Below are 111,645 nucleotides of genomic sequence, written 5' to 3' on the forward strand. Positions count from 1 at the left end.
GGGTGGTTTCGCCTCCAACGCCTTGTGGTGGGCGGAGTCGGTCCGTTCGCGGCAGGTGGTCGCCGCGCCGTTCGGTGACACGGGGCTGCCGATCATCGACCCGGCGGATATCGCGGAGGTCGCGGCCGCTTGCCTGGTGGATGACCGGCATCTCGGTGGCGTGTACGAATTGACCGGCCCGGAGGTGATCACGCCGCGCGAGCAGGCGGAGGTCCTCGCCGGTGCTCTGGGCTCGCCGGTGCGGTTTCAGGAGCTCACCCGTGAGGAGGCCAAGGCGGGTATGGCCCGGAGCATGCCGGCGGAGCTCGCGGACGACACGCTGGACATCATCGGTTCCCCGAGTCCGGCCGAGCTGCGGGTGAGCCCGGACGTTCGACGCGTGCTCGGCCGTGATCCGCGGTCGTTCGCCGACTGGACCGCCCGGAACATCGCCGCGTTCCGCTGATGGCGTCGCGCTAAGGTCGTCCCCGAAAAGTCGAATCTGGGGGTTACCGCGATGTCCGAGAGCACCGCTGTGCGTGTCGATCCGTCCAACGAGCGGATGTTGAAGGCGTGGGACGGTGATGACGGCTCGCTCTGGGCGAAGCGCGCGCAGCGGTTCAACGACGGTGTCGCTGCTTATCGCGACACGTTCTTCGCCGCGGCCGGTATCGGGCTTGCTGACAATGTTCTCGACGTCGGCTGCGGTGCGGGTCAGACGACGCGGGACGCGGCGCGGCTGGCGACCGCCGGTTCCGCGCTCGGCGTGGACCTTTCCAGTGAGATGCTCGGCGTCGCTCGCCGGATCGCCGTGGAGGAAGGTCTGGCCAACGTTTCTTTCGAGCAGGTGGACGCGCAGGTCCATCCGTTCGCCGAGGCGGGTTTCGATGTGGTGATCAGCAGGCATGGATCGATGTTCTTCGGTACTCCCCTGGCCGCGTTCTCGAATCTGGCGAGGGCGACCCGGCCTGGTGGCCGTCTGGTCCTGCTGACGTGGCAGCCGTTGCGGCTCAACGAATGGATCACCACGTTCCGGACGATCTTCGCGGCCGGGCGTGAGGTGCCGTCCTCGGATCTCGCGCTCAGCGACCCAGTCGAGATCGGAAGGTTGCTGGTCTCCGCCGGGTACGCCGACGTGCGGTGCACCGCGGTGAACAAGCCGATGTACTTCGGTGAGGACGTCGATGACGCGGCCGAGTTCATCGTCGAGCAGCACGGCGGGCGGTTGAGCGATTTGGATGAGACGACGCGTGCGGGAGCCGTCGAGGCGTTGCGGGCCGATCTCGCCGAGCACCAGGCCGGCCGAGGCGTTTTCTACGGCTCGGCCGCCTGGCTCGTCGAGGCTCGGCGGCCTTGACCTACTGCTTGCGGGCGATCAGGTAGGCCTGTGGGGTGCTCTCGAATTCCTCGGACGGTTCGCGGACGAGGGTGGAGAGCAGGCTGAACCCGGCCTCCCCCAGCTGCTCGGCGATCTTCTCCGGTGCCAGCCGGTACGCGTCACAGGAGATGTCGTGCCCGTACGCGTGCTCGATGTGGCGGATTTCTTCGCCTACCTGGAAGGCGACCAGCAGGTGGCCGCCGGTGGCGAGGATCCGGTGGAAGTCGGCGAAGATCTCCGGCAGGCGCTCCCGTGGTGTGTGGATGATCGAGTACCAGGCGACGACGCCTGCCAGTGCACCGTCCTCAAAGGACAAACCGGGCATCTCCCCGATCTGGAAGTCCAGGTGCGGGTACCACTTGCGGGCGACGGCGACCATCTCCGGGGAGAGGTCGACGCCGTGGATGTCGAGGCCCAGTTCGTGGAGGTGCTGGGTGATGCGGCCGGGGCCGCAGCCGATTTCGGCGACGCGTCCGCCGCCGTCGGCCTTGACGAGTTCGGCGTACGCGGCGAGCACGGCGCGATCCCAGGTGGATCCGGCGAGATGGTCGCGGAGGAGTTCGGCGTAGTCGGCCGCGACCGTGTCGTAGGCGGTGCGGGTGGTTTGGAGGTAGTCGGTCACGGCGGCGACCCTATCGCTTCGCCCCGACAACAATCGTCGCGTACAGCTCGTCGTCGGTGATCACCTCGGGGGTCAATCCGTTGTGCGCCATGGCTTCCGCTGTGTTCACGGCCTGGCTTTCGCTGGTTTCGATCAGCAGGTGCCCGCCTGGTGCGAGCCATTGTGGAGCTTCGGCGGCGACGCGGCGGTGGACGTCGACGCCGTCGTGCCCGCCGTCGAGTGCGACGCGGGGTTCGTGGTCGCGGGCTTCGGGCGGCATCAGAGCGATGGCGTCGGTGGGGACGTATGGGGCGTTCACGACCAAGATGTCGACGCGGCCTCGTAGCGACGCGGGCAGTGGTGTGTAGAGGTCGCCTTCGAAGACCTGTCCCCCGGCTTCGGCGATGTTGGTGCGGGCGCAGCGGACGGCGGCGGGTTCGATGTCGGCCGCGTAGAGGCGGATTTCGCCGAGTTCGGCGGCGATGGCGGCGCCGAGTGCGCCGGTGCCGCAGCAGAGGTCGAGGACGACCGCTCCTGGTCCGGCGAGGGTGACGGCGTGGCGGACGAGGAGTTCGGATCGTTGGCGTGGCACGAAGACGCCGGGTTCGACGGCGATGCGGAGGCCGTGGAATCCGGCCCAGCCGAGGATGACTTCGAGTGGTTCGCCGTCGACGCGGCGTTGGACCATGGTGTCTAGTTCGGCCGGGGTGCGGGCTTCTTCAGTGAGGAGGCGGGCTTCGTCTTCGGCGAAGACGCATCCGGCTTTCCGAAGCTTGTCGATGACGGTCACTTGTCTCGCAGTCTGGTGAGGATGCCGTCGAGGGCGTGCCGGACGGTGTCGGGGACGCCGTTGGTGCGCAGGTCGGTGAGGAATTGCTCGTTGAGCCCACCGGGGGTCATGTGTTTGCCGGTGAGGGTTTCGAGGTCGCCGCTCTGCTGGAGCAGGGAGTGGCCGAGCTGGCCGAAGATGTGGCTGGTGAAGGCGGTCGCCGTGGTGTCCTCGATGCCCTGGTCGGTCATCCAGGCGGCGATGGTGGCGAGGTAGTCGAGGTGAGCGGCGAAGGTGGCCGTGGCGCCGCTGAAGACGTCGAGGTCCTTCTCCGCCGCAGGGACGACACTGCCGCCGATGCTGTCGAAGAGTGCCCGTGCCCGGGGGTTGTCGGGGTACATCGCGGTGAGGCTTTGGCGGCGGGCGGCCGGGGGCAGCGGGATGCTCCGGACGACCTCGCCCGCGGGGGCGGCCCAGTCGCGCAGCCGGTCGAGAGGGACGCCGGCGAGGGCGCTGATCAGGACGTGGCCGGGCTGGAAGGTGAGATCTCGGAGGACTTCTTCGGCGATCGGCGGGCGCACGGCGAGGACGATCGTCGTGGCGCTGTCGACGACGTCTTGGTTGCTGCCGCGGACTTCGACGTTGGCGAAGCGGGCCGAGAGCTCTTGGCCGACGCTGCGGCTGCGGGGTGAGAGGAAGATCGAAGGCGGGTCGGCGATGTCCTTGCTGAGGCCTTCGACAATGGCGGCGGTGATCTCGCCCGCGCCGATGAATCCGTAGTCCATGTTCAGGCTCCCTTGTGGCCGTCGACGCGTTCGCGGATGAGGTCGGCGTGGCCGTTGTGGCGGGCGTATTCGCCGATCATGTGGAGGTAGAGCATGCGGAGCGAGAACGGGTTCCCGCCGACGTCGAAGGTGTCGTCGAGGGATCCTCCGGCGGCGGCTTCGTCGGCCAGGCGGATCTCGTCGAGGAGGATGTCGTACGCCTCTTCGGCTTTGGCGGCGTCGAGGGCTTCGAAGTCGTGGTCCTTGCCGAGGGCGGGGTCGTAGAGGGGTTCGATGTCCTGTGCGGCGTAGCGCAGGCGGAACCAGATGCGTTCGACCTTGGCGAGGTGGCGGATGAGGCCGAGGAGGGTGAGGTTGGACGGCGGGACCGACGCCGTGGCGAGTTGTTCTCCGGTGAGGCCGGCGAGTTTGTGGAGAAAGGTGCCGCGGTGCCAGGCCAGCAGGGAGGGTAGGAGGATTCGCTCGTCTGCGGCGGTGTCGCCGGACGGGCGGGTGACCTCGGGGGCGGTCCATGTCATAGCGGCGATCATGCCATCGGGTGACGTGGGGTTCGTGGCGCGCCTGCGGGGGTGAGCGGGGTCACGTGGAGGCCGCTGAATCCTTTTGCGAGGGTCGCGGCTCTTGTAGGGGCCGGGACAAGCTCGGCGCGGGAGGAGGAGGTTGTCGTGGAGGCCGAGTGGCCGAGGGAGTCCTTGATCGTGGCGGCGCAGGGTGGGGACGCGTCCGCCATCGCCGCCTTGGTATCGGGTTCCCATCCGCATGTGCAGCGGTTCGCGCGGTCGTTGTGTGCTTCGCCGGAGGATGCGGAGGATTCGGCGCAGGAGGCGCTGATCATCCTGTATCGCAAGATCGGCACGCTGCGGGCCACCGGTGCGCTCGCGTCGTGGATGTTCCGGATCGTGCGCAACGAGTGTCTCCGCCGGGCCCGTCGGGCGTTGCGCGGTGACGATCTGGCGGGTTCCGTCGCGGTGATCTCGGCGGAGGACGACGCGTTGGATCGGCTGGAGGCGCAGCGGGTGGCCGCGGCGATCGCCGGGTTGCCCGCCGATCAGCGTCGCGTCTTGATCATGCGGGACATCCAGGGCCATCCGGGCCGGGCGGTCGCCGACGCGCTTGGGTTGAGCACGGCCGCGATGAAGTCCCGGCTGCACCGTGCGCGGGCGACGGTCCGTTCGGTTCTCGACAACCCCGTTTCCTGATCTTCTTTTGAGGAGTTTTCATGCTCGAAATCGGTTCCGTGGTCCCTGACCTCGCCTTGGAAGACACCACCGGGCAGGTTGTCCGGCTTTCGGAGTTCCGCGGCAAGGAGAACGTGCTGCTGTACTTCATGCGCTCGACCACTTGCCCGGTCTGCAACGGCCATGTGAAGGACCTTGTGGGGCGTGCCGCCGACTTCGCGGCCGCGGACGTGCGGATTTTGATCGCCGTCCCGGAGGGGCGGGAGGAGGCCAAGGCGTGGCGGACGAAGCGGGGGTTGTCGCTGCGGGTGGTCAGCGGCCGGGGCACCACACCGCATGAGGCCTTCGGGCTGTCGAAGAAGATGCTGCAGCAGTCGGGCAGCGTGCTGATCGACCGGGAGGGTGTGGTCCGTCATGCGCATGCGGCGACGATGCCCATCAGCGCTTATGACAAGAAGGGCATCGCCAAGGCCGTCGACGGGCTGGCGAAGGTGCATTGACTGAAGGTGTGAATCGGTGCTTCACTTCTTGAGTGCCGTATCGCCGTACACCGAAGGTCCAGGAGCGACTGGACGCCCAGCGCGACGCCGAGGTCGCCGCCGCCATGGAGCAGCTGGCCGAGCGTGGGTACGCGGGCTGCTCCGTGTCGGCGGTCGCGGAGCGGGCGGGGGTGGCGGTCGGGAGCGTGTACCGCCACTTCCCCACGAAGGCCGCGCTGGTCGTGGAGTTGTTCCGGAAGGTCGTCACGCGTGAGGTCGAGGCGGTGCGCGCGGTGTCGGATCGGCCTGGCACGCCAGCCGAGCGGGTCGTGGCGGTCTTCGACACCTTCGCGAGCCGGGCGTTGAAGACCCCGCGGATGGCGTACGCGCTGCTGGCCGAGCCCGTCGACGCGCCGATCGAGGCCGAGCGGCTGGTGTTCCGGCGCGCTTTCCGCGACATCGTGGCCCAGCACGTGGCCGATGGCGTCCGCTCCGGGGTGCTTCCCGCTCAGGACGCGGAGGTCACCGCGGCGGCGCTCGTCGGGGCGGCCGCCGAGGTGCTGATCGGCCCGTTGACCACCGGCAGTGCGGACGAGGTGTCCGGGCTGCGCACTTTCGTCCTGCGTTCCTTGGGAGGTTCCGATGCCGAGCACTCATGAGGTCACCAATCAGGTGCCGCCGCTGGCGGACTACGACGTCGCCGCCGATCCGGCCTTGCTGGAGGGGCTGGAGCGGGCGGACGCGGGCTGGGCGGTGGCCGAGGTGCACGCCCTCGGCAGGCTGGCCGGGAGCGAGCAGGCGCAGGAGTGGGGCAGGCTGGTCAACGAGAACGAGCCGGTGCTGCGCACGCACGACCGGGTCGGGAACCGGATCGACGAGGTCGAGTTCCATCCGTACTGGCATGAGCTGATGGACGTCGCGGTGTCGCATGGGCTGCACGCGGCGCCGTGGCGGGATTCCCGGCCGGGCGCGCACGCGGCGCGGGCGGCGAAGATGTACGTCTGGGGTCAGGTCGACGCGGGGCACACGTGCCCGATTTCGATGACGTACGCGGCGGTTCCGGCGTTGCGGTTCAATCCCGAGCTCTCCGAGCGGTACGAACCGCTGCTGGCGGCGACGGAATACGACTTCGGGCTGCGTGAGCCGAGCTCGAAGCGCGGGCTCATCGCCGGGATGTCGATGACGGAGAAGCAGGGCGGTTCCGACGTCCGGGCGAACACCACCACGGCGCGGCCGCTCGGTGATGGAAGCTATGTGATCGTCGGGCACAAGTGGTTCACCTCGGCGCCGATGTCGGACATGTTCCTGACGCTGGCCCAGGCACCGGGTGGCCTCTCGTGTTTCCTGCTCCCCCGTGTCCTGCCGGACGGCACTCGCAACGGGATCCGGTTGCAGCGGCTGAAGGACAAGCTGGGCAACCGGTCCAACGCGTCCTCGGAGATCGAGTACGACGACGCGATCGGCTGGCTCGTCGGCGAGGAGGGCCGCGGGGTGCGCACCATCATCGAGATGGTGAACAACACCCGGCTCGACTGCGCGGTCGGGAGCGCGTCGGGGATGCGGTACGGCGCCGTGCGGGCCGTCCACCACGCTCGGCATCGTCGCGCGTTCGGGGCGAATCTGGTGGATCAGCCGCTGATGGGCAACGTGCTGGCGGACCTGCTCGTGGAGTCCGAGGCGGCGACGACGGTCGGGATGCGGCTGGCGTCGGCCACCGACCGGCCCGACGACGAGCACGAGCAGGCGTTCCGACGGCTGGGGCTGGCGGTGACGAAGTACTGGGTGTGCAAACGCGGTCCGTCGCATGCGGTGGAGGCGTTGGAATGCCTGGGCGGGAACGGGTACGTCGAGGAATCGGGGATGCCGCGGCTCTACCGCGAGGCTCCGCTCATGTCCATCTGGGAGGGTTCGGGCAACGTCGCGGCGCTGGACACGTTGCGGGCGATGGCGAAGCAGCCGGAGTCGGTGGCGGCGTACTTCGCGGAGGTCGAGCAGGCGTCCGGCGCCGACGCGCGGCTGGACGACGCGGTGGGCAGGCTCCGCAAGGAGCTGTCCGACCTGTCGGACATCGAGTACCGGGCGCGGCGGCTGGTCGAGTCGATGGCGTTGATCCTTCAGGGGTCGCTGCTGGTGCGGCACGGGACGCCGGCGGTGGCCGACGCGTTCTGCGCATCGCGGCTGGGCGGCGACTGGGGAGTCGCGTTCGGGACGCTTCCGTCCGGTGTGGACACCAAGGCGATCATCGCCCGCGCCGACGTCTGAGCGGCCGAGAGCAGAGAAGTCCGTGAGGGCTCCTTCCCCACCCTGACGGCGGGGCCGTCGAAGTCGCGTACCCGCTGGTCAAGAAGGTGGCGGGCCGTCACGGTAGCTTGACACCTCCTTGACCGGCTCGGCACCAGCCCTTGCCCGCCTAGGTACATGAAGGCCCCCTTCCTGTACCTAGGGAAGGAGGCCTTCACGGACCGGCCTGGCGTCAACCGCAGCCGGATGCCGTCATTACTCGCCGAGGTTCCGGACTCTCGGTGCCCGCATGACCACGTGCTGCGCCGGTCCGGTGGGTTCCCCCGGTCGGACCGGCGCCGAGCACTGCGAACAGCCGCAGGATTGCGGAATTCGGGTGCATCCAGACGCTCGCCCGTCGGCTACGTTCGTCGGTCATGGTCGATCGCCGAAGATGCCTGTTCCTGGTCCCCGTGGTGCTGCTCGCCTCCGGTTGCGCGACGGCCGAGCCGACGCCGATCTTCGCCGCGGCGAGTTCGGATCCTTCCGCCGGGAGTGGGCCGATGATGGAGGCGGCGGCCCCGTCCGGCACGCCGTTCGTCGCGGCGGACGGACGGGATCTGAAGGCCTGCTCCGACGGGGAGTGCGAGGTCCTGGTGCGGACCGGTGACCAGATCCCCAACGACGGCGGCGCCGGTCCGCTTTCGGTCGCGGTCCAGGCCGGGAAGGTGGGTCTCGCCCCCGCGTCCGGCGGGATGGGCGGAGCGGTGTCCGGGCCCGCGGGGATGGTCCATCAGATCAACCGGCAGGTGATCGCCGTCGTCGCTGTGCAGGGCGGCGAGGGGATCATCCGGCTCAGCAAGAGGTGACAGGCTCTTCGAGCGCGCGACGAAGGGCGGCCGCACGCTCGGCATCGTGATGTTCGACGACGGTCAGGTAATGCCGAACCAGGACCTGCCGAGACCGTTCGAGTTCCGTCGAGCCGACCGACGTCGCCCGGCCGGCACTCAACGCCTCCAGCGCGTGGGCCGGCAAACGGTCGACCTCACGGCCATGCCAGGGATTCAAGCCGTACCGCAGGCACAGCAAGGTGATGATCTGGTCGCGAAGCTCGTCGAGCATCATGACGGCTTGCCACGATCGCCCGCGGGCGATCGCCGAGCGGGCGTGGATCGCATAGAGCCAGGCCATTCCGATGGCCTGCGCACTGCTGGGACCTGACGAGCTCGTCGGCTCGTTGGCTTGGCCGAAGACGAGCCGGAAGCCGTCTTCGGTGGCGCGGAACTGATCGCGGGGCCAGAACGACAGGTCCACCTGGAGCGACGAGTCGAGCAGGAACACCCGATAGCGCACGCCCTCGCGCGAGATCACGTCGAGAGTGTCGGCGACCCCGAACCTGTCGTCGAGCGATCGAGTCCACCGCGCGACCACCGCGGGTTCGTCCACGTCGTCGGCGAGCTGGAGGACGAGATCGAGGTCCGACCAGCGATCCTCGGTGCCGCGAGCAGTCGACCCGACAAGAGCGGCGCCGACGATGTCCACGTCACGGCGGGCCGCGGCGATCAGTTCGTCACGCACTCGGGTGCGTTCCTCGATGTCGAACATCAATACTCCTGTACCTACTAGTATGTACGCCATGCATGCGATGCAGTACGAAATCACCCTCCCAGGCGACTACGACATGGGCATCATCCGCGAGCGCGTCGCCACGCGCGGGCATCTGCTGGACGACTTCGGCGGCCTCGGGCTGAAGGTCTACGGGATCCGTGAACGCGGCGTCGACGGCTCGACGCTGAACCAGTACTCGCCGTTCTACCTGTGGCACGACGAGGCCGGGATGAACGCGTTCCTGTTCGGCGGCCCGTTCAGCGGCATCGTCGAATCATTCGGGCGTCCCGCCGTGCAGCACTGGACCGTGCTCGGCTTCGAGGAGGGGCCCGCGTTCGGTGCTCCTCCCGTCGCGGCGGGGAAGCACGTCGTGACGATCCCGGCGGAGACCGACCCGGTCGTGTTCCTCGGCGAGGCTCTCGACGGGCTGCGCGAGCATCTACGCCAGGACGGCGCGCATTCGGGCGCGCTGGCCGTCGATCCGCGGACCTGGCAGGTGGTCCGCTACAGCCTGTGGGCCGGCGAGGCTCCGGAGTCGGACGAGGTCCGGTACCGGATCCTCCACCTGTCCTCGCCGCAGCTGGCCGAGCTGCGGCGAGGACGGCAGTGGGATCAGCCGAGCAGTGCGGCGAACAGCGCGCCTGGGTCGGCTTCGGGCGGGCCGGCGGGCCACTGATCCCGGTACGGATACCAGAGCCCGTCCTTGCCCAACCGCACCTGCACCCCGGTTCCGTGGACGGTGCAGTGGTTGCGCTCGACGTCCAGGCCATCGCCGGGATCGTCCACCACCTCGGTGAACGCGGCCCGCGCGCGGCCGATCGCCTGCGACGGCGGTGTCCACACGGTCTCCAGCACCTCGAGACCGGCCCGGCCACCGTGCCACCAGGCGAGCACCGCGCGGTCGAAGTCCTCACCGTTCTCGGCCGGGCGCAGCCTGTCGGCGACCTCCGGGCGAGTGGCGGCGAGGCGGACGGCGTCCTGTTTGCGGGTGAGCTTCGGCTGTGACGTCAGCAGCGCACCGGCCGCCTGTCCCGCGTTGGCGACCAGCAGGGCGAAGGTCTCCGACGGGATATCGGGCGCGCCGGGCACGGTCGGGCCACCGGCGGGAACGAACGCGGCAAGGTCCGGCAAGGGGCCCGGCTCGTCGGCGTAGGCCCGCTCTGCCGGGACGCCGTCGTCCCCCGTGCGCACGAACCGGGGCGCGTTGCGCCGCTGGAGCTCGTCGAGCAGCTCCCGCTCCCCCTTGCCCCGCATCAGCAGCAGCACGAAGGGATCCGCGTCGAGCAGCCACGATGCCTGGAACGACAGCGCCGCGGCATGGCGGCACGGCAGCTCCCAGCCGGGGCAGTCGCAGTCCGGGTCCAGGTCGCCGATGCCGGGCAGGAGATGCACCCCGGCGTCGTCGGCGGCCTCGACGAGGTCGTGCGGCATGTCCCGGTCCAGCAGCGCGGCGAGATGCCCGGCACGGGAGGCGACCCGGTCGAGGAACCGGTCCCATTCGTCCTCGGTCAGTTCCGCGAGACGGACCTCGGTGCGGTACTGGCCTTCCTGGTCGTCGACCACGGCGGCGATCCGGCCAGGACTGACCGTGATCGGGCCGACCCGGCCCCCCGCGGCGTACTTGCGGCCCTGTTTGAGCTGCCGCAGGTCCAGCGCGGTGTCCTCCATCGCGTTGATCCACGCGCGGCCCCACCACGAGCGGGCGAACTGACCGTGGCCGCCCTGTCGCCCGAAGGCGGGGAAGCCGCGGACGCGATCGTCGGGCGTACTCATCGGCGACTCCTCAGCTCGACCAGATCGGCCAGTTCCGCGTCGGTCAGTTCGGTCAGGGCGGCCTCGCCGCCGGCGAGCACAGCGTCGGCGAGCGCGCGTTTCTCCCGCAGCATCGCCGCGATCCGGTCCTCGACCGTGCCCTCGGCGATGAGCCGGTGCACCTGCACCGGCCTGGTCTGCCCGATCCGGTACGCGCGGTCGGTCGCCTGATCCTCCACCGCGGGATTCCACCAGCGGTCGTAGTGCACGACGTGATCGGCGCGGGTCAGGTTGAGCCCGGTCCCCGCCGCCTTGAGCGACAGCAGGAACACCGGCACCTCACCGGCCTGGAACCGGCGCACGAGGTCCTCGCGTTTGGGCACCGGCGTGCCGCCGTGCAGCAGCTGCGTGCCGATCCCGCGCTGCGCGAGATGACGTTCCAGCAGCCGCGCCATGGCCACGTACTGCGTGAACACCAGCACCGCGCCGTCCTCGGCGAGGATCGTGCCCAGCAGTTCGTCGAGCAGTTCGAGTTTGCCCGACCGGCCGTCCAGCACCGCGTCCGACGGTTCCTTGAGGTACTGCGCGGGGTGGTTGCAGATCTGCTTGAGCCCGGTGAGCAGCTTGACGATCCGGCCGCGGCGCGCGATGCCCTCGCTGCCGGCGATGTCGGCCATCAGTTCGCGCACCGTCGCCTCGTACAGGGCCGCCTGCTCGGCCGTGAGCGTCACCGGCCGGTCGGTCTCGGTCTTGGCCGGCAGTTCCGGCGCGATCCCCGGATCGGATTTGCGGCGTCGCAACAGGAACGGGCGGACCAGCCGGGACAGCCGTTCCGCCGCCTCGGGGTCCTTTCCGGACTCGACCGGTTTCGCCCACACACGGCGGAAGTCGGCCATGGTGCCGAGCAGTCCTGGCGTCGTCCAGTCCAGGATCGCCCACAGTTCGGAGAGGTTGTTCTCCACCGGCGTGCCCGTCAGCGCCACCCGCGCCGACGACGTCAGCGTCCGCAACGCCTTCGCTGTGCCGGAGCGGTGATTCTTGACGTGCTGGGCCTCGTCGGCGACCAGCAATCCCCACTGGACACCGCCAAGGGGTTCCGGGTCGACGCGCAGGGTGCCGTAGGTCGTGAGCACGAAGCCGTTCCCGAGTTCTTCGAGCGAGCGTTCGGTGCCGTGGAACCTGCGCACCGGGACGCCGGGAGCGAAGCGGGTGATCTCGCGTTCCCAGTTCCCCAGCAGCGAGGCCGGGCACACGACCAGGGTCGGGCCGTCCGCGCGATGCAGGTGGAGCGAGATCAGCGTGATCGTCTTGCCGAGACCCATGTCGTCGGCGAGACAGCCGCCGAGCCCGATCGACGTCATGGCGGTGAGCCACTGCAGGCCGCGCATCTGGTAGTCGCGCAGGGTCGCGGCCAGACCTCGCGGCGGTGCCTGCGGTTCGGGCGGCGCGAGTAGCCGCTCCCGCAACGCGGCGAGCCAGCCGTCGGTGAGGACGTCCACACGTTCACCGTCGACCTCGGCCGTCCCGCTCAAAGCGGCGCCGAGCGCGTCGATCGGTGTCAGCGGTTTCAGGGCACGGTCCCGTGCCTTCGCCGCCAGCGCCGGATCGACCAGCACCCACTGATCACGCAGCCGCACCACGGGACGGTGCGCCTCGGCCAGCGCGTCCATCTCGGCCGCGGTGAGCGGCGCGCCACCGAGCGCGAGCTGCCAGTCGAACTGCAGCAGCGTGCCACCGGCGAAGAAGGACGGGAGGTCGTCCGGCGGCGCGGCACCGCCGCCGACGACGGCCTTCGCGCTCAGGTCGCGGACGAGACCGGCGGGCCAGTGCACGTCGATACCCGCCGTGGCCAGCAGGGGCGCGGCGGTGGTGAGCAGCTCGGTGATGTCGGTGTCGCCGAGCACGACCTCATCGGGCACCGCTGCGCCGAGCAGGGGTGCCAGCGGTGGCCACAGTTGAGCGGCGCGGCGCAGGGCCAGCATGACGTCGATCCGCGCTCGCGGGCCGAACCGGTCGTCACCCGACCACAGCGCGGCGGCGTCGATCAGGACGCCGGGGTCGGCGAGACTGTGAACCTGGACGACCCCGCTGAAGCGGCCGGTCGTGAAGTCGTCGCCCGGCGCCTCGATCCGCACCGATACCCGGACCCCGGAGTCCAGCCCTGCCGCGACCTCGGCCGCCCAGTCCCGCAGCTGCGGGAGACGGTGGGCGGGTGTCGCGGCGAACGCCTTGACGGCCGCTGCCTGCGCGGCCGCGGGCGTGCGGGGAAGGGTGTCGGCCACGGCATCGAGAAACGCGCGCAGCAACGGATACCGCGCGGGAAGCAGGTTTCCCTCGCCCGGGATCGCTCGTGCCCGGGCCGGCATCGCTTCGGAAAGCTGGCGCAGCCAAACGGCGTCGGCAGGTTCCAGCGGGCCCGCGCGCCAGGCGTCCACATCGGACTCCGTGAGCCCGGGAAGCAGCCTGCCCGCCTCGGCGAGCTTCAACGCCGCCGTGGCCGCTGTGCTCCAGAAGCGCGCGGAGGGATCGTCGCTCTCACGAAGCCCCAGCAGCGCGGGTAGCGCCTCGGTCATCGGGAGCCGTACGCACGGCACCGTGACGATCTCGGGGAGGGCGACTGTCACCTCCCCGGCCCCCGGCGTGTCCCCGTCGGCGTTCCAGAAGACGAATCCGCTGGTCCGAGGAGGATTCTTGGGTTCGAACACAACACTGCCGAAACCGTCGTGAGACGCCACTCAACCCCAATCTCTGTACGGTGTACAGTTCAGAATAACACAACTCTGTACACCGTAGAGAGAACGTGATGACAGACGCGGACCACACCGGCACGGGCGATCCACGGCGGACCATCGAACTGCTCTGGGATGTGCGCGAGAAACCCCGTCGCGGCCCCAAACCGAAGCTCACCGTCGAGGAGATCGTCACCGCCGCGATCGAACTGGCCGACACCGAGGGCATCACCGCGCTGTCGGTCCGCCGGGGCGCGGAGAGGCTCGGCGTCTCCCCCATGACGATCTACACCTACATCCCCGGCCGCGCCGAACTGCTCGACCTGATGATCGACCGGGTCCACGGCGAACTGACCGATCCACCGGAGAGCCACGACTGGCGGGTCACGATGACGATCCTCGCCGAGGACGCCTGGGAGCTGTACCACCGGCATCCATGGATGCTCCAGCTCACCACCGGCCGTCTCCCCCTCGGCCCGCACACCTTCGCCAAACACGAACGCGAACTCAAGGCCGTCGACGCGATCGGGCTCACCGACCTGGAGATGGACGCCGTCGTGGCGATGGTCAACGGATTCGTCCAGGGCATCGCGCGCGGCTCGGTCGAATCGGCGAGTCTCGTGCAGCGATCCGGGCTGACCGACATGGAGTGGTGGACGGCCAGCGCGCCCGTACTGGCGGAGATCCCCGAAGCCGACGCCGGCCTGTTCCCGCTCGCGGCACGGATCGGGCAGGCGGCCGGGGAGACGCACGGTGCGGCGAGCGCGCCGCTGCACACCTTCCGGTTCGGACTGGCGCGGATCCTGGACGGGGTCGAGCAGCTGGTGAACGGCGGCTCCGGTACCTCGGGGGCCGAACTGCCGTCCTGAGCGTGTGAAGGCGCTTTCCTGGCCCTGAATGCCCACAAAGGACCCTATCCGGCAGCTGAGTGCCCCTTTGATGCTTGTACATCCGATTTTTGACCGGGGTCGTGAGTGATTAGGAGGGTCATTGAGGGGTAAGGCAGAGGTGGCAGGTTGCGAAAGCCACTTTGGCAACCTTGAAGGTTGCGAAAGTGGCTTTCGCAACGTCGGGGGCAGGGGTGCGGTAGCGAAGAAGGGGGCCTTCGCTACGCCGGTGCCTTCGCGGAACCCATGGTCGAGATGCGTCCGAAAGCCACTTTCGCGACACCTGAGTGCCCCACGGCCGCGAGCGAAACCCCGCGACCCGACACATCTGCCCTACCCCTCAGCGGTTATGCGACTTTGCCAGGACCCTGACGCCTTAGGTACAGGAAGGGGGCCTTCATGTACTTCAAACCTGGCATCACGCAAGAAGCGCCGCAGGTCCTTGGCTGGCGACCCCGCACTCAGCGCGTGAAGGTCACTTGCCGCGTCGTCGCAGCGAGCGGTACAGCAGCCACAGCCCCAGCGCGACCGGGGTCAGAACCGCTGTGAACAGGATTCCCGCGAACATCCCGTAGCCGTGCGGATCGGAGGACAAGCCGGTCGCGCTGAGCACCGCACGGCCGACGAGCAGCACGATCACCGCGGCGACGCAGGCGAACGCGCCGAGCACCAAGCGCCGGAGCACCGTCCGCGATGTACTTTCCTGCGTGCCCATCTTCGGCTCCGTTGGTCGCGACGTCACTTCGGGTCCGGAGTGCAGACGGTCAGGAACGACTTTCCGTTCTCGCGTTGGACGTCCGACGCGTCCATCCAGCCGCTCCGGCCGAACAGGAAGCTCCCGGACGGATGCTGGGCCGACTCGCGCAGCACCTGGGCGATGTCGGCCTTGGCGCCGTTCGCTTTCGGGCCGTCGACAGCGACGCTGACCGAGCCCGCCTTGGTCCAGTCGTACCCCGCGGGCAGCGGCGTCCGCACCTGGAGCGGGCCACCGGTGTCCTGGGGGGATTCCCCGCCGGTTTTCAGCAGGTCCAGGTGCTCTACCCGTACTCCCGGCCGCGGCGCGGCCCACACCTGTTCCGTGCTCGCCTGGGTGCCGGAGTCGAACGTCAGCCTCAGGCCGGTGACACCCTCGCACGGCGTGCCAGTCCACAGTTTCAGGACGCCGCTCTCCACGCGGAACCCGGCCTCCGGCGGCAGCGACGGCGCGAACTGTGCCTTGGTGTCGCACGCCGCGGTCACCGCCAGCACGAGCAGGGCGGCGCAGGCGACGCGCGAACCCCTAGTGATATCCGCCATCGGAGAGTCCCGCGTCTTCCTCGGTTTCGTTGCCGCCGGTGACCTGCTCCCACACGTAGGAGGCGAGGAAGCCGGCATAGCCTTCGCGCGCCCATTGCTGGGAGTGGCGCTCCTCGTGGTGCAGCAATCGGTCCAAGTCGAGCGAGCCCTGGGACGCGCCGTTGTCGCCCTCGTACCAGGCGTGGCCCGACTTCGCGACCTCTCGGAGTTGCTGTGCCGGATCCTTCGGGTCGTCGATGTTCAGCATGAACGTGTCGCCCCAGGCGGTTCCGCCTTGCTGACTGAACTGGTCCTGGATGAGGTTCCCGCCGAGGCCCATCATCATGCCGTTCGGGGTGGTCGCCAGCCGTCCGCCGTTGCCGTGCACGAAGCCCACGTCGTCGTCGTAGCTCCAGGAGTTCTCCCGTTGCCGGTCGGTGATCCGCCGCAGTTCCTCGGATCCGTACGGGGTCGGCGCGAAGTCGGTCTTCTCGCCTTCGGTGCCGTAGTCGGTGCCCGCGTTCATGATGTAGGTCATCCGCACCGCCTTGGCGGCGTCGTCCCCGGAGATGTCGGTCGGCATCAGGAAGTACGACTTGAAGGTCCCGTCGCCGTCCTCGTCCTCGCGGATCTCTTCCATGCCGTCGAGGACCTTGAAATCCTCGGGCGTGATGTCGTGTTCGTCGGCGATCTTCTTGATGGTGTCGATCGAGACGCCCCGGCGTACGGCGTTCTCGAGCCACTGCCGGTAGTGGCCGGACGCGGGCGGCCCGCTCAGCAGACCTGCTTCGCGCAGGGACTGCTCCATCTCGACCACTTTGGCGTCGATCTCCCCGCCCTTTTTGGCCCCGGCCAGGGTGGTCGCTCCGTGATCGCTGATCTCGCCGTCCTGCGCGAGTCGCATCACTCTGGCGAGGGCTGCGTCGATGTTGTTCGCCGCCGTGAGGATCGCCTTGGTTTCCTGCTCCAGCTGCTTCCTGATGGTCTCGCGGTGCCGTCGGGCCTCGGCGTACTCTTCGGCCTCGAACCGGGACTTCGGCGGCGGGTCGGCGGGCTTGTCGTCCACGATCGCGCCGTCGGCGGCGATGCGGAACTGGTAGGTGCCGGCGAGGGAGTCGTTGTTTGCGACCCTGGTCTTGAGCGCGGACACCTCGTCCGACGCGTTCTGCAGGGCATTTTCGACGGCGGACAGTCCCGCGATCAGGATCTCGGCCTTGTTCCGCGTATCGCCCAGCGAACCGCGTGCGCGCTCGCCGGCGGGGCCGTGCCAATCGGGCAGTTTCCTGGCGTCGTCGAGTTCGTCCTGCAGCCCGATGAGTTTGTCCCGCCGCCCACTCAGGTTGGTGGCTGTCGCCTCGAGCGCATCTGCGTCCCATTTGCGGACGTCGTCGTAGCCGACCGTCATCTCCCGAAAGCCTCCTCCGCCGACTTCTCGTTCTCGGAGTACGTGTTCGCGGCCGTCGTGATCGATTCGCTCCAGCGGTCGATTTCGCCGGCCCATCCCTTCGCGCGCTCGGTGAACGTCGACGCCAGCGTTGGCGCGTTCTTCGCGGCCTCGCCACCTGGCAATGCCGTCGCGATCGCGTCCAGGCCGCTGCCCGGTTCCACGGCCCTGGCCTGGTCCGCGGCGGATCCCGCCGCCTTGGCCGCAGTCCGCAGCTGACCGATCTCGACCTCGTATCCGCTCACAGCCCGTGGCCCCCAACCCTGGATAGGTCAGCGGGACTCTACTTGAGCTCGGACGCCTCCACAGGCGATTCGAGCGAAGGGGTGGCCGCTTCTTCGACGACCGGAGGCCGGGCGAGTTCGGCCAGCTGACGTACGACGTCGTCGTATCGCGTCTGATCCGCGGCGGCACGGGCCTGTGCACGATCGAGTTCCTCGGCGAGGGCCGTCGCCCGGGCTTCGGCGAGGCTGCGGGCCGTGTGTTCCTGGGCGAGCTCGGCGCGGGTGCGGTCCAGATCTCCACGCAGAGCGGCGGATTCCTCGCGGGCGGCGGCACAGTCCTTTTCGGACACCGTTGCCCTGGCCTTCGCCTCGTCGAGCCGGTCCAGCAAGGATTCGAGTTCGGCCACCGCCCGCGCCAGCGCCGTGTCCCGCTCGCCGAGCTCGGCTGTCAGCCGGGTTTTCTCCGCCCGGACGGCCGCGAAGTCCTCGCGCAGCGTCCGGAGATCGGAGACCAGCGCGTCGCGGGCGCGTTCGGCCGCCACGGTCGCGGCTTCCGCGGCGCCCCGGGCGCGTTCGTGAGCGGCGACCTCGGTCCATGAACGCTGGCGGGTCTCCTCCGCGTCCTTCATGGCCTGTTCGGCGGCGCGTTCCGCTTTGGCCTTGGCCATCTTGTCGTCCCGGGACGCGGCCAGCGCGGTCGCGCGCGCCGTGTCGGCCTTCGCCGCCGCCTGCTGCGCGTCTTCGGCCTCGCGGCGGGCCGTGGCCGCGTCGGTTTCGGCTTCGGTGACCCGCCCCAGGGCCGCCTCGGCGGCGTTGTCGAACCGCGAGCGCATCGCGTCCAGCAGTTCCACGAGTGACGCCGCGGCAGGGGTGAACTCGTCGGCGATCCGGCGGACCTCGAGCAGCGGGTCGGCCACGCTCGCCACCGCGGCCGCCCGCCGGGCGCGCGACGCGGCGTCGGCGTGCGTCTTACTGCAGTAGGCGGAGGGCCTGCCGCCCTTGCGTTTCCCTTCGGCGTCCACCGCGGGCGGGGGCAGAGGGTTCTCGCAGCCTTCCAGCGCGCACAGCCGGACCTCGTCGGCGTCCGTATCGATCACCGCAGCAGGGTAGCGCTGCCCCGCGGGGCGGGAAGCGAGGCAACGCCGGGAAAACAGTTGATCCCGCCGATTAGGGTCGACCGCATGCGTGCCCTGTTCACCTTCGTCGGCGGCAACGGCCACTTCCGGCCGCTCCTGCCGATCGCCCGCGCGCTCGCCGACGCGGGCCACACGATCGCGTTCACCGGCGAGCCTTTGATGGTCCCGATCGTCGAGGCGGCCGGTTTCACCGCGTTCCCGTCGGGCCCGAACTTCGGCAGCGACGGCTCCCGCCGCCCGTTGCTCCCCGTCGACAGGGACCGTGAGGACGCCGACCTGCGCGACGGTTTCGTCCGCCGCGCCGCACCCCTTCGGGCCGCCGACGTCCAGGCGCTCTGCGCGGACTGGGCACCGGATCTGCTCGTCTGCGACGAAGCCGATCACGGTGCGATGATCGCCGCCGAGAAGCTCGGTCTCCCCCACGCGACCGTCCTGATCATGGCGGCGGGCGCCCTCATCCGACCCGACCTTGTCGACGACGCGCTCAACGAGGTCCGGGCCGCCCACGGGCTTTCCCCGCAGTGGAACCTCGAAATGGCCTACCGCCATCTCGTGCTCTCACCGGTCCCCGCGAGTTTCCGCGATCCCCGGTTCCCGCTCCCCCCGACCGCACAGCCCTTCCACAGTCCCGTTCCCGGTCGTGGTCCGGCGCCGGACTGGCACGTCGAGAGCCGCCCGGCGCTCTACTTCACCCTCGGCACGATCTTCAACACCGAATCCGGCGACCTGTTCGCCCGGGCGCTGGCCGGGCTGCGGGAGGTCGAGGCGACGTGTGTGGTGACCGTCGGGAACCTCATCGATCCCGCCGAATTCGGCCGCCAGCCGGAGCATATCCATCTCGCGAAGTACCTGCCGCAGGACGACATCCTCCCGTACTGCGACGCGGCGCTCACCCACGGCGGCTCGGGCAGCCTGCTGGGCGCGATCGCCCACGGGCTCCCGATGGTGGTGCTGCCGATGGGCGCCGACCAGCCCCACAACGCCGACCGTGTCACCGAACTCGGGCTCGGCACGGTCCTCGACGTCATCGCCGCGACGCCGGAGGACATCCGCGACGCCGTGACCACGGTGCTGAGGGAACCGTCCTATCGGGTCACGGCCACGCGGTTGCGGGACGAGGTCACCGCGTACCCGCCGCCGGAGAAGGCCGTTCCGCTGTTGGAAGGGCTGCTCCGGTGACCACCGACCTCGACGCCGCGATCACCCGGGCGTTCCGTGAAGAGTCGGGGCAGGTGATCGCCACCCTGATCCGGGTCACCGGCGACTGGGATCTGGCCGAGGAATGTGCCCAGGAGGCGTTCGCGCTCGCGTTGCGCACCTGGCCCCGCGACGGTGTCCCGGCGAAACCCGGCGCCTGGCTGACCACGGCGGCACGTCACCGGGCCACCGACCGGATCCGGCGAGAGGCGGTCGGCGCCGAGAAACTGCGCGAAGCCGCCGAACTGAACGCGACCCCGGAGCCGGAACGGGACGAGAGCGGTGTCCACGACGACAGGCTCCGGCTGATCTTCACCTGCTGCCACCCCGCGCTGCCGATGGAGGGCCAGGTCGCGCTCGCGTTGCGGACCCTGGCCGGGCTCACCACCGCCGAGATCGCCCGCGCCTTCCTGGTCTCCGAGGCGACGATGTCGCAGCGCCTGGTCCGGGTGAAACGGAAGATCCGCACCGCGGGCATCCCGTACCGGGTCCCGCCCGCGGAGCTGCTGCCCGAACGCACGGCCGCGGTGCTGGGGATGCTGTACCTGCTGTTCAACGAGGGCTACTCGGCCAGCGCCGGCACCGATCTGCTGCGGCCCGACCTGTCCGCGGAGGCGATCCGGCTCGCTCGGCTCCTTGCCGGTCTGATGCCCGGCGAGCCGGAGGTCCTCGGCCTGCTGGCCTTGCTGCTCCTGCACGATGCCCGCCGGGCCACGCGGGTCGACGATGACGGCACCCTCGTCTCGCTCGAAGACCAGGACCGCGGCCGCTGGAACTCCACCGAGATCGCCGAGGGCACCGAACTGCTGGAAACCGCGCTCCGCCGCGGCGTCCCGGGGCAATATCAGATCCAGGCCGCCATCGCCGCCTGTCACGCGACGGCGGCCCGCGCCTCCGACACCGACTGGGCGCAGATCGCGGGCCTCTACCGGGAACTGGCGCGTTTCGTGCCCTCGCCGGTCGTCGAGCTGAACCGGGCGGTGGCCGTCGCGATGGCCGAAGGGCCGGAGGCCGGACTCGAACTGGTCGAGAAGCTCACCGGCAGTCTCCCTGGCTACCACCTGCTTCCCGCGACCCGCGCGGATCTGCTCCGGCGTCTGGACCGGTTCGGGGAAGCCGCCGTCGCCTACCGCGAGGCACTCGCGCTCGCCGTCACCGACGCCGAGCGCGCCTATCTCTCGGGAAAACTCGCCGAAATCTCCTGACTCCGGGGTGTCTGTCCCGGGCGACGCCGTTCGTCGGTGGGGCGACAAGTCCCGAAAGAGGAAGGGGCCACCTCATGGCCGTTCTCGACGTCCCCGGCGCCCGGCTCCACCACACCGTCACCGGCAGCGGCCCCACGCTGTTGTGCATTCCGGGTGGCGCAGCGGATTCCGCCATGTTCACGCCGATCGCCGGCCTGCTCGCGGAGCACTACACGGTGATCACCTACGACCCGCGGGGGATCTCCCACAGCACCCTCGACGATCCCGACGAGCAGCAACGCATCGAGGTCCACGCCGACGACGTGCTGCGCCTGCTCGACAGCGTGAGCGAGCAACCCGCGATGATCTTCGCGTCCAGCGGCGGTTGCATGCAGGCGTTCGAGCTCGTCACCCACCATCCCGGGCGGGTGCGGACGCTTGTGGCGCACGAACCGCCGCTGACGAGCCTGCTGGCCGAGCAGCCCGACATCGATCCCGACGAGCTGCTGCACATCCACCGCGAGCACGGCATCGAGGCGGCGATGGGGAAGTTCATGGCCGATGCCGGTTTCGAGGCGGGCGGGGAGGCCCTCCCGCCGGAGATGCGGAAGAACATGGAGTTCTTCGTCGTGCACCTGATGAAGATGATCGGGGACTTCACCCCGGACTACGCGGCGCTGAAGGCGTCGGGGACCCGGATCGTCGTCGGTGTCGGCAAGGAATCGGCCGGGCAGCCCGCACACGAGGCCGCGGTGCTCGCCGCCGGCCGTCTCGGGGTGGAACCGGCCTACTTCCCCGGTGACCATGGTGGTTTCGCCGCGGAGGCCGCCGCGTTCGCTCCGCTGCTCCGGGAGATCCTCGGCGTCTGAGCGTCGGTCCCAAGTGCTATGAAAGGTCCTTTCCTTGCAAAATTTGCCAGGAAAGGACCTTTCATAGCGCGTGTGTGGCAGCGGATCAGGCGCGGACGTGCACGATAAGCCCGCCGACCAGAGCACCGAAGCCACCGATCGCGGCCAAGGTCCGGACCAGGTTCCATCGTTCCCAGACGCCCTCGAACTTGGCCCGCAACGCCTCGAAGTCGGTGTTGTCGCCGTCGTAACCGGCTTCGAGCGCGTTGTTCAGCGGCACGTTGAGCGCCATGGTCACGATCAGCATCACCAGCAGCAGGACGAATCCCGCGATGATCCATGGCAGCGCGGACCGCAGTTCCGACCGGAAGTGCAGCGCCGCCGCCACCGCGGCGAGCAGTGGCGCACCGCCGAAACTCAGCGCGAACCAGCCGTTGAGGATCGCGACGTTGATCTCCCGCATCCCGGTCACGTACGTCCGGGCGTCGGCCCGCGCGAGCCCCGGCATGACCGAGCACGTGTAGGCGTAGAACAAGCCCGCGATCAACCCCGCCGTGATGACGGCCGCGATCAGGACGATCTCGCTCAGCGTCGCCATTCCTGTCGCCTCCCTTCCGATTCCCGCTCTTCTCATCGATTCCAGATCCCGGTGGCCGCGGCTTTCGCGGCGTAGTCGGAGAAGTCCCTCGCGGGCCTGCCCAGCACCTTCTCGACATCGCCGGTGAGTGACTCGTTGCGGCCGTCGAGGACTCGGGTGAACAGGTCGGTCAGGCCTTCGATCTCCTCCTCCGGCACGCCCTGCTCGGCCGCTCCCGCGGCGAACTCCGCGGCGGAAACCGGAATGTACTGGACGTCTCGCCCCGAAGCCTTGCCGATTTCCGCCGCCGCGTCCGCGAAACCCAGCAACCGGGGCCCCGTCAGCTCGTACACCTGGCCGCCGTGTCCGTCGGTGGTCAGCGCCGCCACGACGACGTCGACGATGTCCTCGACGTCGATGAACGGTTCGGTCACCTGCCCCGCGGGGAGCACGATCTCGCCGGCGAGCACCGGTTCCAGCAGGAAGTGCTCGCTGAAGTTCTGCGCGAACCAGCTGGACCGCACGACCGTCCACTCGGCACCGGAGTCCCGCACACCCTGTTCGCTGACCACGGCTTCCTCTTCGCCGCGGCCGGACAGCAGGACCAGCCGCCGGACGCCGTGATCCACCGCCAGCTTCGAGAAGTCGCGGATCGCCTCGGCGGCACCGGGGAAGGCGAGGTCGGGGTAGTAGGTGAGGTAGGCCGCGCCGATTCCGGTGACCGCGGCGGTCCAGGTCGATCGGTCGTCCCAGTCGAAGGTCGGCCGCGAGGCCTTCCGGACCTCGATCCCCTGCTCGGTCAGCCGCTGCGCCACGCGGCTCCCGGTCTTGCCGGTAGCGCCGAGGACCAGGACCGTCTCGTTGTTCTTCGTCTCTGTCATGCACTTAGTCAAGCGGCTCAAGATGAGACGGAACATAGTTCAGAGGCTCTGTTCCATGTTTTATCGTCTACACTTCCCGGCATGGATCCCCTCGCTGGTCTACTCGACGGACCCCGTGCCCGCGGCGCTTTCCTGCTGAAGTCCGTCATGACCCCGCCGTGGTCGCTGCGCGTCGAGGACGAGGCACCGCTGACGGTGATGGCGCAGGTTCGCGGCGACTCCTGGGTCGTTCCCGATCACGGCGAAGCCGTCCGCCTCGGCACCGGCGACATCGCCATCGCCCGCGGTCCGGACCCGTATCTCGTCGCGGACGACCCGGCAACGCCGCCACAGGCGATGATCCTGCCGGGACAGGAATGCCTGGCCCCGGACGGACAGCACCTGACCGAGCTGTCCGATCTCGGCGTCCGCACCTGGGGCAGCGATCCGGACGGTCCTGTCGTGCTGCTCACCGGCACCTATCCACTGGAAGGCGAGATCAGCAAACGGCTCCTCAACGCGCTGCCGTCCTTGCTGGTCGTGCGGGACGAGGAATGGGAGAACCCGCTCGTGCCGCTGCTCGCCGGGGAGATCGTCAAGGACACGCCTGGTCAGGAAGCCGTCCTGGACCGGGTGCTCGATCTGCTCCTGGTCGCCGCGCTGCGGACCTGGTTCGACCGGCCCGGCGCCGCTGCGCCCGCCTGGTATCGCGCGCACAGCGACCCCGTCGTCGGGCGTGCGCTGAAACTGCTGCAGCACAAGCCTTCCGAACCGTGGACCGTGGCGAGTCTCGCCGCCGACACCGGAGTTTCCCGCGCCGCGTTCGCCCGCCGGTTCACCGCCGCCGTGGGCGAACCGCCGATGACCTACCTCGCGAGCTGGCGGATCGCGCTCGCCGCGGACCTCCTGCGCCAGCACCCCGACGTCACGATCGGCGCGGTCGCCCGGCAGGTCGGCTACGGCAGTTCGTTCGCGCTCAGCACCGCGTTCAAACGCGAACACGGGGTCAGCCCGCAGGGTTACCGCACCGGGGCCGCGTAGCGCTCGACCAGTTCCGCGCCGATCCGCACGAGTTCCTCCTGGACCGACGGCGGTCCCAGTACCTCGATCATCGAGCCCCAGCCCGCGAGCTGCTGGGCGATCATCCACGCCACCGGCGCCGACACCGTCACCCGCACGCGCCCGTCGTCGAGCGTCTCCTCGACGTGTGCCTGCCGTCCGAAGTGGTCCTGGAGGATCGGCAGATGCCGCTCGGCGATGAGCACGGTCGCGTCCAGTCCCGAACGCCGTTGCTCGACCCGGTCGACGATCTGCTCCCATGCCCGGGAAAGCTCGAAGTCGTCCGGACGCCCGGCGGGCAGGTCGCTGACCTCGGCGTCGGACATGCGGTCGACGCGAAAGGTGCGCTGGCCCTTGTCGGTACCCGCAATGAGGTACCAGATGTCGTCCTTGTCCACGAGCCCCCACGGATCGACGACCCGCTCGACCGGATCCGCGCCCTTTTTCGCGTAGCCGAACCGGACTTTGCGACGCCGGACGATCCCGGCCTGCAGCAGGGTGAGCAGTTCGGGTCGTTCCTTCTCGCGCTCGCCCCACCGGGACGGGTCGATGACGACGGCGTCCGCGGCGGCCTGCGCGTCGGCGCGGAACGTGTCGGGCAAGGCCCGGACCAGCTTCCGCAGCGCGGATTTGACCTCGGGCGAGATCGACGCGGCCGGACCAGCGAGCAGGAACAACGCCTGCGCCTCCGACGCGGACAGTCCACTGAGGTCGGTCCGCGCGCCGCCGATCAGCGACCAGCCACCGCCCCGGCCGGGTTGCGGATACACCGGCACGCCGGCCGCGGACAGCGCTTCGAGGTCACGCCGGGCGGTGGCGACCGAGATTTCGAGTTCGGCCGCCAGTTCGGAAGCCGTGACGCGGCCGCGGGCCTGCATCAGCAGGAGGGTGGCCACCAGGCGATCGGCACGCATGGGCCCAGTCTCGCAGGCAAACCGCTCACCTCGTGAACACTTTCGGCGCACCGCGGCTTGACCCTCACATCGATGTGAGGCCTTACGGTCGCCGCACCCGACTCAGAAGGAGAAGCACATGGCAGGCGCAGTCGTCGTCGGCGCGGGACCGGGCATCGGCCGCTCGGTCGCCCTCCGGTTCGCCAAGGAAGGGTTGCCGATCGCTCTGATCGCCCGCAGCGCGGCGACACTCGACCCCTTGGCCACCGAGATCGGGACCGCTCTGGCCCTCACCGCCGACGTCACCGACGCGAAGTCCCTCAAAACCGTCCTCGACACCGCCGCACGCGAGCACGGCGAGCCTGACGTCGTGGTCTACAACGCGGCGATCATCCAGGCCGACGCCCCCGGAGAGCTTTCCGTCGAACGGCATCTCGCGGCGTGGTCGGTCAACGTCGTCGGAGCGATCACCACCGCGGCCCATGTCGCGCCGGGGATGGCCGAGCGTGGTTCGGGCACGATCATCCTGACCGGCGGGATGCCCGAAGCCGTGCCCGCGTACACGAGCCTCTCGCTCGGGAAAGCGGGCGTGAGAGCGTTGGTTTCCCTGCTGGACACGGAATTCGGCCCTTCGGGAGTGCACGTCGCCACGGTGACCGTCGCCGGACCCGTCGCGAAAGGGACCCCGTTCGACCCCGACGACATCGCCGAGCACTACTGGCGGTTGCACACCCAGCCACGAGACGCCTGGCAACAAGAAGTCGTCCACAAAGGATAGAAGGACTACCAGTGCGTGGGGTGGGAGAGAGACGCCGGCAGCTTCGTCGTCGCGTCGCCCTTCGCCGCGTCCAGCTGCGACTGGATGAGGAAGAGGGTGTCGCGCAGATCGGCGCCGCGGATGTCGGCGTCGCGAAGGTCCGCCCCGGTGACGTCGGCCTGCCGGAGATCGGCTCCCCGCAGGTCCGCACCGATCAGGTACGCCCCGCGCAGCAGCGCGCCACGCAGGTTCGCGCCCTTGAGCTTCGCACCGATGAGGTCGGCACCGCGCCGGTCCTTCTTCTTGCCGGGTACCTCGGCGCGGGCGAGTTCGCTCGCGCGCACCAACAGTCCGTTCACCCCGCCCCGATGTGTCTGGACGTCCAGCGTCCGCAGCACCCCAGGCGTCTCCAGCGTCATCCGCTCCGTCCGGTCGATCATCTCGGCCAGGTCGTCACGGATCGGCGCGGACGTCGGCAGTGAAGCCGCCTCGGTGAGGTAGTAGAGCAGTTCCTGCAGATCCCGCACGACCGGGAAGACCGCGAACATCTTCCTCGCCGTCTTCGGCGCTTTTCGCCAGTCCTCGCCATCGAAGGTGACCTGGGAGACCTTCTGGCCCGCGCCGAAGCAGTCGTAGACCGTGCAGCCGGTGAAGCCCTTATCGCGGAGCTTGTCGTGGATGCCGCACCGGGAATCCTCATGCAGGTTCGGGCACGCCTGTCCCGCCGGTTTGGTGATCGCGAAGTCGGCCGACGCCGCGAAGGCCGGGACGACACAGCACAGGCCGAAGCAGTTCTCGCAGTCGGCTCGCAGGCTGGAAAGGGCTGGCACGGTGGTTCGGGCTCCAGATGCTCGGCAGGGTGTTCCGTCCCAGGGTACGGAGGGGCCGAGATGCACTTTCCGTGCAGGGCACCCGCCGCCAATGGCCGCCAGACGAAGGTGGGGTGCTGCCCCGTTCAGTCGATATCGGGCAGGTCGAACGCTCAATAACCTCGATCTTCGTGGGCTTCGGCAGGTGCCGTCCCATGCGGTCGAGTTGGACCGTTTCCGCCGCTGTGGTCTTGACCGGCCGGTCCCCTGCGAACGACAGGACGAACACATGCGAGAGACGAGACAAGCCCGTTGGCTGTCCCGTGCCGGAATGGCGAGCGCGGTCGCAGTGGCGATCAGCGTGACCGCCGCGCCCGCGCAAGCCGCCGAAGGACAGATCCTCGCCGCCGGATCCGCCGAAGCGATCCCGAACAGCTACATCGTCACCCTCAAGGACACCGGCGTCGTGGGCGCACTGGCGAACCGCTTCGGCGCGAAGGTGGAGCAGGTCTACAGCAGCTCGCTCAACGGTTTCTCGGCGACGCTGTCGGAACGGCAGGCCAAGCGGCTCGCCGCCGACCCCTCGGTGGCGTCCGTCGAGCAGAACCAGGTCGTCCGCGCGGACGCGACCCAGACCAACCCGCCGTCCTGGGGCCTCGACCGCGTCGACCAGCGCAACCTTCCGCTCGACAAGAAATACAGCTACACCAGCACCGGCGCGGGGGTGAACGTCTACGTCCTCGACACCGGCGTGCGGATCAGCCACCAGACCTTCGGCGGCCGCGCCCGCAACGGGTACGACTTCGTCGACAACGACGCCGTCGCGCAGGACGGCAACGGTCACGGCACCCACGTCGCCGGCACCATCGCCGGTTCGCAGTACGGCATCGCCAAGGCCGCCACGGTCTACGGCGTCCGCGTGCTCAACAACTCCGGCAGCGGCACCACCGCCGGCGTCATCGCGGGCATCGACTGGGTCACCAAGAACCACGTCAAACCGGCCGCGGCCAACATGAGCCTCGGTGGCGGCGCCTCCACCACCCTCGACGACGCCGTCCGCCGGTCGATCGCCGCGGGCGTCACCTACGGCGTTGCCGCCGGGAATTCCAACTCGGACGCCTCGGGCTTCTCCCCCGCCCGCGTGACCCAGGCGATCACCGTCGGCTCGGCCACCAACACCGACGCGCGCGCCAACTCCTCCAACTACGGCAGCCTGGTGGACATCTTCGCGCCGGGTACCGGAATCACGTCGTCGTGGCACACCAGCGACACCGCGACCAACACGATCAGCGGCACTTCGATGGCGACTCCGCACGTGGTCGGCGTCGCGGCCCGCTTCCTGCAGAACAACAAGACCGCCACCCCCGCGCAGGTGGCGACCGCGCTGATCAACGCGGCGACTCCCGGCAAGGTGACCAATCCGGGCTCCGGTTCCGCGAACCGGCTCCTGTACTGGGCGCCAACCGCCTGATCACCCTCCCCGCGCGTGCCAGGAAAGGACCGTTCCTTGCAAAATTTGCAAGGAACGGTCCTTTCCTGGCGTCGTCGGCGGCTACAGCACCTTGCGGATACTGGGCACCACAGCCGCGAGTCCGGCGGCGTTCGGGTGCAGCGGGGCGAAGCTGTTGTTCACCACCGAAGGGATGAGCCCTTCGATCCATTTGACGCCGATCGGCCGGCACGCGTCGTGACCGATGCTCGGCGTCCGGATGTCGACGTATTTCGCGCCGTGCGCGGCGGACTGCTCGGCCATCCGCGCGTTGAGCCGGTCGATGCTGGCCTGGATGTAATCGGCGTCCTGCGGCAGGACCGGGACCAGCGGCCAGCAGCCGCCGGATTTGATCCCGGTCGGGTAGCCGACCATGACGATCTCGGCCCGCGGCGCGCGCTGGCGGATCTGTTCGATGACCGTTCCGTAGGTCGCGGCGAAGGCGTCGATCTTGGTCGCGTACTTGTCCACCCCGCCCGTGGTGTTGGCGGCCTTGCACGAGGCGCCCACGGGAAGCAGGTTCACACACGACGTCGCGAGCCCGACCAGCCCGATGTCGTTGCCGCCGATCCCGACGGTCACCAGGGTCGTGTCGGCCGAGAGCGCGTCGTACTGCGGCGGGTTGGTGCCGGAGATGATGCCCTTCTGCGGGTTGGTGAAATGGGAGGTGGTCGCGGCGCCGCAGGTGACGTCACGGAGTTCGTCGACATCGATCTGTTTCGCGAGCAGACCGGCGTAGTTGATCGCGGATCGGGCGCAGGTGAGCAGATCGGACTGCGGCAGGACCACGGAGCCCGCCGAGAACGAGTCGCCCATTGCGACGTACACCTGGCGTTCCGCCGCGGCGAGTGCCGGTGTCCCGATTCCGACGAGGGTCAGTGCGGTGCCCGCCACCGCGGCGATCCGGGCGAGTCTTCCCCAGCGCGTACGTGTCACTGCCGCCTCCTGCATGCGTCGTCGAATGCTGCGGGTCAGCGTCCGCTGAACAGGGGAAGACCACTAGAACGGAGGCGCGCGTTCTTGATCGGAGTTTTGTAGGTTCCCTCTATGACGAAGGCGCCGGCACAGCCATGGCGCAGGCTGGACGCCTCGGTGCTGACCCGGTTGGAGCCGGACACCGCCGCGATCGCGTCCGCCGCGATGGATCAGGTCCGCGCCGGGCTGCGGACCCCGCTGGACGACCGGACGGCGGCGAACCTCCAAGTCACCCTCGACGTCGCCCTGCACGCCTTCTTCAGCGAGATCGGCCATCCCGACACCACCACCGATCGCCAGGTCTACCGGGCGCAGGGCCGGGCCCAGCACACCGCCGGCCGGAGCCTCGAGGAGATGCTCGGCTTCTACCAGTCTGCGGCGCTGGGGGTCTGGCGGCAGCTCACCTCGGCGGCACCGGCCGTGGACCTGCCGACCCAGGCGATCGTCGAACTCGGCGAGGCGCTTTTCGCCTTCATCGCGGAACTCTCGGCCGCGGCCGCCGACGGGTACGCCGAAGCGCGGTCACAGGCCGCGAGGGCCGGGCAGGCGCGGCGGGACCGGCTCCTCGGCCTCCTCCTCGCAGAACCGGCCGCCGCCAGGGACGTGCTCGACGACGCCGCGAGCCAGGCCGCGTGGATACTGCCCGGCCGTCTCGTCATCGCCGTCACCAGTGCCGATGCCGCCCCGCAGCTGCTGGACCGGATGCCGGGGCGGGTGCTGATCGGCCGTCACCACGACCTGACCGCCGTGGTCATGCCCGCCGACCGGCTCGAGTGGTACCTCGGCCGGTTGCGGGACCTGCTCGGCGACGACCAGGCCGGGGTGGGGCCGGTCGTGCCGCTTCACTTCGCCGCGCTCAGCGCCCGCCGGGCGAGCGCGCTGTGGCGGCTGACCCGCACCGGCGCCCTCGGCGGCGACCCCCTCGTCCACACCACCGATCACCGCATCGACCTGCTGCTCACCGCCGATCCCGAACTCGCCGCCGAGTTCTCGAAGGAGGTCCTCGCCCCGCTGGCCGGTCTGCCCGAACCGGCGAGGCAACGGCTCACCGCGACCCTCGCGGCGTGGCTCGCGCGGCCGGATCAGCCCCAGGCGATCGGTGTCGAACTGCACGTCCACGTCCAGACCGTCCGGTATCGCATCCGGCAGTTGCGGACGCTGTTCGGCGGCACGATCGACGATCCGGCAGGCCGGTTCGCGCTGGCGATCGCACTGAGGATCGACCCACTGGTATCGAGGGAACCTACAAAGCGCTCAGAGCGGGACGTCCATCCGCTGCGTCCCGACGACCGATAGCAGCCGCAACGCGTTCTCCGACGGCGTGCCAGGGTCGGCGGTGTAGATCAGGACCTGCTGGTCGCGGTCGCTGATGTCGAGGACGTCGCAGTTGACGCTGACCGGGCCCACCACCGGATGCCGGAAGGTCTTGCACAGGGTCGGCGCGGCACAGACGTCGTGCGCGGCCCACAACCGGGCGAATTCCTCGCTGCCGTCGAGGAGTTCCCGGATCAGCCCGGTGACCTCGGGATCGTCGGGATAGCGGCCGGCGGTGGCCCGGAGATTCCGGACCGCGCTCGCCGAGAACTCGTCGGCGTCGGACACCCCGTACAGCCGGCGTCCCTCCGGGCGGGGCCCGAGGAATGCGCGGCGCAGAAGGTTGCGGTCACGCTGTGGCAGGGCGGAGAAGTCCTCCATCAGGGCCGCGGCTAGGTCGTTCCAAGCGAGCACGTCGTAAGTCGCCGAGAGCACGATCGCCGCCGCCTGCGGAAGGCGGTGCAACAGCGCGAGAATGCTCGGCCGGACCTCCCGGGACGGGCCTGGTGGTGGCCCCGGCGGCGCGCCTGCCAGGTGATGCAGGTGATCGCGTTCCGCGTCCGACAGCCGTAGCGCCCTGGTCAGCCCGGCCAGCACCTCACGAGAAGGCCGGGGACCGCGGGCCTGCTCCAGCCGTGTGTAGTACTCGGTCGAGATGAACGCCAGCTGAGCCACCTCCTCGCGGCGCAGGCCCGGCGTGCGGCGGCGTGGCCCGGCGGGAAGGCCGACGTCAGCCGGAGCGATCCGCTCGCGCCTGCTGCGCAGGAAGTCCGCCAGTTGTCCTCTGTCCACCACTCCAGTGTGGACGATGCCGGTACGCGAGCCAGGTACCGCCGATGCCTGGATAGCCACCGAGAGCGGGTGAAGTCTCGGTGCCATGACCACGACAACAACTTTTTCGGGCCTGCTGGACGGCAAGGTCGCCTTCGTCACCGGCGCCGGCCGCGGTATCGGTGCCGCCGCCGCGCGGCTGTTCGCCAGGGAGGGCGCGCGTGTCGTGCTCGCCGCCCGCACCGAGTCCCAGCTCAAGGCCGTAGCCGAGGAGATCCGCGCGGAGGGCGGCGCCGCGGACCACGTGGTGTGCGACCTCGGCGACGCTTCGAGCGTCCGCGCGGCCGTCGACCGCGCGGTGGAACTGCACGGCAGGCTCGACGTCGCCTTCAACAACGGCGCGACGAACGTGCCGCCCGGCCCGATGGACCAGGTCACCGAAGCCGACTTCGACCGCATCTACGCGGTGAACCTCAAGGGCCCGTGGCTGGCGATGGTCGCCGAGATCGAGGCGATCCGGGCCACCGCGAAGACCGGGGCCATCGTCAACAACACCAGTGTCGGCAGCCTGATGGCCAACCCGGAACTCCCCGCGTACGGCGCGATGAAACGCGGCGTCAACAGCCTCACCGCTTCAGCGGCCGCCACCTACGGCCCGGAGGGGATCCGGATCAACGCCGTCGCACCCGGCACGACGATGACCGAGATGTTCACCGAGTGGGTCGAGAGTTCGCCGGGCATCCTCGACCGGCTCAACGCGAGCACTCCGCTGGGTCGGGTGGCCGAGCCCGAGGAGGTCGCCCAGGCCGCGGCGTGGCTGCTGAGTGACCGCGCCTCCTATGTGACCGGCACGGTCCTGCGGGTGGACGGCGGCATGCTGTCCTGAGCGGGTGGCGGGGTGGGTGATGCGCGGGAACCGGTGTCCGCCTGGCGGCGTCTGAACGCGCACGACCCACCCTGAACAGGGGTTGCCCGAGGAGAAGCCGATGCCGTTCCTGGATCCCGAACCGCTCTACGCCAAGCTCACCTCGGGCGACGCGGCAGGCATCGCCGAGGTCGGCACCACCATCGCCGACGCGAAGCGGTCGTTGCAGACCGTCGCGGACGGGATCTCCGACGGCGCTCTGCGAGCGGCACGGTCCTGGCGCGGTACGGCGTCGGCGGAGTTCGTCGGCAAGGCGATGGAGTCTTCGCGAGACCTCGCCGAGGTGTACGCCCAGCTCGCCACCGCGGAGGTGGCTGTCAAAGGCGCCGCGCAGGCGTACTCCGCGCTGCGAAGCTCGGCGGAGACGGCCATCGCGCCGTGGCGGAAGCTGGGCCTGAGCGATCTCCTCGAAGCACCGGAGATCGCGATGAAGACCGTCCACGCTCTGACCGCCGCGCAGCAGACCTACGAAGGCAAGCTGAACGCCCTGGCGGCCACGACCGGCGGCGGCTGGGACAGCGACGGTAATGCCGACATCAGCGGCGTCGACCCCGGCCAGCCGTGGACCTCCCAGGGATTGGCCTACGACGGCAAGAACCTGCTCGTCGGCTCGTACCACGACGGCGACGGAGACGGGTCCGGCGACACCCCGCTCGGTCCGGGGCTGACACCGAGCAGGCTGACCTACGTCGACTACGAGACGGGCCAGGAAGCGGGGAACGTCTATCTCGACGGCAACGGCGAGGTAGGCGCGCCCACGCACACCGGCGGCGTCGCGACGGACGGCGAACACGTCTGGGTGTCGTCCAACGACCACGTGTACGTCTACGACAAGGCCGAACTCGACGCCGCGCAGGACAGCGGCAAACCGGTCAACGCCATCGACGTGGTTCCGACGCCCGCACACAGCTATGTCACTTACGCCCAAGGCAAGCTCTTCGTGGGCGACTACAAGAACAACCAGCTCTACGAAATCCCCCTCGACCCGAACGGCTCAGGCTCACCCCAGCCGGACAAGGCCGGAGAGCCGATCGAGACACCGAACAACGTCCAGGGTGTCGTGGTGCGCGACGACGAGTTCATCTTCTCCTCCTCCGACGGGCACAGCGGCAAGTTCTACAAACAGGACCGGACGCCGGAGTGGTACGACTTCAACGATCGCGAAGAGATCGAACTGAAGGGCGGCGAGCCGGGCAACGAAGACGGCTACGACTCGCACGGTGTCGAGGAAGCCGTCGAGATCGACGGTGAGATCGTGCTGGCACACGAATCCGGCGCCTACGGCTACCAGAAGAACCCGGGCGAGAAGTGGGACGAGCCCGAGCTGACGAGGATCTCGCTGGACGAGCTGGGCCTCGACCCGGACGGCGCGCTCTCCCCCGGCGAGGCCGGGTACGAAACCGACCCCGACTCGCTGGTCCGCGCCGCCGGTGTCCTGGACGGGGCGACGTCCACGTTGAGCGGCGCGGCCGGCGCCGTGTCGCGGCTGCAACTGGTGTCGCGGCTGCTCGGCGAGGTTCCCGCCGCGGCCACCTTCAGCGACACGATGACCAAGCACTTCACCGCGGCCGGCGATCGGCTGACTGCGGGCGTGGAAACGGTCGGCGGGATCGCGGACAGCCTGGTCACCGGCGCCGACACGTACCGGCGCAGCGAAGACGGGATCACTGAGGGCCTGGACAAGCTCGGGAAAGCCCTTCCCTGAGCCGACCGAGCTCAGGGGCGCTTCGCGAGCGCGTAGGCGAGTGCCGGGACGAACTCGCCGGCGCGACTGGCGGGAGCCTCTCCGCATGGTCCGTCGGAGAGGCCTGGAGTGGTGAGCCAGAGCAGTTGCAGCTTGTCGCGCTCGGGCCTCAGGACCTGGTTCTGTCCCACCCGGGCGTCGGTGCTCCGCCGCGGCTGCTGTCGGCCACCATGAAGTAGTCGTTCCTGCCTGTGGCGGCCAGTAGGTGGTGGCGGATGGCGCTCGCGTTCACGGTCGCGGTGGTCTCGTCGGCGTAGCCACGAACGTTGACCGCGAATCCGTCCACGTCTCGCCCCGCCGAGGCGACCTTCTCCGCGGCAGCCGCCGGTGAGGGCGAGTCGGAGACATCGAGAAGGACGATGGTCCGAGCGAGCGCGCCGAGGATCTTCGCGGCCGCGGTCGAACACCCCTCGCCCACTCGGATCACCACCAAGGCACGCGCCTCCCCGATGCCGGCCGCGATCCCGTCGAGCCATGCGCGGTGGTCTGTCTCGCACGCTTCCGCCTGCTGGCCGGATAGCCCATTGCTGAGGCCTTGGTACATCAGTACTCACCGTTCCACCACGCTTGCCGCCGGGGACTGTTGCCAGAAGTTGCAGTTCTGGTTGATCGTTGCGGCCACGGCCTCGCGCGGCTCATAGCGGCACCACGGGTCAAACACGATTGATCTTGGCGCGGACGGTGTCCACGTCTGGATGGGCGAGCTGGTCCAGAATCGTCGCCGCCCGTTTCCAGGCTGCCAGGGCCTGGCCGGATCGGTCATCTGCTTGGAGCGCGTCTCCGAGCTTATGAAGAGTATCGGCCTCGTGGTAGTTGTCGCCGAGTTCGCGGAACAACGCGAGGGCGTCGCGGAGGCAGCCGACGGCGTCGGCGTGCTCGCCCTGCTGGTGATGGACGTATCCAAGGCAGCGCAGTGTGTGCGCGGCGCCGTCCTGGTTGCCGAGCGTGTGGAGCAGTTCCAGTGCTTCGCGGCAGTGGGTGAGCGACTGGGGGTACCGGCCAAGAAGGGCCTCGCACCCACCCAGCGCGCTGAGGCTGAACGCCTCCCAGACGGGGTTGCCGCTCGCCCGGTAGAGCTCCAGTGCGACGCTGCAGTGGTCGACGGCTTCGGCGGGACGCTCCCGCTGCATGCACACCTGGGTGAGTGAGAAGCGGATGGCCGCCTGGCCGCCGAGGTCACCGAGGTCGGCATAGCGACGCAGGGCCGTGTGCAGGTGCTCGAAGGCCTCCTCGTACTGGTGCAGGATGGCCTGTCCGCGTCCGAGCAGGTGGTGGCATATGGCCTGGGCGTTGGGGTCGTCCAGCCGGTCGGCAGCCGTGAGGGCGGTCTGTTGCGTGGTGACTCGCAGTGTCCACAATCCCTGCCGATTCAGGAAGGTGCTCAGCGTCCACGGCAATTGCCAAGCGTGCGTGTCGAAGCCGTTGCGGACCGCCAGTTCGATCGCGGCGAGCACGTTGGCCTGCTCGGCGGTCAACCACTGCATCGCTTGCCGGTAGTCGGCGATCCGGCGGATCGCGACGTGGCGCTGAGGAGCGGGGAGCACGATCGGCTCCCAATGTGGCGCCAGGTATCGCTCCGCCGCGAAGCCGGCGTGCAGGTAGTGGTCCAGGGTCCGGTGGATGGCCGCATGCCGCGTCCCGCTGTCCTCGTCGGCGACCAGTTCGCCCGCGTAGGCGCGAAGCAGGTCGTGGGACCGGTACCTGCCGGGCAGGTGTTCCTCCAGCAGATGCGTCTGTGCCAGCTCCGCAAGCAGGGAACGGGTCTCGATCAGACCGAACCCTGCCAGCGAGGCCGCCGGGTACAGGGCGATGTCAGGTCCAGGATGGAGCCCGAGCAGTCGGAACAGACGGGCGGCCCGGCGGCTGAGTGCCTGGTAGGACCAGGAGAGCACCGCCCGCACGTCGCCGGCCGGCTCGTCCGTGGCGAGGATGTCGAGCCGGTCGTGCTCGTCGCGTAACTCCTCGGCGAGGGCGTGCAGGGAGAACCCTGGATTGGTCATCGCGCGGGCGGTGGCGATCCCCAGCGCGAGCGGTAGCCGCGCGCAGTGCTCGATCAGTTCCGCCGCGGCCGCCGGTTCGGCGGCGACCCTGTCCTGGCCGAGCCTGCGGGTCAGCAGGGCGGTGGCCTCGACCTCGCTCAACGTCTCGAGGGAGACCGGAGTGGCGTTGTGCCGTGCCACCAAGCCGGATAGACGACTACGGCTGGTGACCAGCACGAGGCAGCTGGGACTGCCCGGCAGCAGCGGCAGGACCTGCTCGGTGTCGCGCGCGTTGTCGAGCACGAGGAGCAGCCGGCGGTTGGCCAACAGGCTGCGATAGAGGGCCGCTTGGGCGGCATGGTCGGCCGGGACCCGTTCTGGCGGCACCTCCAAGGAAGCCAGCAAGGACCGGATGACATCCGCGGGTGCCAGCGGGTTGCCTGCCGGGTCGAAGCCGCGCAGATCCGCGTAGAGCTGCCCGCCGGGGAACCGATCGAGGTTGTCGTGCGCCCATCGCAGGGCGAGCCAGGTCTTGCCGATCCCGCCCGTGCCGCTGATCGCTGTGATCACCGCGCTGCCGGGATCGGCATCCAGTGCCTTGTCCAGGACAGCGATTTCGTCGGCGCGGCCGACGAAATGCGCTGGTGGCGCCGGAAGCTGGCGCGGCGTTGGCGATGAGACCACGTTGATCGCGCCACGGCCGGCTGCCGGGAGGGACAGGGACGGCGCGGCGGAGAGGATCCGTTGGTGCAGGCTCCGCAGCTCAGCGCCGGGGTCGGCACCCAGCTCATCGGCCAGCCGCGCACGGACGCGCCGGAAATGCTCGAGTGCGTCAGCCTGCTTGCCGCCGCGGTACAACGCCAGCATGAGCTGGCCTGCCAGGTACTCGTCGAGCGGGTGCTCCGCGGCCTCGTCACGCAGGTCGGCCAGCAGTTCGACATGGCGGCCGAGGTCCAGCGCGAGGTCGTTGCGGCGCAGCTGTGCGGTGACCTTCTCCGCCTGTAGCCGGTCACGGATCGAGCTGAACCAAGGCGTGTCCAGGCCTGCGAACGGCTCACCCCGCCACAGTCGCATCGCCTGCTCGATCAGCGACAACGCGGTCTCGTCATCGGTGGCCGCGTCTGCCTCACCGACGAGCCGGCGGAATCTGTGCATATCGACCGCGTCCCTGTCCAACGCAAGAAGATAGCCGCCGGTCTGCCGGGTGATCGCCGCGGACGCGGCGATCACCCGGCGCAACCGGGACAGATAGCTGTAAAGCGCGTGACGTGCACGTGCGGGAGCCTGGGCGCCCCACACCCGGTCCACGAGCGAGTCCGTCGTCACGGCGGTGTTGGCGTCAGCCAGCAGAGCCGCCAGCACGCCACGCTGGCGATGGTGACCCAAATCGACCGGCCGGTCGGCGCGCAGGGCCTCGACACGGCCAAGCACCTGGAATGTAAGCCCCACCAGCCCCCTCCCCGGCGTGCCTGCGATTCGCCTGTATAGCGGATGCGTCCGGTGAGATGCAAGACCGGCACAGGGTTCCTACAGGGGTCGGATGCGCACCATGGTGCCGCACACTGCCGTGGCGCGTGAACAGCCTGGCGTGCTCGGTCAGTGCTACGACAAGGAATGGGGAGGATCCGTGTCATTTACCGTAGACCCAGATGTTCTGGACAAGTACGCCGAGTTCCTGGAGGACGTCTCGGGCGGCGCGGTCGAAGTTGAGCAGCTCGTCACCAAGGAAACCAAGATGAGCGCTCACGACGAAGGGCTTATCAACGCCCTTTGCTTGGGTCACGAAACCATTGTCGAATCAATGGCGGAACGCACCCGGCAGATGGACCGGATCGCCCGGGGTTCCTGCAGCGAGATGCATCGTGTCGCCGAATACTACCGAGAGGAAGAAAAGTCGAACGCGGCCAAGCTCGCCAAGATCGACGAGGGCTATCCGGAGTCTGACTTCTACCTGGGGAAGTACGAGGGTCGAGGTGGAGACGAGCGGTCACATGCGCCGTCGAGCACCAAATGGACCAAGTTCGAGGACATCAAGAGTGAACTGAAGCTCGACCCCATCCCCTCCAAAGAGGAGATGATCGGTAGCAAAGTCGAGTTCTGGGCACGCAACAGCCTCAACGGGACAAGTGTCGTCGGGGCCGCTCGGTTGGTTTTGGAAAACCTCATTGGCTTCGACTTCATTCAGTCGATCCGCGAATGGTGGATCGGCGAATGGGAGGCGTGGGCAAAGTGCGCGACCGTATGGAAGTCATGCGCCAAGGGTGTGGAGTTGATCGCGGAGAACGTTCACGATGCCACCGATAGCCTCCATGGCAGCTGGGAGGGGATGGCCGCGGACGCAGCTCATGTCTACTTCGAGAAGTTTCGCGACGCGATCTACACCGAAGCCGACGCCTTCAGCGCTCTCCAGCAAGGCTACGAACTCGTCATGGAGTTCATCTTTGAGATACATCTCCTTTTTGACGATGTCGTGAACACTGTCTTGGATATTGTGTTCACAATATTGACTGCGGGCAGCGCCAAGGGGCTGACTATGGCCACTGTGATCAAGGAAGCGTTCCAAGGTGGATGGGTTGAAAAAATAATCAACTGTGTCAGCTATGCCGGAGCGCTGGCGTCCATAGTTTCCGACTTTGTCAAGATTTTTGAGACGCTGAGCGAAGCCGCCGACCTCGAAGAGGTTCCTGCGTGCGATTTCGGCAAGCTCAAGGACCATCACTACCAGCACCCCGGTGACGGCGAAGAATTCTGATCAGTCGCAACCCTGGAAGGAACGCTCATGGACCGCTCGATTCTTGACCGACTCCCCCGTTCGCCGATTGACCATGACGAGATCCGACGCTTCCAAGAAGAGACCCTTCGGGAAGTTGCCAAGGGAGGTGGCGACCGCGTGTTCGCCGAGATGGCACGTGAGGTGCAGGCAGGCCACATGACTCTTCGCGAGGCTGCGGACAGCCTCGCCTACCGCGACGCGTTCGCTCGCGCCGCCGACGAATTCGCCGAGGCGTTGGAACCGCTGAGCCCGGAGGAGATCCAGCAGTTGGCCCAGGACAGAGCCGCACCGCCGGCCGTCGACAATATCGCCGAGGCGACGCCGGACACGTCGACCGCGAATGCCGCTGCGCCGCCCGCTACGCAAGAGGACGGCGACGACGACTACTCCCATCGAACGATCATGTCGGTCCGGCGCTGACCGAACGCAGCACATGCGCGGGTGTGGATCAGAGTGAATCGCGCCCGCCGCCCGACTTCTCCATGGAGCTGTTCACGGCATTCCAGAAGGCGATGTCGTTCGCGACCTTCAATGCCAACATTGTGCCGTGCCCGACCAGCGCGCCATGGCCGCCGACCTGTTCACCGCCGCGGCTCGCGGTGAGGCGGAAGAGATCGTGCACGAGGTACCTCTGTTGTGGCGAGAAGTACTGGATCACAAGAAGCTGGAAGTCGGCGAGGTGCTCGGCAAAATCGCGCTCACGCCCTCGGGAAGCTAGATCATGCGGCCACGCGGGTGGCTCAAACCTCGGTCACCGTTCAGGCGCAATGTGTCATTGCCTCGCACAAGCGTCCACTCATGCCGTCGCGCGGTCGTTCAGGAACGCGGCGGCGGCCCAACGAACCGCGTAATAGCCCGTTCCACGTCTGCGCTGGTGTCGGTGGTCCCACGACTGACGACGTGGTGGTCCCTCGGTCTTGGCAGCCGACAGATCGAAGCCTCTCCAGTCGACGGGCGGGCAGCTCTCCACGGGCTACGGCCACGTCTGTCTAGAGCCACGCTGCGTAACCGGGCGCGCGGCCAGATAACTCCCCGCCAACTGGCCACCGACACCCCGACAACCGGATCTGCTGAAGTCCCGATCGACGTCGACCCAGCACATTCTCCCCTCACGTGCACATCGATCTAGGGAGAGGAGGTCGACCGATCTTCATCTCGACCGGCGCGACATCGGCCACCTAGCGCGTCTCCACTTAAGTCCGGCCAACAGATCTTCGCCCGAACAGGGACACGCGCGGGCGGCCTACGGCAGGTCAGGCGTCGCTGACGCTGGTGTCTCCACCAGGTCGTCGCCAAGGAGAAATTGCCATCCTCATCTTTCACTCGTGTTCACGTGTTCACTAGTCCGTTTTGCCGGTTTACGCGATACGCGTATCTAGTTTCGCGCGTGCTATGCGCGAAACTGAGCTCACGTGGAGGCACGGTGATAATGCCCCTTATGACTGAGTACCCGGGAAATGGGATCGAATGACGGCGAGAACGGCCCTGTCGCCAATCAGTCTTGTTGCATCGGAATCAGCCAAACTGCTTTATTGCAGCGCTTTGAATCAGGCATGTTGCGTCGGCGGCCCTCGGCGGTTGCCGAGGGTGATGACACCGGATAGCTGACGTTCGTCGCTCAGCGACGACCTGAGAGCGTTTTGCCTGGTCAGCGACCTGGCTTTTGAGCGTCGTCGACCGTTTATGCACAGCTGGCGACCGTGGTGACGGCTACTCCTGGCTCTTGCGGCATCGCGCCTGGTCGGGCTGCGTTTTCGGGCGCGCTTGTGCTGGTCGAGGCGTGGGCCTGCACCCAGTGGGGGTCGCTTGTGGCGGTGTCACATCAGGTTCTACGGGGTGCGAATAACTTGCCGACGAGGCGGCCAGGAGAGGTCTTCTCGCCTGGGCGGGGCACGGGCGAGGCCGGGCGGCTGCTCTCCTGCGCCGAAGGCGCTCAGACCCGGTTGTGGTGGATAAGTGTCATTATCCACCACAGTTTCTCGAGCGAGCTGTCGAGACTTTCGGCGAGCATCCCGTGCAGCACGGCGGTGTGAACGGAGATGAGGGCGAACGCGTTGCTTGAGGCTGGTGAAGATCGGTCACAGTCGCGTTCACTGCGCTGTCGAAATCAGTGAGCGTCGATGTCCCCCGAACCGGTCGCCTTGTACGGGTGTGTGCGTTCTCCTACCTCGCCTCCGAGCTTCGCGCTGGGACATCGCCGTGGTTGGCGGATTCCTACACCGCAAGGGCGCAGACCGGCGGCGCTCGCGTAGGAGGGGTCGAAGAACATCGGAACGGAAACTGGCGCTAAGCCCTAACGGCGCTGGTCGGAGTGTTATGGATGCAGTGCCGAAAGTGTCGATAGTGATCTGAGTCATAAGGAGCCCCTCGACGGCGGGCGTATGTTTGGTTTTTCGGTCCAGGGGGTGAAAGTGGTGGTGTCACTGCCTTGGGGTTGCCACGACTGGTGAGATCGCCTATTCAACTGTCGCCAGTTCTCGGTGCTTGTAGCCGTGCGTTATCGGCCAGCACTCGGCGGTCGCTGACCGGTGGGGCCGGACCAGGCCTGGCACCAGATGAGGGACACGCGAGGAACCGCAGCGTTCTCGCGCCGGAGGAGATCGCCAACGACCCGGCGTGGAAACGCGTCAGTCCCTGACCGTCGACCGCGGGCCGGTGGTGCTGCTCGTAGCATCCGAGGATGCCGATCAGGTGGTCACGGATCCACGTCGAGCTGGGCCTGCGCCCAGCCACGTTGACATACGAGATGGTGCGCAGCGCGGTCGAAGCGGGCATCGCCGAGGCGGAAGATCTCGACTGGAAGCAGGCGCTGATCCCGCCTGTGGACAAGAAGTGGTGGGAGTTCGCCAAGGACGTCGCGGCGATGGCGAACACCCGTGGCGGCCTGATCGTCTTCGGAGTCAGCGAGAACGCCGAGCGTGCCGACGAACTGATTGGGGTACCCAACGACGAGGGTGAGCGTCAGCGTTTGAGGAGCTACGCGCTGCGGTGGGTCCGGCCGGTGATCAGCGAGCTGGTGATCGAGTCGCTCGACGGCGAGGAGAACTGTGGTCCCGGGCTAATCGTGGTGTTCGTTCCTCCGAGCCTGGACGCGCCGCACGTGGTCGGCGAGAAGAACGAGATGGGCGTGCCCTACCGCTCCGGGCCGCACACGAACTGGATGTCCGAGGCCGAACTCGAACGCGCCTACCGGGACCGGTTCGCCCGCCAGGCCGACGACCGAGCCGCGCTGCACGCCCTGATCGACGGCCTCGTTCCCGAGCTGCGCCTGGGTGACGCAGTCTGGCTGGCGGTGGCGACCAGGCCGACCACGTCTCCGCCGCCTCAGGCATCACGACCCGATCGTGAGCACATCGTCGGCACGATGCTCAGCGCGCTGGAGCTAGCCGACAATGTTCTGGGCACCCGCGCGAAACGCTTCCAGGTTCTGTCCGGCGACGACAGCGAGTTCCTGATCCGCCCGCGTACCGGGCTGAAAAGGTGGACGTTCCGCTCGAACCGCCTCGCCGTCGATCCGCACATGCGCGTCGACTGGGCGATGGTGGAACTGCACCACGACGGCAGCGTCGCCATCGCGGTCAACCTGACCGCGTTCCTGCAAGGCGCGCACATCCTCGAGGACAAGCGGCTGCGGGACACGCTGCTTGTGCCGATCGTGAGAGTCGATGGGCTGCTCATTGAAGCCGTCGCCATGGCCTCGACGCATGTCCGGCGTCTCGGCGGGACCGGCACCATTCTGGCCCGCGCCGTCCTGCTCGCTACGCCCGAGAAACCCCTCGTCGCCGTCGATCGAGTGATCCCAAGGCACATCAACCCTGTCGAGGTCGTCGTCGAGACGTGGCCGGTGCGGGTCCCGCTCGCGGTGGAGGCCGCGTTCGACGCCGACAGTGACACCGCGGCCCTGCACGCCGCGGGCCGCCAGCTCGCGGAGGACATCCACCAGCAGTTCGGCAGCGCCGAGGCCGCACTGCCACCCCACCGCGAAGACGCACCACCGCCCAGTGACCACCCCAAGACTTCATCCGACCATAACGAAATGTAACTGGCTGAGTTACTGAGCGTACAAGAGCAGTTTTCAATCCGATGTTCCTCGCGGCCAGACCCCGAGGACGTGGAACCTGTCCAAGGAAGTGCTAACCGGGCTCGCGTACACCTTCTTAGGTCAATTAAATTCTTATTTGACATTCCAAGTTCCTGCATGGTAGTGTAGCGGTTACCAGCCTCCGATAGGGGATTGGAAGTCTCCGCAGGAGGTTAAAATGAGCATCAACATTGACCCGCTGCGCCTGTCGAAGCCGCAGGACTCCAGCACGTACCTGGCGATCAAGACCGTGCAGGGAGGGCGGCCCGTCTACACCGTTCGTGTGCCCCTGCTCGACCTGCCGACGATCCTCCCGATCCCGGACCCGGACGACGTCGACAAGGACAACCGCAAGGTCGATCGCCTGCACGCCAGGCACTTCGGCGAGTACCTCGACACCACTCCAGACTGGGTCGCCCCCGCCCTGTTGGCCCGCGACACCGGCGGCTGCTCCTTCGAGAAGGTCGACGAGCACGGCGCCGTGGGCTACCTGACCGTTCCTTGGGCGATCGGCGGCATCTCCTCCCTGCGCACCATCGACGGCCAGCACCGCGTGCTGGGCGTGTCGATCGAGAAGCAGCGCATCACCAACGCCATCGGGGCGGCAGACCGCGAGACGGCGCGCAAGGTCAGCCCGGAGAAGGCGGCCAAGCTCCAGACCGAGCGGGAACGGCTCGTCGGCCAGATGGAACGCCTCAAGACCGAGTACGTCGGCCTGGACATCTACGTCGAGCTGGACCCGATCAAGGGCCAGCAGATGTTCGTCGACGTCGCGGACAACGCCAAGGGCATCAGCGGCGCCGTCCGCGCCCGCTTCGACAACTCCAAGGTCGCCAACCGCACCCTGTCCGACGTCCTCGACCACCCGCTGCTCAGGGGCCGGGTCGACCCCGAGCAGGACCGCATGACGTTGAAGAACCCCCACCTCATGGGTGCCAAGCACGTCGCGGACGTCACCCGCGCCGTCCTCGCCGGGGCCGGCGGCCGGATCAGCAAGAAGGCCGAACAGACCCTTACCGACGGCGAGGTCATCGAGCAGGTCAAGGACTTCCTCGACGTCATCTCCACCGCGTTCGCCGGCCTGGCGGCCGTCACCGAGGAAGACCCCGAGCTGGAGCGCAAGGCCGGGGAGCTGACCAAGTCCCAGCAGCTTCGTCGCGACTCGTTGCTCGGGTCGGTGGGCATGTTGCGCGTGTTGGGCGGCGTGTTCCGCGAGCTGCGCGCGGGCGAGAACCCGGCGAGTCTCGACGACATCACCGAGTTCTTCAAGCGCCTCGACCCCCACATGGCGGCGCCGGTGACCGAGACCAGCCTCTGGCGTACCAGCGACGCGAACCTGGACTTCGAGCCCGACGCGTCCGCCCCGATCATGCGCACCCAGAACATCGTGCACCTGGTCGGCGTCATCACGGGTTGGTACAAGAAGGCCCCCGCTTCCCTGTAGCCCAGGCCTGACCACGAAGGGGCGTCCTCCCGATCGGGAGGACGCCCCTTCGTCACATCGCGAGGGCTCACGCCGCATCCGTGGCGTGAGCCCTCGCGGTTCGAGCGGACCTGGTAGGCGCGAGCCCGACCGCGGACCAGCCGTAGTGCGTTGTCGGGTGGTCTTGCTGGGCAAGGGCAAGCGCAGCCGACGCGGCTGGTCGGCACGTTCCGTCGAGGTCGCCGTGCGGTCACGCCGGGGTGGCACGCGTCGCCGCGGCGGTGAGTCGCCGTTGGTAGATCCGGTAGGCCTTGCGGCCGGCGGAGGCCGCGCCTAGTAGCGGCGCCAGTTCGGCGGCGGAGTTCGCGGTGTCGGCCAGGTGGGAGGCCACGGCGGTGCCGAGCAGCGCGGTGACCAGTTGGGCGTGCGGCCCGACGACACCCCGGTCCGGCCGCGCCCACCGACGCCGACAAGCAGGCCGCCATCGAACGTGGAAAACGCGCTTATGGCGGTCCTCTGAGACTGCCCGACGCACCTACCGTGAACATGTGACACTACCGGATCTACTGGTCAGGGCGTTCCTCGTGCTGGTCATCGCGGGTCTACTCGCCCTCTTATGCGGCATGGGGTACCTCGTTGTCCGGTCCAACCTGGAGAGTGCGAGGCGCAAAGCTGAGTCGGAGCGGGAGTTGGAGGAGCGGCTGCGGCGCGACCAGGAACGTGCACGCGACGCGCGCAGACGGCACGACGAGCTCAGACGTCGTCTGGACAACTCTTCGTCAGGCATGGTGGACAAAGTCGACGACGCAAGGAAAGCGCTTCTAGCAAGGAAAGCGCTCAAACGAAAAGATGAGATGTTCGCGCGAGAACGCAGGCGCAACCGGGGCTCTGGCGACAGCACTCCGCCTCCGCCTGGGTTCTGATCAACCGCCGCGAGCCGCTCGCGGGGGTGCGTCGCAGCATGCTGGGCAGGCCGTTCGGCGCCGGAGCGGCGAATTCGTCGCCGCTGGCGGATCTCGGTGCTCAGGAGCCTGGGAACCAGGGGGACCGCCGGGATACGGGAGAAACCTGCCAAGTGGTCGGGTAGTGCCTGGTCAGGCGTCGGTGTCGGCGAGGGCGCGGTAGAGCGAGGCGACGGAGGGGTGCTGTCCGGCGTTCTTGCCGGTCTTGATGGTCAGCTTCTTCACGGCGCGATCGGGTTCGGCCAGGCGATCACGGCGTCGGCGTCGAAGGCGGAGGCGGTCACGGCGGCCGAGGGCGACGCGTGATGGCACGGCCTCGACCACCGCGGCCGCCGATGGACGCTGTACTCGCCCGACCCCGACTACGCCGCCCTGTTCGCCCCCGCCGCTCACCAACTCGACCTGGACCTCGACGTGTTCGCTGCGAAGTTCCCCGGCTGGAACAGCGGATGGCGCGTGAGCTGACCAACGACGCGCGATGCGGCAGACCGGCTCCGGATCACCGGGCGTGCACGGGAGTTCGGGCATCCGCGCTGGTCACTTCGAACAATGACACGCGATCGCCGCAGCGTCGACGTCAACCTCGCCGTCGTACACGGCAAAAGTCGCAGCACGGCGGTCGGGCACCCAGTCCTGACGGGCGAAACTCCACGCCGTTATCCAAACGTTGCAACCCGATGCTTGCCGATAGAAGAGCATGCCTCTGACCAGCATGATCAAGGCTTAGCGCTGATTTTCGTTCCGATGTTCCTCAAACCCCGCCACGTCCTGTCATACGGCTTCGAGGACGAAGAACAGGAAGCCTATGAACGCGGTCTTGCCCGCGAGTTCCTCGGGAAAACGCTCGTGAGCGCCGGGTGCCGGGTAGGGCTCGCTGACGACGGTCGTCCGGAATCCTGCCGTGGTGAAGGCGTCGGTCATCGCGTGCAGTGGCCGGTGCCAGTACGTCAGCACGGCTTTCTGACCGCTGAAGGTGTACTCCTCAGACCACTGGACGGTCTTGAAGTAGTCGGCTTCGGGGTGGACCAGTTTGAAGATGGTGGGATGGTTGACGGCCATGATCAGCCGGCCGCCGGGCTTCAGCACGCGCCGGATCTCGGCCAGCGGCGCGGCCCAGTCTTCCAGGTAATGCAGCACCAGAGCGGCGATGACGTCGTCGAACGCGGCGTCGGGATACGGAAGCGGGCTACCCGCGTCGGCGACCTGAAGAGCAGCGTCCGCGCCCAGCCGCTTTCGGGCCAGCTCGACCATTTTCGCGCTGGAGTCGAAGCCGGCCACGATCGCACCCCGGTCGCGCAGTGCCTCGAACAGCGGGCCCGCTCCACAGCCCGCGTCGAGAATTCGCCTGCCTGTCACGTTTCCGGCCAGCTTCAGGATCGCCGGCCGCGTGTAGTAGGCGTTCATGAGACTGGTCTCGTTCTCGGCCGCATACGCTTCGGCGAAGACGTCGTAGTCGGTTTCCGCGAGGCTTTCGGGACTGATCGGCATATGGCCCAATATGGCACGAGTGGGCTACTCCCGGTCCGGGATTCGAACCTGGGCCCAATGACTCTCAGCGGCCGTGTTGTGAAAGCCACTTTCGCAACGTTGAAGGTTGCGAAAGTGGCTTTCACAACACAAAACCGACCCGCAGCAGCACGTCGGATTCGCGTTACCAAAGCAGGTGCCGGCGTCTAGGTCAGCGCGCTACCGAGAAGCGACAGCAGCCTTTCCCAATGGCGCTTCGATCCGGCTGGGTCATAAGCGTCGGTGTCGGACATGGTGAAACCGTGGACGGTGCCGGGGTAGATCTCGCAGCTGTAGCCGACACCGGCGGCGTCGAACGCGTGGCTGATCTCGGTGATGGCTTCGGGGGTCATGTCGTTCTCGGCGAGGCCGAGGTGGACTTGCGCGGTGAGTTTCGGGATCTGTCGGTGCGCGCTGTCGGGTTGGTCGGTGACCAGGGCGCCGGGGTGGAATCCGGCGACGGCGGCGACCTTGCCGGGGTGGGCTGTCGCGGTGCGCATCGCGAGGACGGCGCCCATGCAGTAGCCGATCGTGGCGACCGGTCCGGCGCTCACCTCGGGCTGGGCGGTGAGGAAGCCGAGGTAGGCGTCGGCGTCGCTCAGGGCGCGTTCGGTGGTGTGCGCCTCGACGAGGGGCATGATCTGGCCGAAGAGCGCCGGTCGGTCTTCGGCGGTGATCTGCTCGGGAAGGTCGAACACCGGTGCCGGGCGGTGCCGGTAGAAGACGTTGGGGACGAGTACGTAGTAGCCGTGTCCGGCCAGTTCGCGGGCCATGTCCCAGAGCACGGGTCGTGGCCCGAAGGCGTCCGGGTACAGGAGGACGCCCGGACGCGTCCCACCCTCGTCCGGGTATGCGGCGAAGGCGTCGGACTGACCGTCCGGCGTGGGAATGCTGAGTGTGGTGGCGGAAATGGCGATGCTCCCTTTTCTCGTCTGCATGCCCTTTCGAACGTAACCACGTTTTCGATCACGCGCCGCCACACCGGTGATGGATCACCGCAGCCGATCGGCCAGACCGGCGGAGGTGAACGCGGCCACCAGGTCTTCGCGGCCTTCGGTGAAGTGGCCCCAGCTGTCGATGTGCACGGGGACGACCGTACGGGCACCGAGGATTCGCGTCGCCTCCGCGGCCAGTGCGCTGTCGAGGACGAGCAGGGCGCCGTCGAAGACGGGCTTCAGTCGCGGGGCACCGGCGAAGAGCACGGCGGTGTCGACCGGGCCGAACCGGTCGGCGACCTGCCGGACGACGTCGAGCGAGGCGTTGTCGCCGCTGACGTAGACCGTCGGCAGGCCCTGGCCGGTGAGCACGAAGCCGACGACGTCGCCGGTGATCTTCTCCGCGCCTTCCGGTCCGTGGAGCGCGGGCGCGGCGGTCACGGTCACGGATCCGAGTTCGACGGTCTCCCAGGTCGCCAGCCCTTTCGCGGTGCCGCCCAGCCGGCCCGCGCCGCTGGGCGTGGTGAGGGTCAGTGGCACGTCGGCCAAGAATCGACGGCCTGAATCGTCGAGGTTGTCGGGATGCTCGTCGTGGGAGAGCAGGACGGCGTCGATGTGGCCGAGGTCCGCGGGTTTCACCGAGGCCGGGGCGGTCTTGGTGAGACCGGGCCTCCCGTCGGGCCTCGCGTAGTCGCCGGGCTCGTCGAAGGTCGGGTCGGTCAGGAACCGCAGGCCGCCGTACTCGATCAGCGCGGTCGGCCCGCCGATGACCTGGACGGAGAGCTGTTCGCTGATCTGGGTCATCTTCCACCTCACGGATAGGGATTACTCTTTCCGTGAGTGACCTTAGTCGGCCCTCACGGAAGAGTGCAACTACTTCCGTGAGGTTTCCTCATGGTTGAACCCACCGCCTACCATGAGAACGTGGACGACACCGCTGCCCTTCCCCCTGCTCCGGGCGCCGAGCAGTACGTCGCGCTGGCGCTCGCCAACACCACCATCGCGCTGCCCGGCGGCCAGTTCACCGACCTCCTCGGCACTCCGGCCGCCGCGACGGACTGGCTGGCCGCGCAGGGGCTCGCCCCAGTCGACGCCGGTCTGCGGGAGATGTGCGCTGGCCTGGTCCGTTCGCTGCGTGAACAGGTCCGGGTGCTGCTGGCGGCTGGGTCCTGCGCGGATCCGGCTCCGCAAAGCGCCCTCGACGCCGTCAACGACGCGCTGAGCAAGGCCCCGACCGCGGAACTCCTGCGCTGGGACCCCGTCCGGGGGCTGTACCGCACGGCCTCGCATCCGGTCACCCAGATCGTCGAGCACGCGTTGGCGACGCTCGCCGCCAACGCCGCGGACCTGCTGACCGGGCCGGACGCCGAGCGAATCACCGCCTGTGGGTCGCCGCCGTGCACTCGGTTCTTCCTGCGCAATGGACGGCGTCAGTGGTGTTCCGTGCGCTGTGGCGACAGGGCCCGCGCCGCCCGCGCCTACGCCAGGCGCTCGCAGCCGACCGGGGTTGCGTAGTCACCGGGCGGCAACGCGGGACGGCGGTGATGCTGCCAGAGACCGAGCAACGTCGTCCCCATGCCGAGTACGGCGTAGGCGATCAGCCAGCCGGTGAACTCGGTGGGAGGCCCGTCGCCGACAAGCGGGTCGTACAGGACGACCACCGCGTAGACGCCGGGTATCGCGAACTGGCTGTCCATGACGCGCAGCTCGGTGTCGACGGCCATCGAAGCCCTGTCTTCGGCATGGACGGGCCGCCGCAGTGTGCCGAGGAGGATCACCGAGCAGCACAGGGCGGCCCAGCCGAGCGCGAGGAGCCAGCCCGTCGCGTATGCCTTCGCCTTCGCCGGGGTGCTCAGGTGGACCGCGAGGGCCAGAGCGACGCCGCCGCCGAAAGTGACCACGAAGGAGGACGCGTACCAGCCGCCGAGGATCCCGAGGGCCGGCGGTCGTCGCCCGGACCGTCGATCCATCACCGGCAGCGGGCCCAGTTCCTGCTCGCGGCGCAGGTACGACCACCAGTGTGCGACCTGCAGGGCGCCACCGACGAAGCAGACGTAGACACTGCCCGGTGCCTCGCCGTCACGAAAGTCGAAGAACCCGTAAGCGACGCCCAGCAGGACACCCACCGCCAGCGCGGCGGCGAGCCGGCGGAACCGGCCGGGAACGGTCCGGCTCAGGCGGGGGCCGACCCGGGCGGCGAGGAGTCTCGACGGTGTCACCACCTCGACACCGCGTTTCGCCAGCCACCTCCTGGTCACCGCGATCTCTTCGAAGCTGAGTGCGCCCGTCGCCACTGTTCCCCCTAGCTCGTCTGCCGGGTTCACGCCCGGCGCCGCGCGATGGTTGCCTCAACGGTAGGACGCGAACTGTTCCAGCAAAGGCTTCGGGGAGCCTTCGGCGAAGCACAGGGCAAGGCTTTCGGCGGATTCGGCCGCCGAGGCCTCGCTGCGCGGGAACAGCGCCGTCTCGTACGCACCGAGAGCGGCTTCGGCGTCGCCGGAGTGGGCTGCGAGGGCCAGGCCGAGTTCGGCGCCGTCGAGCATCGCGAGGTTGGCACCTTCACCGGCGAACGGCGACATCAGGTGGGCGGCATCCCCGAGAAGGGTGACGCCGGGGACGCGGTCCCATCGGTGGCCGACGGGAAGCGCGTGGATCGGCCGTGGGATCAGTTCGCCGTCCGCGTCGGTGATCAGCGCTCGCAGGCCGGCGTCCCAGCCGTCGAAGTGGTCCAGCACGGCGGCTTTCGCGGAGGTGGTGTCGCTGAAGTCGACAGTGGAGATCCAGTCCTCCTCGATCCTCACGGCGACGTAGACGTGCAGGCTGCCGGTGGTGTCGTGATGCGCCAGGAGTCCTCTGGCCTCGTCGAGTGCGAAGAACATGCCGCTTCCGACGAGCGCGGCGCTCGCGGGGTGGCGGTTCTCGGCGTCGTTCAGGTGCACTTCGACGAAGGAGATGCCCTCATAAGCAGGCTCGGCGGCCGAGACAAGAGGGCGGACCTTGGACCACGCGCCGTCGGCGCCGATCAGCAGATCCGTGGTGAACGTGGTGCCGTCGGCCAGAGTGACCTCGTGTCCGCCGCCGTCGTGCGCGCGTGCGCCGGTGACCTTGACACCCCAGCGCACGGTGCCTTCGGGCAAGGACCTGAGGAGCAGGTCGCGCAGGTCGCCGCGGGCGACTTCGGGGCGTCCGCCGTCACCGTCGTCGGCCTCCTCGCGGTGCACGACCGCGTGCCGGTCGAGGATGCGCAGGGCCTCGCCACCGGGATGCACGAGCGAGCGGAATTCGTCATGGAGTCCGGCGGCCCGAAGCGCCGCCTGTCCGGATTCGACGTGGATGTCGAGCATGCCGCCCTGTGCCCGTGCGGACGGCGACGCGTCCAGGTCGAAGACCGCGGACTCGATGCCGTTGACGTGCAGGACGCGGGCGAGGGTGAGGCCGCCGAGGCCGGCGCCGATGATCGCGATGGGGTGGTGTGTGGTCATGTCGGGTTCCTTTCGGTGGGCAGGCCGGTGTGCGTGATTCCGGTGATCAGCACCCGCAGTCCCCACGACATCCGCTGTTCTGGCCGTCCGGTGAGCAGGTCTGCCGCGTGTGCGGCGATCTGGGGATGCGTGGTCTCGTCGGCGTCCCTCACAGCGCGGGCCAGCGCGTCCCAGTCGTCCGGGGAGTCCTGCTCGGCGTGCTCGGCCGCGGTCGCCGTCGCGTGTTGGAGGAGGATGTCGATCCCCCACGCGCGCCGCTCGGGTGGCACGTCGCCCTCGGCGAGGAGGGCGAGCAGGTTCTCGACCAGGCCGAGGTAGTTCTCGCCGCTCGGGCGGGCCACCAGTGCGGAGAGGGCGAGGCCGGGGTACTCGAGCAGGGTGGAGGTGTAGCCGGTGAGCAGCTGTTCGAGCCGGTCGCGCCAGTCGCCTTCGGGCGGCGGCGGGGCGATCGTGCCGAGGAGTTCGTCCAGGATCGCCGCGTGCAGCTCGGCGGTGTTGCGGACGTAGACGTAGAGCGAGGCCGCGCCGGTGTCGAGTTCCTGCGCCAGGCGGCGCATCGTGACCTTTCGCAGGCCTTCCTCCCGCAGGATCGCGACCGCCGCGGCGACGATGCCGCCGCGGGTCAACGCGGGTTTGGCCGGTCGTTCCCGGCGGCTCTTCTCAGGTGCCATGCGACCACTATAGCGAACATGTTCGTAACGAACATGTTCGGCCTAGTGTCAGTGATGCGCGCTGCTTCCCACGGGGGGCGTCCGTCCACTACGGACTGAAATGACGAAAGCAGGGAGATCGACACTCCCTGCCACTTCTAACGTATAGCGCACCCGGGGGCTTGCGGCAAGACCCCTGTCGTGCCGCAGAATCTCCCGCCGGACAACACGAGCTCGACAATCGGGGGAACTCTTGATCGACGTGATCATCGCGGGCGGCGGACCGACCGGCATGATGCTGGGCGCCGAACTGCGACTGCACGGCGTCCATGTGGTCGTCGTGGAGAAGGACGCGGAGCAGACCAAGGTCGTCCGCTCCATGGGCCTGCACGCACGCAGCATCGAGGTGATGGACCAGCGGGGCCTGCTGGAGCGCTTCCTCGAACACGGCACGAAGTACCCGGTCGGCGGCTCCTTCGCGGGCATCCCGAAATCGGCGCCGCCGCTGGACAGCGCCCACGCCTACATCCTCGGCATTCCGCAGACCGTCACCGACCGCCTGCTGACCGAGCACGCCACCGAGGTGGGTGTCGACCTCCGGCGCGGTCGGGAACTGGTCGGCCTGAGCCAGGACGAGGACGGCGTGGACGTCGAACTCTCCGACGGGACGACACTGCGCTCGCGCTACCTCGTCGGCTGCGACGGCGGCCGCAGCACGGTCCGCAAACTGCTCGGGATCGACTTCCCCGGCGAGCCCGCCACCGCCGAGACGCTGCTGGGCGAGATGGAACTGACCGAGGACTGGGAAACGGTGCTCGCCGTGATGACCGAAGTCCGCAAGACCCAGTTGCGGTTCGGTCTCTCCCCCATCGGCGACGGGGTGTACCGGGTGGGAGTGCCCGCCGAAGGACTGGCCGAGGATCCCCGCATCCCGCCGACCTTCGACGAGGTCAAACGGCAGCTCAAAGCCGTCGCCGGCAGCGACTTCGGCGTGCACTCGCCGCGCTGGCTCTCCCGCTTCGGCGACGCCACGCGGCTGGCCGAGCGCTACCGGGCAGGGCGCGCGTTCCTCGCGGGCGACGCGGCGCACATCCACCCGCCGGTCGGCGGGCAGGGGCTCAACCTCGGTGTCCAGGACGCCTTCAACCTCGGCTGGAAACTGGCCGCCGCGGTCAACGGCTGGGCACCGGAAGACCTGCTGGACACCTATCACACGGAACGGCACCCGGTGGCCGCCGCGGTACTGGACAACACCCGCGCGCAGATGCAGCTGATGTCGCTCGACCCGGGGTCCCAGGCCGTCCGAAGGCTGCTGACGGAGCTGATGGATTTCGAGGACGTGAGCCTGTTCCTGACCGAGAAGATCACCGCGACCGCGATCCGCTACGACTTCGGCGAAGGGCACGAGCTGCTCGGCCGCCGGATGCGGGATCTGGACTTCAAGCAAGGACATCTCTACGGGCTGACCCGTAGCGGTCGTGGCCTGCTGCTCGACCAGACCGGCGCGCTCTCGGTGCGGGACTGGTCGGACCGGGTCGACCACGTCGTCGACGTCAGCGAAGAACTCGAGGTACCGGCGGTGCTGCTGCGGCCGGACGGGCACGTGGCGTGGGCGGGTGAAGACCAGGAAGAGCTGCTCACGGCTTTGCGCCGGTGGTTCGGAGAGACCGAAGGGCTTTAGCGACGTCCGCGGGGGCCCGTGCCCGGTCACGGGCCCTGCGGACCCCGATAACGCAACGTCTGGTTGTAGACGATGTTGGTGTTCGTACTCCCGAACAGCGCGAGCTCGTTGACGATCTCCTCCAGCCGTCCCATCGACGGGGCCGCGATCTTCAGCGAATAGCAGTCGTCACCGGTCGTGCGGAGGCATTCGAGGATCTCGGTCCGCTCCGCCAGGAGCTTGTGCAACGGCGCGTGCTTGCTGCCCGGATACTTCAGCCGCACCACCGCGAGCACCACATACCCGGCCTTCTCCAGGTCGACCTCGGCGCGGTAGCCGGTGATCACCCCGGCCGACTCCAGCCGTTTGACCCGCTCCGTCGTCGCCGACGCGCTCAAGTTGACCCGTTTCCCCAGCTCGGTGAGCGGAAGCCGCCCGTCGTTCTGGAGCTCCACCAGGATCGCCCAGTCGGTCGCGTCGAGAGTCTCGGCCATCGGGGCAGAATACCGGCAGATCCACGGTGGAAGTGCCGGTACGCAGGGAAAGATCTCTTCCCGGGTTATCGCCCCGCCGATAGCCTTGACCTGTGCGAATAGGTGTCAACGTCCCGAATTTCGGCCCGGGAACCGACCCCGGGATCCTCCGCGGCTGGGCCACCACGGTCGAAGGCCTCGGCTACGACCTGCTCATGGTGTCCGACCACGTCGCCATCACCCCCGACGTCGCCGAGCAGTATCCGGCGCCGTTCTACGAACCGTTCACGACGCTGTCCTGGCTCGCCGGCGTGACGAACGAAATCCGGCTGGGCACCACCGTGCTCATCGTCCCGTACCGGCATCCGCTGCTGATCGCCCGCATGGCCGCGAACCTGAACCAGCTCAGCGGCGGACGGCTCGTGCTCGGCGTCGCGTCCGGCTGGGCCCGTCAGGAGTTCGCAGCGCTCGACGTCCCGTTCGAGAAACGAGGACGGCTGACCGACGGCCATCTCGACGCCGTCCGGAAGGCCTGGGCCGACGACGCCGACTACCGCGCCGGTGACATCCCGATCTGGGTCGGCGGCAACAGCGACGCCGGGATCCGCCGCGCCGTCCAGGTCGGGGACGCCTGGCATCCGCTGCGGGCCACCCTCCCCTGGCTCACCGAAGCGCTCACCAGGGTCAAGACCATCGCCGACGCGCAGAACCGGCCCGTCCCCGCGTTCACCCCGCGGATCCTGCTGAACATCACCGGCCGTCCGGTCACCGGACCCGGCCGCCTCGCCGGGGAAGGCACGATCGAGCAGATCGTCGACGACCTCGACCGGCTACGCCACCTCGGTGCCGAGACGGTCGTACTCGACCCGTTCTCCGGTGACCCCGAGGAGACCCTCCGCCCGGAAGCCGCCTGGCAGGCGCTGGCGACCGTGGCCGCACACTGGGAACTGGGCCGCTACCGAACCGAACAGGACCGACGATGACCGAACAAGACGAGAAGTTCCTCCGCCGCGCCATCGAACTGGCCGCGAAATCCCGCACGGACGGCGACCCGCCCTTCGGCTCGCTCCTCGTCGGCCCCGACGGCACGGTGCTCGCCGAGGACCACAACACCTCGGTGTCGCAATCGGACATCAGCCTGCACCCGGAGCTGAAACTCGCCGTCTGGGCCGCGCGCGAACTCGACCCAGCCGTCGCCGCGGCGACCACGATGTACACCAGCTGCCAGCCGTGCGGGATGTGCCAGGGCGCCATCGAACGCTCCGGCCTCGGCCGGGTCGTGTTCGCCCTTTCCGGCGACCAGGTCACCGCGCTCAAACCGCCGTCCACCGCGCCGCCCGTCCGGCTCGAAGGCCCGGCGTTGTACGACGAAGCCCGCGTCCCCGTGGAGGGCTACTACACCTGAGCAGCGGCGAATCGGAATTCCGGCGGGGCCAGAATCGGCCCCATCACCGGATTCTCTTTCCGCAGCTCGATTTCCACGGCCGTCAATTCATCCCAGCATTCCAGGACCCGCGCCGTCGCCTGGTTCACGAAACGCGAACCGACGCACGCGGCCGCCCCGAAACCATAGGGTCGGTAATCCATGTAGTAGATCACCCAGCCCGACTCATTACTGCGAATGCCGCGCAGCAATACGGCCCTGTCAATAGCGGAACGAGACGGGTCGCGGACGGCCGGCTTCGGCTAGGATGATCACGATGTCCGCCGAACTCGTGCCCACCGCGCCGGAAGCACCGGCGGCCCGGCTGCCGGAGACCAGGGCCGAGAACCGGCGACAGATCCTCGCCGAAGCCGTCGCGCTGCTTCCCGCGCTCCCGCCCGCCGACCCGCTCGACCGGTACGCGATCCGGCACATCACCACGCTCTGGCTCGAGACCGACAAGACCGACCACACCCGCCGCGCCTACTACGCCGACCTCTCCGCCTGGCTCGGCTGGTGCGCCCGCACCGGGCTCGACCCGCTGACGGCCCGCCGCGCCGACGTCGACGCCTGGAAGAACACCCTCACCGTCACCGGCAGGGACGGCCTGCCCCGGCCCGCCGCCGACTCCACCGTCGCGCGCACCCTCGCCGGCATCTCCAGCTGGTACCGGTACCTGCAGTCCAACGACATCGCCGACCGCAACCCGGTCTCCGCGGTCAACCGGCCCAAAACCGGCAAGACCCCGCCGCTACCGGCCCTCGGCGGCGAGTCGACGGCGAAACTGCTGAACCACATGGAGAACCGGGCCCGCACCAACGACACCGAAGCGTCCTGGCGCGACGCCGCCGTCGTCGCGATCCTGTTCTACACCGGCCTGCGGGTCTCCGACCTGACCACCGCGACCGTGCGCGACCTCGACGCCGACGCCGGGCACACGATCCTGCGCTACACCGCCAAGGGCGGCCACCGCGACTTCGTCCCGCTCGTACCCGCCGCCCTGCACCCGCTGCACCGCTACCTCGACCTGCGCGCCGCCCGCGCCGGAGTCCGTCCCGACGAACTGACCGGACCGCTGCTCGCGACCATGCCCCACCGCTACGACGGCACCAAACCCGGCGGAAAACCGTTGGCGCAACGGGATGTCTGGTTTCTCCTGCGGGCACAGGCCCGCGCCGCCGGGCTCGCCGAAGCGAACACCATCTCCCCGCACACCGCGCGGCGCACCACCGGCACCCTGCTGCTGGCCAACGACGTCCCGGTGCAGAAGGTCCAGGACCTGCTGGGCCACGCGGACATCCGCACCACCCGCGACCGCTACGACGCGCACCGGCACAAGCTGGAGACCTCTCCCGTGCACGCGCTCGCGCAGCTGCTCGCCGACGCGCGCCACCGTCAGAACTGAGCCTGCCCCAGCTGGGACTTCGTCGCCCCGATCACGACACCGTCGACCCGCGTGAGCCAGCTCCCGCACAGACACCGGACGTACTCGAGCCTGCCCTGGGACACCCGCTGGGTGTTCCGCACGCTTCCCGGCAGTTCCGCCAGCGGCCACCCGCACCGCGGACACATGTTCGCTTCCATCCCCCGATCGTGCTGTAATGAGTCAATGCACTTCAACCCTTACGGCGGAGCGGCGGCGCAGATCGCCGCCGAACTGGTCAATCTCGGCGACGCCGCCGGACCAGCCACGCTGACCGCGATCTTCAAGGACCGCATGACCGTCCCCGCCGTCGAGGAACACGAATCGACCGAGATCATCGCCTGGACCCAGAGACTCCGGCACGTCTTCGAAGCCGACCCGGCCACACGCGTCGACCTGGTCAACGCGCTGCTCCACGACTCCGCGTCCAAGCCCTACATCTCCACCCACGACGGCAAAGCCCCCCACCTGCACTACGTCGACGCGCACGCCGGAACCGTCTCCCGGGTCCGGGCCTACACCGCGGGCGGGCTCGCGCACCTCGTCTGCGACGCCCCTGATCGCTTCGGCGTCTGCTCACGCGAAGGTTGCGAAACCGTCTACGTCGACATCTCCCGCAACGGCCGACGCCGCTTCTGCTCGACCCGCTGCGCCACCAGAGTCCACGTCGCCGACCACCGCACCCGGCAGGCGAGCTAGACAGGCTAGATCGCGTACCGCCACGCCGTCAGGGCATGCGCCGAGAACCACGCACCCAGGACCACCCACGCCGCCGCGGCCGCCACCGCAGTCACCGTCCGCCGCTTCGACAACCCGATCGCGATCGGGATCAGGACCGGGAAAGCAGGCAGGATGAACCGGATCTTCGCGTCCGGCAGCCCCCGCGTCCCGATCGCCAGCAACAGCACACCGGCGCCGTACAGCGTCAACGGCCACGGCACCCGGATCAACGCCGCCACCCCGGCCAACGCCACCGCACCCAGCAGCAACAACACCGTCAGCGTGCTGAACACCGACTCGTCCCCGGTCAACCGCGCCAGCACCGAATCCGCCGTCTCCGCCCCGAAATCGAACTCGGTGTTCCAACCCCGCAACTCGATGTCCTGCCAGCCGGTCCAACTGCCCGTCCGGTACGCGACGAACCCCAGGTACCCCGCCACCCCCAACGGCGCGACCACCGCACCCGCCAACGCCCACCAACGCTCCTCGGTGCGCCGGAAGACCGCGATCAACGCCGCCACGACGACCACCGCGACCAGCACCACCGCCGTCGACCGGGACAACCCGGCCCCGAAAGCACACAACCCCGCCAGCATCCAGCGCCGCTCCAGCACGCCCACCAACGCCCACACCGCGAACGCGCAGAACACCGCCTCCGTGTAGGCCATCGAGAACACGATCGCCATCGGCGCCCCGGCCCACAACGCCACCAGCAGCAACCCGGTCCGGTCACCCCGATCCGGCGACACCGCCCGCCCGATCCGGATCAGGCCGCACGCCAGCACGAGACCGGCGATCACCGACACCGTCAGCGCCGCGGTCACGACGTCGGGCCCGAGCCACATCACCGCGCCGACGAGCTTCGGATACAACGGGAAGAACGCCATCGGCGCGTCCGAGTACGGCTGCCTCGCCGCGTCCAGGGTTCCCGGCAGATCCGCGTACCCGTGCACCGCCAGCCGCAGATACCACTGACCGTCCCACGCGGTCAGCCGATCGGTCAGCGTCGAACCGCGCCGGGCGGCCAGCAGATCCAGCAACTGGACACTCGCCGTGCGGATCACCAGGTACAGCGCGATCGCCCTCGGGTAAGGCGACCAGGCCAGGCGGTCGAGGACTCTCTCGAACACACGCGCCGGACGCCCCTGCCGGGGCGCCGTCTCGCGAACGGCGGGTTGATCAAGGTCGTCGACTTCTCGAAGCACGATCAGAGTGTCCACAATGTGAGGTCATTTCGCCGTTCGATCTCGAAGATTCACAGCTCGGAGCAGGTGGGGAAGGCCACAAACCAGGCTTGTGGGCCCACCTCGATCCTGTGTTTCCCAGCCCCCGCCCACGGCTCCTACGGTCGGAACCATGAGCGAACAGAACATCGACGACAAGGTCGCGATCATCGCCGGCGGCGCGAAGAACCTCGGCGGACTCCTCTCCACCACCCTCGGCGAGGCCGGCGCCAAAGTCGTCGTCCACTACCACGGCGACACCTCCGCGGCCGACGCCGAGAAGACCGTCGAAGCCGTCCGCGGCACCGGCTCCGAAGCCATCGCCGTCCAAGGCGACCTGACCACGGTCGCCGACGTCCGCCGCCTCTTCGACACCGCGATCGACAACTTCGGCCGCGCCGACATCGCGGTCAACACCACCGGCATGGTCCTGCGCAAACCGATCCTCGAAACCACCGAGGACGAGTACGACCGCATGTTCGCGGTCAACGCGAAAGCCGCCTACTTCTTCATCCAGGAAGCCGGCCGACGCCTCTCCGACAACGGCAGGATCATCAGCCTCGGCACCTCACTGCTGGCGGCCTTCACCGACGGCTACTCCACCTATGCCGGCGGCAAAGCCCCGCTGGAGCACTTCACCAGGGCGGCCGCCAAGGAGTTCGCCGACCGCGGCATCTCGGTCAACGTCGTCGCCCCCGGCCCGATGGACACCCCGTTCTTCTACCCGCAGGAAACGCCCGAACGGGTCGAGTTCCACAAGTCGCAGGCCATGGGCGGACGCCTCACGAAGATCGAGGACATCGTGCCGATCATCCGGTTCCTGGCCACCGACGGCGGCTGGTTCACCGGCCAGACGATGTTCCCGAACGGCGGCTACACCACACGCTGACCCCTACGCTGACCGAGACGCCGCAGATCGGACACGAAGGGGAACCCCGAGGTGGGCCTGGACCTGTACAAGCTAAACCACCTCATCGCCGTCGCCGAAGAAGGCAGCTTCACCCGCGCGGCGACCCGGCTGCACCTGAGCCAGCAGGCGCTGTCGACCTCGGTGCGCACGCTCGAGCGGGAAGTCGGCGTCCCCCTGCTCGAGCGGAGCGCCACCGGCGTCACCGTCCTCCCCGCCGGACAGGCACTCATCGCCGACGCCCACCTCCTGCACGGCATCGCCGACTCCGCCGTCCAGCGCGCCCGGCGCATCGGCCGGACCGAACCGGAACGACTCCGCGTCGGCCACACCCCCGCCGTCACCGGCGACGAGGTCACCGCCCTGCTCCGGAAGCACCAGCCCGACCCCGAGCTGATCATCGACGTCAACCAGCGCTATCCCGACGAACTCGTCGCACAGCTGCTCGGCGGACAGCTCGATCTCGGCCTCGGCCGCGCACTGGCCCTCGCGCACGGCCTTGTCGGCACCACCCTGATCCGGCAGCCGCTCAACGTCGCCGTCGCGGCAGGCCACCGGTTCGCCGGACGCGACCACCTCCAGCTGAGCGACCTCGCCGACGAGGACATCACCGTCTGGGGACATCCCGGCCGCTCCGGGTACACCGATCTGCTCGTCAACCTCTGCCGTGACGCGGGATTCGAGCCACGCGTGCGCCGCAACCCCATCCAGGGAACACCACCGGTCACTGCCGTCCTCGACACCGACGGCGTCGCCCTCGTGACCGCGCCGCCAGGACCGGCGGCCGGCGGCGCCGTGTGCGTCCTGGGGCTGGAACCGGAGGTAAACGTCCCGCTTCAGGCACTTTGGCCCCAGTACAGCACTTCCGACGCTCGCCAGGCCTTTCTCGCGTCTGCCCAGGGTTTCTCGTGAGGCACACGGGTCTCGTGAGTGGCGCGATGTCGTGATGATGGAGGATTTGGGACACTGAACGTCCCAAATCCACCATCGTCGAGCTCTCAGGGCTGGTCCAGGACAGCTGGGCGAATCGCCACTCACGAGAGGTCGACCCGGGACTCGCCGGTCCGCCGATCGTGGTGATCCAGCAGCTTCGACAGCAGCTCGGTGAACTGCGCCCGCTCCCCGGGTGACAGCGGTTCCAGCAGTTCCTCCTGGCGCTCGGCCAGCTGCTTCTCCAGCCTCCGCAACCGCCGCTTGCCGGCGGTGGTCAGTGAGATGACGTTGCGCCGCCGATCGGCGGGATCCGGGGCGCGCTCAACCAGTTCGCGGTCGGCGAGTTCGTTGATCGTCGCGACCATCTCGCTGACGTGGATCCCACTGCGACGGCCAAGCGTCGCCTGACTGGCGGGACCGTACTCCTCCAGCGTCGCCAGCACGCGGTAGTGGTAGCCCCGGGCGTCGACGGCGGAGAACCCGTCGGTCACCAGGCGATGGGCGTGGGTCGCGGTCTGCGTGAGCAGCCAGCTTGGCAGACCGCGCCATCGGGCAGGCGGCTCTCCGGACGAGTTCTCCATGTGACAAGTCTAACCAATCGTTGGGAGCCCGAACGATTGCAGTATCGTTTGGAGACCAAACGTTGGGCGCCTAAACGTTTAAGCGGCGAATGACCATCCGGGAGCCAAGACCATGATCAAGCCCTTCCGTATCGACATCCCCCAGGCCGACCTCGACGATCTCCACGACCGCCTGTCCCGCACCCGCTGGCCCAACGAGATCACCGACGCCGACTGGGACTACGGCTTCCCGCTGGCCCGCCTCAAGGAACTGGCCGAGCACTGGCGCACCGGTTACGACTGGCGCGCGCACGAAGCCGAGCTCAACGAACTTCCACACTTCACCACCGAGATCGAAGGTCAGAACATCCACTTCATCCACGTCCGGTCCGCGAACCCGGACGCGCTCGCGCTGATCCTCACCCACGGCTGGCCCGGTTCGTTCCTGGAGTTCCTCGACGTGATCGAGCCGCTGTCACGCGACTTCCACCTGGTCATCCCGTCCATCCCCGGCTACGTATTCTCCGGCCCGACCCACGAACGCGGCTGGGACATCACCCGGATCGCGCGAGCTTGGGTCGAGCTGATGCGCAGGCTCGGATACGAGCGCTACGGCGCACAGGGCGGCGACTTCGGCTCGGGCATCTCGATCGCGCTCGGCACGGTGGCCCCCGAACAGGTCGTCGGTGTACACGTCAACTACCTGCCGACCCGGCCGGAAGCCGGTGTCGAACTGTCCGAAAAGGACGAAGCCCGACTGGACAAGGTCCGGCGACTGATGGCGAGCCGGCCGCCGTATCAGGCCCTGCAGGCCGCGACCCCGCAGACCATCGGCTACGCGCTGACCGATTCGCCGGTCGGCCAGCTGGCCTGGATCGCCGAGCGCTTCGCACAGTGGACGGATCCCCGCTCGCCGGTCAGCGACGACCGGATGCTCACCGACATCTCGCTGTACTGGCTGACCGCGACCGCGGCGTCCTCCGCGCGACTGCACCACGAGGCCGTGCGCGGCACCGAGCCGTGCCCGGTCCCGCTCGGCGTGGCAGTGCTCCCGCACGACATCACACAGTCCGTACGACCTCTCGCCGAGCGGCTGTACAACGTCAGACATTGGTCGGAGTTCCATCGCGGCGGGCACTTCGCCGCGATGGAGGTACCGGATCTCCTGGCTGAGGACATTCGGGCCTTCTTCCTCGACCTGCAGGCGTCGTAGCTGGGTTTTTTCTGTCGAATGGATAGGCTTTTGAAGCTAACCCCCGCCGTATAGGGCGTTATACATTCGAGGAACGTCAGTGATCGGTCGAGAGCTCCACCGCTTCAGTCGATTTCCGGCCTTCCAGGACGCGCCTACATAGCGTTATACGTCGGGGGAGGCGGATGAGTCCCGCGATGAGAAGGCAGATCAGGTAGGCGTTGCCGATCAAGGCCTCCACGAGGTTCCAGTCGCGCTCCGCTCCCCCGCCGCCCGGGACCACGGAGACCGTCCACCCGGTGAACAGAACGGCGACCATCAGCGCAGCCCCGCGACGTCCCCGGGCGGCGAGGAAGCCGATCGCGGGCACCACCCACACCCAGTGGTGAGTCCAGGAGATCGGGCTGATCAGCAGGGAACATCCTGCTGTGACCAGCAGCGCGGCTCGGTCGTCACCCGCTCGATGGAGGCGGTGCACGAGCCACATCGACACCGCCGCGAACGCGACGCTGGACAACACGATCAGCACCGTGGCCGTCCGTCCTTCCTGGACGGTCCGCGCGACGAATCCCTGCCACGACTGGTTTCCCACCCAGCCCTTCATCTCGGCGAAATGGTCGTTGAAGATCGCCGAGGCCCAGAAGCGAACGGAATCGGCAGGCAGGACGGCCATCGCGAACGTCGTCGCGCCGAGAAAGGCCGCCAGCGCGCGTGCCGCGTCGGCGGTACGCCGCACCACCAGGAGATGGACGATGAAGATCAGGGGGATCAGTTTGACGGCCGCGACGATCCCGATCGCGATCCCGTGCCAACGCGAATGACGCAGGAGGAGCAGGTCCGTCACCACGGCGGCCATCAGCACGAGGTTGACCTGGCCGAGGCCGATGGTCTGCCACACCGGCTGGAGCGCGAAGGCGCCGAGCAGCAGAAGCGGCAGGTGGGCCCGGTCGGCGAACGGCCGGAGCGCGAAGTAGAGCGACGGCGCGGCCGCCAGCGCCAGCAGGCCCCAGCACAGCTGGGTGGGCAACGCGGTCAGCGACGTGAACAGGAGTGCGGCGAACGGCGGATAGGTGAACGGCAACTCCGGCGCCCATTCGGGGAGCGCCCGCAGTGGTGAATAGAGACTTTCCCCTTCCACCACGGCGAACCCGCCTGCCCGGTACACCGCCGAATCGACACCGAGCGGCAGCTCCGAGATCCACCAGCCGAGCGCCACCAAGGCGCATACGGTCATCGCTCCGCCGACGACGATCAGCGCCGGGTCGACGCGTCGCCCTCTTGACCACTCCATGGGGAAACGATCTCCGGAACCACGCCGGGAAACATCGCCCCGGGGAACCGTCTTGGCGCCGCTACCCCGGTACGCGCTTTCGTGCCTACCCCTACCCCGGTATCAGGGCGTGGCTCCCGGAACGACGAGCCCAGCCTCGTACGCGACCATGACCGCTTGCGCGCGATCACGCACCCCGAGTTTGGCGAAAACCCTGCTGACATGGGACTTCGCCGTCTGTTCCGCGATCACCAGCGCTTCGGCGATCTCCGTGTTGGAGAGGCCGCGGGCGATCAGCCGGAGCACTTCCGTCTCGCGTGCGGTCAGCTCGGCCACGAGGGCGTGACCCGAGTGCGCCGAGGCGTGGGTGCGGGTGAACTCGCCGATCAGGCGCCTGGTGATCGTCGGCGCGAACAACGCGTTGCCGGCGGACACCACCCTGACCGCGGTGACCAGGTCGTCCAGCGGGGAGTCCTTCAGCAGGAAGCCGCTGGCGCCCGCCCGCAGCCCGCCGAACACGTATTCGTCGATGTCGAAGGTGGTGAGGATCAGCACGCGGACCTCTTGCCGCCCCGCCACGATCCGACGGGTCGCCTCGATCCCGTCGAGTTCGGGCATACGCACGTCCATCAGCACGACGTCCGGTTCGAGTTCGGCGCATAGCGCGACGGCGGTGATCCCGTCCTCGGCCTCCCCCACCACCCGTAGGTCGGGCTGCGCGTCGAGCACCGCGCGAAAACTCTGCCTGACCATGGTCTGGTCGTCGGCGATGACCACCGAGATCACGGTTGCGGATGCCCCTCACGATCGAGCGGAACGGTCAGCGCGACGAGGAAACCGCCGTCCGGCCGCTCCCCCGCCTCAAGATCAGCCGCGAGCATAGCCGCCCGCTCCCGCATGCCGACCAAACCGTGTCCGCTGCCGGTCTGTTCCGTCCTTCTCGGACCGTCGCCGGGCCCGTTCTCGATGAGCAGCCGGACGGTACCCGGTCCGGCCGTGAGTTCGACCGAGATCGGCGCCCCGGGAGCGTGCTGGATCGCGTTGCTGAGGGCTTCCTGCACGATCCGGAACACCGACAACGCGACGCCGACCGGGACGGCGTCGAGATCACCCCGCAGGTGGAGTTCGCACGCGGTGCCGGCGGCCTTCACCCCTTCCACGAGTTCGACCACCTTGCCCAGCCCCGGTTGCGGCGAAGTCGGCAGAGCGTGGTCCTCGGACCGGAGCACGCCGAGCAGCCTGCGCAGCTCGGTCAGCCCTTCACGGGCGGTTCCGGCGAGGTCGGCGAACTCCTGCCAGATCTCGGCTTCGCGGTCGGCTTTGGCCGGATCGGCGAACCGGAACCGCGCCGAGTCCGCGCGCACCGCGAGTACGGACATGTGGTGCGCGACCACGTCATGCAGTTCCCGCGCGATACCGGCCCGTTCCTCCAGCAGGGCCGCCCGGGCCTCCTCGGCGAGCCTGCGTTCCTGTTGTGCCACGCGTTCCTCTTCGGCGAGCCTGCGCTGCCGGACCGTGTTGCCGAGGAAGAACGCGATCCCGCCCAACAGGACGAGCAGCGCCGCGTCACGCCAATCACCCAGGAAGGGCGTCGCGGCACCGAACGAGATCAGTCCCGCCCAGGTCAATTCCGCCTGATCGTTGCTCTCCCCCACCAGGTAGAAGACGAGCGCCGCCGTGAGCGCGAAACCCGGCGCCCACGGCCAGCCCCAGGTGGCGGCGATGCCGGGCAAGGTCAGCGGGGTGCTCACGACGCCGACGATCAGCGTGCGCCATCCCCACAGCGGCGAACGCACCGCGAGCAGGCAGGGCAGCACGGTGATGAGCACGTTGAACGTCTTCGCGGGCGGCGACACCGAGACGGTCGAGAACGTGACGAAACCCGCCCAGAGTCCGCATCCGGCGATCGCCAGCGCACGCAGCCAGCGCAACCCCGCCGAGCGCTTCGGCGGGGCGTCGGTTCCAGCGAATGCCGTGTAGCGGAGGGCATCCCACCACGCCCGCAGGCGCTGTCGGGTGATCATCAGACGTCACCCTACCTTCGGATCGCCTCATGGCACTGAGTGCCAGAACCGGTTACGGCTCGTTCAAGGCAGCGTTCACCTTGGCGATGACGGTGTGCAGCGGTGCTGCCGTGGACAGCACGGCCACCACCGTCTTTTCGGCGCCGGCGCCCGCGACGGGTTCGGCTCTGAACGCGTCGATGACCAGCGCGAAGGCCTCCGCCGCGCTGGCAGCAATGTCGTCCTGCCCGCCACTGCGCAACCAGCGCCGGAGCACGTGGTTGTTGGCGGCCGCGATCGCCGCCGCGGCCACTGCCGCCCGCAGGCTCGCCGTCTCGTCGCCCTGCTCCGTGTACCGCGCCCGCAGGTAGCGGGCGAGCACCCGCTGGTAGCGGTCGACGGTCGCGACCTCCTTGTCCCGCAACGAGGGGACCGTCCGCGTCAGGGTGAACCGCTTGAGCGAGACGTCGAGTTCCGCGGCGTAGGAGTCGAGGACAAGGCCGACCGCGGCGCAGGCCACCTCCACCGGGTCGCGGCCGGGGTCCGCGGCGGCGAACGTCTCCTCCATTTCGGCCACAATCTCGTCGTGGTTCGCGAAGAGCACGTCGTCCTTGGCGTCGAAGTACCGGAAGAACGTCCGGCGGCCCACCCCGGCGGCGGCCGCGATCTCGTCCACCGTGGTGGCCTCGTAGCCCTTGGCCACGAACAGGTCGACGGCCGCGGCGGCGAGCGCGCGACGCAGCCGGCGACGGCCCGCGGGCGTCGCCCCTGCCCTGGTCACCGGCGCTCGGCGCGGCGAATCGGTCATAGCGGGACGGTAGCAGCCATTTGCTAGTGGCACTGAGTGCCGTTAGGCTGACGGTGATCCCGGGGCCATCGTGTCCCTCCGCCGTCCGGAAGGCGCCGACGATGTCGCTGGACCACCAAGTGCTTCCGATCGAGTCCCGCTCGTCGGTGGAGTCGATCCGCCCCCGGGGCGACGCCTTTTACAGCCGTCTCTTCGGCTGGTCGCTGAAATGGCGTGGCACGCAGCCGTTCCTGGTGCTGGAAAACGGGATCTGCGCGGTGACCCTGCCCAAGATCAACGGCGCCCAGGTCCTCACCCGGCTCGCCGAGACCGGCTGCGGGGGCCCCGCCATGGCGGTGCTGACCCAGCAGGGCCCGCGTGTGGCCATCCTCGCCGAGTCCGACGGGCTTATCCCGCCTCGGATCTCCTTGCCACCGCACGTCGAGGTGCTCGCGTGGGGTGCACTGCTCCCCTTGCCCGCCGACTCCGGCCGCGCCGAAGCCCACGCGGAATGGCTCTCGGCACCGGATCCCCGGCAGCGCTGGCTTCCGAGCCTGGACGCCGTCCTCGCGGGCGTCCGGCCGAGGTAGCGCGCGGCTCATGCCGCCACCGAGGCCTGAGCCGAGACGAGCAGGGCTCCACCGTCCGATTCGGACAGGGTGATCTCGAGAGTCGCGCCTTCGGCCAACGGTGGAAGGTCGTTCAGGGTCACGCGGCCGATCAGCCGTTGCCCGCGGCGCGCGTTCGCCACACCGGAACTCCGGACCTCGATCCCCGACCGCTGCCACACGCTGACACTGTCCACCGTCGCCGTCCGGGCACGCCACAGGCTTCCGCACCAGGCCACGAGCGCGGCCCCCGCCGTGTTGCACAGCACGTCGTCCAGCGATCCGACCCGGCCGGCGCCCTGCCAGACCTGGAGACACTCGATCGACACGGACGCCACGAACGCCGACAGGACGACCCGCGGCACCGGCCTCGCCCACTCGAAGCGCACCGGCATCAGCACCGCGAGCGGCGTCAGCAGGAAAACGTTGCCCGCCAACTGGAACAGGGCGGGATCGGGGTGATCACCGAAGACGGGCAGGACGTCCGCCAGCAGGTGAAGACTCACCGGGGAACCGCGTCCCGCCGGCGGCGCCGGCACGAAGACGACCAGGAGCACCGCGAAAAGCGAGGCCAGCAAAGCGAAATCCAGCGCGATCGCGAACGGGCGGCGCCGCTTCCCTCGGAGGCGTGCCCCGATTTCGACAATCCCCGCACCGGCCGCGGCGGCGAGCAGCGACCACGGTGCGGCGCCGGAGAATGCCTGCCACCACCATCCCATGCACTCCCCTTTCGCCGATGATCGTCTTCGGCGAGGGTGGCAGGATCGTGAAGGTCAGACAAGAACTCGGGCTATTGTCGGTGAATAACTACCATATGCGTTGATACTGCACCGGATTCGTTTGTCACGGCCGTGCGGTCAGCGCCGGACCGATCCACCGGCGGACGAGGGCGCGCAGCTGCTCGTCGGTGTGGCCCGGCGTGGACGGGTACTGCAGGAACGAGAGGAACAGCCGCATCAGCATTTCGGCGAGCCCCTCGAAGTCCCCGTCGGTCGTGACACCCACCGCGGCCCAGTCGACGGGCACGTTCCGGAGGATCCGCGCGCCGAGCGAGAACGACTGCGAAGAAGTGACCGCGACGGTGAAGACGTCGGCCTCGCCCGCTTTCAAGAGCAGTCCCAGGTACGGCTCGTCGGGGACGGCGCGGACGCCGAACACCACGGATTCCACCGCGACCTCGGCGGCGCTGCCGAACAAGGCCAGATGCCGTTCCATCCGCCCGGCGAACTCCTCGACCCGGTCCAGCGCGACCGCGCTGAGGATGTCGGCGAGGCTCGGGAAGTAGCGGTAGACGGTCTGCCGGGTCACGCCCGCTTCGGCGGCGACGTCGGAGAGGCTGGTCTTGGCGAGACCGACCCGGTCGATGCAGGCCGTCGCCGCGTCGACTATCCGGCGGCGAGCCTCGCGCTCGGTTCCGGGCGGGTTGCCCCGCCATCCGTGGTGCCCCATGCGTCCCATCTTCCCCGAACGGAGAATCTCAGACAGTGGCAGGTGCTCCGCGGCGTACGCGGTACAGCGCGGCCAGCAGCAGACCGGTGGCCACGAAGCAGGCCAATGTGTACAGACCGTTCCCGACCGGGGTGCCGTCTTCGGTCACGCCGTTCTCCGCGGACAGGTAGCCGGGCAAGGCGCCGAGCCAGAACACGGCCATCCCGCCCAGGTAGACGGCGGGATAAAACCGGGTGAAGGCGGTCAACGGCTCGCCGGGACCTCGGTGCCGGACGAAGACCCAGATGCCCGCGAACCACAGCAACGCCAGCTCGACGCCGAGTACCCAGGCCTGCGCGGTCACGTTCCCGCTGAAGACACTCGACGGGAGGCCGGCGATCGCCATGCTCGGCGGCGTGAGGACACCGGCCACGGCGATGCGTGCCGCGAGCGACCACCCGTGTCGCGAACCGCCTGCCAGCCGCACCACCAGATAGGTCATGGCGCCCATCGAAACGGAGGCGAAGAGCAGCATGCTGTTCATGGGGACCGAATCCAGCGCGGGGTGATTGACGATCCGGTTGTTCCCGTTCCAGGCCCACCAGGTCAGCTGCGGGCCGAGGTGATCGAAGACCTCGTAGAACACCTGACAGGAGAAGGCGACCGCCACCGATCCGATCAACGCACCCCTGGCGCGGAAGATCCCGAGCGAGCGGACGAGTTCGTAGGCGAGCTGACTGATCATCGGATAGAACGCCACGATGTACAGCGGCAGCCGGTCCCACATGAACTGAACGGTGAACCGGTTGTGGGCGAAGATGAATCCGTACTGCCGCTCGAGCCCGAACCACTCCGGGAAGTACAGCGGCGGTTCGATGACGAAGAGGTAGACCAGCGAAGCGCACCACAACGCCAGGTTGGTCGAATCACCCTGACGGTGACGGCGAATCGCGTGCACCAACGCGAACACGGCACCGCCGAGGACGAGCAGTTCCAGCAGCGGCATCGTCCAGTGGGCCGCCGCCCACGGTGGGCGGATCGACAGCCAGGGGGAAACGTCGTGGCAGTCGAAGCCGAGACCGCGGGTGACGGCTTCCGCGTCCGGCCCGCATACGGCGTTCATCGGGAGACGGCGGGCTCGGTGGCGCCTTCCGGCGAGTAGTCCGTGACCGGAGGCTCGGCCCGGGCGTCGAAGTCGAAGGGAACCCGGTGCCGCCCGAGCGCGGCCCGGATCCGGTAGCGCACGAGCCCCGCGAGCACACGCGGGTTCGTCATCATGTCCTTCAAGGACTCGTCGAGGTTGAACACTTTCGCGAAGTGCTCGTCGACCACGTCATCCTCGCGGGCGGCGCCGACGATGAGCCTGAACGCCGGGCCGGACACCGCATCGAGCAGGCGGCGCTTCCACTCCCCCGCTTTTTCCGTGCCGACCGCGCAGGCGTAACCCTGATCCCTCGCCATCGCCAGGCTCCACGGCACGTTGAGCAGCTTTCGTTGCGCGGCAAGGAAACGCGCGGAGAACTGCGGTTCGAGGCGGTCGGCGCGCGCGAGGTGCTCGCGCAGCAGCAGCGCCGAACCGGCGGCCGAACTGATGCCTTGTGCGTAGAACGGGTTGAACGCGCAGATCGAGTCGCCGACGAACGCGAGACGTTCCGGCGGGGTGCGGAGCCGGTCGTAACGGCGCCACTTGTTACCCGTCGACCGGGTCAGATGCACCTCGGACGTCGGGGTGGACCGCTCCATCGCGGCCGCGAACAACGGCGCCCGCACCCGGCGGGCCGACTCGACGAACGCCTCCGTGGTGCGCGGCATCTCGAGCCCCCACGAGCCCATGCACGCGATGACGCGGTCGCCCTCGATCGGGAAGAAGTTCACCAGGAACTCGTGCTCGGCCGGATGCGTGCCCTTGTCGGGGGTCGGCATGATCACCAGATGCCGCCACCACCAGGACGGCGGCCGGTCCTCGGGTGAGGGCAGGTCGTACCAGCGCGAGGTGTAGGTGACCTTGGCGTCGAGGGTCCGCACTTCGGGTTCGGGCCAGCCCGCCGCCGCCAGCCAAGTGCTGACCGAGGAACCGCGGCCCATCGCGTCCACCACGAAGTCGGCGTCGACGTGCTCCTCGCCGTCGCGGGTGGAGAACCCGACCCCGGTGACGGCTCCCGCCCGCGCGGCCAGTCCGTTGACGGCGACGCCTTCGCGGATCACGACGTTCGGCAAGGCCCGGACCTTGTCGCGCAGCACGCGTTCGATGAGGATCCGCGAACCGTAGATCATCGTCATCGCGCTGCGTTTCCGCGCCGACCAGCCCTTCCCGTCGAGATAGGCCGCGTCCATGGACGGCATCAGATGCAGTCCCCCGGCGGCGATGAGGTCGTCTTCGAATCCGGGGAACAGCTCGCCGATCGCGCGGCGGCCGGAGTTCAGCAGGAAATGCGGATGCTTGCTCTGCGGTACCCCGCGCCGATGTTCGGCCTCGGCCGGGAGCTCGTCGCGTTCGAGCACCAGCACCTCGTCGAAGTACGGGGCGAGCGCGCCCGCGGTGCAGAGTCCGGCGGCGCTGCCACCGAGGACGACGGCGGTCTTGCCCAGTCGCATACGGACCAACTCCCAGCGTCATTCATACACATTGACAACGCATGTATGAATGTATGAACGGCGCTGGATGCTGTCAAGGAGCGACCGGGGAGATCGAGCTGCTCGTCGTGAGTGATTAGGAGAGTCAAGGCCAAGGCGTCTCAGACACCTTCACACCTTGCCGAGGTACATGAAGGACCCCTTCCTTGCGCCTGGCGCAAGGAAGAGGTCCTTCATGTACCTCGGGAGGGCAAGGTCAGCGGTTCCGAGCCGATCGGGCCTCAGAGGAACTTTCGCAGCACTTCCCGCAGCGCGGTGACGGCGGCGTCGGGCCGGTCCCAGAAGACCATGTGCCCGGCTTCCGGAATCTCGACGAGTCCGGCCGACGGGTTGCACTCGGCGGCTTCGGCCACACCGGCGGCGGTGACGACCGGGCTCTCGCCGCCGTACAGGAAGAAGGTCGGAGCGGGTACCTCCGGCCAGTCGGTGAAGAAGTCCTCCGATTCGAAACCGGCGTGGGTGGCGGCGATCGCGTCACGGGAACACGACGACAGCCAGCGGGCACGCAACTCCTGTTCCCGGCGCGGCCATCGCGGCCAGGACCGGGCCACCTCGTCGGCGTCGGTCCCCCGGCGGGCCTGGTCGAGTTGCCCGAGGAAGGCGTCAAGGGTAGTGGGGTACGGGTCCCGTCCGGGGCCGCTCAGCGGAGGGTCGACCAGAACGGTGCCGCCAAGCCGGGCACGGCCGACGGCGGCGGCCCGCGCGGCGATCCGCGCGCCCATGGAGTGCCCGAGCAGGATCGGGTCGCGCAGATCCAATCCGGCCACGACCGCGTCGACGTCCGCGGCGTAGCTCGCCAGGTCGTAGCCGTGCAGTGGATCCGGCGCGTCGTCGGACAGGCCGCGGCCGCGGACATCGAGTACGAGCGGGCGCACCAGATCGGTGAGTTCCCGTGCCACGAAGTCCATCGTGACGGCCGGGCTGGTGATCCCAGGCAGCACGAGCACCGGGACACCGTCGGGAGGACCGTAGTCGAGCACGTGCAGCCGGACCGGCCCCGATCGCACCCAGCGGCTGGTCGCGGGAACGGTGCCGAGGTCGGTCAGCGCGGGCTGCCCGAGCGTGCGAAGTGGCGCCTTTCCGAGGTAAGCCACCGCATCTTCGACGCTGACGACGTCGGCGTACTTGGCCTGGAGGTCGAACAGTGCGGCGTCGTGCGGTCCCTGGGCACGGTCACCGCAGGCTTCCCGGACGACGAGCGTGTTGAAGCCGGACTGGACGGCGTCGACGGCGGTCGCGCGGACGCAACCCGAGGTGGTGGCGCCGCAAACGACGACAGTGTCCGCGCCCAGGCCCGTGAGGAGAGCGGCCAGTGCGGTTCCGTGGAACGCCGAGGCGCCCTTCTTCAAGACGAAATGGTCGCCCTCACGCTGTTCGAGCCGAGGGTCGAGGGCGATCGCTTCGCTTCCTTCGCGCAGGGCTCGCATCCCGGGTGCTTTCCGGAGCCAGGCGATGGAGTCGCCGTCGGCCTCGGCCGGCGTGTAGCTGATCGCCGTGTAGATCACCGGCACGTCCTGCCGCCGGGCCGCGGCCACGAGGGCGGCGGTCGCGGTCACTTCGGCGGTGAGGTCCGCTCCGGACGGGAAGCCGGGTTCGGTGAATCCACGGGTCAGGTCGACCACTACCAGCGCCGGACGGGATCCGCGGGGCACGCTCGCGCCGAAGCCGGCTCGGTCGTACACGCTGTCGAGGCGTTCATCGACGGGCACGCTGCAACTCCTTGATCAGTTTGTCCTGAGTGCGGATCCGGCCGAGCAGCCAGCCCTGGAACAGCCCGAGCGCCGCGGCGGCCGCGATCGCGCCGTAGCGCTTGACGCTGTCGGGAACCAGCATGGCCAGACCGTCGAGCGCCTCATCGCCTTGCGCGGGAGTGGATTCCGCTATCGTCGCGGGCTCCGCCGTGGCAGGCTGCCGCAACTGGTCGGCGAGATTGCGGGCGAACTGGTCGAGCAGCCGGGTGGACACGGCGCCGATCGCGCCCTTCCCGAACTGGGCGAGCTTGCCGCGGATCGACAGGTCGGTGCGCAACTCGATGGTGGCGCCGCCGGGTGCCTCGCGCACGGTCAGCGTGACGTCGGCTTCGGCGTCGCCGTTGCCGTGGGCGTCCGCTCCCCTGGCCAGCAGCCGCAGAGTGCGGTCGGCCTCGGTGACATCGGTGAAGCGCACGGTGCCGGCGTATGCGGCGGTGATCGGGCCGACCTTGACCTTGACGCGGCCGAGATAGGCGTCGTCCTGCCGCCCGTCGAGGGTCGCGCCCGGGAGGCAGCCCGCCACCCGCTCGACGTCGTTGATCAGGGCGAAGACCGCGTCGGGCCCGGCCGGTACGGACAGCTGGTTTTCCAGGATCACGCTGTCGCCTCCTTTTCCTTGACGTGGCACCGACGGGTCGCGGTCGCCTCGACCGCGTCCACGATCGTCTGGTAACCGGTGCAGCGGCACAGGTTCGCCGACACGGCCTCGCGGATCTCCTCGCGGCCGGCGTCCGGCCGCTGGGCGAGGAATCCTTCGGCAAGCATGAGGAAGCCGGGTGTGCAGAAGCCGCACTGCAGGCCGTGGTGCTCACTGAAAGACCGTTGCAGGTCGGAGAGTTCGCCGTCGTGGCTCAGTGATTCGACCGTGCGGATCTCGGCGGTTTCCGCTTGTACGGCGAACATCAGGCAGGCCCGCACCGGTTCGCCGTCGACGAGGACGGTGCAGGCGCCGCACACTCCGTGCTCGCAGCCGACGTGGGTGCCGGTGAGCCCGAGGTCGTGGCGCAGGACGTCGAGCAGGGTCTTGCGCGGCTCGACGAGGGTTTCGTACTCGTCGCCGTTGACGTTCAGGACGATCAGATGCCGGTCGGTCATGATGGGACGCTCATTTCCTCGGGGATCCGCGTTTCGAGCGCGGCGAGCACGGTCTGCGGATGGACGGGGGTCGCGTCGAGTTCGATCCCCGTATCGCGCAGCGCGTCGTTGATCGCGTTCAGCACGGCGGCCGGCGCGCCGATGGTGCCGCCTTCGCCCGCGCCCTTCGCACCGCTTTCCGTGAAGGCGCAAGGGGTTTCGAGGTGCGTGACGGTGATGTCGGGAATCTCCGTCGCGGTCGGGACGAGGTAGTCGATGAAACTGGCGGCCGACGGTTCGCCGTTGCCGGCATAGGTGACCTCCTCGAACAGCGCGCCGGCGATGCCCTGCGCGATCCCACCGCGGCATTGGCCGTCGACGACCTGCGGGTGGATCACCACCCCGCAGTCCTCGACGCACGCGTAGCGCAGGATCCTGATCTGCCCGGTGCCCGGATCGGCCTCGACGACCACGGCGTGGGTGGCGTTCGAGAAAGTCCCGTCGCCGGGCACGTCGAAGCTCGCCGTGGCCGTCAGCGTCGGTTCGACGTCCTTGGGCAGCAGGTGACTGCGCAGGTACGCCACGTCGGCGATCTCCTCGAACGACGCACGCCGCTCCGGCTCGTCGATCTGGACGACGCCGCCGTCGCCGTCGAGGCGGACGTTGTCGGGGCTCGTTTCGAGCAGGTGCGCGGCGATCTTGCACAGCAGCTCGCCGAGTTTCCCGGCCGCGAGGGACACCGCGGAGCCGCCGATCGTCACCGAACGGGAAGCGAAAGTCCCCCATCCATAGGCGATGCGCTCGGTGTCGCCCTGACGCAGTTTGACCTGGTCGAGGTGCAGCCCCAGCCGGTCGGCCACGATCTGCGCCAGCGTCGTCTCGTGGGACTGGCCGTGGTTCATGGTGCCGCTGGTGACGACGACGGATCCGGTGGTGTCCATGCGGATTTCGGAGATGTCGAAGCCAGGGACCACGGCCATCTTCCGCTTGGCGAAGGCGCCGGATCCGTAGCCGGTCCGCTCAGAGAAGCAGCAGTAGCCGATGCCGATGTGCCTACCCTCGGCGGCGGCACGGTCACGGGTCTCATACCAGCCCTCGTCGCGGAGCGTGGCTTCGGCCAGTTCCAGCGACTCGCGATAGGTACCGGGGTCATAGGTGATGCCGTTGACGCCGGTGTACGGGAACTGGGTGATCACGTTGCGCCGCCGGATCTCGACGGGGTCGAGGCCGAGTTCCCGTGCCGCGCGTTCCATGACCCGTTCGATCGCCATCACGTACTGCGGACGGCTGACCCCGCGATAGGGCGCGGTCGGCGCCTTGTTGCTGGTGATGGCGCGGGCGCGGACCCGGTACTCGGGCACCTGGTACACGCTCGGCATTTCGGCCGACGCCATCAGCGGCTCGATCCCCGCCGTGAACGGGTAACAGGAGTACGCACCCATGTCGCAGACGACGTCGACGTCCAATGCGGTGATGCGGCCGTCCCCGTCGAACGCCGCCAAGGTGCGGTAGCGCTGCTCCCGTGCCAGGAAGCCGGCCGTGAGCGCCTCCCGGCGGTCCTCGATCCACTTCACCGGCCGGTTCAGCCGCCGTGCCGCCGCCGCGACCGCGATCTCCTCCCGGCCGACCACGCATTTCTGCCCGAAGCCGCCGCCCATGTCCGGAACGGTGACCCGCACGGTGCGTTCGGGGACCCGTAGCGAGCGGGCCATCGCGGTGCGCACCTGATGCGGCACCTGGGTGCACATCTGCACGAGCAGCTGGTCGTCGTGATCGTCCCAGGACGCGACCACTCCGCGTGTTTCGAGCGGGAGCGCGTTCTGCCGCCCGCTCTTCGTGACGACCTCGACCACGCAACCGCCGTCCGCGCGGGCCGCCTCGAACGCCGCGCCGACACCGGGAGTGTCGAACATGGACACGTCGAGCAGCACGTTGCCCGGCGCCTCCTCGTGCACGAGCGGCGCCCCTTCGGCGAATGCCGACTCCTCCGAGACGATCGCCCCGAGCGGCTCGTAGCCCACGATCGCGGCCTCGACGCCGTCCTCGGCGCTGTACGGGTCACGCGCGACGACCAGTGCCACCGGCTCGCCGGTGAACCGGACCTTCTCCCTGGCGAGGATCGGCATCGCGGTCGGCGAGAACTCCTCGGGCGGGCGGTCGAGCAGCGCGACGATGTCACCGAGCTCGAGATCCGCCGCCGTGTAGGCAGCGACGACGCCGTCGACCGCCAGGGTGGCCGACAGGTCGATCCCGGCGATCGTGCCGTGCGCGACCGTCGAGCGGACGAACGCCGCGTGCAGCATCCCGGTCAGCTGGATGTCGTCGACGAACCGGCCCCGGCCGCTGAGAAAGCGGGGGTCTTCGCGCCGGGGCACCGAGGCCCCGACCCAGCGACCGTTCCGCCCGTCGAATCGCGGAGTCATCGCGTCGCTCCTTTCTCCCACGCCTGGCCCAAGGCCTTGGCGACGAGGGTTCGCGTCAGCTGTCGGCGGTAGGTACCGCTGCCCGCCGCGTCATCGGGAGGGTCGATGGCCGCCGCCGCGGCCTCCCCGCACGCGGCGAACAGCTCCGGCCCGGGGACACCTCCGGTGAGCAGGAACTCGGCCTCGGGAACCCGGATGGGTGCCGGAGCCACGCCGCCGAGCACCACGCGTCCACCGGCCAGCGGAGCACGATCGTCGGGGCCCGCGTCCAGGCTGACCGCGGCGTCGACGATCGCGAAGTCGCCGTGGCGGCGGGCGAATTCGGTCAGCGCGGCCCGGGGCGCCGGACGGGTGAAGCGCACGGCCGTCACCACCTCGTCGGGCTCGACGGCCGTGCTGTAGAAGCCGTGGAACATCTCCCCCGCCGGGATCTCGCGGCGGCCGCCCGGACCTTCGGCGACGATCACCGCGTCGAGCAGCAGGGCGAGCAGGCACCATTCCGCGGTGGCGTCACCGTGCACGATGCTGCCCGCCACCGTGCCGCGGGAGCGGATCGGCAGATGCCCCACCCACCGCATGGCGCGGGACAGTACGGCGAAGTCCGGTCCGAGCGCGGAGACCTCCACCGTCCGATGGGTGACCATCGCCCCGATGGTGAGCCCCGAATCCGTATGGCTGAAGGAGTTCAGTGCCGGATCCCGGCGCAGCGGGCCAAGGTCGACCAGAGCCGTCGGCCGGGCGAGCCGGAAGTTCATCATCGGCATCAGGCTCTGTCCACCGGCGATGAGCTTCGGATCCTCGCCTGCCGCGGCGAGCTCGCCGAGCAGGCCGACGGCGTCGGAGACGTCGTGCGCCCGGTGGTAGCGGAACGCGGCGGGCTTCACGGAGCCGGAGCCGAGGTCGTACCGGTCACGGGCTCCGCCGGGTCGACGATCCGGTCGAGTTCGCGCCCCCGGGTCTCCGGCGCGCCCATCATCATGAACACGACCGCCGCGACCACGAGCAGCCCCAGCACGGTGAAGGTCAGGGGCAAACCGAGCACCGGCCACAGGACGCTGCCGAACAGCAACGGCGCGAAGCCGGTGATCGCCCGGCTCGACGAAGACGCCCAGCCGAATCCGGAGGCACGGAGTTCGGTCGGATAGAGCTCGGAGACGTAGGCGTACATCACCGGGATCACCACGAGGGCGAACAGGCCGAACGCGCCGATCGCCACGACCGCCGCTGTCGGTGTGTCCAGCAGCAGCGAGAACACGACCAGAGACAACGCCGTGACCGGTCCGGCGATCGCGATGATCCGTTTGCGGCCGACCTTGTCGACGAGGAGCACCGCGATCGCGACGCCGACGATGCCGGTCGCGTTCATGAGCGCGGTCGACGCGAAGGCGGCGATCTCCCCGAATCCCTGTGCCCGCAGGATGGACGGCATCCAGCTGAGCGCGGCGTAGTAGACCAGCATGACCGTGATGAACAACGACCACGCGACACCGGTGATCCGCGGGTTGAACGCCCACACCCGGCGAAGCTGATCGAACGCCGCCGCGAGCGCGCCACCGCGCGTGTCCTCCACCACCGCGGGCGGGATCGTGTACGGCTCGGGGGCCGCTCCCGTACGGCGGACGAGGTCGTCGATGACGGTCCGTGCCTCCGCCTCACGTCCCTTGCGCACCAGGTACAGCGGTGACTCCGGGATGCCGCGCCGCACCCAGAACAGCAGCAGCGCGGGCAGGATCATCAGCACCAGCATCCAGCGCCAGTTCCCGGAAACCGGGACCAGCAAGGTCGCGGTGACGGCGGCCAGCGTCGTGCCGACCGGCCACCAGCCGTCCATCGCCGACAGCACCCGGCCTCGATGGCGGCGTGGCGAGAACTCGCTGACGATCGCGTAGTCCACCGGGATGCATCCGCCGAGCCCGATGCCCGCCAGGAACCGCAGCAGCAGGAACGATTCCACGTTCGGCGAGAGCGCGCCGAGCACGGAGAACAGCGCGAACAGCAGCAGCGTCACGCTGAACGCCCGCTTCCGGCCGATGCGGTCCGCCACCGTGCCCCAGATGACCGCGCCGACGGCCATGCCGATCAGATTGGCCGTCGCCACCAGCCCTTTCTGTCCGGCGGACAACCCGAATTCCGCCCCGACCAGCGGGGTGAGGAACCCGTTCAACGCCACGTCCCAGGCGTCGAACATGTAGCCGAGGCCGCCGATGAGGAAGATCTTTCCTTGCACGCTCCAACGCCAGGGCAAGTCCTGGACGATCTGATCTCCAGTGCGCATGAATGGCTCCGTCGCGCCGGCCAGTCCGCTCCTCAGCGAGCGAACTGGTAATGGATGGACTCGGTGTCGGGATCGGTGAGCGGGCTGCCGTTCCACAGCCAGTCGTAGGAGACGTCGGATTCGCCGTCGAACCGACGCAGCTTCTCGTCCCGCTCGCGCTGCTCGGGACCGTCGGGCAGGTGGTAGAAGTCCATGTTCTGCAGTGACGCGTCCTGCACCATGCCCGCGTGCTTGGCGCGCCGGTCCACGTACCGGATCAGGGCGCCGTCGATCCCGTCGCGGGCGACCCGCCCCAGCTCCTCGGCGAGCACCGCGGCGTCCTCCATGGCCTGGGACGCGCCTTGTGCCTGGTAGGGCAGCATCGCGTGGCAGGCGTCGCCGAGCAGGGCGATCCGGCCGTCGACCCAGACGGGATCACGGCGACGACGGTACATCGCCCACACCGAGACGTCCTCGTCCTTCGCCTTGGCCAGCATGGCCGGGACGCGGTCGTCCCAGTCCCGGTATTCGGCGGCGAGTTCGGCGGCGGTGGCCGGACCGCTCCAGTCCCTGGCGACCGCGTCGGTGCACGGCACGATCGCGACCACGTTGAGGTACTGGCCGCCGCGGATCATGTAGTGCACCAGGTGCTTGTTCGGGCCGTACCAGATCGTGGAGTGATAGCGGTCGACCAGGAACCGGGTGGTGGGGTCCTGTGCGATCAGGTCTCCGGAGATCAGGGCGCGATAGGCCATCTCGCCGGAGAACTCCAGGGTGTCGTCGAATCCGGCGAGGTCACGCACCGCCGACCGGATGCCGTCGGCGCCGATCACCACGTCACCGGCGAACCGTCGACCGTCGGCGGTGAGCACAGCGGGCCGCTCCGGTTCACTACGGTCCAGGTCGGTCACACGCGCGCCGGTCGCCACCTGCACCACCGGACCGGGAACCTCCGGATCCAGGCAGGCGTCCAGCAGCACTCCGTGCAGGTCGGCGCGGTGGTAGTGCCAGTACGGGGCGCCGTACTGGTCGATCACGCGCCCGCCTAGCGGCAGCTGGGCGATGATGCTCCCGTCGGCCCAGCGACGGCGAACCTGGTCCTGCGGCTCGGTCCGCACCCGTTCCAGCCGGGCACGCAGGCCGAGCCCGATGAGGATCCGGCTCGCGTTCGGCGCGGTCTGGATCCCCGCGCCGATCTCACCGAGTGCCGGCGCCGCCTCGACCACGGTGACCCGAAGTCCTCGCTGCCGCAGGGACAGCGCGGCGCACAGCCCGCCGAGGCCGCCGCCGACGACGATGACCTCAAACGACTGACTCGCGGCCATGCCCGCCTCCCGTCTTCGTCAATTCCCCGGCACCACTGAGCAGCCGCCCGGCGCCCGGCACCCGGGGCTCGACCCCGAGTTCGGACAGGATCCGGAACGTCGTGGCGGTCGCCGCGGACAGGACCGGGATCCCGATTTCGTCCTCCACCGGCTGGATCGCCGGCAGCGACGGCATCTGGACACAGGCGGAGAGCACCAGCGCGTCCACATCGGACAGGTTCAGCCTCCGGTGGTGCTCCCGCAACCCGGCCGGATCCAGCCGTGCCACGGCGAGGTTGTCCGACACCTCGAGCGACAGCGCGTCGGCCACCTCGATCCCCGCGTCCTCGATGTAGTCCACCACCGCCTGGGTGAGCGGCTTCAGATACGGCGTGATGATCGCGACCTTGCGGGCACCCAGCGCACGGATACCCGAGAGCAGCGCACCGGCGCTGGACACGACCGGCGCGTCGGAGCCCTCGTCGCGCAGCACGCGCTCGATGTCGGCCTCGGCGGCGCAGTGATAGCCGGGCCCCTGGGCCATGATCGCCACCAGGCACGCGGTGGCCACCACATCCGGCCGGGCGTCGGGCAGTTCGGCCGCCGCCCGGCCCGCCTGCGCGTTCATCGCCCGCAGTTGTTCCGGTTCGACGTGCTTCATCCTGGCCCGCGCGGAATGGAAGACGAACCGGTCCCCCGGCTCGGCCTCTTCCCTGGCACGCAGCATCCTCGGCAGCTCGGTCTCCATCGTGAGGTTCGAGCTGGGGACGATCATCCCGATGTGGTGGTCGCTCATCGACGACCCGCCGGACGCATCTCGGCCACGGTCAGCTCACCGTTGTCGACGATCAGTTCGTCGTCCAGGTACAGGGAATTACCGCGCATCGGGATGTCGAAGTGGCACGGGGTGTCGTTCGGGCCGCCGAGCTCGTTGTTGGGGCCGATGGAGAACATCACGTTGCCGTAGAAGCTGCGCAGCTCCATGCCCATTCCACCGGGGAACTGGGTCAGCCCGTGCCAGTGCGCACGCTCGTCGAGCCCCCAGCCCACGTGACTCATGCCGTAGCCGCGGGGGTCTTCGAAGCTTTCGATGTAGGACCGCAGCAGGTCGGCGTCCAGCCCGGACGATCCGGCACCGCCGCGGATGTCCCGGATGAAACCCTGCTCGATGGTGATTTCCACCGGCGTCTGTACGTAGGTGTTGAACGGCAGCAGGACATCCCCCGGTGACAGCACGATCTTCCCGTCGACGCCGTCGTCGGCGCCACCGGTGAACACGAACGCCGCCGGCCAGTGGTCCCAGCGGCCGGGGGTGTCGGTGTAGCCGTACTCGGACAGCGTCGGGTAAACGCCCAGCTGATAGGTGACATCGGTACCCGCCGGACTGGTGATCCGCATGGTGCCCGCCTTGGCGAGCAGCTCGGCCCCGATCTCCACCCGCTCCCGCAGTTCCTTCGTCGGCATGAGCCGGGCCAGCAGCTCGGGCGGCTCGACCGCGGTGAGGATGCGGGTGCCCGCGTCCTGGATGGCGAACTGTTCCTTGCTGAACAACAGGAACGTGCAGTCGACCACCATGTCCACGCTCTTGAGCGCCTCGACCGCGAGCGGGATGTTCCCGAGACCCGAATCCCCCACGGCCCAGGCGCCCGCTGCGCTGACCGGCGAGGGCAACCGCATGTGGTAGGCCGAGGCACCCAGCTGCTGGGCGGCCCACAGGAAAGCGTCGGCGTACTCCGCCCGCTCACCGCCGCGGGTCAGCACCACCACGGTCTCACCCTCGTGCACCCCCGAGAAAGTCAGCTGGCGCAGGCAGATGTCGTTGAACAGGTTCTGATCCATCGTTGACCACCTCCACATTAATCCGAGCACGTATTATCCGGATGCGCAAGAGTTGCGCCTGGATTCGTGCTCCCGCAACGCATTGGGCCGACACTCATCCGAACACGTACTATCCGGATACGCAAGGGCTTGCGGGGACAGGCTTCGGCAAGGGATGGCCGTGAGCGACCGTCCGGACACGTAGGATTACCCGGGGGCCCGGACAGCGGGTGAAACAGACGAGGGAGAACGACGATGGGTGAACCGGCGCGTACGGGCCGGCGCAGGGAAGACACGCCGGCCGTCACTCCCGCGCCACCCTCCGACCTGCTGGCGGCCCCGGGCTACGGCGCCCGCCGGCTGTACCAGGCGTACCTCGCCGCGTGGAACCGGCACGTGGATCCGGTCCTGACCGGTCCGCAGTTCGCGGTCCTGTCCGCGGTCCGTGCCTATCCCGGGAGCGACCAGAGCTCACTGGCAGGCGCCGTCGCCCTCGACACCTCGACGATGGCCGATCTGTGCCGCAGGCTCGAGCGGCGAGGCCTCATCCAGCGCGTCGAATCCCCGCACGACGCGCGCCGCAAACTGCTCTCGCTCACCGACGAGGGCAAGTCCGTCCTGACCCAAGTCAACCGACGCGCCCGCAGGCTCGACAAGGCGCTCCTCGACGGCACCGACGGCGACATCGACATGGCCGCGCTGCTCAACGCCCTCGGCGCCCACTGGGAACGGATCGCGTCGGTCGACAAACTGCGCTGACCCGGCCCAACGCCGTGAGGGCCTCCTTGCCCACCTTCGAGGTAGGCAAGGAGGCCCTCACGGCCACTGTCCCGTTGACGTCACACGCGTGCTTGGAGCCGGATCACGCGTGTCCGGTCCGACGGCTCAGCAGCCCGCCGGTGAGCACGGCGGACGGCGTGGCGGGTTGCCGTCGATGACGTCGAGTTGCCGGTCGACGTGGACGGCCGCGGCCCGCGGGCCGAGCACGGCGACGTCCAGGGTGCAGGACTCCAGCCAAAGGGGCCTCAGGACGCCGGCCTGACGGCAGACGTTCTCGGACTGGATGCGGACCGAGTAATCGAGGTTGCTCGCGAAGAACGGCGCTGTCGGGTTACCCGTCGACACCGCGGCGCAGGGCCGCAGCAGGGACGCGGTGGACGCGACCCGCCAGCTGTTGCCGAACGTGTAGAGGTCCCCGAACGCGATCGGAGTGCGGAACCGCGTGCCGTCCTTGGCTTCCAGCAGGGTGGGGCTGTCGTCCGGATTGCCGAGCAGGCCACGCACCCTGGTCGGCCAAGTGCCGAGGGAGACCTCCAAGTCCGTGTAACCCGCGTTCGCGGTGACGTGGATGCCGTTCCCGTCCTTGTCCGTCACGGTGTACACGTTCGCGGCCCGCTTGATGTCCACCCCGGTCGGCAGCGACAGGGATCCGCCGGACGCCAGCTCGGTCGGGCGGCCGTCCACCATGAGGCGCGTTCCGTCGCACATCGCGACCTGTGTGGTGCCCATCCTCGTCGCGACCGATCGGTTGACCGAGGTGTTCGGCCACGACGGAGCACCGGACACCTTGCGGGTCTGCACCTCGAACGCACTGCCTGCCTGCGCCTCGACGAAATCGCCCGAAGCCTGGAAGTCGTAGGCCAGCCCGGCGAACGTGACTTCGTGGGTGTCACCGATGGCCACGGCCGAGGCACAGGGTCTCCCCGCGCCGAGCCCTCCGGCGGGGAGTTTCTTTTGCCGGAAGACCAACGCCGGCTTGGTTCCGGTCGGCAGCGGCGGGGGTGCCATGAAGGACAAGTTGTTGGCTTCGTTACTGAAGCCGGTGGAGATGCACTTGGGCCTGGCCGTGCCGCCGTATTCGAGCTGGGTGCGGGTGTTGAACTCGGCGTTGGTGTTGAACACGGCGATGGATTCGTCGTCGTAGCCGTACACGTTGAACTCGACGTCCTCCCACTGCGACCCGATCACGAGTTCGCGGGCGGTCACCACGGCGACGATGGACCCGTCGACGGTGAACACGGCCGCGTCGTGGGGTCCGTTCGCGCTGCCGGTCAGCTTGTACCTCGGCATGCTGCCGGTCACGAGTGGCATGTTCGGAGTGGGCATCCCGGCGCTCTTCTTGTAACAGCTGTCGACCAGTTTGGGCTGCCAGCCGGCCGGGCACGGCGCGCCGTACGACCGCAGCCAGTACCTGATGGACAGCTCACCGCCGGTTCCGTTGTTGGCGAACACGAACTGCATCCAGCCCTGGCACAGCGGCTTGTCACCGCACAGCGGGGTCCCGAATTCGTTGGTGTTGAGCTGGAGTGTGTAGGCGTCCTTGGTCTCCGGCGGCGTGTTGGCCGCCACGAAGGACGTCACACTGGTCACGTTCTTGACCGTGCCGTTGTCGAACGAGCCGGTCGCCTGCTGGACGGCTCCGGCGGGCGTGCGGGCGATGACACCGAAGTCCCCGCCCGCCATCAGCATCGGGGGCGTGTCCGCTCGCGCCGCCATCGGCAGCAGAAGAATCCCGATCGCGGCCATCGCCGCCGTGCGTCTCTTTCCGCGTATTCGCGATAATCGGCTCGTCACCTGATTCCCTTTCATTCGTTTCAGCATTGAGCGAGAAGACTGTCCTCCCAGGTCCACACACCCGGTTGCTGCTGGACTTCCCCATGCCAGAACCGGAATGTGTAGGGAGTCGGGATCAAGGTGCCGACCTGGCTGCGGATCTGACCGATGAAGTGATAGGTGGCGATTTTCCCGTTCTTGATCTCCGAGTACGTTCCCGGCGACGTGCAAGCCGGCTGCCCGGCCAACGCTTGCGGCTGCATGCCGACCACAGGGAAAAGCAACGGCGAAGGCGGATCGCAGCGGGCACGATCGGCCGCATCGAAGCGGTACTGGCCGTTCACCACTTTCTCGTGCAGCCAGTACACCATCCTGCCCGGGCCGACGGGCCGGGAACCGACCCGCCAATGGGTCGAGTAGGGCGCGACGCTGTCACTGAAGCTGCCGGTGATCGTGCACCGCCAGTTCTGCGCGGCTTGCGCGGGCGCCACTCCCGTCACGATTCCGAGTACGACGACCATCACCGCGACAATGCCGAGTTCGCGTTTCATGGATCAGCTCCTGGGGTATTCAGCCGAAACGTCGGCCGGTCTCGCACCGATCCTGCTCCTGGCACCGCCGACCGGGTAAGCTCCGAATTCGCCCATTCGGCCGTGGGTGAGAATGCCCATCGATTCTGCGGCCATGCGGGCTAGTGTGACCGGGCCGACGAACCAGTAGAATCCGTTTCGTGGTCTCGACCGGGGGGTCCAGCACGGGGCACGGCGACCTCGCCGAGATCCTGGGGGCACAGGTCGTCTGGTGGCAGCTCGGTTTCCGGACACGCCGGGCGGTGATCCGGCAGGCGCGAAAGGGAAACCGCTTCCCCGACCCGGAGATCTGGGCCGTCGCGCTGGGTTGGGCACGTCATTGGCTGACCGCGCCACGCTGGTGGCGCCGGGTGCGGATCGCGGGCGCGACCGTCCTCGCCATCTTGTACCTTTTGGCGCTGGCGGGCGAATGGGTGGGAGCGGACCCGTTCGTCGCGTTCAATGGCGCGCTCGCGGTCTGTTTGCCGCCGGCCGCGGCTTGGGCCACCAGGCAAGCACGTGTCGCCAGGATGCTGGTCGCCTTGGCTCCCGGCCCGCGACCGGAGGGGCCGTCCACCCGGGCGCTGGCGATCCGTACCTCTGGCCTGTTGCTTTCGGTCGGACTCGCGGCGGGCGTGGTCGTCGTGGCCGTCGCCCACCAGCACCCCGAAGGCCGCTTCTGCCCTCCCTTCGCCGTCGACGCTCCGGTCCGCGATTGGTTGCGGCACAACGACGGTCAAGTCGGGGTGGGTTGCCCCGCCGGTGACACCCGCAGTGGCGTCGGCGGCGTGCGCTACACGCCGTGGAACGCGCCGAACCGAGGAGTCAGGTTCGGGCCCGACTACGTGATCTACGGCCCGCGCTCCGACCGTCTCACGGTGATGCCGATGGCCATCTTCACCGTTTGGGCCGCCGAGGGCGGGCCGTCGGGGCGGCTCGGTGAACCGATCGACGAGTCGGCGGATCATTCGGTCTGCTACGTGAATTTCCGCGGCGGCGCGATCGTGCTGCCCGTCGGCGGAGCACCACTCGTCTACATTGGACAGCGCCGGTCCGTCGCCCGCGAATCCGGCGGTCCCTGCGAAGTCCTCGACTGGCCCTGCATCACGACGGCCTCCGCGGAGGGCGCGGGTATCCGGCTGAGCTGGCGGTATCAGACCGCCGACGCGTTCAACGTCGCCTGGTGGCCGGAAAACGACCCGGCACGGTCACGCGTGGAACGCGAAGTCGCAGGCTACGAACTCACCGTGCCCGGCCTGACCGCGGCGACCACCTATCTGGTGGAGGTCCAAGCATGCGAGAAGCATTTCGTGCGCCGCTCGACCTGCACGAGGTTCTCGCCCCCAGTGATCGTCAGAGTGCCGTAGATGCCGGAGGGCCCGAGACATCCGACGCCGATCCTGCTGGTGCTCGCCCTGCGCTGGCTGGCGTTCGGCTGGATGCTGATCGTGGCGTTGATCAGCGGGCAGATCCAGCGGCCCGTCGAAGCGGGGATCGCGCTGCTCGCGACCGGTTGCTGGACGGCCTGGCTCACGATGGCCGGAATCCGGCGGATGCGGCCGGTGCTCGCGATGGACGTGGCGGTGGCCATCGCGCTGACCGTGGCGTACGGCCACATCCACCCTCCGCACGCGATGCTGACCGAGCACCCGTCTTTCATGGGCGCGTATCCGGCCGCGGCGGTCGCGGCCTGCGGAGCCGTCTACGGACCGCGCGGCGGCTGTACGGCCGGGCTGATCCTCGGCTTGTCCCTGCCGTTCGCCTACGCCGCCAACGAAGTCGCGCTCGACAGGCTTTCCTTCCTCCAGGTGCTGGCCATGATCGGCGGAGGGCTTTCCTACGTCTTGCTCGGCGGCACGATCGGGGCGGCCGCCCGCCAACTCGACGCACTGCACGAACGGGCGAACCGTGCCGGGCTGCGAGCGGCGCGGATGGCCGAGCGGCAGCGGATCGCCGCCCAGATCCACGACGACGTGTTGCAGGAACTCGCCCGGCTGCGTGCGAACATCCGGGAAGCCGGGCCGGCGTGGGCCAACGTCGCGGAGGGGATCGCCCGGCAGGAGTCGGCCCTGCGGGGCCTGGGCGGCGCCGAACCCGATCCACCACCACCCGGCGTCGTGTCGCTGCGTGCCCGGCTGGCAGAACTCGCCGAACACCACGACGACGTCGCGGTCCGGCTCATCGCCGCCGGCCCGTTCCTACTGCCCGCGGGGATGGCCACCGAGATCTCCGCCGCGGTCGCCGAACTGCTGACCAATGTGGTCAAACACGCGCGGGCGCACCACGTCTGGCTCACCGTGCTGCCCGACGGCGGCGGCATCACGGTCACCGTCCGCGACGACGGTGTCGGTTTCCCGCCCGATCAGGACACGAGCGGGCTCGGCCTGCGGCTTTCGGTGAAGGCCAGGGTGCACCGGATGGCGGGCGGCGTCCGCATTCGCAGCAGTCCCGGCCACGGCACCGAGGTGGAGCTACGTATCCCGAAGGGAAACGACCATGCGTGAGACCCGGATCCGCGTGCTCATCGTGGAGGACCACCCGATCACCCGCGACGGTGTCCGAAATGGACTGGAGCGCGACGGCAGGGCGATCGTGGTGGCCGAGGCGGCCGACGTGCCGACGGCGTGCCGGATGGCCGATCAGGTGCGGCCCGACGTCGCACTGGTCGATCTGAGTCTGCGCCCCCACCCCGAAGAGCCCACTGGCCGCGGCGTCGGCCTGATCCGCCACCTGCGGCAGCGCCGGCCCGAAGTGCGGGTTCTCGTGCTTTCCCAGGCGGGCCCGGAGGAGTTGCTGGCCGCGATCCAGGCGGGCGCGCACGGCTGCGTCGGCAAGGCCGCCACCTCGGCCGAGCTGATCGACGCGGTCGCCGCCGTGCTCACCGGGCCGGTGCTCCCCGCCGAACTCGCGGCGCATCTGATCGGCGAGCTGCACCGGGACGCCCGGCCACTCACCACCCGGGAACGCGACGTGCTGCGCTGCCTCGCGAACGGCTACGACAACCGGGAGATCGCCGCGCAGCTGCGCATCGCCGTGCGTACCGTGAACCGCCATCTGGAGAACATCCGGGACAAGCTCGGCCGGACCCGGCGCTCCGATCTGATCCGCATCGCCCGCGCCCAGCTGCTGCCCTGGAATTCCCGTTGAGGGAACTCCGGCTGGTCACTACGGTCCCTGGCATGACCGCCGATGAGTTCGTGCCGAGAGGTTTCATCCCGCCGACCTCACTCGTCACCGACCGGTTCCACCTGGAACCGCTGGGGCCACACCACAACGCGGCCGACCATGCCGCCTGGATGTCGAGTATCGAGCAGATTCGCGCCACTCCCGGCTATCCCGACGGGAACTGGCCGCCACCCGAAGGCATGACCCTCGAGGAGAACCTCGTCGATCTACGCCGTCACGCCGACGACTTCGCACGCCGCACCGGTTTCACCTTCACCGTCCTCAGCCCGGACGACGGCGACGTCATCGGCTGCGTCTACCTGTATCCCACGGCCGCCGAAGAGTGGGACGTCACGGTGCAGTCCTGGGTTCGGTCCGACATGGCGGAGCTCGACGCGGCACTCGCCGACGCCGTCGCGCGCTGGCTCGTTTCGGAGTGGCCATGGAAACGCGTGGACCGCTGCGGCCGCTAGGCCGTAAGACGCTCTTCGAAAGTCCGCGCAGGCTCGTCCGGTTGCGGTGAGAGGCAGGGCAAATATGGCGTGGCTCTGGATTGGCTACGGGAGCTTGCCGCGCCTTGAGTGTCCACAAGGGACACTTTCGCGTGGTGAAATGTCTGTTTGATGCCCTGTGCGCGGTCTTGCGGGAGCTCGCGGGTGGCAATGAGGGTTATTGAGGGGTAACGCACAGGTGCGGGGTCGCGGGATCCGCTCGCGGCCGCAGGGCACCCAGGTATCGCGAAAGCCACTTTCGGGACCTCAGGCGTCGCGAAAGTGGCTTTTCGCAACCCGCCACCTTCGCCTTACCCCTCTCCAGCAGGGTCTCCAGGGAGACGAGCGCGACCCGCCCCGGCGTCCGCGACGGTTTGGGGAAGGCGACACCCAGCACGTCCACGGTCTCCAGATCCGTCCGCCGCATGCGGCATCCTCCTCGCGCTCGGTGACTTGTGGATCTCCCCGCGCGCCGGAAGGTCGAACCCCTCACCGCCTCAAGAGGTGACGGAGTCGATCAACCGGTTGTACCGGAGCCTCAGCGCGCGTTCGAGAGCGGAGAGGAATCCCGCCACCGTGAGCGTGATCTTCGCCCATTTCGGCAGCACCACCGGCGAAGTGAAGGTCCCGACGTGTTCGGCGACGGCGGGGATCTTGGTGACGGCCTCCGCGCCTTGGAGCAGGCCGAAGACGAGCGCGATCAGCAGGATCACGAGCGAGACCGCGCCGATCGCGGTGCTGGTCCGGGGGAACCGCCGCCCGAACCTCGCCCGCAGTCCTTCCTGCGAACGGGGGTGAGGCCGCAGTGCTCGCTCGCCGCCGTGCTCGGGGACGAAGTGCATACGTTTCAGCCCGACCGCGCTGGTGGCGACTTCGACGACGCCGCCCGGCACGGGGAACGCCGCGGGAAGGTTGGACCGGAAGAGCTGGACGCCGTCACGGTACAGCGCTGCGGGGCTTTTCCCGGCCGCGTCTTCGTGCTGCCTCCGGGTTTTGGCGTCGGCGAGGTACCGGATGTCGACCGCGTAGAGGTGTGCTTCGTGATCGAGGAAGAACAGCGAACGGGAGAAGAGCTGCCACCGGCGGTACTCGGCCAGCGGGGATCCGTCCCCGGACCTGACCCTGGAGAGCTGCCACCGTCGTTTGAGTTTCTTGACCATCGTCAGGACATCGCTTCCGGTGGGTTGAGGCCGAGGAGGGCGTTCACGCGCTGCAAGACGTCCAGCTGGGCCGGGTTGTACAGATCCACCACGCCGTGGAGGACGACCGGTGTGGTGAGGGCTTTCCACGTCTTCCCGTCCAGCAGTCCGGGCTGGGCTTCGTACTGGTCGCGGGCGACCGGCGCGAGGGCCTCGGCGACACGCTGCCTCGTCGCGTCGTCGGCGTCCGCGGGCAGCTCGTCGAACTCCTTCTGGACGGCAGGCCGGGAGGCCGGTTGCAGCGCGTGCAGGGAGGCCATCGTGGCCGGGTCCAGCACCGTCGAAAAGATCATCATCAGCGATCGCTCCTCCTCCGGCATGCCCTCGACGTTGCCGTCGAAGCCCGGTGGCAGGTCCACCAGGCTGCGGCGGCGCAGGATCAACGCCAGCTCGTCGCGCATCCTCTGCTGCCGTTCGATACTCGCCCGCAGTTCCTCGTCCAGCGCGCGCAGCGTCTGCTCCGCGCGCTCGTCCGAGTCCGCCATCGCCGGGATCGCGGACAGCGGCACCCCCAGCTCCACCAGCCGCCGGATCCGCAGTAACCGGACCAGATGCTCGACGCGGTACCGCTTGTACCCGTTGTGTGCTCGTTCCGGCTCGTCGAGCAACCCGATCCGGTGGTAGTAGCGGACGGTCTTCAGCGTCGTGCCGGCCAGGTCCGCCAGCTCCCGTGTGCTCCAGGACATCCCCCGCATTGGACACCGTGCCCTCGGGGCATGGTCAAGCGGCTTGACCATGCCCCGAGGGCACGGCCTCGAATACGCCCGTCGGTGATCACATCGAGATCGGGGAAAGATGACGAGACGGAAACGAGCCGCGGCACTGGCCGTGGTCCTCGGCCTCGCGGGGCCGCTGTTCGCGGCGCCCGCCGGGGCGGACGAAACCGCGAAGGGGCTGACGTGGGCCGCGTGTCCCGACGACGTGGCGGTGCCCGGCGGCATCGTGCTGCGATGCGCCACCGTGCCGGTGCCGCTGGACTACCGGAAGCCGGAGGGCGAGCGGATCGACGTCATGATCTCCCGGCTGGCCAGCACGAAACCGGCGGCGCGGCGAGGTGTGCTCATGCTGAACCCGGGCGGTCCGGGTGGGTCGGGGCTGTCGTTCCCCGCTGATCTCGCCTCGCACGGCATGCCCGCGAGTGTCCTGGACGGCTACGACGTGATCGGCATGGACACCAGAGGAATCGGGCATTCGACCCCGGTGAGCTGCGGGTTCACGGCCGAGCAGGAGTACATGGGCAACATCCCGCCGTACGCGGTGGACGAAGCGGCGGTCGCCGAGCAGGCGAAGATCGCGAAAGCGGTGGCCGCACAGTGTGCCGCGAACGACAAGGGCGGCAGGCTGCGGCATATTTCGACGGCGAACATGGCGAGGGACCTCGACCGGATCCGGGCCGCGCTCGGCGAGGAGAAGGCCAGCTTCCTGGGATACTCGTACGGTTCCGCGCTCGGCGCGGCGTACGCCTCGATGTTCCCCGAAAAGTCCGACCGGATCGTGCTCGACAGCAACGTCGGCGACACCCACCTCGATCGCGAAGGGCTGCGCAGGTTCGGGCTCGGCGCCGAGGAGACCTTCCCGGACTTCGCGAAGTGGGTGGCAGCACGGCATGAGTCCTACGGTCTCGGCCGTACAGCTGCCGAAGTGCGCAGGACGTACTTCGCGCTCGCGGAGAAACTCGACAAGGCGCCGGTGAACGGCCTCGACGGACGGTTGTTCCGGCTGGCAACGTTCGCGGGCCTCTACGGGAAGACGAGGTATGGGCAGACGGCGCAGTGGTGGCAGTCGGTCCGCGACGGCGACAAGGCAGCGGCGGCACGCGTCGCCGCCGAAGCGAAGCGCCTGTCCCCCGCGGCCGCGCCGTCGCCTGCGGACAACCCGTGGTCCGTGTTCCTCGCGGTGACGTGCAACGACGTCGCCTGGCCCTCGGACGTACGCACCTATCAGCGTGGCGTGGCCGAAGACCGCGAGCGCTACCCGCTCTACGGCGCCGCCGGAGCGAACATCGTGCCATGCGCGTACTGGCCCTACACACCGTCCGAACCCCCGGTGGCGGTCGAGGGCAAGGGCCCGGAGAACGTGCTGGTCGTGCAGAACCGGCGGGACCCGGTGACCCCGCTGCGGGGCGGGCAGCTGATCGACGAGAAGTTCGGTGCCCGGTCGCGGCTGGTGACCGTGGACGCCAGTGGCCACGGCGTATACGTCCTCGGCGGCAACGCCTGCGCGCTGAACACCACGACGAACTTCCTGATGTCGGGGAAGCTGCCGAAGCGCGACGTGTCCTGTTCCTGATCGACCGGTGGAGGGCCCGGGCGCGGTTCTGGGCCCTTACCACTGGCACGATCACACTTCATCACCGAAGTGCGGTGAATACGCTCTTCACCGGCCTCCCGGAAATATGATTCCCCGACGAAGTCTTTCAACGAAACGCACCGAACCAGTACGATGAACGGGCGCGAACGGATAAACCGAACGCCGGTTCATGCCCCGGCGAGAACCGGACGAAGACGAATCCGTCGGATCATCCTTCCCCTTGAGATCTCGGCGGCACAACGGATCCGGCCTTCCACGTGTCCCGTGCGACACGTTGGGAATTTGTATCCCCGATCCGCCGTCCGGCCCAAATCCGGCCATCTCATGTGGCGACTTTCCCTCTTGTCACCCGATTGCTGGTCCTCACCCGCGTGGAGAAGCGGGAAGATCCATACCGGACCGCGACGAAAGAGGATTCGGCGAAAATGACTACCGACGTCGCCGCGGCGGTCGGTTCGACGGATCGCCCGAGCGGCCGAACGTGTTCTTGGCGCATGCGGGCGCCGCCGGGACGACCCGGCCCGGACCGACCGCACGGCCCGGGGCCACCCCGGGCGTCCGTCAAATACCCCAAGGGGAACCATGAACCGCGTCACCACGCTCGTAGTAGACGATCAGCCCCTCATCAGATACGCGCTCAGCAGGCTGTTGCGGGATTCGGCAGGGGTGGGGGCGGTGGCCGAAGCCGCGAGCGAGCCGGAAGCGTTGTCGCAGTGCGAAAAGAGCCACCCCGACATGGTCATCACCGAACTGTCGATCTGGGGTGAGCCCGCCGGGACCGCGATCTGCCGGTTCGTCAAGGAACACTTCGAGCGCGCGGCCGTCCTGGTCTTCGCCGGTGACGCCTCGCCTTCGGCCATCGCCATGGCGCTGAACGCGGGTGCGGACAGCTTCGTGCACAAGTCGGCCAGCGGCGGCCAGGTGATGTCGGCGGTACGCTCCACCCTCGCCGGACAGCGGGTGTGCGTGCAGGCAGGCGGAACCCCGCGGCCGGTCACCGAAGCCGTGCGGTACGCGAGCCTGATGACCAGGCGGGAGGAGGACATCCTCGCGCTGATTCTCTACCGGTGGTCGAACGACGAGATCGCCGAAGAACTGCACCTCGCGACGCAGACGGTGAAGAACTACGTCAGCAGGATCCTGCAGAAACTGGGCTTCGGCAGTCGGCGCGACCTGTTCCGGGCACTGCGATTCCGGCCGGGCGGCACCCCGCTGCCACGGCTGGAGACCACGCCGCACGAAGGCGAGTTGCACGCCGCGGAACGGCTTGCCGGATACCGCGGCTAGGCCGGCCGGGTGGGCGGCGTACCGGAAGTACCGCGACCGGAGCAGGTTCGGTACCCACCGTATCCTGCGCCATCGAGATCGTTTTTCTAGCGTTGCGGTCATGACGAAGCCAGGCGTCCCGTTCGTGATCCTCGCGCTCGCCGGAACCCTCGCCCCGGATACCGTCCGGGCTTCGTCGGTCAAGATCCATGAGGTTCTCGGCGGCCCGGCCGGCTACATCGCCCTGCGCAACACCGGCGCCGTCACGCTCGACATCGGCGGTTGGTCCGTTCAGGCGTGCACAGGCGGAGCCGTGCCCGTCGAGCTGGCCACCATGCCTGCCGGGAGCGAGATCCCCGCCGGTGATCATTTCCTCATCACCGGACAGGGCTTCGGCGGGACCGTGCAGCAGATGGTCGTCGAGGCGATCGTCGGGGACGGCGAGATGCTGCTGGACCGGCGCGGAGCCCGGGTCGACAGTGTCGGTTGGGCGCCGTCGTCGCCCTGCCGCGAGAACCAGGCCGCCGTCGCCTGTCCCGGGTTCGCTCAGGCAAGGGACGCCGTCAGCCGCGACACCGACGACAACAAGGCCGACTTCGGCTGCGTACGGCCACTCCCCTGAGATCCGCTCCCCGACCGGTTTCGAATCCGTGTGCCCGCATCAGAAAGGTTCGGTCGTGACCCCCCTGTGCGAACTACTCGCCGAACAACGAATCGCGAAAGGCTGGTCGCAGTGCGACCTGGTCGCGAAGTTGCATATCCGCTCCGGCAACGACAGCGTGACGCGAGAGGAGATTTCCCGCTGGGAGCGAGGAAAACGTATCCCCGGCCCGTATTGGCGGCAACGGCTCAGCGACGTATTGGGCACGCCCAGCCGGGAGCTGGAACTCGCCGCCGCGGTCGCCAGAAGACAGCGGCGGAAAATTATCGACTGACGGGAAAGTACCGGAAAACTGGCCCCTTTCCGGCGACGCACCCGTTCTCGGATACTTATCTGGTCGCCGCCGGATGAAAGGATTCCGGTCCGGCGAACAGATCCCCGATAATCTGGCTGAAAGGAATTTCTCATGCGACGAATTCTGGGTGCTTCGGCGGTTTTCGCGATGCTGGCGATGGGTATGGCGGGCGGTGTCGCGAACGCGGCGGGCGAGAGTGAGGGGACCGAGGCCGCGCCGCTGGTCTCGTCCACGGTGGTGGTCAACGAGGTTTCGACCCGCGGCGTGAACGGCCTGCTCGACGAGTACGTCGAGTTGCGCAACGTCTCGAACCAGCCGCAGGACGTGAGCGGCCACGTGATCCGCATCTACTCGCCGTCGAACGTCGTGGTCGACACGATCGTCCTGCCGGCGGGCACGATCCTGCAGCCGAAGGGCAACCCCGGCCAGTACGCCGTGCTGGTCGGGCAGAACTTCTCCGGCACCATCGGCGACCAGACGTACGTCATTCCGTTCACGCTGACCGGCACCGAGGGCATCCCGACCCTCGGTGGCGTCTCGGTCCAGAACCTGGCCGGCGCGAAGATCGATGGTGTCGCCTTCAGCAACGCGGTCATGGCCGCACGTGAAGGCCAGGCGGCGACTCCGGAGAGCACCGTCACCGATTCGCTCAACGCGGCGAACACCCGCAACATCCTGAGCACCGACACCGACAACAACCGGCAGGACTTCTCGCTGCAGCTGCGCTCCCCGGGTCTGTAAGGCTTGTAGTACCGACCCGTTTCGCCCGGGCCCGGGCCGCCGTCGGCGGTCCGGGCCCTTCCATGGCGGTATCTCGCCAACGGCGACATACCGCCACCGAGAGTTGTGTTCATCTGAGAACTCCTGCCTCATCCTCTGGGAAATCCCTTTCGCGGCGGCCGTGACCACGGCCGCTTCGTGATATCCGAGGAGAGTGAGGCTCGATGCTTCCCCGTTCCCCTCACGTGACGAGACGCCCACGGCACCCATCGGCGATTCTGGCGGCCTCCGCTCTGGTCGCCCTTTCCCCGTTACCGGTGACCGCGACCGCCGCGACCGCCGCCCTGTCCGGACCCGTTCCCGTCGCCGGGCGGCCGGACGTCCACCGCGTCACGTTGCTCACCGGCGACGTGGTGACATACGAGCGGGACGGCGCCGGACACGGCAGCGCACAGGTCGAACCGGCGGTGCGGCCGGACCGGCCGAGTCCGGCGTTCCAGATCACGACCACGGCCGAAGGGCTGATGGTGTACCCGTCGGACACGCTTCCGTTCGTCGGCAAGGGATTGCTGAGCCGGGACCTGTTCAACGTGACCGCGCTCGTCGCCGACCGGCGTGACGACGCGGCGAGCGCCACGATCCCCGTCATCGTGCGCTACGGCGACCGATCGGGTCTGTCCGCGCAGTCGCTGGACGCGAAGGCGAAAGCGCTCCCGCAGACCCGGCGACGCACCCCGCTCGTCACGGCCAACGGGGTGGGAGTGCAGGTCGAGAAAGCGGGGACGGTCGAGTTCTGGCGCTCGCTCGTCGCGTTCGACGCAGGCGGAAAGCCCGTGCTGAGCCAAGGGATTTCACAGGTGCGCCTCGACAGGAAGGTCCGGGTGGCGCTGGACAAGAGCACCGGTCAGGTCGGTGCGCCGTCGGCGTGGAGCAGCGGGTGGACCGGGAAGGGGACCACGGTCGCGGTGGTGGACACCGGGATCGACGCGAACCATCCCGACCTGGCGGGCAAGACGATCGCCTCGGCGGATTTCAGCGGAGAAGGCGACGCAGTGGACCGCCATGGCCACGGCACCCATTGCGCGTCGATCATCGCCGGCACCGGTGCGGCGTCGGACGGCCGGTACAAGGGCGTGGCGCCGGACGCGAAGCTGGTGGTGGCCAAGGTTTTCGACGCCTCCGGTGAGGGTGACACCGCACAGGTCATGGCCGGGATCGACTGGGCCGTCGCGCAGGGCGCGAAGATCGTGAACCTCAGTCTCGGTGCCGGTGTCAGCGACGGAGCCGACCCGTTGAGCGAGCAGGTCGACACGCTTTCGGCGAAGTCCGGCACGCTGTTCGTGGTCGCGGCCGGGAACTCCGGGCCTGGCGACCGGACCGTCACCACTCCGGGGGCCGCGACGTCCGCGCTCACGGTCGGGGCGGTCGGCAGGGACAACTCGACCGCGTGGTTCAGCAGCCGCGGCCCGCGCCTGCGGGACGCCGCCGTCAAGCCGGAGATCACCGCACCGGGCGTCGGGATCGTCGCCGCGCGGGCCGCGGACACGGCGATGGGCGAGCCGGTGGACGACTCCTACACCACGTCGTCGGGCACTTCGATGGCGACGCCGCACGTCGCGGGCGCCGCGGCGATCCTGCTGCAACAGCAGCCAGGACTCACCTGGCGGGAACTGAAGAACACGCTCGTCACCACCGCCAAGGACGTCGGTCTTCGCTGGTATGAGCAGGGTTCCGGTCTCCTCGACGTCAGACGTGCGGTCTCGCAGAAGGCGACCGGAACCGCCGTCGCGAGCTTCGGGCGTAACGAGCGGAAGATCACCGGCACGGCTCAGGTCGTGCGGCAGCTGTCCTACACCAACGCCGGGGACCAGCCGCTGGCACTGAACCTGAAACTGACCGTGCGGCCATGGGACAGCGGCACCCAGCCCGGCACCGGGATGCGCCTGGCGAAACCGAACCTGTCCATCCCGCCGAAGTCCACCACCACCGTCGACCTCGCCGTGGACCCGAGCCAAGGGGTGGCAGGCGTCTACGGCGGCACGGTGGTGGCCACGACCGCGGACGGGGCCACCACCGTGCGGACGTCCGTGAGTACCTACAACGCGGCCGAGCTGTTCCCGGTGACGATCCGGGTGCGGGATTCGGCGGGCGGCCAGGCTCAGCTCGCCTCGGCCCAGCTGATCGACGACGCGGCCGGTGCGGGTAACCGCAATGACCCCTTCCTCGACCAGGTCAGCCAGCAGGTCGGCCTGGTCGACGGCGTCGGCAGGGTGCTCGTGCCCGCCGGGCGCTATTCGGCACTCGGCTGGGTGATGGAGCGCGGGCTGACCGTGCGCCGCTGGTCGGCGATGAGCGCGACGCAGGTCTCTGTCACGGCCCCGGCCGAGATCTCGCTGAACGCGGCGAGCGCCGTCCCGGCCGGGCTGGTCACGCCCACTCCCACCGACCTGCGGGACCGTACGGTGATGCTGCGGCGCGTGATTCCCGGCGGGGCGGGCGTGAACGGCTACGTCGGCGAAGCCGGGCTGACCGTGGGCGCGGGTTGGGACGTACGCGTGACCCCCGCGGCGGCCACCTCGGCAGGCGCGATTGCGTTGCAGGACAGCGCGACGCTGTCCCAGACCGCGGTCGAAATGCGGGTCGTCGGCGGCGGCTCGCCCGTGCTGAATCCCGCGTACGACGTGCCGACGCTGACGGCGAAGTCACCCGGTGAACGAACACTGCCGGTCGTGTTCGGCGGCGCGGGTGGCGCGAGTGATCTCGCCGGTCTCGACGTCCACGGGAAGGCCGTCCTCGTGCGGATCCCGGTCCAAGCCGGGTCGCCGAACCCGGTGGGCGACGTCTCCACCGGCATCGCGAACGCGGCACGCGCGGTGGCCACCGCGGGTGGGGCCGCCATGATCCCTTACGCCGGTTCGCCGGGTTCGCTGAGTGTTCCTGGCCTCAGCAGTTCGGTGGTGCCGACCCTGTCCCTCGGCTGGGACGAAGGCGAGGCGCTGCGGACCGCCGGCGCGGTTTCGGTGCGGTTGCTGGTGCGCGCGGCTCCGGACGCGATGTACAACCTCAGCTACCTCGACGCCAACGGTGTCCCGAAGGAGCTCGTCCGGCGTGTCGACCAGAAGTCCTTGGTCGCCACGAAAACCGCCTACCAAGCCGAAAGACCCGCGCTGAGCGCGCAGAAGAACTGGTACGCCTTCCCGACCGGGCTGTGGAAGACGCAGGTGGTGCAGGGCACGAAGATCCCGGTGCCGGGCGCGTGGACCGAGTACACCGGTCCGGCGGACGATCGGCTGGTCTGGAAACGGGTGGTCACCCTTTCCGGCACCGACACCGCGGGCCGTCGCGCAGCGCTGTCCATGAACGCGCAGAACATCTACCGCGCGGGCGAGCGGTCGAGGCCGGACGAGAGCTGGTTCCGCGCGCCGCTGCGCGGCGGGTCGGTCGAACTGCCATCCGACCATCCGGCTCGCTACCCGGCGACGGCCCGTGGCTGGGCGGTGCTGTGCTCGATGTGCCGCGGCGGCACGGACCCCGACCTCTTCGTCCCCGGGGCGCAGTGGATGGACGGCACAAGCGATGCGGGTTCGGGTGGGCACTACACGAATCCGTACGAGAACGCGCGGTACTTCGCGGCGACCACGGTGCGGTTGTACAAGGACGGGAAAGAGATCCCGCGATCCAATGCGGACGACCCACTCGCCCTTCTCCCGGTGTTCCGGCTCGCTCCCGCTCCCGCCACGTACCGGCTGGACGTGACCGACGTGATGCCCGGCCAGGCTCAGGTCGGCGTCCCGAGCGGCGTGCTGTTCCAGAACGCCCCGCGGACCGACACGTCGTGGACGTTCGCCTCGGCGCGGTCCGAGGCCGCGTCACCACTCGGGTTCTCCTGCTACGAATCGGGCAACGCGTGTTCCTTCCAGCCGCTCATCCAGCTGGACCATCGGCTGCCGCTGGATCTCGGCGGCCGCGCGCCGGCAGGGCGCCCGTTCACCTTCGACGTGTTCGCCGGGTCGCACAGCGGCGCGCGGGCTGGCGGGCCGGTGACTCAGCTGCGGGTCTCGGCGTCGACGGACGGCGGACGCACCTGGACGGCGGCGGGCGTCCGGCCGCACGGGAACGGGCTGTGGTCGGTGACGGTGGCCCATCCGCGACTCGCGGCGACCGACGGGTCCGTCTGGCTGCGCTCGGACGCACGGGACGGCTCCGGCAACACCGTGACACAGACGGTCCAGCGGGCCTATGCGCTCACGGACGTGGCGAAGGCGAACCCGCGTCTTCGATGATGTCCTCTTCACGCGGGGGCGGGGTCGCCGGCAAGGTGACCCATCCCCGCGTGGCGACCTGAAGCCCGGCTTGGAAGCGGGTGGTCGCGCCGAGTGCGGTCATGAGGTCACGGAGCCGTCGCTGGAACGTCCGGTAGCTCATGCCGAGCTGCTTGGCGATGCTTCGGTCGGGCAGCCCGGTGGTGAGCAGCGCGAGCAGGCGGGCGTCGTCGGACGGCGCGACGTCCGTCTGCTCGACGGAGCCGGGCATGTGCAGCGGAAGTCCGGTCTGCCAAAGGAAAGCGAAGACCGCGCTGAGCGCGTCGAGCAGAGCGCACGGGTGGATCACCAGTGCCGTGCCGACCTGGGGAAGATCGGCACGCAGCGGCACCAGGCCGAGTCGCCGGTCGACCACGATCATCTTCAGCGGGGCGGTGGTGACCACGCGGGCCTCCTCGCCGAGAGCGAGCCCCGCCTCGATGTCGGACGACAGATCGTGCAATTCCAGCGCACTGCGCTCGTAGACCCCGCGGAACCGCACACCCCGGTTGAGAAGGTCACGTTCGGCGGGGTGCAGCACACTCGGCGGTTGCGCGTAAGGCGGCTTGTTGACGAAAGCGACCTCCTGCTCGGCCGAGCGCAGCAGCTGATCGGCCCGGTCGGCGATGAGCGCGTCCCCGTGGACCACCTCGATGAGGTCGACCGGCCGTTCGCCGGCCGTCTCCCGGTACCGCTCGCGCAACCGGTCGGCGACCAGTCGCGCACTCGCGAGTTCCCGCTCCTTCTGCCGGAGCATCGCCTCCAGCGCGATCTCCGGTCGCACCGCCGAATACGCCTTCACCGGACCGGGCAGCCCGGTGAGCAACCCTTTTTCGGTCAGCGAGCGCAGAATCGGGAGCAGCCGCTGCTCGGACAACCCGGTTCGCCGCCGGATTTCGGCGACGGTCATCGAACCGGTTCCGGCGAACGCGTCGTAGACCTCGACGTCGATTTCACTCAGACCGATGATGTCCAGCAAATTAGCTCCCGCCGAGGTCGCTTTCGCCTGACCATACCGCTGGGCTTCGGCAGGCAAAAGGGACCGCGCTCGTCCAGGCGGTCACCCCACGAGACGCGGATCGACGGCTCCCTCGAGCCACGTGCGCAGAACACCGTTGAACAGTTCCGCGTCCTCCACATTCCAGATGTGATGCATCCCCGGCGCCACCCGGGAACATGTCTGTGGCGCGACTCGCGCGATGTCCGACAGGGATCGCCGCACCGCCGCGGAATCCTTCTCCCCCGCGATCGCGAGCAATGGGCCCCGATAGCGGCGTGCTTCCGCGGGCACCCCACCCGCGCACACTTCGGCGACCATCGCGGACTCGGTCTCCCGGCGCACCGAAAGACCGTGCTCGACATATCGGGCGCGTGAGTCTTCTGGGAGCCCGAAGACCGAGGCTTGCGCGCGCCAGAACCAGCGGGTCCGCAGCAAGGCCAGCTGCATCTTGCAGTACAGGCGCAACCCGACACCGGCGGGCACGAGCGGCGCGCTGGTCAGAAGCGCCGAACCCACCCGGTCCGGATGCCGCGCCAGCACACGCAACGCCGTGAGGGCTCCGAGCGAAAGCCCGACGAGATCGAAGGGGCCGGCGACCCCGTGACCGGACACCCTCGCGACGACGTCGTCCGCCACCGCGTCCAGTCCCGGCCAGTCCTCGCCGACCCGCTCACCGAAGCCCGGCAGATCCGGCGTGAGCACGGTCCGGTCGCCGAACGCGGACAGCTGCGGCTCCCACATCCAGTTCGCGGCGTTGCCGCCGTGCAACAGCACCAGAGGCCGCTTTGTCGCATCCGTCCCGGCGAAGTGCACTTCAGGGAACGCGCTCACGCGAGCTCCTCCTCGACAGCGTCGAGCCAGGCCAGTTCGACGCGCAGATGCGCGATCCCGTTGTCCAACGTGGACAGTCGCAGCCGGGCCGCGCGGTCGGACGCCGCAGACTCGGCCCGCGTCCGTTCGAACTGCTCCAGCCTCGATCGGGTCGCCTCGCGATGTCCTGCCAAGAGTGAGCGGAAGGCGTCGTCGCCGAGGTCCGCGCCGAAGAACACCCGCGCGAGGAACGGATCGCGCTCGACGTGACGCTCGGGCTCACTCGCCAGCCACTCGGCGAGAGCCGTCCGCCCCGCGGCGGTGATGCGGTGTTCCTGCCGGTCCGGTGCTCCGGAACCGGCCACCTTCTCGACATCGGCGAGCCCGTCGGTGACGAGTTGGGCGAGGGTGCGATAGATCTGCGCCTTGTCCGCCGCCCAGAAGTGCCCGACCGTCGAGTCGAAATGGCGTTTGAGGTCGTAGCCGGTCATGGGCGCGAGGGCGAGTAACCCCAGGATCAGGCGGGAGAGAACCATGCCCCTAGTAGACAGATCACCTATATGACTTGTCAACTAGTGGCCATCCAGGAGGGTGCACCCGGTCCAGTGCGCCCGTCTGGGTAACATCCGGGTATGCCATCACCATTCGAGGGGGCCGCCTCGTGTCTTCCGCGATAAGCAAGCGCTTAGTCACCCTCGGGGACTCCTTCACCGAGGGTGTCGGCGACGAGGACCCGTCGTCGCCCAACGGCGTCCGCGGCTGGGCAGACCGGGTCGCCGCCACCCTCGCAGCCAACCACCAGGACTTCCGCTACGCGAACCTCGCGATCCGCGGCAAACTCCTCGGACAGGTCCTCGCCGAGCAGCTCGACCCGGCACTCGCGCTGCACCCGGACCTCGTGACGCTGTACGCCGGCGGCAACGACCTGATGCGGCCGAAGGTCGACATCGACGCCCTCATCGACGACTACGACATCGCTGTCGGCAAGGTCGTGGCCACGGGTGCGCGGGTCATCCTCTTCACCGGTGTCGACGGGGTCGAAGACGCGTTGTTCCGCAGGATCCGCGGCCGCGTCGCGATCTACAACGAGCACGTCCGCGGCATCGCCGCGCGCCACGGTGCGCTGCTGGTGGACATGTGGGCGATGCGGCAACTGCGGGACAGGCGACTGTGGGCACCGGACCGCCTGCACCTGAACTCGTTGGGGCACAACGAGATCGCCATCGCCGTCCTCGACGCGCTCGGCGAACCGCACAAGCTGGCGTCCGCCGAGCTCGGACCGCGCCCGCTGCTGAGCCCGCAGGCGCGGCGCACCGAGAACCTCCAGTGGGGCAAGGAGCACGCTGTCCCGTGGATCAAGCGCAGGCTGCGTGGCGAATCGTCGGGCGACGAGCTCGCGCCGAAGCGGCCGGCGATGGACCCTTACGCCTGACGCGGCCGAAGCCCGTCGAAGAGGATGCAGATCGTCCGGGCCCGGAACTCGGGTCCGGCATGCTCCGCCGCCTTCGCCGTTCCGATGATCACCGGGATCAGTTCGTCGACTCCGAGATCCTTGCGGACGTCGCCGGTGTCCTGCGCCCGGCTGAGCAGTACGCCGAGCGCGTCCTTCAGGCGGACGCCGATGACCGCCCCTGCCGACGGAACGCTGACTCCGGCCGCCGACAGGGCTTCGAAGTAGGCGTTCTTGGCACCCGACATCTCGATCCAGCCGGTCAGGAACCCGAAGAATGTGGCGCCCGGGTCGGGTGAGTCGGCGGCGACCGTAGTCTCCGCTTCGTCGACGAATCGGTGAAGGCGTGCGAAGAGCACCGCCTCCAGAAGCGCCTCTTTCGTCGGAAAGTGCCGGAACACGGTGCCAACTCCGACGCCTGCTTCGCGGGCGACTTCCTCTGTCGGCGCACTGGTGCCTTTGGCCGTGAAGACGCGCTCCGCAGCCTCCAACACCCGTGTGCGGTTACGGCGGGCATCGGCTCGGAGCGGTTTCTCGTCCGTCACAGCGGGGATCCTAGACCCGATGTCGAGAGCCTGTCCGGCGACTCGGGTCTCGGGATCGACGATGGAGGAATCGGGACGTTCAACGCCCTCTAGTCCGCCATCTCGTCCAGCACACGCGCCAGTGCCTTCGGAACCCCGGTGCGCCAGCCGCCGCCCATGATCCGGCGTGACATCCGCTGGAACTCGTCGTCGAGATCGAAGCCCTCGTGACTGAGGAACAGCCTGGTCCCCCGGCCCTCCGGCTCGAGCCGCCACGTGACCGTCCACTCCGGACCCCAGCTGATGCTCAGCAACCGTTCCGGCTCGACGGCCAGTACCTCGCAGGCGACCGGGCCACCCTCGAATCCGGCAGCGGGAACGGGGTCCGCGAGCAGTTCGAACCGGTGTCCCACAACGGGTTTGATGTCGTTCGGCATCCGGAGCCAGCGTTCGAGCAGCTGTGGTTCGGTCAGCGCGCGCCACACCTTGCGGGGCGGATGCGCCAGGAACTGATCGACATGAATGGCCGTCGGGTCCTCGTCGTTCAGAACTCCTCCTCGTCCAGCAGGTCGCGCAGGTTGCCCAGCTTGCCGCGCCAGTAGCGCTCGTAGGGCGAAAGCCAGTCGGAGACCTCTTGCAGCGGAGCGGCCTCGAGAGAGTAGACGCGGTTGCGCCCCTGCCGCTCTTCCCGGACGAGGCCGGCCTCGCGCAGCACCCGAAGGTGTTCCGAGAGGCTGGGCCGCCGCATGTCGAAGCGTTCGGCGATCTCCCCCGCCGCGCGCGGGCCGTCGAGGAGGATGCCCAGCACCTCACGGCGGGCCGGGTTGGCGAGCGCGGCGAAGACGTCGTCGTTGACCGGCACTAGCGCGGCCAGCTGCCGTAGCCGGACGGTTCGAGCAATCCCATCGCGTTGCCGTCGGGATCCTTCAACGAGGTCACGCGACCCCACGGCATCTCCTCCGCGTCGTCGACCTCGATGCCCTGGGCGCGAAGCTCGGCGATGTCGGCATCGACATCGGCGGTGCTCAGCTGGAAATGCACGCGCGTCTCGTGGTCGAGCCCGCCGACCGCGCGGTCGACAAGGACGATGCCGGTCTCCGCCCCCTTGGGGCCGACCATGACGAACGGGCCGTGCGGGCCGCTGACGTCGACGATCAGGTCGAAACCGAGCTTGCCGACGTAGAAGTCGCGCGCCCTGGCCTGATCGGCGACCGGAACGGTGAGGAACTGCACGCGTTCGATGTTCATGCCGCCACCATACGTAGGAGATTTCCTACATGTCAATCCCGGTCCCTTCGACGGAAAGGAACATCTGCGCGCCACGAGAGTCAGGCGCCGCCTTCGAGTCGTCGAACACCCGCGGTCGCCGGGTGAAGCCGTCCGCTTCCAGGGCGGCCATGAGATCCCAGATCAACTCGTGGGTCGCCACGACCAGACCGACTTCCCGAAGATCCCCCGGCAGCACGGAAACGATCTTCTCCGCGATCCGCAGGCCGATCTCGTGAACGGGATCCTCGTCCCGCCTCCCGATGACCGGAATCGTCGGCCTACCGCTGTCGTCGACGAGCGTCCACGCTTGCCCGTCCTCGGTCACGACGGATTCGCGCGGAAGGTCGCCGCGGGAAACCGAGCGCAGCGACTGCCGCACAGACTCGGCCTCGGCCAGCCGATTCAAGGCCCGCACGGTCGGCTCCGTCCAGACCATCGTCAGCCTGACTCCGGCTTCCTCGACTTCGTTGGTACCCATCGCACCCTCACGTGAAGGATGAACCGCCCAGAAGGCACCATTCCAGTAGGGGCGCTCGATACTCAATTCCGTGGAAGGAAGCAGGCCCTCCACCCGGAGGCGATCCCAGACGAGGCCATCGATCACGTAGCCGAAGAGCACCCCGTAGGCGCAATGCGCCAGCCCCTGACCTACCAGGACATCAGTGAGCGCGGAGACATCGTTCGCGATTCCCGGCACGATCGCGTCGGCGAGCCGTGCCGTCCGGGTGCGCAATCCGGCCGTCTGCTCGGAGCCGAGTACGGGAAACGTGGTCACCAGGCGATCGCCTTCGACGGAAATGAGGCGATACGCCCGCAACAGCGCGATCTGACTGTCCAGCGGATCGAAACCCAGTTCCCGCAGTTCCGTGCGACTGACCCCCAAGCGTGCGTGAAAAAGCAGACGGCCGTTGTCGTCCATCCTCACAACATGATGAGGCGTGCTTCGCGCACCGAGGCAGAAGCAATGCAGTCCCCATTTCGCCAGGTCATCCGGGTCAGCGCCGAAGTCGTCCATGACCGAAGGCTTACCACGACGACCACCCTTACAACCTCTACTTAACTAGAGGTCCAGGGTTCGTGACCAGAGCCGCAAGAGCTTGAGTTCGCCTATGGACGAGCTTTTAGCGTCTTCGGCATGACCACGGAAAACACCACCCAGTCCCCCCTTCGCCTCGCCGTGATCATCGGCAGCGTCCGGCACGAACGATTCGCCGACGCCATCACGGGCTGGCTGCTGACCGAACTCGCCGCGATCGACGGACTGGAGGTCGACCCCATCGACCTCGCCGACATCGATCTGCCCTTGCAGGGAACACAACCCGGCGGCACCGAGACGGTGATCAGCGACAGGCTGCGCGCGGCCGACGCCTACCTCGTCGTCACCCCGGAGTACAACCACAGTTTCCCGGCGGCGCTGAAGAACGCGATCGACTGGCACTTCACCGAGTGGGCGTACAAACCCGTCGCGTTCGTCGGCTACGGCGCCGGTTCGGGCGGTATCCGCGCGATCGAGCAACTGCGGCTGATCTTCCCCGAACTGCGGGCCACCACGATCCGTGACGCGGTGCTGCTGAACGCGCCGTGGACCCGCCTGGGCCCGAACGGGTACGAGGGCACCGACGGCGAGCGCGGCGCGCTGGTCGCGACGATGACCGAACTGGGCTGGTGGGCCCGCACTCTGCGCGCCGGACGCGTCGCGGCTCAGGCGAGTGCGGCATGAACCGCCTGACCGGACAAGAACTGCGCATCGCCGCGGTGATCGCCCTCGGCGGGTTGATGGCCGTTCTCGACACCACGATCGTCGCCGTCGCGCTGCCGCGGTTCATGACGACCTTCTCCTCGTCCCTCACCACGATCCAGTGGATCGCGACCGCGTACGCACTCGGCATGGTCGCGGCGATGCCGCTGGCGGCGACCTTCGCGCAACGCTGGGGAGCGCGCCGGGTGTACCTGGTCGCACTGCTCGTGTTCGCGGCGGCGTCCGCGGCCGCCGGAGCCGCCGGCGATCTGCGCTGGCTGATCGCCGCACGGGCGGTGCAGGGCCTCGCCGGCGGCCTCATCAATCCGCTGGGGATGACCATCGGTTTCGGCGCGGTGGCCCCGGAACGCCGGAGCCGGATGACCACGATCACCGGTCTGCCACTGCTGATCGGGCCGATCCTCGGCCCGATGCTCGGTGGACTCCTGCTGGACAGCTTGTCGTGGCGGGCGCTGTTCTTCATCACCGTTCCGCCCGCCCTGCTCGGCGTCGCCGGCGTGCTGCGCTGGGTGCCCGCCGACACCCCGTCGGCGGAACGTGCTCCGATCGATTTCGCCGGCGGCCTGCTGCTCGTCCCCGGTGTGGTCGCGGTGGCGTACGGATTCAGCGAAGAGACGGTCGGCATGGACGTCCGGGTGGCGATCGTCGCCGCCGGACTGGTGCTCATGGCCTTGTTCCTCCGAAGGTCGTGGGGGCATCACGCGCCGCTGCTGAACGTCCGGCTCCTGCGCGACCGGACGTTCGGGCGCAACGCCGCGGTCCTCGTCCTGTACGCCGGGCCGTACTTCGGCTCGATGCTGTTGATGCCCGCCTACATTCAGGTGATGCGCGGCGATTCGGCCATGATCAGCGCGCTGATGATGGTGCCGAGCACGATCGGGATGGGCCTCACCATCCAGTTCGCCGCCCGCGTACTGGAACGCTTCGGCCCGCGGATCGTCGTCGGAACCGGGCTGAGTCTCGCGATCATCTCGACCGCCCTGACCATCCTCGTCCTGACACCGGACACGCCTTACCCGGTGCTGGCGATCTTGGGAGTGCTCCAAGGGGCGGGCACCGGCGCGATCATGATGCCCACCATCGTGAGCGCGGGCCGGAACCTGCGCGGCCCGGACCTCGCGTCCGGTTCCGCGATCCTTCCCCTGTCCAGCACCATCGCGAGCGCGGTCGGCACGGCGGTGGTGAGCGCGGTGTTCACCGGGCTGATCGCGGCCGCCACCGCCGGGCAGGGTCTCGCCGCGCTGAGCGATCCGTCGGCGGGCTCGACGCTCACCGGGGAGGTCGTCGACGCGTATCGTCTGACACTCGTCGGTGTCCTCGCGGTCATGGTGCTCGCCCTGGTGGTCAGGCTGCGGACCAAGCCCGCTCCGGCAGCGGAACCCATCACGGTACGGAGCGCAGCATGACGACGCCGACACACTCACTGGCGGAAGCCCGGCTGACCGTCAGTGAGGTCGCGAGCAAGGCCGGGGTCTCGGCCAACGCCGTCCGCTACTACGAGCGCTACCGCGTGATCACCGCCGAACGCACCGCCGGCAACGCGCGTCGGTTCACGATCGACGCCATCTGCCGGATCCGGCTCGCGGTCGCCGCCCAGCGGGTCGGGCTCAGCCTCGCCGAAAGCGCGGAGATCCTGGCCGAGATCCCGCCGATGTCCTCCGACCTCGGGCAATGGTCACGCGCCGGGCAACGACTGGTCGACGCCGGGCAGGCCCGCATCGCCGAACTCGCCGCCGTGGTCGACGAGTACCGGACGCTCGATTTCATCAGGGGCTGAACGGTCCGTCGGCCGCGTTCGACCAGCGGAACACCGGGCGGTTCTCCAGACCGGGGTAGGCCACGGCCATACCCCGGTCAGGGGACATCGACCACAACCGCGCGTCAGGCGACGCGGCATGCTCCGCCCAGGACGGCGACCAGCCGGGAACGTAGCGCTCGTAGATGCGGCGGATCCGGCTCACGTCCTTGGCCTCCAGCCTCGCCGGCCCGGTCATCCGCACCTGACGGACATCGTCGGGCGGGGCGAAGGTCGCGACCATGACAGCGACTTCGCGATTGTCGCGAGCCGCGGCCAGGAACGGTGACGGCGAGCCGTCGGGCACCGGGGTGTGGAACCACAGCCTGCCCTCCTCGGCCACGAACCACATCATCGCCAGCGCCGGCTTCCCCCGGGAGGTGGTGGTGGCGACACTGGCAGGCAGGCGCGGCTCGTCGAGGAACCCCTGTATCGCGAAAACCGATGAGTCCATGGCGTCACCCTGCAACCTCGACCGGGGTCGAGGTCCAGTGACGATCCGGATTTCGTCGCCAGGGGAACGAGTGTTCTTGCCCTCTTGAGTACATGAAGGACCCCTTCCTTGCGCCTGGCGCAGTGAAGGGGTCCTTCATGTACCTCGGCACGGTGTGAAGGTCGAGTTTCCTCGGCTGAGCCGAGGGAAGGGGGCCTTCACGCGCAGCCGCTGTGACCGCTGGTGCACGTGGCGATCACCGAGTCCCGGATCAACCGCAGCCGGAACCCCACGTAGATACCGAGGACACCCTTGACCCTAACCCTCACGACCGCCACTCACTTGACCAGCGGCTACATGACCTCGCCGGCCCCTCGGCGCAGGCGGGGAAACTCGACCTTCACACCGTGCCGGCAGTCCGTGAAGGCCCCCTTCACGGACTGCCGAAGCCCCTAAGGCAAACAAAGAGGGCCGCCCCGATCGGGGCGGCCCTCTTCCTTCACCTGACTCAGTGCTGCGGCGGACCGCCCTGCGGCCCACCGAACGGACCCTGCTGCGGGAACGGGCCACTGCCCGGCCCCTGCGACGGCGGCCCCTGATACGGGCCACCCTGCGGACCGGCAGGCGGCTGCGGCAACCGGGAGGGCGGCGGAACCTGAGGCTCCGGTGCGGCCTCCGGCTCGGGAGCGACCTGACGCGGAGCGGGCGGCTCCTGCCGCGGCGTCGCGACACCCAGCGCCGGAACTTCCTTGCGTGCCACGGCTTCCGCCGCCGCGACGGCCTCGGCGACCTTCGGGTCGCTGGAGGTGTCGAACCAGCCCTGGACCTCTTCGTCCTCCAGGTCCGGCTTCTCGACCGGTTCTTCCTTCGGCGGTTCGTAGCGGAACACGCCGTCGTCACCGGGGGCGCCGAGCGCGCGGGCGAAGCCTTCCAGGGCCTTGCCGTAGTCGCTCGGAATCATCCAGACCTTGTTCGCGTCGCCCTGCGCCAGCTGCGGAAGGGTCTGCAGGTACTGGTACGCCAGGACCTCGGGCGTGGGACGCCCGGCCTTGATCGCCGCGAAGACCTTCTCGATGGCCTTCGCCTGACCCTGCGCCTGAAGGTACCGGGCGGCACGTTCACCCTGCGCCCGCAGGATCCGCGACTGCCGCTCGGCCTCCGCGCCAAGGATCGCGGCCTGCTTTGCACCTTCGGCCGCGAGGATCTGGCTCTGCTTCTGACCTTCCGCGGTCTTGATCGCCGATTCACGCTGACCTTCGGCGGTCAGGATCATCGCGCGCTTCTCACGGTCGGCACGCATCTGCTTCTCCATCGAGTCCTGGATGGAGGGCGGCGGGTCGATCGCCTTCAGCTCGACACGGGCGACGCGGATGCCCCAGCGGCCGGTGGCCTCGTCGAGCACCCCGCGAAGCTGGCTGTTGATCGAGTCACGCGAGGTCAGCGTCTGCTCGAGGCTCATGCCGCCGACGACGTTACGCAGTGTCGTGGTGGTCAACTGCTCGACACCGACGATGTAGTTCGAGATCTCGTAGACCGCGGCGCGCGAGTCGGTCACCTGGAAGTACACGACCGTGTCGATCGACACGGTCAGGTTGTCCTCGGTGATCACGGGCTGGGGCGGGAACGAGACGACCTGCTCGCGGAGGTCGATCCGCGCCCGCACCTTGTCCAGGAAGGGCACCAGAAACGTCAGGCCGGGAGAAGCCACCGTCCGGAACCGGCCCAGCCGTTCGATCACAGCGGACTGCGCCTGCGGCACCACCATGATCGCCTTGACCACGACGACGACCACGAACAACGCGAGCAATCCGACGACGATGAACACCACTGTTTCTGACAACTACCTTCCCCTTACGTAGAAACCCTTTGCTGTTCGGCCGTCCGGCTCACAGCTCGGCGGAGACGACCGCCGTGGCGCCCGAGATCTCGACGACCGTCACCGATGTCCCTGGGGCGATCGGTTCCCCTTCGGTCATGGCCCGGGCCGACCAGACGTCACCCGCCAGCTTCACCTGCCCGGCTTCGACGTCCACTGTGGACACTACTACCGCTCGCGCGCCGATCAGCGCGTCGGTGTTGGTCTTGATGTCCGGTCCCGCGAGGAACCGGCGTTTGAGGGCGGGCCGGACGAGGGCGAGCATCCCGACCGAGGCGACGGCGAACACCGCGACGTCGATGAACGGGTTCCCGGTCAGTGCGGCGGAGCCCGCCCCGAACAGGGCTCCCGCACCGACCATGAGCAGGAACAGGTCACCCGAGAGCAGCTCGGCGATGATCAAGAGGATCCCGGCGATCAGCCAGATGAGAGCGCCTGTCATGCGTTCATGCTCCCAGATCGCGCCGATTCATACCGAGGAAGCGAAACCGACGTGACCGACGCGTAACCTTGAGTGACCTCGCGCGAACCGGTCATTCAGGACTCCTCGCCCGGGTCGGAGACGAAGTCGATGAGCCGCTCCACCGCTCCGATCAGCGGCGTTTCCAGATCCCGGTAGCTGCCGACCGCCGCCAGCACGCGCTGCCAGCCCTCCCACGGCTCGCCCCAGCCGAGCGCGTCGCAGACACCCTGTTTCCACTCCGTGCCACGCGGGATCTTCGGCCAGCCGCGAATGCCGACGACCGCGGGTTTCACGGCCTCCCAGATGTCGATGTACGGATGTCCGGTGATCAGCACGTTCTCGTCACGGATTCCGTCGACGATCCGGGATTCCTTGCTTCCCGCGACCAGATGGTCCACCAGCACACCGAGGCGCCTGCCGGTTCCGGTGCCGAATTCGTCGATGCGATCGGCGAGCACGTCCACACCATCGAGTGGTTCCACCACCACGCCCTCGACCCGCAGATCGTGTCCCCAGACCCGTTCGACGAGTTCGGCGTCGTGCTTGCCCTCCACCCAGATGCGCGAATCGCGGGCGACCCGGGCCTTGAGCCCTTGGACCTGGACAGACCCGGACGCGGAAATCCGCCTGGCCGGGGTCTTCGGGGCCGCCTTCGCGGGCACCAGCGTGACCGGTTTGCCTTCGAGCAGGAAACCCGCGGGATTCAGCGGGAACACGCGGTGCTTGCCGTGGCGGTCTTCGAGGACGACGTTGCCGTACTCGATCTTCACCACGGCACCGCAGTAGCCGCTGGCCGGGTCTTCGACCACGAGCCCGGGTTCGGCGGGCACCTCGGGGATCTTCCGCTTGCGCGGACCGGACAGCACGTCGTCGTACGAATGGGAGCGCACGGCGATCGACGCTATCGGGGCACGCGGTCGACGTCTCCCCGCCACGCCGGTCAGGCGGCCATCCGCCGCCCTGCCGACGTCGATCGCGGACTCAAGTTCACCGACAGAATGACAGCATCGCTTCGACGAACGGGGTCCGCTCACCCCGTTCGAGCGGGCGCATCACGAACAGCGGCGCGAGTGCGACGCACCACGCGCGCACTCGTCCGGCGTCGAATCCGGGAAGGTGCGGGGCGATCGCGTCGAAGCCGTCTTCGAGCGTGCCGCCTTCTTTCATCGGCAGCGTGACCCAGTCGGCCAGATCGAAGGACGGGTCGCCGACGCTCGGCCGCGGATCGATC

General features: G+C 68.7%; 115 protein-coding genes (2 of these 115 running past the window's edge). 48 read left to right on the forward strand and 67 right to left on the reverse strand.

Annotated elements, in window-relative coordinates; translation table 11 throughout:
* Positions 1-445, forward strand: partial view of an SDR family oxidoreductase gene (locus DL990_RS33610; protein WP_125801122.1) — the 3' portion only. Its footprint begins 395 nt before the window's first position; the window shows 445 of its 840 coding nt (coding positions 396-840); its start codon lies beyond the left edge, outside the window; it ends in the stop codon at positions 443-445.
* Positions 446-496: 51 nt separating this feature from the next.
* Positions 497-1,336 (forward strand): class I SAM-dependent methyltransferase, encoded by an 840-nt coding sequence (locus DL990_RS33615; protein ID WP_125801123.1) that lies wholly within the window; start codon positions 497-499, stop codon positions 1,334-1,336.
* A gap of 1 nt (position 1,337) precedes the next feature.
* Here the strand turns inward: DL990_RS33615 and DL990_RS33620 are convergent, their stop codons facing one another.
* From DL990_RS33620 to DL990_RS33635, 4 genes are read right to left on the reverse strand one after another with little or no spacing between them, the layout of a single operon-like run.
* Positions 1,338-1,979, reverse strand: a complete 642-nt coding sequence (locus DL990_RS33620; RefSeq protein WP_125801124.1) for a class I SAM-dependent methyltransferase — start codon at positions 1,977-1,979, stop codon at positions 1,338-1,340.
* Positions 1,980-1,989: 10 nt separating this feature from the next.
* Positions 1,990-2,748 carry a putative protein N(5)-glutamine methyltransferase gene (locus DL990_RS33625; protein ID WP_125801125.1) on the reverse strand — a complete coding sequence of 253 codons (759 nt, stop codon included), beginning with the start codon at positions 2,746-2,748 and terminating at the stop codon, positions 1,990-1,992.
* A complete protein-coding gene (locus DL990_RS33630) occupies positions 2,745-3,512 on the reverse strand; it encodes an NAD(P)-binding domain-containing protein (RefSeq protein WP_125787863.1) in 768 nt (255 codons plus the stop codon). Before DL990_RS33630 ends, DL990_RS33625 begins: the two co-directional genes overlap by 4 nt.
* Before the next feature lie 2 nt (positions 3,513-3,514).
* Positions 3,515-4,030 (reverse strand): DinB family protein, encoded by a 516-nt coding sequence (locus tag DL990_RS33635; RefSeq protein ID WP_233620658.1) that lies wholly within the window; start codon positions 4,028-4,030, stop codon positions 3,515-3,517.
* Positions 4,031-4,177: 147 nt separating this feature from the next.
* Between DL990_RS33635 and DL990_RS33640 the strand changes: the two genes are divergently transcribed.
* From DL990_RS33640 to DL990_RS33660, 5 genes are all read left to right on the forward strand, one after another.
* Positions 4,178-4,711, forward strand: coding sequence for an RNA polymerase sigma factor (locus DL990_RS33640; RefSeq protein ID WP_125787861.1), 534 nt, complete (start codon positions 4,178-4,180; stop codon positions 4,709-4,711).
* A gap of 20 nt (positions 4,712-4,731) precedes the next feature.
* The gene (locus DL990_RS33645; protein WP_125801127.1) at positions 4,732-5,190 is read left to right on the forward strand and encodes a peroxiredoxin; all 459 of its coding nucleotides are present in this window, start codon (positions 4,732-4,734) and stop codon (positions 5,188-5,190) included.
* A 32-nt stretch (positions 5,191-5,222) separates the two neighbouring features.
* Positions 5,223-5,828 carry a TetR/AcrR family transcriptional regulator gene (locus tag DL990_RS33650; protein ID WP_125801128.1) on the forward strand — a complete coding sequence of 202 codons (606 nt, stop codon included), beginning with the start codon at positions 5,223-5,225 and terminating at the stop codon, positions 5,826-5,828.
* Positions 5,812-7,431: an acyl-CoA dehydrogenase family protein gene (locus tag DL990_RS33655; RefSeq protein WP_125801129.1), complete on the forward strand. Its 1,620-nt coding sequence runs from the start codon at positions 5,812-5,814 to the stop codon at positions 7,429-7,431. The genes DL990_RS33650 and DL990_RS33655 overlap by 17 nt, the downstream gene beginning before the upstream one ends.
* Positions 7,432-7,826: 395 nt before the next feature.
* Entirely contained in the window at positions 7,827-8,258 is a 432-nt protein-coding gene (locus DL990_RS33660; protein WP_125787857.1) for a hypothetical protein, read from the forward strand.
* On the opposite strand, the gene DL990_RS33665 is transcribed toward DL990_RS33660, so the two are convergent.
* A complete protein-coding gene (locus DL990_RS33665; protein WP_125801130.1) occupies positions 8,245-8,994 on the reverse strand; it encodes a nucleotidyltransferase domain-containing protein in 750 nt (249 codons plus the stop codon). The two genes, DL990_RS33660 and DL990_RS33665, sit on opposite strands and share 14 nt — an antisense overlap.
* 31 nt (positions 8,995-9,025) lie before the next feature.
* Between DL990_RS33665 and DL990_RS33670 the strand changes: the two genes are divergently transcribed.
* Entirely contained in the window at positions 9,026-9,673 is a 648-nt protein-coding gene (locus DL990_RS33670) for a DUF4865 family protein (protein WP_125801131.1), read from the forward strand.
* On the opposite strand, the gene DL990_RS33675 is transcribed toward DL990_RS33670, so the two are convergent.
* Positions 9,610-10,770: an SWIM zinc finger family protein gene (locus DL990_RS33675; RefSeq protein WP_125801132.1), complete on the reverse strand. Its 1,161-nt coding sequence runs from the start codon at positions 10,768-10,770 to the stop codon at positions 9,610-9,612. The genes DL990_RS33670 and DL990_RS33675 overlap by 64 nt on opposite strands.
* Complete coding sequence (locus tag DL990_RS33680; RefSeq protein ID WP_125801133.1) at positions 10,767-13,484, reverse strand: DEAD/DEAH box helicase; 2,718 nt, start codon at positions 13,482-13,484, stop codon at positions 10,767-10,769. The genes DL990_RS33675 and DL990_RS33680 overlap by 4 nt, the downstream gene beginning before the upstream one ends.
* Before the next feature lie 68 nt (positions 13,485-13,552).
* Here DL990_RS33680 and DL990_RS33685 point away from each other — a divergent pair, with 68 nt between their 5' ends.
* Positions 13,553-14,347 carry a TetR/AcrR family transcriptional regulator gene (locus DL990_RS33685; protein WP_125801134.1) on the forward strand — a complete coding sequence of 265 codons (795 nt, stop codon included), beginning with the start codon at positions 13,553-13,555 and terminating at the stop codon, positions 14,345-14,347.
* Between the two features lie 493 nt (positions 14,348-14,840).
* Here DL990_RS33685 and DL990_RS33695 read toward each other — a convergent pair whose 3' ends face one another.
* Genes DL990_RS33695 through DL990_RS33715 form a run of 5 tightly spaced genes read right to left on the reverse strand, consistent with a single transcriptional unit; the run spans position 14,841 to position 18,405 of the window.
* Positions 14,841-15,080, reverse strand: coding sequence for a hypothetical protein (locus DL990_RS33695; RefSeq protein ID WP_125801136.1), 240 nt, complete (start codon positions 15,078-15,080; stop codon positions 14,841-14,843).
* Between the two features lie 23 nt (positions 15,081-15,103).
* On the reverse strand, positions 15,104-15,661 hold the full coding sequence (locus DL990_RS33700) for a hypothetical protein (RefSeq protein WP_125801137.1): 558 nt from the start codon (positions 15,659-15,661) through the stop codon (positions 15,104-15,106).
* On the reverse strand, positions 15,645-17,045 hold the full coding sequence (locus DL990_RS33705; RefSeq protein ID WP_125801138.1) for a WXG100 family type VII secretion target: 1,401 nt from the start codon (positions 17,043-17,045) through the stop codon (positions 15,645-15,647). The genes DL990_RS33700 and DL990_RS33705 overlap by 17 nt, the downstream gene beginning before the upstream one ends.
* The gene (locus DL990_RS33710) at positions 17,042-17,329 is read right to left on the reverse strand and encodes a hypothetical protein (protein WP_125787848.1); all 288 of its coding nucleotides are present in this window, start codon (positions 17,327-17,329) and stop codon (positions 17,042-17,044) included. The genes DL990_RS33705 and DL990_RS33710 overlap by 4 nt, the downstream gene beginning before the upstream one ends.
* Positions 17,330-17,367: 38 nt before the next feature.
* Positions 17,368-18,405, reverse strand: coding sequence for a hypothetical protein (locus DL990_RS33715; protein WP_125801139.1), 1,038 nt, complete (start codon positions 18,403-18,405; stop codon positions 17,368-17,370).
* Positions 18,406-18,489: 84 nt separating this feature from the next.
* Here DL990_RS33715 and DL990_RS33720 point away from each other — a divergent pair, with 84 nt between their 5' ends.
* From DL990_RS33720 to DL990_RS33730, 3 genes are all read left to right on the forward strand, one after another.
* Positions 18,490-19,623, forward strand: a complete 1,134-nt coding sequence (locus DL990_RS33720; protein ID WP_125801140.1) for a glycosyltransferase — start codon at positions 18,490-18,492, stop codon at positions 19,621-19,623.
* Positions 19,620-20,846 carry an RNA polymerase sigma factor gene (locus tag DL990_RS33725; protein WP_125801141.1) on the forward strand — a complete coding sequence of 409 codons (1,227 nt, stop codon included), beginning with the start codon at positions 19,620-19,622 and terminating at the stop codon, positions 20,844-20,846. The genes DL990_RS33720 and DL990_RS33725 overlap by 4 nt, the downstream gene beginning before the upstream one ends.
* 74 nt (positions 20,847-20,920) lie before the next feature.
* Positions 20,921-21,694 carry an alpha/beta fold hydrolase gene (locus DL990_RS33730; RefSeq protein ID WP_125801142.1) on the forward strand — a complete coding sequence of 258 codons (774 nt, stop codon included), beginning with the start codon at positions 20,921-20,923 and terminating at the stop codon, positions 21,692-21,694.
* Positions 21,695-21,779: 85 nt separating this feature from the next.
* Here DL990_RS33730 and DL990_RS33735 read toward each other — a convergent pair whose 3' ends face one another.
* Both DL990_RS33735 and DL990_RS33740 read right to left on the reverse strand, forming a co-directional pair.
* Positions 21,780-22,271, reverse strand: a complete 492-nt coding sequence (locus DL990_RS33735; protein WP_125787843.1) for a DUF1772 domain-containing protein — start codon at positions 22,269-22,271, stop codon at positions 21,780-21,782.
* A gap of 32 nt (positions 22,272-22,303) precedes the next feature.
* On the reverse strand, positions 22,304-23,131 hold the full coding sequence (locus tag DL990_RS33740; protein ID WP_125801143.1) for an NmrA family transcriptional regulator: 828 nt from the start codon (positions 23,129-23,131) through the stop codon (positions 22,304-22,306).
* A gap of 81 nt (positions 23,132-23,212) precedes the next feature.
* Between DL990_RS33740 and DL990_RS33745 the strand changes: the two genes are divergently transcribed.
* Positions 23,213-24,151 carry an AraC family transcriptional regulator gene (locus DL990_RS33745; protein WP_125787841.1) on the forward strand — a complete coding sequence of 313 codons (939 nt, stop codon included), beginning with the start codon at positions 23,213-23,215 and terminating at the stop codon, positions 24,149-24,151.
* On the opposite strand, the gene DL990_RS33750 is transcribed toward DL990_RS33745, so the two are convergent.
* Positions 24,130-25,083, reverse strand: coding sequence for a YafY family protein (locus DL990_RS33750; protein WP_125801144.1), 954 nt, complete (start codon positions 25,081-25,083; stop codon positions 24,130-24,132). The two genes, DL990_RS33745 and DL990_RS33750, sit on opposite strands and share 22 nt — an antisense overlap.
* A gap of 118 nt (positions 25,084-25,201) precedes the next feature.
* On the opposite strand from DL990_RS33750, the gene DL990_RS33755 reads away from it, so the two are divergent.
* Positions 25,202-25,840: an SDR family NAD(P)-dependent oxidoreductase gene (locus tag DL990_RS33755; protein ID WP_125801145.1), complete on the forward strand. Its 639-nt coding sequence runs from the start codon at positions 25,202-25,204 to the stop codon at positions 25,838-25,840.
* A 5-nt stretch (positions 25,841-25,845) separates the two neighbouring features.
* On the opposite strand, the gene DL990_RS33760 is transcribed toward DL990_RS33755, so the two are convergent.
* Positions 25,846-26,649: a pentapeptide repeat-containing protein gene (locus DL990_RS33760; RefSeq protein ID WP_125801146.1), complete on the reverse strand. Its 804-nt coding sequence runs from the start codon at positions 26,647-26,649 to the stop codon at positions 25,846-25,848.
* A 268-nt stretch (positions 26,650-26,917) separates the two neighbouring features.
* Between DL990_RS33760 and DL990_RS33765 the strand changes: the two genes are divergently transcribed.
* A complete protein-coding gene (locus tag DL990_RS33765) occupies positions 26,918-28,099 on the forward strand; it encodes a S8 family peptidase (RefSeq protein WP_370451387.1) in 1,182 nt (393 codons plus the stop codon).
* An 81-nt stretch (positions 28,100-28,180) separates the two neighbouring features.
* Here DL990_RS33765 and DL990_RS33770 read toward each other — a convergent pair whose 3' ends face one another.
* Positions 28,181-29,011 (reverse strand): SGNH/GDSL hydrolase family protein, encoded by an 831-nt coding sequence (locus DL990_RS33770; protein WP_125801256.1) that lies wholly within the window; start codon positions 29,009-29,011, stop codon positions 28,181-28,183.
* A gap of 153 nt (positions 29,012-29,164) precedes the next feature.
* Between DL990_RS33770 and DL990_RS33775 the strand changes: the two genes are divergently transcribed.
* Positions 29,165-30,388 carry a helix-turn-helix domain-containing protein gene (locus tag DL990_RS33775; protein ID WP_125801147.1) on the forward strand — a complete coding sequence of 408 codons (1,224 nt, stop codon included), beginning with the start codon at positions 29,165-29,167 and terminating at the stop codon, positions 30,386-30,388.
* Here DL990_RS33775 and DL990_RS33780 read toward each other — a convergent pair.
* Entirely contained in the window at positions 30,347-31,198 is an 852-nt protein-coding gene (locus tag DL990_RS33780) for a helix-turn-helix transcriptional regulator (RefSeq protein ID WP_125801148.1), read from the reverse strand. The genes DL990_RS33775 and DL990_RS33780 overlap by 42 nt on opposite strands.
* A gap of 85 nt (positions 31,199-31,283) precedes the next feature.
* On the opposite strand from DL990_RS33780, the gene DL990_RS33785 reads away from it, so the two are divergent.
* Both DL990_RS33785 and DL990_RS33790 read left to right on the forward strand, forming a co-directional pair.
* Positions 31,284-32,063, forward strand: coding sequence for an SDR family NAD(P)-dependent oxidoreductase (locus DL990_RS33785; protein ID WP_125801149.1), 780 nt, complete (start codon positions 31,284-31,286; stop codon positions 32,061-32,063).
* Positions 32,064-32,163: 100 nt separating this feature from the next.
* Positions 32,164-33,807 (forward strand): WXG100 family type VII secretion target, encoded by a 1,644-nt coding sequence (locus DL990_RS33790; protein WP_125801150.1) that lies wholly within the window; start codon positions 32,164-32,166, stop codon positions 33,805-33,807.
* Positions 33,808-33,955: 148 nt separating this feature from the next.
* On the opposite strand, the gene DL990_RS33795 is transcribed toward DL990_RS33790, so the two are convergent.
* Both DL990_RS33795 and DL990_RS33800 read right to left on the reverse strand, forming a co-directional pair.
* On the reverse strand, positions 33,956-34,390 hold the full coding sequence (locus DL990_RS33795) for a hypothetical protein (RefSeq protein ID WP_125801151.1): 435 nt from the start codon (positions 34,388-34,390) through the stop codon (positions 33,956-33,958).
* Positions 34,391-34,499: 109 nt separating this feature from the next.
* Positions 34,500-37,274: a BTAD domain-containing putative transcriptional regulator gene (locus DL990_RS33800; protein ID WP_125801152.1), complete on the reverse strand. Its 2,775-nt coding sequence runs from the start codon at positions 37,272-37,274 to the stop codon at positions 34,500-34,502.
* Between the two features lie 91 nt (positions 37,275-37,365).
* Between DL990_RS33800 and DL990_RS33805 the strand changes: the two genes are divergently transcribed.
* The 5 genes from DL990_RS33805 to DL990_RS33820 all read left to right on the forward strand — a co-directional run bounded on the left by DL990_RS33805 (position 37,366) and on the right by DL990_RS33820 (position 44,123).
* Complete coding sequence (locus DL990_RS33805) at positions 37,366-38,577, forward strand: hypothetical protein (protein ID WP_125787831.1); 1,212 nt, start codon at positions 37,366-37,368, stop codon at positions 38,575-38,577.
* Positions 38,578-38,604: 27 nt separating this feature from the next.
* Positions 38,605-39,018, forward strand: a complete 414-nt coding sequence (locus DL990_RS33810) for a hypothetical protein (protein WP_125801153.1) — start codon at positions 38,605-38,607, stop codon at positions 39,016-39,018.
* A 127-nt stretch (positions 39,019-39,145) separates the two neighbouring features.
* Positions 39,146-39,316 carry a hypothetical protein gene (locus DL990_RS41355; RefSeq protein ID WP_158632683.1) on the forward strand — a complete coding sequence of 57 codons (171 nt, stop codon included), beginning with the start codon at positions 39,146-39,148 and terminating at the stop codon, positions 39,314-39,316.
* A 1,962-nt stretch (positions 39,317-41,278) separates the two neighbouring features.
* Complete coding sequence (locus tag DL990_RS33815; protein WP_125801154.1) at positions 41,279-42,640, forward strand: helix-turn-helix domain-containing protein; 1,362 nt, start codon at positions 41,279-41,281, stop codon at positions 42,638-42,640.
* A gap of 217 nt (positions 42,641-42,857) precedes the next feature.
* On the forward strand, positions 42,858-44,123 hold the full coding sequence (locus DL990_RS33820) for a DNA sulfur modification protein DndB (RefSeq protein WP_125801155.1): 1,266 nt from the start codon (positions 42,858-42,860) through the stop codon (positions 44,121-44,123).
* Positions 44,124-44,352: 229 nt separating this feature from the next.
* On the opposite strand, the gene DL990_RS41360 is transcribed toward DL990_RS33820, so the two are convergent.
* The 5 genes from DL990_RS41360 to DL990_RS33840 form a co-directional block, all read right to left on the reverse strand.
* Positions 44,353-44,493 (reverse strand): hypothetical protein, encoded by a 141-nt coding sequence (locus DL990_RS41360; protein WP_158632684.1) that lies wholly within the window; start codon positions 44,491-44,493, stop codon positions 44,353-44,355.
* 703 nt (positions 44,494-45,196) lie between these two features.
* Positions 45,197-45,457, reverse strand: coding sequence for a hypothetical protein (locus DL990_RS41585; RefSeq protein ID WP_199746718.1), 261 nt, complete (start codon positions 45,455-45,457; stop codon positions 45,197-45,199).
* Positions 45,458-45,835: 378 nt separating this feature from the next.
* On the reverse strand, positions 45,836-46,552 hold the full coding sequence (locus DL990_RS33830) for a class I SAM-dependent methyltransferase (RefSeq protein ID WP_125787828.1): 717 nt from the start codon (positions 46,550-46,552) through the stop codon (positions 45,836-45,838).
* 185 nt (positions 46,553-46,737) lie between these two features.
* Positions 46,738-47,508: a dienelactone hydrolase family protein gene (locus DL990_RS33835; protein ID WP_199746719.1), complete on the reverse strand. Its 771-nt coding sequence runs from the start codon at positions 47,506-47,508 to the stop codon at positions 46,738-46,740.
* Between the two features lie 54 nt (positions 47,509-47,562).
* Positions 47,563-48,309, reverse strand: coding sequence for an MBL fold metallo-hydrolase (locus DL990_RS33840; RefSeq protein WP_125787827.1), 747 nt, complete (start codon positions 48,307-48,309; stop codon positions 47,563-47,565).
* A 90-nt stretch (positions 48,310-48,399) separates the two neighbouring features.
* On the opposite strand from DL990_RS33840, the gene DL990_RS33845 reads away from it, so the two are divergent.
* Positions 48,400-49,020, forward strand: coding sequence for an ABATE domain-containing protein (locus DL990_RS33845; RefSeq protein WP_125787826.1), 621 nt, complete (start codon positions 48,400-48,402; stop codon positions 49,018-49,020).
* Here the strand turns inward: DL990_RS33845 and DL990_RS33850 are convergent.
* The 3 genes from DL990_RS33850 to DL990_RS33860 are packed head-to-tail and all read right to left on the reverse strand — an operon-like array spanning position 48,984 to position 51,658.
* Positions 48,984-49,799 (reverse strand): hypothetical protein, encoded by an 816-nt coding sequence (locus DL990_RS33850; RefSeq protein ID WP_125787825.1) that lies wholly within the window; start codon positions 49,797-49,799, stop codon positions 48,984-48,986. The genes DL990_RS33845 and DL990_RS33850 overlap by 37 nt on opposite strands.
* 54 nt (positions 49,800-49,853) lie before the next feature.
* Entirely contained in the window at positions 49,854-50,987 is a 1,134-nt protein-coding gene (locus DL990_RS33855; RefSeq protein ID WP_125787824.1) for an NAD(P)/FAD-dependent oxidoreductase, read from the reverse strand.
* Positions 50,984-51,658, reverse strand: a complete 675-nt coding sequence (locus DL990_RS33860; RefSeq protein WP_125787823.1) for a TetR/AcrR family transcriptional regulator — start codon at positions 51,656-51,658, stop codon at positions 50,984-50,986. Before DL990_RS33860 ends, DL990_RS33855 begins: the two co-directional genes overlap by 4 nt.
* A 232-nt stretch (positions 51,659-51,890) precedes the next feature.
* Here DL990_RS33860 and rox point away from each other — a divergent pair, with 232 nt between their 5' ends.
* Positions 51,891-53,318, forward strand: coding sequence for a rifampin monooxygenase (rox, locus tag DL990_RS33865; protein WP_125787822.1), 1,428 nt, complete (start codon positions 51,891-51,893; stop codon positions 53,316-53,318).
* Positions 53,319-53,344: 26 nt separating this feature from the next.
* On the opposite strand, the gene DL990_RS33870 is transcribed toward rox, so the two are convergent.
* Positions 53,345-53,791 (reverse strand): Lrp/AsnC family transcriptional regulator, encoded by a 447-nt coding sequence (locus DL990_RS33870; protein ID WP_125787821.1) that lies wholly within the window; start codon positions 53,789-53,791, stop codon positions 53,345-53,347.
* Positions 53,792-53,883: 92 nt separating this feature from the next.
* On the opposite strand from DL990_RS33870, the gene DL990_RS33875 reads away from it, so the two are divergent.
* A complete protein-coding gene (locus DL990_RS33875; RefSeq protein WP_125801156.1) occupies positions 53,884-54,753 on the forward strand; it encodes an LLM class flavin-dependent oxidoreductase in 870 nt (289 codons plus the stop codon).
* On the forward strand, positions 54,750-55,175 hold the full coding sequence (locus DL990_RS33880) for a nucleoside deaminase (protein ID WP_125787819.1): 426 nt from the start codon (positions 54,750-54,752) through the stop codon (positions 55,173-55,175). The genes DL990_RS33875 and DL990_RS33880 overlap by 4 nt, the downstream gene beginning before the upstream one ends.
* Here DL990_RS33880 and DL990_RS33885 read toward each other — a convergent pair.
* On the reverse strand, positions 55,166-55,369 hold the full coding sequence (locus DL990_RS33885) for a hypothetical protein (protein WP_125787818.1): 204 nt from the start codon (positions 55,367-55,369) through the stop codon (positions 55,166-55,168). The genes DL990_RS33880 and DL990_RS33885 overlap by 10 nt on opposite strands.
* 101 nt (positions 55,370-55,470) lie before the next feature.
* Here DL990_RS33885 and DL990_RS33890 point away from each other — a divergent pair, with 101 nt between their 5' ends.
* Positions 55,471-56,598, forward strand: a complete 1,128-nt coding sequence (locus DL990_RS33890) for a tyrosine-type recombinase/integrase (RefSeq protein ID WP_158632685.1) — start codon at positions 55,471-55,473, stop codon at positions 56,596-56,598.
* Here DL990_RS33890 and DL990_RS33895 read toward each other — a convergent pair.
* Positions 56,589-56,777: a hypothetical protein gene (locus DL990_RS33895; protein ID WP_125787816.1), complete on the reverse strand. Its 189-nt coding sequence runs from the start codon at positions 56,775-56,777 to the stop codon at positions 56,589-56,591. The genes DL990_RS33890 and DL990_RS33895 overlap by 10 nt on opposite strands.
* A 25-nt stretch (positions 56,778-56,802) precedes the next feature.
* Here DL990_RS33895 and DL990_RS33900 point away from each other — a divergent pair, with 25 nt between their 5' ends.
* Positions 56,803-57,315 (forward strand): CGNR zinc finger domain-containing protein, encoded by a 513-nt coding sequence (locus DL990_RS33900; RefSeq protein ID WP_125801158.1) that lies wholly within the window; start codon positions 56,803-56,805, stop codon positions 57,313-57,315.
* Positions 57,316-57,320: 5 nt separating this feature from the next.
* On the opposite strand, the gene DL990_RS33905 is transcribed toward DL990_RS33900, so the two are convergent.
* Entirely contained in the window at positions 57,321-58,466 is a 1,146-nt protein-coding gene (locus DL990_RS33905) for a hypothetical protein (protein ID WP_233599070.1), read from the reverse strand.
* Positions 58,467-58,692: 226 nt separating this feature from the next.
* On the opposite strand from DL990_RS33905, the gene DL990_RS33910 reads away from it, so the two are divergent.
* Together DL990_RS33910 and DL990_RS33915 are read left to right on the forward strand one after the other, a co-directional pair.
* Positions 58,693-59,448 carry an SDR family oxidoreductase gene (locus DL990_RS33910; protein WP_125801159.1) on the forward strand — a complete coding sequence of 252 codons (756 nt, stop codon included), beginning with the start codon at positions 58,693-58,695 and terminating at the stop codon, positions 59,446-59,448.
* Positions 59,449-59,499: 51 nt separating this feature from the next.
* A complete protein-coding gene (locus tag DL990_RS33915) occupies positions 59,500-60,378 on the forward strand; it encodes a LysR substrate-binding domain-containing protein (RefSeq protein ID WP_125787812.1) in 879 nt (292 codons plus the stop codon).
* Positions 60,379-60,500: 122 nt separating this feature from the next.
* On the opposite strand, the gene DL990_RS33920 is transcribed toward DL990_RS33915, so the two are convergent.
* Positions 60,501-60,980: a MarR family winged helix-turn-helix transcriptional regulator gene (locus tag DL990_RS33920; protein WP_125787811.1), complete on the reverse strand. Its 480-nt coding sequence runs from the start codon at positions 60,978-60,980 to the stop codon at positions 60,501-60,503.
* Positions 60,981-61,092: 112 nt separating this feature from the next.
* On the opposite strand from DL990_RS33920, the gene DL990_RS33925 reads away from it, so the two are divergent.
* The gene (locus DL990_RS33925; RefSeq protein WP_125801160.1) at positions 61,093-62,172 is read left to right on the forward strand and encodes an epoxide hydrolase family protein; all 1,080 of its coding nucleotides are present in this window, start codon (positions 61,093-61,095) and stop codon (positions 62,170-62,172) included.
* 76 nt (positions 62,173-62,248) lie between these two features.
* Here DL990_RS33925 and DL990_RS33930 read toward each other — a convergent pair whose 3' ends face one another.
* From DL990_RS33930 to DL990_RS33945, 4 genes are all read right to left on the reverse strand, one after another.
* The gene (locus tag DL990_RS33930) at positions 62,249-63,442 is read right to left on the reverse strand and encodes a glycosyltransferase 87 family protein (RefSeq protein WP_125801161.1); all 1,194 of its coding nucleotides are present in this window, start codon (positions 63,440-63,442) and stop codon (positions 62,249-62,251) included.
* Between the two features lie 102 nt (positions 63,443-63,544).
* Positions 63,545-64,207, reverse strand: a complete 663-nt coding sequence (locus DL990_RS33935; protein ID WP_125801162.1) for a response regulator transcription factor — start codon at positions 64,205-64,207, stop codon at positions 63,545-63,547.
* Positions 64,204-65,445, reverse strand: coding sequence for a sensor histidine kinase (locus DL990_RS33940; protein ID WP_125801163.1), 1,242 nt, complete (start codon positions 65,443-65,445; stop codon positions 64,204-64,206). The genes DL990_RS33935 and DL990_RS33940 overlap by 4 nt, the downstream gene beginning before the upstream one ends.
* Positions 65,446-65,497: 52 nt before the next feature.
* Positions 65,498-66,232, reverse strand: a complete 735-nt coding sequence (locus tag DL990_RS33945) for a TetR family transcriptional regulator (RefSeq protein ID WP_125787808.1) — start codon at positions 66,230-66,232, stop codon at positions 65,498-65,500.
* Positions 66,233-66,333: 101 nt separating this feature from the next.
* On the opposite strand from DL990_RS33945, the gene DL990_RS33950 reads away from it, so the two are divergent.
* The gene (locus tag DL990_RS33950; protein WP_125787807.1) at positions 66,334-66,801 is read left to right on the forward strand and encodes a glycogen operon protein GlgX; all 468 of its coding nucleotides are present in this window, start codon (positions 66,334-66,336) and stop codon (positions 66,799-66,801) included.
* Positions 66,802-66,809: 8 nt separating this feature from the next.
* Here the strand turns inward: DL990_RS33950 and DL990_RS33955 are convergent, their stop codons facing one another.
* The 13 genes from DL990_RS33955 to DL990_RS34015 form a co-directional block, all read right to left on the reverse strand.
* Positions 66,810-67,538: a VanZ family protein gene (locus DL990_RS33955; RefSeq protein WP_125801164.1), complete on the reverse strand. Its 729-nt coding sequence runs from the start codon at positions 67,536-67,538 to the stop codon at positions 66,810-66,812.
* Positions 67,539-67,662: 124 nt separating this feature from the next.
* Entirely contained in the window at positions 67,663-68,268 is a 606-nt protein-coding gene (locus tag DL990_RS33960) for a TetR/AcrR family transcriptional regulator (protein WP_125801165.1), read from the reverse strand.
* Positions 68,269-68,296: 28 nt separating this feature from the next.
* Positions 68,297-69,370: a hypothetical protein gene (locus DL990_RS33965; RefSeq protein ID WP_125801166.1), complete on the reverse strand. Its 1,074-nt coding sequence runs from the start codon at positions 69,368-69,370 to the stop codon at positions 68,297-68,299.
* A complete protein-coding gene (locus DL990_RS33970) occupies positions 69,367-70,842 on the reverse strand; it encodes an NAD(P)/FAD-dependent oxidoreductase (protein WP_125801167.1) in 1,476 nt (491 codons plus the stop codon). Before DL990_RS33970 ends, DL990_RS33965 begins: the two co-directional genes overlap by 4 nt.
* Positions 70,843-71,102: 260 nt before the next feature.
* Complete coding sequence (locus tag DL990_RS33975) at positions 71,103-72,590, reverse strand: isochorismatase family protein (RefSeq protein ID WP_125787802.1); 1,488 nt, start codon at positions 72,588-72,590, stop codon at positions 71,103-71,105.
* Positions 72,577-73,230: an SRPBCC family protein gene (locus DL990_RS33980; protein WP_125801168.1), complete on the reverse strand. Its 654-nt coding sequence runs from the start codon at positions 73,228-73,230 to the stop codon at positions 72,577-72,579. The genes DL990_RS33975 and DL990_RS33980 overlap by 14 nt, the downstream gene beginning before the upstream one ends.
* Positions 73,227-73,727, reverse strand: coding sequence for a (2Fe-2S)-binding protein (locus tag DL990_RS33985; protein WP_125801169.1), 501 nt, complete (start codon positions 73,725-73,727; stop codon positions 73,227-73,229). Before DL990_RS33985 ends, DL990_RS33980 begins: the two co-directional genes overlap by 4 nt.
* Positions 73,724-76,129, reverse strand: a complete 2,406-nt coding sequence (locus tag DL990_RS33990; RefSeq protein ID WP_125801170.1) for a xanthine dehydrogenase family protein molybdopterin-binding subunit — start codon at positions 76,127-76,129, stop codon at positions 73,724-73,726. The genes DL990_RS33985 and DL990_RS33990 overlap by 4 nt, the downstream gene beginning before the upstream one ends.
* Positions 76,126-77,013, reverse strand: a complete 888-nt coding sequence (locus DL990_RS33995) for a xanthine dehydrogenase family protein subunit M (protein ID WP_125787798.1) — start codon at positions 77,011-77,013, stop codon at positions 76,126-76,128. Before DL990_RS33995 ends, DL990_RS33990 begins: the two co-directional genes overlap by 4 nt.
* Positions 77,010-78,404, reverse strand: a complete 1,395-nt coding sequence (locus DL990_RS34000; RefSeq protein WP_125801171.1) for an MFS transporter — start codon at positions 78,402-78,404, stop codon at positions 77,010-77,012. Before DL990_RS34000 ends, DL990_RS33995 begins: the two co-directional genes overlap by 4 nt.
* A 32-nt stretch (positions 78,405-78,436) precedes the next feature.
* Positions 78,437-79,708 (reverse strand): FAD-dependent monooxygenase, encoded by a 1,272-nt coding sequence (locus DL990_RS34005; protein WP_125787796.1) that lies wholly within the window; start codon positions 79,706-79,708, stop codon positions 78,437-78,439.
* Positions 79,686-80,483: an aspartate/glutamate racemase family protein gene (locus DL990_RS34010; protein WP_125801172.1), complete on the reverse strand. Its 798-nt coding sequence runs from the start codon at positions 80,481-80,483 to the stop codon at positions 79,686-79,688. Before DL990_RS34010 ends, DL990_RS34005 begins: the two co-directional genes overlap by 23 nt.
* A complete protein-coding gene (locus DL990_RS34015; RefSeq protein ID WP_125787794.1) occupies positions 80,480-81,526 on the reverse strand; it encodes a leucyl aminopeptidase in 1,047 nt (348 codons plus the stop codon). The genes DL990_RS34010 and DL990_RS34015 overlap by 4 nt, the downstream gene beginning before the upstream one ends.
* 234 nt (positions 81,527-81,760) lie before the next feature.
* Here DL990_RS34015 and DL990_RS34020 point away from each other — a divergent pair, with 234 nt between their 5' ends.
* Complete coding sequence (locus tag DL990_RS34020) at positions 81,761-82,264, forward strand: MarR family winged helix-turn-helix transcriptional regulator (RefSeq protein ID WP_125787793.1); 504 nt, start codon at positions 81,761-81,763, stop codon at positions 82,262-82,264.
* Positions 82,265-82,390: 126 nt separating this feature from the next.
* Here the strand turns inward: DL990_RS34020 and DL990_RS34025 are convergent, their stop codons facing one another.
* Both DL990_RS34025 and DL990_RS34030 read right to left on the reverse strand, forming a co-directional pair.
* Complete coding sequence (locus tag DL990_RS34025) at positions 82,391-84,031, reverse strand: VWD domain-containing protein (RefSeq protein ID WP_158632686.1); 1,641 nt, start codon at positions 84,029-84,031, stop codon at positions 82,391-82,393.
* A gap of 68 nt (positions 84,032-84,099) precedes the next feature.
* Positions 84,100-84,609, reverse strand: a complete 510-nt coding sequence (locus DL990_RS34030; protein WP_125801174.1) for a hypothetical protein — start codon at positions 84,607-84,609, stop codon at positions 84,100-84,102.
* A 179-nt stretch (positions 84,610-84,788) separates the two neighbouring features.
* On the opposite strand from DL990_RS34030, the gene DL990_RS34035 reads away from it, so the two are divergent.
* Genes DL990_RS34035 through DL990_RS34050 form a run of 4 tightly spaced genes read left to right on the forward strand, consistent with a single transcriptional unit; the run spans position 84,789 to position 88,265 of the window.
* Positions 84,789-85,994: a hypothetical protein gene (locus DL990_RS34035; RefSeq protein ID WP_125801175.1), complete on the forward strand. Its 1,206-nt coding sequence runs from the start codon at positions 84,789-84,791 to the stop codon at positions 85,992-85,994.
* Positions 85,995-87,131 carry a sensor histidine kinase gene (locus tag DL990_RS34040; protein WP_125801176.1) on the forward strand — a complete coding sequence of 379 codons (1,137 nt, stop codon included), beginning with the start codon at positions 85,995-85,997 and terminating at the stop codon, positions 87,129-87,131. It abuts the gene before it with no gap.
* A complete protein-coding gene (locus DL990_RS34045; protein ID WP_125801177.1) occupies positions 87,124-87,774 on the forward strand; it encodes a response regulator transcription factor in 651 nt (216 codons plus the stop codon). Before DL990_RS34040 ends, DL990_RS34045 begins: the two co-directional genes overlap by 8 nt.
* A 32-nt stretch (positions 87,775-87,806) precedes the next feature.
* The gene (locus DL990_RS34050; protein WP_125801178.1) at positions 87,807-88,265 is read left to right on the forward strand and encodes a GNAT family N-acetyltransferase; all 459 of its coding nucleotides are present in this window, start codon (positions 87,807-87,809) and stop codon (positions 88,263-88,265) included.
* Positions 88,266-88,780: 515 nt separating this feature from the next.
* Here DL990_RS34050 and DL990_RS34055 read toward each other — a convergent pair.
* Together DL990_RS34055 and DL990_RS34060 are read right to left on the reverse strand one after the other, a co-directional pair.
* The gene (locus tag DL990_RS34055) at positions 88,781-89,443 is read right to left on the reverse strand and encodes a hypothetical protein (RefSeq protein WP_125801179.1); all 663 of its coding nucleotides are present in this window, start codon (positions 89,441-89,443) and stop codon (positions 88,781-88,783) included.
* A gap of 2 nt (positions 89,444-89,445) precedes the next feature.
* Positions 89,446-90,168 carry a MerR family transcriptional regulator gene (locus tag DL990_RS34060; RefSeq protein ID WP_125801180.1) on the reverse strand — a complete coding sequence of 241 codons (723 nt, stop codon included), beginning with the start codon at positions 90,166-90,168 and terminating at the stop codon, positions 89,446-89,448.
* Positions 90,169-90,277: 109 nt separating this feature from the next.
* Here DL990_RS34060 and DL990_RS34065 point away from each other — a divergent pair, with 109 nt between their 5' ends.
* From DL990_RS34065 to DL990_RS34090, 6 genes are all read left to right on the forward strand, one after another.
* Entirely contained in the window at positions 90,278-91,771 is a 1,494-nt protein-coding gene (locus tag DL990_RS34065) for an alpha/beta hydrolase (protein WP_125801181.1), read from the forward strand.
* A 603-nt stretch (positions 91,772-92,374) separates the two neighbouring features.
* A complete protein-coding gene (locus DL990_RS34070; RefSeq protein ID WP_125787782.1) occupies positions 92,375-93,079 on the forward strand; it encodes a response regulator transcription factor in 705 nt (234 codons plus the stop codon).
* Between the two features lie 100 nt (positions 93,080-93,179).
* Positions 93,180-93,680 carry a lamin tail domain-containing protein gene (locus DL990_RS34075; RefSeq protein WP_125801182.1) on the forward strand — a complete coding sequence of 167 codons (501 nt, stop codon included), beginning with the start codon at positions 93,180-93,182 and terminating at the stop codon, positions 93,678-93,680.
* A 55-nt stretch (positions 93,681-93,735) separates the two neighbouring features.
* Positions 93,736-93,993, forward strand: coding sequence for a helix-turn-helix domain-containing protein (locus tag DL990_RS34080; protein WP_370308207.1), 258 nt, complete (start codon positions 93,736-93,738; stop codon positions 93,991-93,993).
* A 132-nt stretch (positions 93,994-94,125) separates the two neighbouring features.
* On the forward strand, positions 94,126-94,755 hold the full coding sequence (locus tag DL990_RS34085) for a lamin tail domain-containing protein (protein ID WP_125787779.1): 630 nt from the start codon (positions 94,126-94,128) through the stop codon (positions 94,753-94,755).
* 296 nt (positions 94,756-95,051) lie between these two features.
* Complete coding sequence (locus DL990_RS34090) at positions 95,052-99,017, forward strand: S8 family peptidase (RefSeq protein WP_233620660.1); 3,966 nt, start codon at positions 95,052-95,054, stop codon at positions 99,015-99,017.
* Here DL990_RS34090 and DL990_RS34095 read toward each other — a convergent pair.
* From DL990_RS34095 to DL990_RS34105, 3 genes are all read right to left on the reverse strand, one after another.
* Positions 98,980-100,014: a helix-turn-helix domain-containing protein gene (locus DL990_RS34095; protein WP_125801184.1), complete on the reverse strand. Its 1,035-nt coding sequence runs from the start codon at positions 100,012-100,014 to the stop codon at positions 98,980-98,982. The genes DL990_RS34090 and DL990_RS34095 overlap by 38 nt on opposite strands.
* Before the next feature lie 81 nt (positions 100,015-100,095).
* Positions 100,096-100,866: an alpha/beta fold hydrolase gene (locus tag DL990_RS34100; RefSeq protein WP_125801185.1), complete on the reverse strand. Its 771-nt coding sequence runs from the start codon at positions 100,864-100,866 to the stop codon at positions 100,096-100,098.
* The gene (locus DL990_RS34105; RefSeq protein WP_125801186.1) at positions 100,863-101,381 is read right to left on the reverse strand and encodes a PadR family transcriptional regulator; all 519 of its coding nucleotides are present in this window, start codon (positions 101,379-101,381) and stop codon (positions 100,863-100,865) included. Before DL990_RS34105 ends, DL990_RS34100 begins: the two co-directional genes overlap by 4 nt.
* A 137-nt stretch (positions 101,382-101,518) precedes the next feature.
* Between DL990_RS34105 and DL990_RS34110 the strand changes: the two genes are divergently transcribed.
* Entirely contained in the window at positions 101,519-102,277 is a 759-nt protein-coding gene (locus tag DL990_RS34110) for an SGNH/GDSL hydrolase family protein (protein WP_125787882.1), read from the forward strand.
* Here DL990_RS34110 and DL990_RS34115 read toward each other — a convergent pair.
* The 5 genes from DL990_RS34115 to DL990_RS34135 all read right to left on the reverse strand — a co-directional run bounded on the left by DL990_RS34115 (position 102,268) and on the right by DL990_RS34135 (position 105,103).
* A complete protein-coding gene (locus DL990_RS34115; RefSeq protein WP_125787774.1) occupies positions 102,268-102,840 on the reverse strand; it encodes a TetR/AcrR family transcriptional regulator in 573 nt (190 codons plus the stop codon). The genes DL990_RS34110 and DL990_RS34115 overlap by 10 nt on opposite strands.
* A gap of 89 nt (positions 102,841-102,929) precedes the next feature.
* Positions 102,930-103,442 (reverse strand): SRPBCC domain-containing protein, encoded by a 513-nt coding sequence (locus DL990_RS34120; protein WP_370451390.1) that lies wholly within the window; start codon positions 103,440-103,442, stop codon positions 102,930-102,932.
* A complete protein-coding gene (locus DL990_RS34125; protein ID WP_125795946.1) occupies positions 103,364-103,681 on the reverse strand; it encodes a metalloregulator ArsR/SmtB family transcription factor in 318 nt (105 codons plus the stop codon). The genes DL990_RS34120 and DL990_RS34125 overlap by 79 nt, the downstream gene beginning before the upstream one ends.
* Positions 103,681-104,067: a VOC family protein gene (locus DL990_RS34130; protein WP_125787771.1), complete on the reverse strand. Its 387-nt coding sequence runs from the start codon at positions 104,065-104,067 to the stop codon at positions 103,681-103,683. The genes DL990_RS34125 and DL990_RS34130 overlap by 1 nt, the downstream gene beginning before the upstream one ends.
* Positions 104,068-104,092: 25 nt before the next feature.
* The gene (locus DL990_RS34135) at positions 104,093-105,103 is read right to left on the reverse strand and encodes a hypothetical protein (RefSeq protein WP_125801188.1); all 1,011 of its coding nucleotides are present in this window, start codon (positions 105,101-105,103) and stop codon (positions 104,093-104,095) included.
* A gap of 120 nt (positions 105,104-105,223) precedes the next feature.
* On the opposite strand from DL990_RS34135, the gene DL990_RS34140 reads away from it, so the two are divergent.
* Genes DL990_RS34140 through DL990_RS34150 form a run of 3 tightly spaced genes read left to right on the forward strand, consistent with a single transcriptional unit; the run spans position 105,224 to position 107,624 of the window.
* Positions 105,224-105,808 (forward strand): NADPH-dependent FMN reductase, encoded by a 585-nt coding sequence (locus tag DL990_RS34140; protein WP_125787769.1) that lies wholly within the window; start codon positions 105,224-105,226, stop codon positions 105,806-105,808.
* Positions 105,805-107,253 (forward strand): DHA2 family efflux MFS transporter permease subunit, encoded by a 1,449-nt coding sequence (locus DL990_RS34145; protein ID WP_125801189.1) that lies wholly within the window; start codon positions 105,805-105,807, stop codon positions 107,251-107,253. The genes DL990_RS34140 and DL990_RS34145 overlap by 4 nt, the downstream gene beginning before the upstream one ends.
* On the forward strand, positions 107,250-107,624 hold the full coding sequence (locus DL990_RS34150; protein WP_125801190.1) for a MerR family transcriptional regulator: 375 nt from the start codon (positions 107,250-107,252) through the stop codon (positions 107,622-107,624). The genes DL990_RS34145 and DL990_RS34150 overlap by 4 nt, the downstream gene beginning before the upstream one ends.
* On the opposite strand, the gene DL990_RS34155 is transcribed toward DL990_RS34150, so the two are convergent.
* From DL990_RS34155 to DL990_RS34175, 5 genes are all read right to left on the reverse strand, one after another.
* Entirely contained in the window at positions 107,614-108,096 is a 483-nt protein-coding gene (locus DL990_RS34155; RefSeq protein ID WP_125801191.1) for a pyridoxamine 5'-phosphate oxidase family protein, read from the reverse strand. The two genes, DL990_RS34150 and DL990_RS34155, sit on opposite strands and share 11 nt — an antisense overlap.
* 487 nt (positions 108,097-108,583) lie before the next feature.
* Complete coding sequence (locus DL990_RS34160) at positions 108,584-109,903, reverse strand: SPFH domain-containing protein (protein ID WP_199746722.1); 1,320 nt, start codon at positions 109,901-109,903, stop codon at positions 108,584-108,586.
* Positions 109,904-109,961: 58 nt separating this feature from the next.
* A complete protein-coding gene (locus DL990_RS34165) occupies positions 109,962-110,393 on the reverse strand; it encodes an NfeD family protein (protein ID WP_125787764.1) in 432 nt (143 codons plus the stop codon).
* Positions 110,394-110,488: 95 nt separating this feature from the next.
* Complete coding sequence (locus DL990_RS34170; RefSeq protein WP_125787763.1) at positions 110,489-111,304, reverse strand: DUF3097 domain-containing protein; 816 nt, start codon at positions 111,302-111,304, stop codon at positions 110,489-110,491.
* Between the two features lie 97 nt (positions 111,305-111,401).
* On the reverse strand, positions 111,402-111,645 hold the end of the coding sequence (locus DL990_RS34175; protein WP_125801193.1) for an aminoglycoside phosphotransferase family protein. It continues 656 nt past the right edge of the window; only the last 244 of its 900 coding nucleotides appear in the window; its start codon lies off the right edge, out of view; its stop codon occupies positions 111,402-111,404.

This window comes from Amycolatopsis sp. WAC 01416, assembly GCF_003947485.1.
In the GTDB taxonomy this organism is placed as follows: Bacteria; Actinomycetota; Actinomycetes; order Mycobacteriales; family Pseudonocardiaceae; genus Amycolatopsis.

Excerpts from the sequence above, each read along its gene's own strand:
- DL990_RS33615 (WP_125801123.1), top strand. The coding sequence starts at position 497 with ATGTCCGAGAGCACCGCTGTGCGTGTCGATCCGTCCAACGAGCGGATG.
- DL990_RS33630 (WP_125787863.1), bottom strand. The coding sequence starts at position 3,512 with ATGGACTACGGATTCATCGGCGCGGGCGAGATCACCGCCGCCATTGTC.
- DL990_RS33635 (WP_233620658.1), bottom strand. The coding sequence starts at position 4,030 with ATGACATGGACCGCCCCCGAGGTCACCCGCCCGTCCGGCGACACCGCC.
- DL990_RS33645 (WP_125801127.1), top strand. The coding sequence starts at position 4,732 with ATGCTCGAAATCGGTTCCGTGGTCCCTGACCTCGCCTTGGAAGACACC.
- DL990_RS33655 (WP_125801129.1), top strand. The coding sequence starts at position 5,812 with ATGCCGAGCACTCATGAGGTCACCAATCAGGTGCCGCCGCTGGCGGAC.
- DL990_RS33660 (WP_125787857.1), top strand. The coding sequence starts at position 7,827 with ATGGTCGATCGCCGAAGATGCCTGTTCCTGGTCCCCGTGGTGCTGCTC.
- DL990_RS33665 (WP_125801130.1), bottom strand. The coding sequence starts at position 8,994 with ATGTTCGACATCGAGGAACGCACCCGAGTGCGTGACGAACTGATCGCC.
- DL990_RS33670 (WP_125801131.1), top strand. The coding sequence starts at position 9,026 with ATGCATGCGATGCAGTACGAAATCACCCTCCCAGGCGACTACGACATG.
- DL990_RS33675 (WP_125801132.1), bottom strand. The coding sequence starts at position 10,770 with ATGAGTACGCCCGACGATCGCGTCCGCGGCTTCCCCGCCTTCGGGCGA.
- DL990_RS33685 (WP_125801134.1), top strand. The coding sequence starts at position 13,553 with ATGACAGACGCGGACCACACCGGCACGGGCGATCCACGGCGGACCATC.
- DL990_RS33695 (WP_125801136.1), bottom strand. The coding sequence starts at position 15,080 with ATGGGCACGCAGGAAAGTACATCGCGGACGGTGCTCCGGCGCTTGGTG.
- DL990_RS33700 (WP_125801137.1), bottom strand. The coding sequence starts at position 15,661 with ATGGCGGATATCACTAGGGGTTCGCGCGTCGCCTGCGCCGCCCTGCTC.
- DL990_RS33705 (WP_125801138.1), bottom strand. The coding sequence starts at position 17,045 with ATGACGGTCGGCTACGACGACGTCCGCAAATGGGACGCAGATGCGCTC.
- DL990_RS33720 (WP_125801140.1), top strand. The coding sequence starts at position 18,490 with ATGCGTGCCCTGTTCACCTTCGTCGGCGGCAACGGCCACTTCCGGCCG.
- DL990_RS33730 (WP_125801142.1), top strand. The coding sequence starts at position 20,921 with ATGGCCGTTCTCGACGTCCCCGGCGCCCGGCTCCACCACACCGTCACC.
- DL990_RS33735 (WP_125787843.1), bottom strand. The coding sequence starts at position 22,271 with ATGGCGACGCTGAGCGAGATCGTCCTGATCGCGGCCGTCATCACGGCG.
- DL990_RS33740 (WP_125801143.1), bottom strand. The coding sequence starts at position 23,131 with ATGACAGAGACGAAGAACAACGAGACGGTCCTGGTCCTCGGCGCTACC.
- DL990_RS33745 (WP_125787841.1), top strand. The coding sequence starts at position 23,213 with ATGGATCCCCTCGCTGGTCTACTCGACGGACCCCGTGCCCGCGGCGCT.
- DL990_RS33750 (WP_125801144.1), bottom strand. The coding sequence starts at position 25,083 with ATGCGTGCCGATCGCCTGGTGGCCACCCTCCTGCTGATGCAGGCCCGC.
- DL990_RS33755 (WP_125801145.1), top strand. The coding sequence starts at position 25,202 with ATGGCAGGCGCAGTCGTCGTCGGCGCGGGACCGGGCATCGGCCGCTCG.
- DL990_RS33765 (WP_370451387.1), top strand. The coding sequence starts at position 26,918 with ATGCGAGAGACGAGACAAGCCCGTTGGCTGTCCCGTGCCGGAATGGCG.
- DL990_RS33775 (WP_125801147.1), top strand. The coding sequence starts at position 29,165 with ATGACGAAGGCGCCGGCACAGCCATGGCGCAGGCTGGACGCCTCGGTG.
- DL990_RS33785 (WP_125801149.1), top strand. The coding sequence starts at position 31,284 with ATGACCACGACAACAACTTTTTCGGGCCTGCTGGACGGCAAGGTCGCC.
- DL990_RS33790 (WP_125801150.1), top strand. The coding sequence starts at position 32,164 with ATGCCGTTCCTGGATCCCGAACCGCTCTACGCCAAGCTCACCTCGGGC.
- DL990_RS33795 (WP_125801151.1), bottom strand. The coding sequence starts at position 34,390 with ATGTACCAAGGCCTCAGCAATGGGCTATCCGGCCAGCAGGCGGAAGCG.
- DL990_RS33805 (WP_125787831.1), top strand. The coding sequence starts at position 37,366 with ATGCGCACCATGGTGCCGCACACTGCCGTGGCGCGTGAACAGCCTGGC.
- DL990_RS33810 (WP_125801153.1), top strand. The coding sequence starts at position 38,605 with ATGGACCGCTCGATTCTTGACCGACTCCCCCGTTCGCCGATTGACCAT.
- DL990_RS33815 (WP_125801154.1), top strand. The coding sequence starts at position 41,279 with ATGCCGATCAGGTGGTCACGGATCCACGTCGAGCTGGGCCTGCGCCCA.
- DL990_RS33820 (WP_125801155.1), top strand. The coding sequence starts at position 42,858 with ATGAGCATCAACATTGACCCGCTGCGCCTGTCGAAGCCGCAGGACTCC.
- DL990_RS33830 (WP_125787828.1), bottom strand. The coding sequence starts at position 46,552 with ATGCCGATCAGTCCCGAAAGCCTCGCGGAAACCGACTACGACGTCTTC.
- DL990_RS33835 (WP_199746719.1), bottom strand. The coding sequence starts at position 47,508 with ATGCAGACGAGAAAAGGGAGCATCGCCATTTCCGCCACCACACTCAGC.
- DL990_RS33840 (WP_125787827.1), bottom strand. The coding sequence starts at position 48,309 with ATGACCCAGATCAGCGAACAGCTCTCCGTCCAGGTCATCGGCGGGCCG.
- DL990_RS33845 (WP_125787826.1), top strand. The coding sequence starts at position 48,400 with ATGGTTGAACCCACCGCCTACCATGAGAACGTGGACGACACCGCTGCC.
- DL990_RS33855 (WP_125787824.1), bottom strand. The coding sequence starts at position 50,987 with ATGACCACACACCACCCCATCGCGATCATCGGCGCCGGCCTCGGCGGC.
- DL990_RS33860 (WP_125787823.1), bottom strand. The coding sequence starts at position 51,658 with ATGGCACCTGAGAAGAGCCGCCGGGAACGACCGGCCAAACCCGCGTTG.
- DL990_RS33870 (WP_125787821.1), bottom strand. The coding sequence starts at position 53,791 with ATGGCCGAGACTCTCGACGCGACCGACTGGGCGATCCTGGTGGAGCTC.
- DL990_RS33880 (WP_125787819.1), top strand. The coding sequence starts at position 54,750 with ATGACCGAACAAGACGAGAAGTTCCTCCGCCGCGCCATCGAACTGGCC.
- DL990_RS33890 (WP_158632685.1), top strand. The coding sequence starts at position 55,471 with ATGTCCGCCGAACTCGTGCCCACCGCGCCGGAAGCACCGGCGGCCCGG.
- DL990_RS33895 (WP_125787816.1), bottom strand. The coding sequence starts at position 56,777 with ATGGAAGCGAACATGTGTCCGCGGTGCGGGTGGCCGCTGGCGGAACTG.
- DL990_RS33900 (WP_125801158.1), top strand. The coding sequence starts at position 56,803 with ATGCACTTCAACCCTTACGGCGGAGCGGCGGCGCAGATCGCCGCCGAA.
- DL990_RS33910 (WP_125801159.1), top strand. The coding sequence starts at position 58,693 with ATGAGCGAACAGAACATCGACGACAAGGTCGCGATCATCGCCGGCGGC.
- DL990_RS33920 (WP_125787811.1), bottom strand. The coding sequence starts at position 60,980 with ATGGAGAACTCGTCCGGAGAGCCGCCTGCCCGATGGCGCGGTCTGCCA.
- DL990_RS33925 (WP_125801160.1), top strand. The coding sequence starts at position 61,093 with ATGATCAAGCCCTTCCGTATCGACATCCCCCAGGCCGACCTCGACGAT.
- DL990_RS33930 (WP_125801161.1), bottom strand. The coding sequence starts at position 63,442 with ATGGAGTGGTCAAGAGGGCGACGCGTCGACCCGGCGCTGATCGTCGTC.
- DL990_RS33940 (WP_125801163.1), bottom strand. The coding sequence starts at position 65,445 with ATGATCACCCGACAGCGCCTGCGGGCGTGGTGGGATGCCCTCCGCTAC.
- DL990_RS33945 (WP_125787808.1), bottom strand. The coding sequence starts at position 66,232 with ATGACCGATTCGCCGCGCCGAGCGCCGGTGACCAGGGCAGGGGCGACG.
- DL990_RS33950 (WP_125787807.1), top strand. The coding sequence starts at position 66,334 with ATGTCGCTGGACCACCAAGTGCTTCCGATCGAGTCCCGCTCGTCGGTG.
- DL990_RS33955 (WP_125801164.1), bottom strand. The coding sequence starts at position 67,538 with ATGGGATGGTGGTGGCAGGCATTCTCCGGCGCCGCACCGTGGTCGCTG.
- DL990_RS33960 (WP_125801165.1), bottom strand. The coding sequence starts at position 68,268 with ATGGGGCACCACGGATGGCGGGGCAACCCGCCCGGAACCGAGCGCGAG.
- DL990_RS33965 (WP_125801166.1), bottom strand. The coding sequence starts at position 69,370 with ATGAACGCCGTATGCGGGCCGGACGCGGAAGCCGTCACCCGCGGTCTC.
- DL990_RS33970 (WP_125801167.1), bottom strand. The coding sequence starts at position 70,842 with ATGCGACTGGGCAAGACCGCCGTCGTCCTCGGTGGCAGCGCCGCCGGA.
- DL990_RS33985 (WP_125801169.1), bottom strand. The coding sequence starts at position 73,727 with ATGACCGACCGGCATCTGATCGTCCTGAACGTCAACGGCGACGAGTAC.
- DL990_RS33990 (WP_125801170.1), bottom strand. The coding sequence starts at position 76,129 with ATGACTCCGCGATTCGACGGGCGGAACGGTCGCTGGGTCGGGGCCTCG.
- DL990_RS34000 (WP_125801171.1), bottom strand. The coding sequence starts at position 78,404 with ATGCGCACTGGAGATCAGATCGTCCAGGACTTGCCCTGGCGTTGGAGC.
- DL990_RS34005 (WP_125787796.1), bottom strand. The coding sequence starts at position 79,708 with ATGGCCGCGAGTCAGTCGTTTGAGGTCATCGTCGTCGGCGGCGGCCTC.
- DL990_RS34010 (WP_125801172.1), bottom strand. The coding sequence starts at position 80,483 with ATGAGCGACCACCACATCGGGATGATCGTCCCCAGCTCGAACCTCACG.
- DL990_RS34015 (WP_125787794.1), bottom strand. The coding sequence starts at position 81,526 with ATGGATCAGAACCTGTTCAACGACATCTGCCTGCGCCAGCTGACTTTC.
- DL990_RS34020 (WP_125787793.1), top strand. The coding sequence starts at position 81,761 with ATGGGTGAACCGGCGCGTACGGGCCGGCGCAGGGAAGACACGCCGGCC.
- DL990_RS34025 (WP_158632686.1), bottom strand. The coding sequence starts at position 84,031 with ATGGCCGCGATCGGGATTCTTCTGCTGCCGATGGCGGCGCGAGCGGAC.
- DL990_RS34030 (WP_125801174.1), bottom strand. The coding sequence starts at position 84,609 with ATGAAACGCGAACTCGGCATTGTCGCGGTGATGGTCGTCGTACTCGGA.
- DL990_RS34040 (WP_125801176.1), top strand. The coding sequence starts at position 85,995 with ATGCCGGAGGGCCCGAGACATCCGACGCCGATCCTGCTGGTGCTCGCC.
- DL990_RS34045 (WP_125801177.1), top strand. The coding sequence starts at position 87,124 with ATGCGTGAGACCCGGATCCGCGTGCTCATCGTGGAGGACCACCCGATC.
- DL990_RS34050 (WP_125801178.1), top strand. The coding sequence starts at position 87,807 with ATGACCGCCGATGAGTTCGTGCCGAGAGGTTTCATCCCGCCGACCTCA.
- DL990_RS34055 (WP_125801179.1), bottom strand. The coding sequence starts at position 89,443 with ATGGTCAAGAAACTCAAACGACGGTGGCAGCTCTCCAGGGTCAGGTCC.
- DL990_RS34060 (WP_125801180.1), bottom strand. The coding sequence starts at position 90,168 with ATGTCCTGGAGCACACGGGAGCTGGCGGACCTGGCCGGCACGACGCTG.
- DL990_RS34065 (WP_125801181.1), top strand. The coding sequence starts at position 90,278 with ATGACGAGACGGAAACGAGCCGCGGCACTGGCCGTGGTCCTCGGCCTC.
- DL990_RS34070 (WP_125787782.1), top strand. The coding sequence starts at position 92,375 with ATGAACCGCGTCACCACGCTCGTAGTAGACGATCAGCCCCTCATCAGA.
- DL990_RS34075 (WP_125801182.1), top strand. The coding sequence starts at position 93,180 with ATGACGAAGCCAGGCGTCCCGTTCGTGATCCTCGCGCTCGCCGGAACC.
- DL990_RS34085 (WP_125787779.1), top strand. The coding sequence starts at position 94,126 with ATGCGACGAATTCTGGGTGCTTCGGCGGTTTTCGCGATGCTGGCGATG.
- DL990_RS34105 (WP_125801186.1), bottom strand. The coding sequence starts at position 101,381 with ATGGTTCTCTCCCGCCTGATCCTGGGGTTACTCGCCCTCGCGCCCATG.
- DL990_RS34130 (WP_125787771.1), bottom strand. The coding sequence starts at position 104,067 with ATGAACATCGAACGCGTGCAGTTCCTCACCGTTCCGGTCGCCGATCAG.
- DL990_RS34135 (WP_125801188.1), bottom strand. The coding sequence starts at position 105,103 with ATGGACGACTTCGGCGCTGACCCGGATGACCTGGCGAAATGGGGACTG.
- DL990_RS34140 (WP_125787769.1), top strand. The coding sequence starts at position 105,224 with ATGACCACGGAAAACACCACCCAGTCCCCCCTTCGCCTCGCCGTGATC.
- DL990_RS34145 (WP_125801189.1), top strand. The coding sequence starts at position 105,805 with ATGAACCGCCTGACCGGACAAGAACTGCGCATCGCCGCGGTGATCGCC.
- DL990_RS34150 (WP_125801190.1), top strand. The coding sequence starts at position 107,250 with ATGACGACGCCGACACACTCACTGGCGGAAGCCCGGCTGACCGTCAGT.
- DL990_RS34155 (WP_125801191.1), bottom strand. The coding sequence starts at position 108,096 with ATGGACTCATCGGTTTTCGCGATACAGGGGTTCCTCGACGAGCCGCGC.
- DL990_RS34165 (WP_125787764.1), bottom strand. The coding sequence starts at position 110,393 with ATGACAGGCGCTCTCATCTGGCTGATCGCCGGGATCCTCTTGATCATC.